Below are 88,468 nucleotides of genomic sequence, written 5' to 3'. Positions count from 1 at the left end.
GTGGATGACGATTCCAACATCGCCTCGCGAAAAGAAGTAGACAGGCAGGCGGAAGAACCGGCGCTCCTCGAAGCCAATCTGCTTTCCTTTGGCGTTGTAGATGGCGGGCGGCACGGGGGAGTCGTATTCCGCCAGGTCCTCCCGCTCCACGAAGCCCTTCTTCTTCAGTTCCGCCACGTAGGCCGGGTAGTCCAGGCCGCACACCGGCGCCATGTCGGCGCGGTCGTCGTTGTGGTCCCAGCCCGCGGGCCGGTTGATGAACCGGTAGATGACATTTCTTTTCTTGGGGCGTACCGGGTCGTCGTAAAGGGAAAAGCCGTAGTACCAGCCGGACGCCGGCAGGTGCATCGTGAAAAAGGGGCCGGGTGCCTCCGGCAGGCGTGTCAACGGCAGTCGCATGACCGCGTGCAGGTGGTCGAGCGTGAGTTCGTCAAACGACGTCAGGCTGTCGGCCAGGGCCAGGAAGCGCCGCCCGATTTCCTCCGGAGTCAGTTCCGGGAATTCGTCCAGCGTGTGAGGGCGATAGGCCGCGGCGGCGGGTTCCTGGGCCGGCGGCGTCGGTGAGGCGGCAGGTGTCTGCGCACAGGTGGCGGACGCGACGACGAGCGCGAGCGCCGGCAGGCGACGGATTCTGCTGGTGAGGGCGCGTTGGTCTGGCGCTTGTTTCGTGGACATCCCGGTTCCCATGCCAGCTCCGTTGGTGTTGCGGTGCCGGCCACGATGAACAAGGCACCGGGCCATGGGCTATAGGAATCGTCCTAGCAGGGCGTGGACAGCAGCGTATGCAGCACTGCTTGGCTTGAAACGAGGCTGACGCCAAACATCAGCCGTTGGCTGCGCCGCCTGCTCCGACGTGACGCCGGGTTGCCCAGTGAATTGAGCAATCGCGGCTTGCAATCGAGGGTTGGGGTGGGCCATGGCTCAGTACATTCTCCCGATGCTGATACTCTCTACGCAGGCGTGATACAGCTTCGCCTCCGGGGCATCGGCTTCGCGCCGTCTGTGGATGACGATTCCAACATCGCCTCGCGAAAAGAAGTAGACAGGCAGGCGGAAGAACCGGCGCTCCTCGAAGCCAATCTGCTTTCCTTTGGCGTTGTAGATGGCGGGCGGCACGGGGGAGTCGTATTCCGCCAGGTCCTCCCGCTCCACGAAGCCCTTCTTCTTCAGTTCCGCCACGTAGGCCGGGTAGTCCAGGCCGCACACCGGCGCCATGTCGGCGCGGTCGTCGTTGTGGTCCCAGCCCGCGGGCCGGTTGATGAACCGGTAGATGACATTTCTTTTCTTGGGGCGTACCGGGTCGTCGTAAAGGGAAAAGCCGTAGTACCAGCCGGACGCCGGCAGGTGCATCGTGAAAAAGGGGCCGGGTGCCTCCGGCAGGCGTGTCAACGGCAGTCGCATGACCGCGTGCAGGTGGTCGAGCGTGAGTTCGTCAAACGACGTCAGGCTGTCGGCCAGGGCCAGGAAGCGCCGCCCGATTTCCTCCGGAGTCAGTTCCGGGAATTCGTCCAGCGTGTGAGGGCGATAGGCCGCGGCGGCGGGTTCCTGGGCCGGCGGCGTCGGTGAGGCGGCAGGTGTCTGCGCACAGGTGGCGGACGCGACGACGAGCGCGAGCGCCGGCAGGCGACGGATTCTGCTGGTGAGGGCGCGTTGGTCTGGCGCTTGTTTCGTGGACATCCCGGTTCCCATGCCAGCTCCGTTGGTGTTGCGGTGCCGGCCACGATGAACAAGGCACCGGGCCATGGGCTATAGGAATCGTCCTAGCAGGGCGTGGCCCGGCAGCGCGTGCGGGCGTGGTGACGTTCTGGTGGCGGCCACAGGTCTTGAAAAGCGGACCGAATGCCTGAATCGCACTGGCTACAAGCCAGGAGTGAAGGGGTTAGGCGCGCGACACCGTTGTGTCACGCGCCCTGGCCTGGTTGGCTCAGCCCAGCGAGGCGAGCCACTCGTCGTCGGAGCCCTCGTTGACGCCTTCGAACAGCGGCGTGGAGAAGTAGCGTTCGCCGGTGTCGGGCAGCACCGCCAGGATGACCGAACCTTCGCTGGCCTTCTCCGCCACCTGCAGCGCGGCGGCGACGGTGGCGCCGGCGGAGATGCCGACGAAGATGCCTTCCTCGGCGGCCAGCCGGCGCGAGGTGGCGATGGCGGTCACGTCGTCCACGGTCAGCAGATCGTCGAACACTTCGCGGTTCAGTACTTCCGGCACGAAGTCGGGCGTCCAGCCCTGGATCTTGTGCGGCGCCCATTCCTTGCCCTGCAACAACGACGCGCCGGCTGGTTCGGAGGCGGTGATGCGCACTTCCGGCCGCGCCACGCGCAGCACTTCGCCCACGCCGGTGAGGGTGCCGCCGGTGCCCCAGCCGGTGACGAAATGATCCAGCCGGCGGCCGGCGAAGTCGCGCAGGATTTCCGCCGCGGTGGTCTGGCGGTGATAGGCGGGATTGGCCGGATTGGCGAACTGGCGGGCCAGGAACCAGCCATGCTTCTTCGCCAGTTCCTCGGCCCGGCGCACCATGCCGCTGCCGCGTTCGGCGGCGGGGGTCAGGATGACCTTGGCACCGTACGCGCGCATCAGTTTGCGGCGCTCGATGGAGAAGGTCTCGGCCATGGTGGCGACGAACTTGTAGCCACGCGCGGCGGCGACCATCGCCAGCGCCACGCCGGTGTTGCCGGAAGTGGCCTCGACAATCGTGTCGCCCGGCTTGAGCAGGCCCTTGGCCTCGGCATCCAGGACGATGGCGAGGGCGAGGCGATCCTTCACCGAGCCGCCGGGATTGAACGATTCCACCTTGGCGTACAACTCGACGTGCGGGGGCGCCACGCGATGAAGCTTGACCACCGGCGTGCGGCCGATGGTGTCCAGGATGCTGTCGTAGATGGGCATGAAGGGATCTCCGGAAGGGGAATGTCAGGCGGCGTGCGGAAGTTTGGGGACCGGCAGGTAATCGGAGCGTGGTGGCGCGGCCAGCGGCGGCGCCCCGAACCAGTGCAGGGTGCCCGCCAGGCCGGCGACCTCGCCGAGCACGAGCAGGGCGGGCGACCGCACCTGGTGGCGGCGGGCGGTCTCCGCCAGCCCGTCCAGGCGGCCGGTGATCACGCGCTGTTCGGCGCGCGACCCATTCTCGATCAACGCGAACGGCGTCGAGGCCGGACACCCTTCGGCGGAAAGCCGGGCCTGCACCGTCTCCAGTCCGGCCACCCCCATGTAGAACGCCAGGGTCTGCCGGCCGCGCGCCAGCGCCGCCCATTCCAGGGTGTCCAGCGAATCCTTGCAGTGCGCGGTCACCAGCCGCACCGACTGGGCGTGGTCGCGGTGGGTCAGGGGAATCCCGGCATAGGCGGCGCAGGCCACCGCCGCGGTGATGCCGGGGACGACCTCGTAGGGAACGCCGTGCGTGCGCAGGAACTCCAGTTCCTCGCCGCCGCGGCCGAACACGAACGGATCGCCGCCTTTCAGGCGTACCACCCGGCGGCCGGCGCGCGCATGCTCCAGCATCAATGCGTGGATGCTTTCCTGGCGCACGCTGTGGCCCTGCGCGGACTTGCCGACCTCGACGCGCAGCGCGTCGCGGCGTGCCAGTCGCAGGATTGCGTCGCTGACCAGGCGGTCGTGCAGGATGACGTCGGCTTCGTTGAGCGCGCGCAGGCCGTTGAGGGTCAGCAGGCCCGGATCGCCGGGACCCGCGCCGACCAGGACCACCGATCCCGGGGATGAGGCGACCGGGCCATCGAGCGTGTCGGCCAGCAGGCGTTCGGCCTGCTCCGGCTGTCGCTGTCGCAGCAGGCGCGGCAGCGGACCGGCCAGCAGTTGTTCGAAGAACCGGCGGCGCGCGCCCGGTTCCGGGAAGCGCGCTCGGATGCGCCTGCGCTCGCGGGCCAGCAGCGCGGTCAGGGCACCCCAGGAATCGTCCAGCCAGGTTTCCAGTTGCCGGCGCAGGTGGCGCGCGACCATCGGCGCGCCACCGCCACTGGAGACGGCGATCTGCAGTTCGCCGCGCTGGACGACGGCCGGTACGTGGAAGCTCGACAGGACCGCGTCGTCGACCACGTTGGCGAGCACCCGGCGGCGGCCGGCGGCATCGGCGACGGCGCGGTTGACGGCCGCGTCGTCGGTGGCGGCGATGACCAGCCAGACGCCGTCGAGCGCGCCGGCGCGGAAGGTGCCGGGCTCCCAGCCGATCCGGCCGGCATCGGCCAGCGCCTGCAAGGCGGGGGTCAGGGTGGGGGCCTGGAGGTGGATGCGGGCGCCGGCTTCGCGCAGCGCCTGCACTTTGCGCTCGGCGACGACGCCACCGCCCACCACCAGCACAGGGCGGTCATGCAGATCGGCGAAGAGGGGAAACAGGGCGGCCACGGCGGAGCGGTCGATTCAAGGCTCATGACCGTAGCGTTCGCGCGCCGGCACAAGGAAATAACTTGCACCGGATCGGACATGCCTTGCGGTTATAAGCCGCCGGCGTTACGGTCCGGGAAAATCCTCTACAGTCCTCGCTCCCCCTGCACCGCCCGCCGAGGCGGTCCCGAGACGGATTCCGATGACGCTGACCCAACTGCGCTACCTGGTGGCGATCGCCGACGCCGACCTCAACATCACGCTGGCGGCCGTCCGCGTGCATGCCACCCAGCCGGGTCTGTCCAAGCAGCTCAAGCAACTGGAGGACGAGCTGGGTTTCCTGCTGTTCGTGCGCAAGGGCCGCAGCCTGGAATCGGTGACGCCGGCGGGCGAGGAAGTGATCGAGCGCGCGCGCGCGGTGCTGTCCGAGGCCAACAACATCCGCACCTACGCCGCCAACCAGCGCCGCGAGAGCCAGGGCCAGCTGATCCTGGCCACCACGCACACCCAGGCCCGCTTCGTGCTGCCGCCGGCCATCGCCCGGATCAAGCGGGCGTACCCGCAGGTCAGCGTGCACCTGCAGCACGCCGCCGAAAGCACCGCGCTGGACCTGCTGAGCCAGGGTGACGCCGACATCGCGGTGATCAGCACCGCCGGCGACGAACCGCAGGGCGGCATCGCGGTGCCGCTCTACCGTTGGCGCCGGCTGGTGCTCGTGCCGCGCGGCCACGCGCTGGATCGTGATGGCGCCGCGCCGAGCATCCGCGAACTGGTCGATCTTCCGCTGGTCAGCTACGACTCCTCGACCCGCCCGGGCTCCTCGCTGCAGCGCGCGTTCGCCAGCGTGGGACTGGAGCCGACCATCGCGGTGACCGCGCTGGACGCGGATCTGATCAAGACCTACGTGCGCGCCGGGCTGGGCGTGGGGCTGCTGGCGGAAATGGCTGTGGGCAGCACCGACACCGATCTGCGCTCCTGGCCGGCGCCGGCGGAGATCAAGGAGTGCGTGGCCTGGGCGGTGCTGCCGCGTGAACGCGTGCTGCGCGACTACGCCCTGGAGCTGGTGCATGCGTTGGCCCCGCAGGTGGATCGCCGGGATCTGCGCCGGGTGCTGGACGGCAACCAGGTCGCCGACTGGCCGACGCCGCCGACCTGGGAATCGCTGACCCAGACCATCACCCTCTGACGGGGAGGGACTTCCGGCGCCGGTGGCGGAATCGCATACTCCCGCACTGATTCGAAAAGGACATCGACATGCGCATCGCGACCCTCCTGGCGTTGGGCCTGGCCGCCTGCCTGCCCGCGCGTCCGGGCCTCTCCGCCGAACCGGCCGCCGGCCAGGTGACGTTGCCCGCGCCGGAGGAACTCAAGCGGATCATCCGCGAACGGGATCTCGCCTTGTTCGCGATCACCTTCGAGACCTGTGACATCGAAGCGTTGAAGCCGATGCTGGCGGATGACATGGAGTTCTACCACGACAAAGGCGGCGTGGTGGCACGGTCGGCCGCCGACTTCATCGCGGTCATCGAAAAGAATTGCGCGGCCTGGAAGGCACCGGATGCCTGGCGTTCGCGCCGCGAACTGATCGAATCCTCGTTGCAGGTTGATCCGATTCCCGGCTACGGCGCGATGGAGATCGGCGAGCACCGGTTCCATGAACGCAAGGGCGATGGCCCGGAGAAGGCTGTCGGAATCGCGGGTTTCAGCCAGGTGTGGAAACTCGAGGACGGGCAGTGGAAGGTTTCGCGCGTGCTCAGTTACGGCCATCGCCCCTTGCCATGAGGCTCCGCCGATGAAGATGGTTTCCCGGATGGTGCTGCGCATGTATGCCCCGGCCGTGCTGATCGCCGTGGGCGGTTTTGTCGTGGCCGAGACGGTGACACGCACCCAGGCCAGTTTCAGCGGCTTCAGCAGCGCGCGCATGGCGTCGCTGTCGTTCCTCGCGGCCATCCTGCTGGGAACCGCGTGGGCGCTGCATTCCAGCTGGCGGCTTTATCGCTGGGCGCTGGGACGCGAGCGCCGCTGCGGCTGTGGCGGCCTGATGTCGCGGCCCCGACTGGGCCGGCATGGCGAGATCTACCGCAAGTGCATCGGCTGTGGCGGCAAGACCGTGATCCGCCACGCCCACTGAGGCGCCGGTGACGCCGGCAACCTAGTTCAGGCAGGTGGCGGCGTCGGGTTCGCGATCGCGGTCCACGCAGGGACGCGCGCCGCGCGGCAGGCCGTCGATGCGTCGTTCGCCGCCGACCTCCAGCACGAAAGCCTGCAGCCGGCCTGGTGGACACGCGCCGCCCGACGCGCAGGTCTCGGGTGCGACGATGACGTAGTGGCACTTGCCGGTGGCGCTGGCCAGGCAGCGGAAGCGGCCTTCGCCGGCGCGGATGACGCTGCGGCTGTGGATCAAATCGGCGCCATTGGCCTCGCTGCGGACCACGGAGGTCACGGACGGCTTTTCCTGGCAGCCGACCAGGCCGAGCAGGAAGGACACGGCGGTGGCGATGATGCGCATGGCGGACCTCGAAGAGGGGATGTGTCGCGGTGATGTGGCGGCGGTGTTCACATGCCGCGGAACAGGGACATGAAGGGCTGGCTGACCAGCAGGGTTTCCGGGCGGTTGCGCAGCTTGAGCACGCCGCGGCCGGCATCGTCGCGGGTGATCGAGGCGACCGCCTTGAGATTGACGATGGTGGAGCGGTGGATCTGCTTGAAGATCCGCGCATCCAGCGCATCCAGCAGTTCGCGCAGCGGTGTGCGCAGCAGCGCCTCGCCTTCCGCGGTCATCACCACCGTGTACTTGTTGTCGGCACGGAAGTAAGCGACGTCGTCGATCAGGATCAATCGGGTTTCCTTGCCGGTGCTGGCGGTGATCCAGACCAGCGGCGGTTTGTCGTCGGTCGGCGCGCGGCTGCCGATCTGCCGGAGCAGGGCGGCCAGCGTGGCTGCGTCGGGATGATGGCCGCTGCGCTGCTGCAGGCGCTGGACGGTGGTGGCCAGGCGTTCGCGGGTGATCGGCTTGAGCAGGTAGTCGACCGCGCCTTGATCGAAGGCGTCGATCGCGTACTGGTCGTAGGCGGTGACGAACACGATCTGGGTGGCCGGACTGGCCTCGGCCATGGCGGTGGCGACCTCGATGCCGGTCAGGCCCGGCATGCGGATGTCCAGGAAGGCGATGTCGGGCTGATGCTCGGCGATGGCTTCCAGCGCCGAGGCGCCGTCCTCGCATTCGGCGACCAGTTCCAGCTGTGGCCAGGTGTCGCGCAGCAGCGAGGCCAGCGCGGTGCGCAGCAGTTCCTCGTCTTCGGCGATGACGGCCTTAGCCACGGGACACCCCCGCCGGCATCGGCAGGTTGAGGGTCGCGGCCACGCCCTGCGGGAAGTTGGAGATGATTGCGAACGAAGCGTGGTTGCCGTAGGTCAGGTGCAGGCGTTCGCGCAGATTCTTCAGGCCGATGCCGGTGCCGCCGGTCTGGCTGCCGAAACCCTGGCCGTCGTCGGCGACGGTGATCGCCACCCGGCCTTCCTGTTCGCGGGCGATGACCCAGATTGTGCCGCCGCCCGGCTTGGGCTCCAGGCCGTGCTTGATGGCGTTCTCGACCAGGGTCTGCAGCATCATCGAGGGCATCGCCACTTCGCGCAGGCTTTCGGGAATCTCCACCTGGGTGTTGAGGCGGTTGCCCATGCGGATCTTCAGGATCTCCAGATAGGCTTCGGCGCGTTCGGTTTCCTCGCCCAGCGTGGACATCGCGTTTTCGGCGCGGGGCAGGGATCGCCGCAGGTACTGGATCAGGTGGCCGAGCATCAGATCGGCGCGCGCCGGGTCGGTGCGGGTCAGCACCTGCGCGCTGGCCAGGGTGTTGTAGAGGAAGTGCGGTTCGACCTGGGCCTGCAGCAGGTTGAGCTTGGCCACCGTCAGTTCCTTCTCGGTGACGGTCTGCGCGGTGTCGGCCTTTTCCTCGCGCCGGCGCTCGCCGATCCGGCGCGCGATGGCGCGGACGATGGCTTCCGCGTTCTCCAGGTTGGTGCCGTTGTCGACTTTCAGCAGATCGCTCCAGGCGCTGGCCTCCGGTTCGCACAGCAGCGAAATGCTGCAGCTGCCGGCGCCGGGGGTGACCGTGGCCAGGATCTGGTTGCGCTTGGTGCTGAACCAGTTGAACACGTTGTAGCGCGAGGGCCGATCATTGCCGTAGGGATCGATGCGCTTGAGCTTCGCTTTCACCTGCAGGCTGTCGCGGGCGCTTTCCACTTCCTCCACCCGCGGCAGTTCGCGCACTGCCGACTCGACCAGCAGGAAGGCCTCGTCGGCTTCCAGCGGGATTTCGATCCGCCGGTGCTGGCGGTTGGACAGGGTGTCGTGATCCAGCCGGCCGGCGACCAGGCTGACCCGGCGCAGGTGGGAGAAGGTACTGATGACCACCGACAACGCGACCAGCAGCGCCAGCAGGGTGAACACCGGTCCCGGCGCGTTATCGCTGCCGGTGATGACGTTGAAGGTGCCCGCCCAGATCAGGCCGGCGAGCATCAGCACGCCGGTCCAGGCGGCGAAGATGCGGATGATGAAGAAGAGGCTGGCGAACACGGCGGATCCGTCGGTGTTGGATTGCCGCGGAGCATAGCCGGCCCGCGCCGGACGGGAAGGGGGCGGGCGACGAAAGCCGGATTCGGGGGATGAAGGCGGGTCGGCGCGGGGCGGGCCCGGTCAGGGGGCGACACCGGCGACGGCCGCCGCGCCGATCCCTGCCATCGGCGCTTGCGGCGCGCGGCCGGAGTCGCCGGTCAGACGTCCAGGTGCAGACCGCACTCGCGCTTGAGCCCGAAAAAGCGCGTGTCCTCCTCGCGCATGCCGGGCTCCCAGCGACTGGTGGTGTGGAAATCGCCGATCGACACGTAACCCTGTTCCCACAGCGGGTGATAGGGCAGATCGTGCTGCTTGAGGTATTGCCACACGTCGCGATCGGTCCAGTCGGCGATCGGGTTGACCTTCAGCCGCGCGCCGCGCCATTCGACGACGGGCGCGTGGGCGCGGCTGCTGGCCTGGCTGCGGCGCAGGCCGGTGAACCAGGTCCCGACGTCCAGTTCGGCGAGCGCGCGCCGCATCGGTTCGACCTTGCGCAGATTGTTGTACTGCTCGATGCCGACCAGGCCCTGTTCCCACAGGCGGCCGTGGCGCGCTTCCATCCAGGCGCGGCTGACCAGTGGACGGAACACCTTGAGGTTGAGCTTGAGCCGCTCGGTCAGTTCATCGGCGAAGCGGTAGGTCTCCGGGAACAGATAGCCGGTATCGATCAGGATGACTGGCAGGTCCGGCTGCTGGCGGGTCAGCATGTGCAGCAGCACGGCGGCCTGCGCGCCGAAGCTGGAGGACATCGCCGCCTGCGCCGGGCCGTTGGCCAGCGCCCAGCGCACCCGCGCTTCGGCCGGTTGCGCTTCCAGGCGCGTGTTGAGGGTGGCGATGTCCTCGGTGGACTCGGGCAGCGGTGCGGTTTGCGGCGCGCTCATGCGTGCAGTTCCAGGGCAATCTGTCGATGGGTGGGATAGGGCGGCAGGGCGATCGCGCCGCTGCGATGCAGGAAGTCGCCGAAGCCTTCGTCCGCCTCGCGCTCCCGCGCATAGCGGGCCAGCAGGGGATCCAGCGCCTCCAGGATTTCCGGCTCGGTGATGTTTTCGCGATAGAGGGTGTTGAGGCGCTGGCCGCGATGGTCCGCGCCCAGCATCAGGTTGTAGCGGCCCGGCGCCTTGCCGACCAGCGCGATCTCGCCCAGATAGGGACGCGAGCAGCCATTGGGGCAGCCGGAGATGCGCAGCAGGATCGGTGCGTCGCGCAGACCATGCTTGTCCAGCAGCGGTTCCAGGCGGGCGGTGAAATCGGGCAGGTAGCGCTCGGCCTCGGCCATCGCCAGACCGCAGGTGGGCAAGGCCACGCAGGCGACCGCGGCGCGCGCCAGCGCGGTGCCGGCGCGGCGGCCGTCATCCAGGCCGTGCGTGCGCACCAGCGCGTCGATGCGCTCGCGTTCGCCGGCCGGAACCCCGGCGATGACCAGATTCTGGTTGGGCGTGAGCCGGAACTCACCGCGGTGGATGCCGGCGATTTCGCGCAGGCCGGTCAGGTGGGTGGCCTGCGCGGTGTCGGCGATGCGTCCGGCGAAGAAGTGCAGGGTCAGGTGCCAGCGGCCATCCTCGCCCTCGACCCAGCCGTAGCGATCGCCGTTGTGATCGAAGTGCCACGCGCGCGCGGGTGCGAACGCGTAACCGGAGCGGGACTCGATCTGGCCGACGATCGCATCCAGGCCGTGATCATCGATGGTGTACTTGAAGCGGGCACGCTTGCGCTGTTCGCGGTTGCCGAAATCGCGCTGGGTGGTGACCACCGCGGTCGCCACGTCCAGCAGTTTTTCCGGAGGCAGGAAGCCGACCACGTTGCCGATGCGCGGATACGTCGCGGCGTCGCCGTGGGTCGCGCCCATGCCGCCGCCGATCACCAGATTGAAGCCGGCGAGCTCGCCGTCCTCCAGGATGGCGATGAAGCCCAGGTCGTTGGCGAACACGTCCACGTCGTTGAGCGGCGGAACCGCGAAACCGATCTTGAACTTGCGAGGCAGGTAGGTGGCGCCGTAGACCGGTTCCTCCTCCTCGCCGCTGCCGGCCACGCGTTCCTCGTCGAGCCAGATTTCGTAGTACGCGCGGGTATTGGGCAGCAGGTGCTCGGACAACCGCGCGGCCCAGGCCTGCACCTGCGCATGCGCCTTCGACAGCAGCGGATTGGCCGCGACCAGCACGTTGCGGTTGACGTCGCCGCAGGCGGCCAGGGTGTCGATCAGCGCCGCGTTGATCGCCTGCATGGTCGCCTTCAACTCGCGCTTGATCACGCCATGGAACTGGAACGCCTGGCGGGTGGTGACCCGCAGCGAGTGGTTGGCGTAACGGGTGGCGACCGCATCGAGCTTCAACCACTGCTCCGGCGTGACCACGCCGCCGGGCGTGCGGGTGCGGATCATGAACTGATAGGCCGGCTCCAGCTTCTGCCGCCGCCGTTCGTCGCGCAGATCGCGGTCATCCTGCTGGTAGCTGCCGTGGTACTTGATCAGGGTCTGGTCCGACTCGCGCAGCGCGCCGGTCACCGGATCGGCCAGGCTGTCCAGCAGGCTGCCGCGCAGGCGCCGGCTCTGGGATTTGATGTCTTCTACGGAGTGGGACATGGGTGGAAATCGGGGATTGGGGATTCGGGATTGGGGATTTGCAAGAGCGCAGCGGGAGATCGGAGAAATGAGGAATGGAGCGGGCTTTTACGATTCCCCATTCCCGAATCCCCAATCCCGGCCGTCAATACACATCACGACAGTAGCGGCCTTCCGATTGCAGGCGGGCCAGGTACTCGGATGCGGTGTCGTCGTCGTGGCCGCCCTGGGCGCGGACGATGTCCAGCAGCGCGGCGTGCACGTCCTTGCCCATGCCGATGGCGCCGCAGACGTACAGGTGCGCGCCGCCTTCCAGCCAGGCGTAGACCTCGCGGGCATGTTCGCGCAGGCGGTGCTGCACGTAGATCTTGTCGGCCTGGTCGCGCGAGAACGCCAGATCCAGCCGGTGCAGCGAACCCCCGCGCAGGGCGTCCTGCCATTCGGATTGGTAGAGGAAATCCTGATTGAAGTGGCGAGCGCCGAAGAACAGCCAGTTGCGTCCGGCCGCGCCGGTCTCGGCGCGTTCCTGCACGAAGCCGCGGAACGGCGCGATACCGGTGCCGGGGCCGATCATCAGGATGTCGCGCGCGCCGTCGGCGGGAACCCGGAAGCGCTCGTTGGCTTCGATGTAGACCGGCACCGCGTCGCCTTCCGCGCGTCCGGCCAGGAACCCGCTGGCCGCGCCGCCATGCGGATGGCCGAAGGCCTCGTAGGCCAGCACATCGACGGTGAGGTGGACTTCCTCGCCAACCCGCTTGCGGCTGGAAGCGATGGAGTACAGCCGCGGCGCGAGCGGGCGCAGCGCGGCGACCAGTTCGTGGGCTTCCCAATGCGCCGGCCAGCGCCGCAGCACATCGACGATCTGATGGCTGCCCAGCAGGTCGCCGAGCGCCGGTTGCCGCGCCGGCGCCAGCAGCGCGTTGAGATCATCGGCGCGCGCCTGCGCGGCGTGTTCGGCGAGGAACGGACGCGAGAGCCGGGTCAGCTCGCGGCGGCTGGCGAGCCACTCGCGCAGCGGCAGGGCGCTGCCCTGGACCTCGACTTCGGTGTCGCCCGGCAGCGCGGTGGCGTGGAGAATCGATTCCACCAGCGCATCCGGATTGCGATGGCGGATGCCCAGCGCATCGCCTGGTTCGTAGTGCAGGCCGCTGCCCGCCAGCGAGAGTTCGAGGTGGCGCACGTCCTTGTCGCGTCCGCCATGCTGGCCGAACGCCGCGCCCTTGAAGTCGCGTCCACCGACGGTCTGGTTGAGCAGCAGTTCGGCCGCGAAAGGCTTTTCATGCGACCAGGGAGACGCCGCATGCGCCGGACGCAGCGGCGTGACCGTGGCCAATGGAGTATGGCTCTGCGGCTTGAGGTGTTCGCGGGCCTGGGCCAGCGCCTGGGTCCGCCACGGCGCGGCGATGGTGTCGATGTCCAGGTCGGCCAGGCCGGGATCGAACAGGCGCTGCGCGCCCAGTTCGGCCAGGCGGGCGTCCAGGCGGCGGGCGATGCCGCAGAAATCGGCATAGCTGGAATCGCCCAGGCCAAGCACCGCGAAACGCAGTTCGGGGAGCTTGGGCGCGCGCCGGCCCGCCAGGAATTCGACGAAACCGATGGCGTCGTCCGGCGGGTCGCCTTCGCCCTGGGTGCTGATCACCACGTACAGCAGGCGTTCGCTGGCGAGCTCCCGGGTCGGGTAGGCGTCGGCGCGCAGCAGGCGTACCGGCAGGCCGGCCGCTTCGACTTCCTGGGCGATCTTCTCGGCGGCGCGCCGGGCATTGCCGGTCTGGCTGCCGTAGACCACGGTCAGCCGTTGTCCGGACTGCGCCTGCCCGCCGGGCAGCACCGCCAGTTGGGGGGCGTGCTGGCCGTGGGCGAGCCCGGCGGTGTAGCCGGACAGCCACCACAGGGTCGGCGCATCCAATCCTTCCACCAGCCGCGCCAGCAGCACGCGACGCTCCTCGGCCAGGGGGCTGGGCGCCAGTGCGGAGGAGGAAGCGGTCATCGCGGGCAATCGCTTTGCGCAGGAGGGAATCCGATGTTAGGAATCCGTTGCGCCGCGCAGAAAGGACGGCTGGTTATGGGCTTATCGCCTCGGCTTATTTCCGGGGCCCCGATGGCCGTGGAATGCTCGTCGGCCCCGGAAGGCAGAGGCAGCGGCGGCAACTGGTACGCTTCGCATCGGCATCCCGTCACGTACCGCAGCCCGTTTTGATGAGCGCCGACCACCGCCTGTCCCACCTCGATCGCCTGGAAGCCGAGAGCATCCACATCCTCCGGGAGGTGGCCGCGGAGTTCCGCAATCCCGTGCTGCTGTATTCGGTGGGCAAGGACAGCTCGGTGCTGCTGCACCTGCTGCTCAAGGCGTTCGCGCCGGCCCGCCCGCCCATCCCGCTCCTGCACGTGGACACGCGCTGGAAGTTCCGGGAGATGATCGCGTTCCGGGATCGCCGTGTGGCCGAGACCGGTGTCGAATTGCGGGTGCACATCAATCCCGACGGCATCGCCCAGGGCATTGGCCCGATCAGCCATGGCGCGACCGTGCATACCGACGTGATGAAGACCCAGGGCCTGAAGCAGGCGCTGGATCAGCACGGCTTCGACGCGGCCATCGGCGGCGCCCGCCGCGACGAGGAGAAATCCCGCGCCAAGGAGCGCGTGTTCTCCTTCCGCAACGATCGCCACCGCTGGGATCCGAAGAACCAGCGACCCGAACTCTGGAACCTCTACAACGCCCGTATCCACAAGGGCGAGAGCGTGCGGGTGTTCCCGTTGTCCAACTGGACCGAACTGGACATCTGGCTGTACATCTACCGCGAGGGCATCCCGGTGGTGCCCTTGTACTTCGCCGCCGAGCGGCCGGTGGTGGAACGCGACGGCGCGCTGATCCTGGTGGACGACGAACGCCTGCCGCTGCGCGAGGGCGAACAGCCGCAATCGCGGCGGGTGCGCTTCCGCACCCTGGGCTGCTATCCGCTGACCGGCGCGATCGAGTCCGACGCCGATACCCTGGAAAAGATCATCGCCGAGATGCTGGTCACGACCTCATCCGAGCGGCAGGGCCGCGTGATCGATCACGAACCCGGCGCGTCGATGGAGAAGAAGAAGCTGGAGGGGTATTTCTGATGAAGCCGGGATTCGGGATGACCGGCCATCCGGCCGTTGAAAACCGGGATTCGGGATTGGGGAAAGCGGGAAGCGATCCGCTGGCGGAGGCGCCTGCTGTTGCGAATCCCGAATCCCGAATCCTCAATCCCGAACATACCAGCATCGCCGCCTATCTCCGCCAGCATGAAGCCAAGCCGCTGCTGCGCTTCATCACCTGCGGCAGCGTCGACGATGGCAAGAGCACCCTGATTGGCCGCCTGCTCCACGACAGCAAGCGCCTGTTCGACGACCAGCTCGCGGCGCTGGAAACAGACAGTCGCCGGCATGGCACCCGCGGGGGCGAGATCGACTACGCCCTGCTGCTGGACGGCCTGGCGGCCGAGCGCGAACAGGGCATCACCATCGACGTGGCCTACCGCTATTTCGACACCGAGCGGCGCAAGTTCATCGTCGCCGACTGCCCGGGCCACGAACAGTACACCCGCAACATGGCGACCGGCGCGTCCACCGCCGATGTGGCGGTGGTGCTGGTCGATGCGCGCAAGGGCGTGCTGACCCAGACCCGGCGGCACAGCTACATCGTCTCGCTGCTGGGCATCCGCCATGTGGTGCTGGCGGTCAACAAGATGGATCTGGTGGATTTCGATCCGGCCGTGTTCGAGGCCATCGCCAGCGAGTATCGCGCGCTGGCCACGCAGCTGGGCATCGCCGACGTGCTGTGCGTGCCGTTGTCGGCGCTGGAAGGCGACAACCTGATCGAGCGTTCGCCGCGCACACCCTGGTACGACGGCCCCAGTCTGTTGCGGCATCTGGAAACGGTGCGGTTGGACGATGCGGCGGGCACCGGTGGATTCCGGCTGCCGGTGCAATGGATCAACCGTCCGCATCAGAATTTCCGTGGCTTCGCCGGCACGATCGCCGCCGGCCGCGTGGCGACGGGAGACGCGGTGGTGGTGCTGCCGTCCGGCCGCCGCTCGCGGATTGCCCAGGTGCTCGGGCCGGATGGCGATGTCGCGCAGGCGGAGGCGGGCGAAGCGATCACCGTGACCCTGGCCGACGAGATCGACATCAGCCGCGGCGACGTCATCGCCGCCGCCGACGATCCGCCGCAGGTCGCCGATCAGTTCGCCGCGCACGTGCTGTGGATGGACGATGCCGCGCTGCTGCCGGGGCGTCCGTACTGGCTGAAGATCGGCGCACGCACCGTGGCCGCCTCGATCAGCGAGATCAAGCACCGGGTCGACGTCAACAGCCAGGAACACCTGGCGGCCAAGCGCCTGGAACTCAACGAGGTCGGCTACTGCAACCTCAGCCTGGACGAACCGATCGCCTTCGCCCCGTACGCGGAGAACCACAGTCTTGGTGGCTTCATCCTGATCGATCGGCAGAGCAACCACACGGTCGCGATGGGGACGCTGGACTTCGCGCTGCGTCGCGCCGGCAACGTGCACTGGCAGCACCTGGACGTGGACAAGGCGGCGCGCGCGCGCATCAAGGGCCAGCAACCGCGGGTGCTGTGGTTCACCGGCCTGTCGGGCGCCGGCAAGTCGACCGTCGCCAACCTGGTCGACAAGCGCCTGCACGCGCTGGGCTACCACAGCTTCCTGCTCGACGGCGACAACGTGCGCCATGGCCTCAACCGCGACCTCGGCTTCACCGCCGAGGATCGGGTGGAGAACATCCGTCGCGTGGCCGAGGTCGCCAGGCTGATGACCGATGCCGGGCTGATCGTGCTGGTCAGCTTCATCTCCCCGTTCAGGGCGGAACGGCAGATGGCGCGTGAACGATTCGGCGAGGACGAGTTCCTGGAGATCTTCGTCGACGTGCCGCTGGCGGTCGCCGAAGCGCGCGACGTCAAGGGCCTGTATCGCAAGGCGCGCGCCGGCCTGATCCCGAACTTCACCGGCATTGACTCGCCGTACGAAGCACCGGAACATCCGGACCTGCGGCTGGATGCCGGTGCCGAGAGCCCGGAGCAGTTGGCGCTGCGGGTACTCGAAAAACTGGGACTGGCCTAGCGATCCGGCGTTGTACAAGGGTCGTTAGTCATGGCCCTGTCAACGCCCTTGTGCGCTTTTTCGTTCATGGCGTGAAGGTAAACTTCACGTGATAACGATCATTACGGTACATGCATGCTGAGCCGAACCGGATTGCGGGCGACGCTGGCCGTCGCCGCGTCGATGTTCCTGTTGACCGCCTGCGGAGGAAAGTCCGCCGATGCGGGTGGAGGCAGGCAGGGCGGTGATCGGCCGGTGCCGGTGACCACCCAGGTGGTCCAGCCCTCGGCCTGGAGCGACACCCTGGAAGCGCTGGGCACCGCCAAGGCCCGCGAATCGGTCACCCTGACCGCCAAGGTCAGCGAGATCGTGCAGGACGTGCATTTCGAAAGCGGGCAGGACGCCAAGGCCGGACAGGTGCTGGTGACCCTGCGCGGGGACGCCGCCAAGGCGTCGCTGGAGCAGGCCGAGGCGACCTACGCCGAAGCCGACCGGCTGTACCGCCGGCAGAAGGAACTGGCCCAACAGCAACTGGTCGCCCGCTCGACCCTGGACACCCAACTGGCCCTGCGTGACGCCGCCGCCGCGCGCGTGCAGCAGATGAAGGCCGACATCGGCGATCGCAGCGTACGCGCGCCGTTCGCCGGCGTGCTCGGCATCCGCCAGGTGAGTCCGGGTTCGCTGATCACCGCCAGTACCGTCATCGCCACTCTCGACGATGTCTCGCGCATGTACGTGGACTTCCAGGTGCCGGAAGCCGCGCTGGCCACGATCGGCAGCGGCGATGCGGTGAGCGCGACCACCGCCGCATGGCCGGGGCGCAAGTTCGAGGGCACGGTGGAGACCGTCGATGCCCGGGTCGATCCGGCCACCCGCGCGGTCACCGTGCGCGCGGTGTTCGCCAACCCGGATCGCGCGCTGCGCCCGGGCATGCTGCTGAACGTCAATCTGTTCCGGCCCGAGCGGCAGGCGCTGGTGATTCCCGAGATCGCGGTGGTGCAGGTGGGCCGCGACACGTTCGTGTACCGGGTCAAGGCCGACGCCAGCGTGGAGCAGGCGATGGTGAACACCGGTGTGCGTCGCGAGGGCCGGGTGGAGATCACCGGGGGCCTGAAGCCGGGCGAGCGCATTGTCGTGGACGGCACTGGCAAGCTGCGTCCGGGCGCGAAGATCGCGGACGCCGCCACACCCGTCAAACGGGACTGAACCATGAAGCTGTCCGACCTGTCGATCAAGCGGCCCGTGCTGGCCGTGGTGATGAGCCTGCTGCTGATCGTGCTGGGCGTGATGTCGTTCATGCGCCTGACCTTGCGCGAGCTGCCCAACATCGATCCGCCGGTGGTGTCGGTGGAGGTGACCTACCCGGGCGCCTCGGCGGCGGTGGTCGAGACCCGCGTCACCCAGATCCTGGAGGACGCGCTGGCCGGCATCGAAGGCATCGAGACCATCGAATCGCGCAGCTCCAATGGACGCTCGCAGGTCACCATCGAATTCACCCTCACCCGCGACATCGAGGCCGCCGCCAACGACGTGCGCGACAAGGTCAGCCGGGTGATGGATCGCATGCCGGACGAAGCGGATCCACCGGAAGTGCAGAAGGTGGAAGCGGATGCGGACGTGATCCTGTGGTTGAACATGAGTTCGACCAGGATGGATACGCTGCAGCTGACCGACTATGCCGATCGCTACATCGTCGATCAGCTGTCGGCGCTGGACGGTGTGGCGCAGGTGCGCATCAGCGGCGCGCAGCGCTACGCCATGCGGATCTGGCTGGACCGTGCGGCGATGGCCGCGCGCGGCATCACCGCCAGCGACGTGGAGGCGGCCCTGCGCCGCGAGAACATCGAACTGCCGGCCGGTCGCATCGAATCGGAAACCCGCGACTTCACCCTGCGGGTGGAACGCGGCTACATGACCGCCGAACAGTTCGCGCGGATGCCGCTGACCAAGGGCACCGATGGCTACGTGGTGCGGGTGGGCGACGTGGCCAAGGTCGAACTGACCACCGCGGAACGCCGCGCCTATTTCCGCAGCAACGGCCAGCCCAACGTCGGTCTGGGCATCGTCAAGACCTCGACCGCCAACGCGCTGGACGTGGCGCGGGCCGCGCGCGCGGCGGCCGAGCGCATCCGTCCGACCCTGCCGGAAGGCACCAACATCTTCGTCGCCTACGACAGCACCGTGTTCATCGAGGCCTCGGTGGAACGCGTCTACGCCACCCTGGTGGAGGCGATGATCCTGGTGTTCGCGGTGATCTGGCTGTTCCTGGGCAGCCTGCGCGCGGCGCTGATTCCCGCGGTGACCGTGCCGGTCTGCCTGATCACCTCGTTCATCGCCCTGTATGCGTTCGGCTTCTCCATCAACCTGTTGACCCTGTTGGCGCTGGTGTTGTGCATCGGTCTGGTGGTGGACGACGCCATCGTGGTGCTGGAGAACGTCCAGCGCCGCGCCGATCTCGGCGAGCCGCCGCTGGTGGCCGCGCGCCGCGGTACCGCGCAGGTGGCTTTCGCGGTCATCGCCACCACCGCGGTGCTGGTGGCGGTGTTCCTGCCGGTCGGCTTCATGGAAGGCAACACCGGCCGCCTGTTCCGGGAGCTGTCGGTGGCGCTGGCGGCGGCGGTGGCGATTTCGGCCTTCGTCGCCCTGACCCTGACCCCGATGATGTCCTCCAAGCTGGTCCGTCCGCACAGCAAGCCGAAGGGCTTCAACGCCTGGATGAACCGCCAGCTGGCCCGGCTCAGCGAGGGCTACGGCCATCAAGTGCAGCGGCTGGTGGCGATGCCGGGACGGCGGATCCTGTTGATCCTGCTGGTGGCCATGGGGACCTGCCTGGCGCTGGCGGCGGTGCTGGGCCTGCGCGTGCCGAAGGAGCTGGCGCCGATGGAGGATCGCGGCTCGTTCTTCGTCTCCATCCAGGGACCGGAAGGTGCGGGCTTCGACTACACCGTGAAACAGATCCAGCAGGTGGAACATCTGTTCGCCGACAACATCGGCGAAGGCAAGCCGATCCAGCGCGCCAACGCCCGCGTGCCGGGCGGCTTTGGCGCCAGCGAGGAAATGCATACCGGCCAGGTGATCGTGTTCCTGCAGGACTGGAGCAAGCGTCACGAGAGCACCACCGAGGTGCTGGAATCGGTGCGCGGCCAACTGGAGAAGATGCCGGGCATCCGCGCCCAGCCCTCCCAGCGCACCGGTCTGGTCCGCGGCGGCGGGCAGCCGTTCCGGATGGTGCTTGGTGGTCCGGACTACAACGAACTGTCGCAGTGGCGCGATCGGATGATGGCGCGCATGGAGCAGAACCCCGGCCTCTACGGCGTGGATTCGGACTACAAGGAAACCCGGCCGCAGATGCGGGTCAACATCGACCGCAGCCGCGCGGCGGATCTGGGCGTGTCGGTGCAGGAGATCGGCCGCACCCTGGAGACCATGATGGGTTCGCGCCAGGTCACCACCTTCGTCGACAACGGCGAAGAGTACGACGTGCTGATGCAGGCCGACCGCGAACGCCGCTCGTCGCCGGCCGACCTGACCAATACCTACGTGCGCGGAAGTTCGGGCGACCTGATCCCGCTTTCCAACCTGGTGACCCTGTCGGAAATCGCCGAACCGGGCAGTTTCAATCGCTTCAACCGGCTGCGCGCGATCACCCTGACCGCCTCGCTGGCGCCGGGCTACACCCTGGGCGAGGCGATGGACTGGGCCCAGCAGACCGCACAGGCGGAACTGCCCGACTACGCCCAGATCGACTGGAAGGGCGAATCCCGCGAGTACCTGAAGGCCGGTGGCGCGGTACTGCTGACCTTCACCCTCGCGTTGCTGATCGTCTATCTGGTGCTGGCGGCGCAGTTCGAGAGCTTCATCCATCCGCTGGTGATCATGCTGACCGTGCCGCTGGCGGTACTGGGCGCGCTGATCGGCCTGTGGGTCACCGGCGGCACCCTCAACCTGTTCAGTCAGATCGGCATCGTGATGCTGATCGGCCTGGCGGCGAAGAACGGCATCCTCATCGTCGAGTTCGCCAACCAGTTGCGCGACGAAGGCATGAGCGTGGCCCGCGCCATCGCCGAATCCTCGAAGGTGCGCCTGCGCCCGATCCTGATGACGTCGGTGGCCACGGTGATGGGCGCGGTGCCGCTGGTGGTGGCCGGCGGACCGGGCTCGGCCAGCCGCGCGACGATTGGCGTGGTGGTCATCTTCGGCGTCTCCTTCTCCACCTTGCTGTCGCTGTACGTGGTGCCGGCGTTCTACGCGCTGCTGGCGCCGTTCACGCGTTCTCCCGAGGCCGTGGCGCACGAACTGCGGCGGCTGGAAGACGAAACTCCCCCGGTAGGCGGTCATGGTTGATCTGGAAGGCACGGAAGAGCACACGATTGAGGGCGATGGATTCAGGCTGCGGCCGTGGCGTGCGGAAGACGCGCGCTGGCTGCTCCGCCACGCCAACGACGCGCAGGTGGTGCGCGGCCTGAGCGAACGTTTCCCGCATCCGTACCGGCGCGAGGATGCCTGGCGCTTCCTCGCCGGCGAGGTAGTGGACCTGAATGACCCCGTGTTCGCCATCGACATCGACGGCCGCGCCTGCGGCGGCATCGGTGCGCATCCGCGCCAGGGCGAGCGCGCCGGCAGCGCCGAGATGGGTTACTGGCTGGGCCGCCGCTACTGGGGCAGGGGCCTGATGAGCCGGGTGGTGGCCGCCTACGTGCCGTGGGTGATGGAGCACCTGCAGCTGCACCGCGTGCAGGCCAACGTGCTGGACATCAACCCGGCCTCGGCGCGGGTGCTGCTCAAGAACGGATTCCAGGAAGAAGGCCTGCTGCGCCACGCCATCCGCAAGGATGGGCAACTGCACGACCTGCGCGTGTTCTCGCGCCTGCTGACGCCGACCCGGCACTGACGCCCGCACCACCGCGTTTCCCCTGTTCAGCGGGAGATTTTTCCCCGGCCGGGCTTCGCAGGCCGGGCCGATTGGTGGAGAATCGACCGGTACCCCGGTGACGGGGACTTTCTTTTTTGCGCTGGGGAGACTGCGTGGAAGCCATCATCAATGCCGTCAACGGCATCATCTGGAGCAAGGCACTGATCGTCATGTGCCTGGGCGCCGGCCTGTACTTCACCCTCCGTACCCGCTTCATGCAGGTGCGTGGTTTCGTCGAAATGCTGCGGTTGACGGTGAGCGGGCAGAAATCCGAAGCCGGTGTGTCCTCGTTCCAGGCGCTGGCCATGTCGATGGCCGGCCGCATCGGCATCGGCAACATCGCCGGCGTCGCCACCGCCATCGCGTTCGGCGGCCCCGGCGCGGTTTTCTGGATGTGGGTGATGGGTTTCCTGGGCGCGTCGACGTCCTATGTGGAATCGACGCTGGCGCAGATCTACAAGGTCAAGGACGCGGAAGGCCGCTACCGCGGTGGCCCGGCCTACTACATCGAAAAGGCCATGGGCCTGAAGTGGTACGCGTTGCTGTTCGCGATCGCCACCATCGCCGCCACCGGCTTCCTGATGCCCGGCGTACAGGCGAATGCGATCGCCGACAGCGCCGCCAACGTCTGCCAGGGCACCGCCCTGTGCGGTCCCATGGACGGCGAATGGCTCGGCATGCCGGCGCGTGACGCGTTCAAGCTGGGCATCGGCATCACCGTGTCGATCCTGCTGGCGGTGATCATCTTCGGCGGCGTCAAGCGCATCGCCAACTTCGCCGAGATCGTCGTGCCGTTCATGGCCGCCGGTTTCATCCTGATGGCGATCACGGTGATGGCGCTGAACGCCGAGCAGGTGCCGGAAATGTTCCGGATCATCTTCAGCAGCGCGTTCGGCACCCATGCCGCGTTCGGCGCGATCCTGGGCCTGGCGGTGGAGTGGGGCGTCAAGCGCGGCATCTACGCCAACGAGGCCGGCCAGGGCACCGGTCCGCACGCCGCCGCCGCCGCCGAGGTCTCGCACCCGGCCAAGCAGGGTTACGTGCAGGCCTTCGCGATCTACTTCGACACCATGATGGTGTGCACCTCGACCGCGTTCCTGGTGCTGACCACCGGCAAGTACAACGTCTACTCGCCCGACAAGGGCCCCCATCTGTACACCGGCATGCCGCCCGGCGTCGAGGAAGGTCCGGGCTACGCGCAGGCGGCGGTGGAATCGGTGCTGCCGGGCTGGGGCGCGGGTTTCGTGGCGGTGGCGCTGTTCTTCTTCGCCTTCACCACCATCATGGCCTATTACTACATGGCCGAGACCAACCTGAGCTACGTCAACGGCAACCGGCGTCGTCCGCTGACCGTGCTGCTGCTGCGGCTGGGCATCATCGGCATGGTCATCTTCGGTGCCTTCCACAACGCCAAGACCGCGTGGGCGCTGGGCGACATCGGCGTCGGCCTGATGGCCTGGCTCAACATCATCGCGATCCTGATCCTGCACAAGCCGGCGATGGCCGCGCTGCGCGACTACGAGCGGCAGAAGAAGCTGGGCCTGGATCCCGTCTTCGACCCGGACGTGGCGGGCGTTAAGAACGCGGACTTCTGGAAGAACCGGCACGGCTGACATGAGCAGTCCCTGGGACAAGCGACCTCCGCGTCCACGCGCCCCCGGCCACGCGTCGGCTTCCCGACCGCTGCGTGCGCCGCGTCCGCCCGCGGACGCCGATGAACCGCGCGCGCCGGCGGGAGCGCGCGACGAACTGCGCCTGTACGGCATCAACGCCGTGCGCGCGGTGTTCGAACGGCGGCCGGAAGCGATCCGCAAGATCTACCTGACCGAAGCGCGCATTCCGGCATTCAAGCCGTTGCTCGCCTGGTGCGTGAAGCAGCGGGTGGGCTACCGGGTGGTGGCCGAGGAGGATCTGGATCGCCTGGCCGCCAGCCAGCATCACGAAGGCATCGTCGCCGATGTGCGCAAGGCCGAACCGCAATTGCTGGGCGACTGGCTGCGCACGGTTCCGGCCGGACCGGCATCGGCCATCTGGCTGGATGGCGTCGGCAATCCGCACAACTTCGGCGCGATCCTGCGTTCGGCCGCGCACTTCGGCGTGTCGGCGATCCTGTTGCCGCCACAGGGCGGGCTGGCGCTGTCCGGCGCCGCCGCGCGCGTCGCCGAGGGCGGCGCCGAACGGGTGCCGCTGGTGCGGCTGGGCAACACCGCCAATGCCATCGCGCAATTGCGTGGCGCGGACTTCTCGCTGGCGGCCACGGTGGTGCGCGGTGGCGATGATCTGTTCGCCGCGCGCCTTCCGGAGCGATTGATCTACGTGATGGGCGCGGAAGGCGAAGGCATGGACGCACAGCTGGCGACGGCCTGCGACGCCCGCCTGTCCATCCCGGGCACCGGCGCGGTGGAGAGCCTCAACGTGGCGTCGGCGACGGCCGTGTTCCTGGCCCAGTGGGGACAGCGCCACGCGAAGGGCTGAGCGGGAACTCCCTCGCGGCATCCATCGCCGATGGCGCGTGCGGAAAAAAGAGCGGACCGAAAGGCCCGCTCTTTTTTCATGCCCGGTCAAAGGACATGCTCATTCCCGAGGCGGCTTGACCTGCTTGGGTTCGCTGCCGAAACCGCCCTCGGCTTCCGCCGCCAGATAGGCGAACACGGTGTAGGCGGCGACGTTCTGCGCCAGCGCCTTGGGATCGATCTTGTCCAGGGTGTCGTCGGCGGTGTGGTGCAGGTTGAAGTAGTCGGTGCCGTCCTGCGCCAGCCAACCCCAGGCCAGGCCCTGCGCGGCGAACGGACTGATATCGGGGCCCGGACCGCCCTTGTCGGCCTGGTATTCGATGCCCAGCGGCGCCAGCGCTTCGGCGATCTGGCGGGTCGCGTCGCGGGCGTAATCCGGTGCGCTGGTGTTGAACGCGTAGATGCGGCCGGCGCCGAAATCGCTCTCCGCGCCGATCTGGTGCAGGCGCACGTCGGCGGCATGCTTTTCCGCATACGCGCGGCCGCCATACAGGCCCTGTTCCTCGTTGGCGAAGGCGATCACCCGGATGGTGCGCTTCGGCGCCTGCTTCAGCCGTCCGATCAGGTGTCCGGCGGCCATGGTCAGGGCGACACCGGCACCATCATCGATGGCCCCCGTGCCCAGATCCCAGGAATCCAGATGGCCGCCGATGACCACCACTTCCTTCGGCAGGCTGCGCCCGGTGATTTCGCCGATCACGTTGTAGGAGGTGGCTTCGCCATCCCAGCCGCAGTCCAGCGCCATCCGCACCTTCACCGGACCACGCGTCAGCAGGCGCGCCAGCTGATCGGCGTCGGGAATGGTCAGCGACGCCGACGGCACCGGGGTCAGGCCATCGTCGAAGCGGGTGATGCCGGTATGCGCGACGCGGTGATTGTCGGTGCCGGCCGAGCGCATCAGATAGCCGATGGCGCCCTTGCGGATGGCCGCCGACGGGCCGCGCGAGCGGATCGCGCCGCCGTTGCGGTAGTCGCTGCCGGAGCGATCCGCCTTCATCTGGTAATCGACGAAGGCGATCTTGCCGGCCAGCGATCCCGCCGGCGCGGCCTCCAGCGCGGCCAGATCGGCGAAGCGCACGATCTCGGCTTCCACCGTGCCGCCGGGGCTGCCGCCAAGCGCGGTGACGGTGAGCGGCTGCGGATGCGTACCCAGCACCGAGGCCTGTTCGCTGCGGCGTTCCCATTTGGGGAAGGTCACCGGCTCGGTCCATACCTTGTCGAAGCCCAGCGCCTTGAATTTGGCGGTGGCCCAGGCCACCGCGCGCGCGTCGGCTTCGCCGCCGGCCAGGCGCGGGCCGACCTCGGTGGTCAGCGATTCCACCACTTTCCAGCCGGTATCGTCGGCCAGCGCCTGCTCGCGCAGCTGCGCGGCGGTGGTCAGGGCGGCGTCGGGGATGCGGGTGGGTTTCTGCGCGGCGTGCGCGAGGGGAGCGGACAAGGACAGGCTGAGGGCGATCAACAACGGCGTCAGACGCATGGAGTACCCCTGGGATCAGGCTGGAAACTGGCTGGGAGCTGGTTGGAAAGGGGAAAGCCGCGAGCCTGGCAGCCCGCGGCTTTCCCCGATTGTGAAACAGGTCGTGGCTTACTTCTTCAGCGAATCGCGGATCTCGCGCAGCAGCAGGACGTCCTCCGGCGTGGCGGCCGGCGCTTCCGGCGCCTTCTTGTGCAGGCGGTTGACCGCCTTGACCAGCAGGAAGATGGCGAAGGCGACGATGACGAACTGGATCAGCGTGTTGATGAACTCGCCGAAGCCGATCACCACCGCCGGAACCTCCTTGCCGGCGGCGTCGATGGTGGCTTCCTTCAGCGTCCACACCCATTTGGAGAAATCCACGCCGCCGACCAGCAGGCCAATCGGCGGCATGATGATCTTGTCGACCAGCACGGTGACGATCTTGCCGAAGGCGGCGCCAATCACCACGCCGACCGCCAGATCGACAACGTTGCCGCGCGCGATGAAATCCTTGAACTCGCTGATCATGCCCATGCTGGTTGTCCTCGTGATCCGGGCGGTCGCGCCCGTTTGCGCGAAACTATACCGTGGCCGGTGAAGAACGCATCCTTTTCGGCACCCGGCGGCACCACGTCAGACGGTGATCGTGCCCTGCAGATCGACCACCCCGTCGAGCGAGGCGGTGAAGCGATCGCCGGGTTGCAGCGCGGCGACACCGGACGGGGTGCCCATGAAGATCAGGTCGCCCGCCTTGAGCGCGTAGAGCTTCGACAGTTCCTGGACGATCTCGGGTACGTCCCAGATCAGATCGGTCAGCGCGCTGTGCTGGCGCACCTGGCCGTTGATGGTCAGGGTCAGGGTGCGCGGCGCCAGTTCCCCCACGTCCGCCACGGGGATCAGTTCGCTGATCGGCGCCGAATGATCGAAGCCCTTGCCGGTATCCCAGGGCAAGCCCTTGGCCTTGGCCGCGCCCTGCAGATCGCGCCGGGTCAGATCCAGGCCGACGCCGTAGGCGATCACCAGCGCCTGCGCCTGGACGCCATCCAGTTCGCCCGGCGGCGCGTCGTGGCCGAGCGCGGCGACCAGTTCGACTTCGTGATGCAGATCGCGGGTGCCGGGCGGGTAGGGCACGTCCGCGTTGCCGGTGACGATGGCGTCGGCGGGCTTGTGGAAGAACACGGGTTGCCCGCGCTCGGCCTTCGAGGCCGGCGCGGCGGCGCCCATTTCGCGCGCGTGGTCGGCGAAGTTGCGGCCGACGCAGAAGATGCGGCGCACCGGAAAGGCGCCGCCACCGCGCACGGGTACGCGCGGAACAGGGGGAGCGGGGAACAGATCGGTCATGTCAGCGGCCGGCCGGCGCCGGGCAGGAAAACAGCCGCTGAGTGTAGGCGTCCGGCGCGATCAGCGCGACAGCGGGAGTACCGGTTTGCGCACCACCTGGTATTCGCCTTCGACCACGCGGTCACCGCCGCGCGCGATCGGCTTGCCGCGCTGCTTGAACAGCTTGTAGAGCAGGCCGGCGGCGATCATCGCCGCGCCGACGAACACGCTGAAGAACACCAGCACGCACAGCACGCCCAGGCCCAGCAGGCCGATGGCCAGCCGCAGCAGCGGATGGCGCGGCTTGCGCGGCGCGAAGGCGGAACGGAAGGCATTGAACTGGAAGCTGCGTGCGAACATGGCGATGGGTCGTGACACAATGCGGCCGGGGCCGGGTGGCGTGCAGTATCCGGTGACAAGAATATGACGGTGTGAGAAGTTCGTTAAGACAACCATGGCCCTGATTGCGCTGGACAGCATTGAAGACGGCGGTTTCGCCGAAGTCGAAGCCGAGATCGACGGAGATAGCGAGTCTCTGCTGCTCTTTCGGCAGGGTGGGGAAGTTCGCGCCTGGCTGAACGTGTGCCCGCACGCCGGCCGCCGACTGGATTGGGCGCCGGGCAAGTTCCTGAAAAGCAAGGATGGCCTGCTGGTCTGCGCCGCGCATGGCGCCTCGTTCGAGCTGCAGCGCGGGGATTGCGTGGCCGGCCCGTGCCGCGGCGATTCGCTGCGGGCCGTGCCGGTGCAGGTGGTCGAGGGGATGGTGCGGCTGGCGTGACGCGCACGGCCAGCCTGTGGGAGCGACGTCAGTCGCGATGATCCATGGGGGGCCGCTCAGGCAACAGCTCGCGACTGACGTCGCTCCCGCAGTCGAGGTGACAGGGGGCTAGCCCGCCCGGCCGTTCCACCAGAACAGCGCGTTGACGGCCAGCACCACCACCGCTGTGTAGATCAGCGACAGCGGACCACCGACGCGCCACATCTGCCGCGAGGTGTAGTTGGCGGGACCGGTGACCATCGAGATCACCGGGTTCGACGCGGTCATCAGGTTGTTGGATGCCGACAGCGCCACGATCAGCGCGAACGCGGTCGGATTGCCGCCAGCGGCCAGCGCCAGGTTGATCGCCATCGGCACCATCACGATGGTGGCGCCGACATGGCTGATCACCAGCGAGAAGCCGGTGGTGAGCAGCGCCACCGCGATTTCGATCAGCCAGACGGGCATGCCCTCGGGCAGGCGCTCGACGGTATGCCCGGCCACCCACGCCGCCGCGCCGCTGCTGTCCATCGCCCAGCCCAGCGGGATCAGGCCCGCCATCAGGAACACCGTCTTCCAGTTGATCGCCGCGTAGGCCTCGTCCATGCGCAGCACGCCGGTCAGCAGCATGCCGGCCACGCCGGTCATCAGGGTCAGCGAGACCGGCAGCTTCGAGGTCAGGGCGATGATGATGGTGACCGCGAAGATGGTCATCGCGATCTTGAACTTGTGCGGCCGCTGCTCGCCCTTGGGGTAGTCGGTCACCACCACGAAGTCGCGGCTCTCGGCGGCCTGGTGCAGGTCGGTCCAGATGCTGTGGAAGACCAGCATGTCGCCTGCGCGCAGCGGAATCTTGCGCACATCCTCGCGCAGCACCTTCTTGTCGCGGTTGATCGCCAGCAGGCTGATGCCGGCCTGTTTGCGCAGGCGCAGATCGGCGGCGGTCTTGCCGATCAGCTTGGAAGTGGGCGGGATCACCGCCTCGGAGATGCCGGCGCGGCTGGGATTGAACAGATCGCCGAAGTGCCGCAACCGCGAGGACATGCGCAGGAAATGGTTCTGCGCGAAGTCGGCCACCTGCTGGCGCGGGCCCATCACCCCCAGCACGCTGCCCACCCAGATGCGCATGTCCGCCGGCGGCGCCAGGCGGGTGTCGTTGCCGGTCTGCAGCGCCAGCATCAGCGGCGCGTCGTGCATGGCTTCCGCTTCGCCCAGCGACATGCCCACCAGCGGGCTTTCCGCGGTGACCAGCAGCTCGAACACGTCGCCCTCGATGCCGTAGGTGTTGGCGAAGTAGCTCTCGGTGCGCGCCGGGGTCACGCTGGTCTCGGTTTCGTCCTTCAGCTTCTTGTCGCCGTAGTAGCGGAAGTACAGCAACGACGCCAGCAGCAACGCCACACCAATGGGCAGCGGCGCGAACATGCGCAGTGGCTCCAGCGTGGCCATGCCGGAGGGGAGGTTGTTATTGGCCGAGACCAGCAGGTCGTTCAGCAGGATCAGCGGCGAGTTGCCGACCATGGTCAGCGCGCCGCCCATCACGATGGCCGCCGCGATCGGCAGCAGCAGGCGCTGCAGCGACAGCGAGGTGCGCGAGGACAGCCGCGAGGCGACGGGCATGAACAGCGCCATCACCGACGGGTTCTGCATGAACGAGGAATTGAGGCCGGCGATGGCGGTGGTCATCAGCAGCAGCCGCTGCTCGACCCCGTGGCCGCGCCGCAGCAGCCAGGAGGCCAGCCGGTTCAGCGCGCCGGTGCGGTCCAGGCCGGCGCCCAGGATCATGGTGGCGATGATGCTCATCACCGCGTTGCCGGAGAAGCCGCCGAAGATTTCCTCCGGCGCGATCAGGCCGGTGATGCCCAGGATCACCAGCACCACCAGCGCGACCAGGTCGGCGCGGATGCGCTCGAACAGGAACATCGCCATCGTGAAGCCGACCAGCCCGAGGACGAGCTTCATGTCGTTGGTCAGCGTCAGCGCGGTGGTCATCACGGCTGGGATTCGATATTCGGGATTTGGGATTCGGTAGAGCGGGCGCGCCGGTCGCGCGGGCCGGGTGCGGTGTCGGCGCGGTTGTCAGGCAATTTGGCGAAGACGTCCAATCCCGAATCCCTATTCCCTAATCCCGGTCATAAACCAGATCCCAGACGCCGTGACCCAGTTTCTGGCCGCGGGTCTCGAAGTGGGTCTGCGGCCGCCACGGTGGCCGCGGTACGTGGCCGCGCGGGCCGGCCCGGTTGCGCAGGCCGGGCGTGGCGTCGAACACGTCCCACATCTGCTCGGCATAGTCCTGCCAGTCGGTGGCCGCGTGCAAGCGTCCACCGACGCGCAGTCTGGTCGCCAGCAGGGCGGCGAAGCCAGGCTGGATCAGGCGGCGCTTGTTGTGGCGCTTCTTGTGCCAGGGATCGGGGAAGTAGATGCGGATTTCATCCAGCGAGCCGTCGGCGATCTCGTGCCGGAGCACTTCGACCGCGTCATGGTGGTAGAGCCGCACGTGATCGCTGTCGTCCTCGGCCAGCGCGTTCAGCAGCCGGCCGACGCCGGGCGCGTGCACTTCCAGGCCAATGTAGTCGCGATCCGGATCCTGCGCCGCGGCGAAGCGCAGTGCCTCGCCGTTGCCGAAGCCGATTTCCAGCACCCGCGGCGCCTGCCGGCCGAACACCGCGTCGTAGTCCTGCAACATGCCCGTGTAATGCAGCCCGAAGCGCGGCCAGAGGGTGTCGAAGGCGCGTTGCTGGGCTTCGGTGAAGCGGCCCTGGCGCAGCACGAAGCTGCGGATCTGGCGCCGCCCTTCCTCCACCGTGAACGGCTTGGGCGGGGTCTTGGCGCCGGGGCTGGAGAATGGATCGGTCATCGGGTCAGCCGATCAGGCCGTCGATGGGGCTGGAGGCCGACGCATTGCGCTTGCGCGGGATGCGTCCGGCCAGGAAGGCCTCGCGGCCAGCCTCGACCGCCTTGCGCATCGCGCTGGCCATCAGCACCGGATTGCGCGCCCCGGCGATGGCGGTGTTCATCAGCACGCCGTCGCAACCCAGCTCCATCGCGATGGCCGCGTCGGAGGCGGTGCCCACGCCGGCGTCGACCAGCACCGGAACCTTGGCGTTCTCGATGATTTCCAGCAGGTTGTACCTGTTCTGGATGCCCAGGCCCGAACCGATCGGCGCCGCCAGCGGCATCACCGCGACGCAGCCGATGTCCTCCAGCCTGCGGGCCAGGATCGGGTCGTCGCTGGTGTAGACCATCACCTGGAAGCCGTCGGCCACCAGTTGCTCGGCCGCGGCCAGGGTCTGCACGACGTCCGGATACAGGGTTTTCTGATCGCCCAGCACTTCCAGCTTGACCAGGGTGTGGCCGTCCAGCAGTTCGCGGGCCAGCCGGCAGGTGCGCACCGCGTCATCGGCGGTGTAGCAGCCGGCGGTGTTGGGCAGGATGGTGTAGCGATCCGGCGGCAACACCTCGAGCAGGTTGGGCTCGTTGGGCGACTGGCCCAGGTTGGTGCGGCGGATGGCGACGGTGACGATTTCGGCGCCCGCGGCCTCGGTGGCCAGGCGGGTTTCCTCGAAATCCTTGAATTTGCCGGTGCCGGTGAGCAGGCGTGAACGGTAGGTTTTTCCCGCAATGACCAGCGGGTCGGTGTGGGTATCGTGAGACATCGGCGGATTATCGCCGATCCCGGCCGGGCGTGCGTGAGCCGAGGGACGCGGGGCGCCGGAAAAGCGGGAGCGGCGTCGCGGTGGTCATCGGATTGACCCGCCGCGGTCACCCCGACGACATATCAGCCGGCCACCATCCCGTCGATCACGGCGTGGCCCTGTCGCCGCGCGATCGCTCTTCCTCCCCCAGGAAACAACCATGCCCATACGCCTCCACCGCCTCGGCGGTTCGATTCGCTGCGTCCTCGCGTCCGGCGCCTGTTTCACCGCCGGCCTGCTGCCCGTCCATGCCCAGGAGGCCGCGGCCACCGCCACGACCGCCAGTGCCAAGCAACTGGATACCGTCATCGTCACCGGCCGCGCCGGCGTGAAGGAGCGCAGCAAGGCCGAGACCAGCTACTCGATCACCGGCATCGACGAGGAGCGGCTGCGCCTGCAGGCACCCACCAGCGTCACCGAATCGCTGAAGAGCGTGCCGGGCTTCTGGGTCGAGGCGTCCGGTGGCGAGGCCAGCGGCAACGTCCGCGCGCGCGGCGTGCCGGTCGATGGTTTCGGTTCGATCACCCTGCTTGACGATGGCATGCCGGTGCAGCACGACCCCGCGCTGGGTTATCTCAACGGCGATCAGGCATTCCGCCTGGACGAGACCACCGAACGCATCGAAGTGGTGCGCGGCGGGCCATCCTCGATCTTCTATTCCAACGCCCCCGCCGGCGCGGTCAACTACATTCCGCGCCAGCCGGGCGATCGCACCGAGGGTGTGTTCAAGTACACCCTCGGCGACTACGGCCTGCACCGCGGCGACTTCTGGGTCGGCACGCCGGTCGGCCAGGACTGGAAGCTGTCGCTGGGCGGCTATTACCGCCAGGACGACGGCGTGCGCGATCCCGGCTTCAAGGCCAACGACGGCGGGCAGGTGCGACTGAACCTGGTGCGCGCGCTGGACGGCGGCAGCCTGTCCTTCGACGTCAAGCACATGGATGACAAGGTGATGCTGTACCTGGGCATCCCGATGCGCACCACCGGCGGGAAGATCCGCGCGGTCCCGGGCTTCGACGGCAACCACGGCACCCTGGCCGGACCGGAAACCGAACACGTGCGCATGCGCATGGCCGATGGCGGAAGCTACGATTTCGACAACGGCGAGGGCACCCACGTCAAGCGCGACCAGTTCACGGTCAAGTTCGACAAGACCTTCGGCGATTGGCGCTTCGTGGACAGCGCGCGCTACAACGACACCGAGACCCAGCGCAACGGCATGTTCCCGAACGCGTTGCAGAGCGCCAGCTCGTTTCTGACGAACCGCGACAACCTGGCATTGCTGGCCCGCTATCCCGGCGCCACCGCGCTGCAGTTCCGCTACGCCAACGCGCCGGGCCAGGTCTACGACACCGCCAACCAGAACGGCAACGGCCTGATCGTCATCGGCGGCCTGCGCGGCGTCACCGCGCCGGTGAAGGAACTGATGAACGATGCGCGCGTATCACGCCGGTTCGAGTTCGGCAGCCAGTCCCATGATCTGACCTTCGGCTACTACTACGCCAAGGTCGATCAGGACTTCGATCGCTATTCCTCCACCGTCCTGCTGGATGCGCGCGACAACGCCCGCCTGCTGGACCTGGTGGCGGTGGACGCCGGCGGCAATCCGGTGGCCACGATCAGCGACCACGGCGTCTGGCGCTACGGCTACGAATGGGAGAACGCCAGCGGGCGTTCGCAGACCCACGCGTTCTATCTGGCCGACGAATGGCAGGTCAACGACAAGCTGCGCATCGACGGCGGCGTGCGCTGGGAGAAGGTCAACGTGGAGGGCTGGGTGGAAGGCCGCGTGCAGCCGAACCTCACCGGCACCGGGCCGATCACCGACAGCCAGATGTGGATCGGCAACGGCCGCTTCTCGACCTACGACCGCGAATTCGACAAGGTCGGCTGGACGCTGGGCGGCAACTGGCAGTTCGACGAGTACTCGGGCCTGTTCGCGCGCTGGACCTCGACCTTCCGCCTGCCGAACCTGGGTTCGTTCATCACCAACGCGACCGCCAAGCCGGTGATCCAGACCATGGATCTGGGCGAGATCGGCTACAAGTTCACCCACCAGACGTTTGATCTCTTCGCCACCGCGTTTTTCACCCGATACGACAACGTCGGCTACAGCAACTACGTGTTCGACGCGAACACCGGCGCCTCCACCCGACAGGAACTGTTCGCGGACACGCGCACCTTCGGCCTGGAACTGGAGGCGGCCTACTACCCGGTCGACTGGTTCGACATCTCGATGACCGCGACCGTGCAGGAGCCCGAGTATCGCGGGCTGCGCTATACGGAAGTGGTCAATGGCCAGCCGGTGCTGCGCGACTTCGTCGGCAACCAGTTGATCCGGGTGCCGAAGAACAGCCTGCGGGTGGTGCCGGGTTTCAACCTGGCCGGCGGAAAGCTGCGCCTGCAGGCCTCCTACGAGCGGCAGGGCGAGCGCTACGTGGACACCGCCAACAGCGTGCGGCTGCCGTCCTACGACGTGATCAACCTCAGCGGTCGTTACGACATCGATGATCGCTGGTCGCTCTACGGCTACGTCGACAACCTCGACAACTCGCTGGGCCTGACGGAAGGCAACCCGCGCGCGGGCGAGGTCGCCAGTGGCGACGCGGGCGCCAATACCTTCATCGCGCGTCCGCTGCTGGGACGGTCGTACCGCATGGCGCTGATGTACCGCTTCTGATGGCGACACCACGGGCCCGGCCGGAACCGGGCCCGTGGTGCGCCTGATCGCATCCACCGCCCGCGCGGGCACCGTCCCCGGAGACGTTCCATGAGAGTCGTGTTGTCGGCCATGCTGGCGGGTCTGCTGGTCTTTACCGGATTCATCGCGCGTGCCGACGAGGTTCCGGACCAGGTACTGGAAGGCAGCATCCAGGGCGGCGATCACCAGACCTATCGGCTGTTGCCATTCGATGTGCCGACGGGGACCCGGCGCATCACCGTCGAGTTCGAGTACACGGGACGCGAGCGCAGGACCACGGTCGATCTTGGCCTGCTGGGACCGGACGGCTTCCGGGGACAGGACGGGTTCCGTGGCTGGAGCGGCGGCAACAAGCGGCGCTTCACGGTGGCGGCGACCGATGCCACCCCGTCCTATCTTCCCGGTCCGATCACGCCGGGACGCTGGTCGCTGCTGCTGGGTTTTCCCAACGTCCGCGCCGATGCGCGGGATCGGTACACCGCGCGCATCTGGTTCGACGACGCGCGCGATGACGCGCCATTGCGGCAGGAAGCCGGCTGGTACCGCGGCGACCTGCACATGCACGATGCGCACAGCGACGGCGGCTGCGCCAGCCAGGCCGGCGTGCGCGTGCCCTGCCCGTTGTTCCTGACCGCGCAGGTGGCCGCGCAACGCGGCCTGGATTTCATCGCCGTCACCGACCACAACACGACGTCGCAGGCCAACGGGTTGCGCGAACTGCAACCGTACTTCGATCGCCTGCTGCTCATGCCGGGCCGCGAGATCACCACCTTCAGCGGCCACGCCAACTGGATCGGCAGCATCGCCCCGCTGGATTTCCGGGTGGGTTCGAAGGAGATGCCGGACTGGAACGCGGTGCTGGCGCAGACGGACGGGGAGGGCATCGTTTCCATCAACCATCCCGTGCGCCCGTCCGGCGAAGCCTGCATGGGCTGTGGCTGGAGCGCGCCGGAGACGACGGATCTGTCACGGATCCAGGCGGTGGAAGTGGTCAATGGCGCCGACGCCGACAGCGAATGGTCGGGCATTCCGTTCTGGGAGCGCCAGCTTTCGGCGGGACGGCGGATGACCGCGATTGGTGGCAGCGACAATCACGACGCGCCGCGCGAGACGACCGACGCCGGTGGCGCGGCGCTGGGGGCACCGACCACGGTGGTCCACGCCGACGCGCTGTCGATGCCGGCGGTGCTGGATGGCATCCGCCAGGGCAGGGTGTTCGTCGATGTCCAGGGCAGCCGGGATCGCGCGATGACCTGGGAAGCGGTCGCCGGCACGGCGCGCGCGCTGATGGGACAGTCGTTGCCGGTCGCCGCGGGCGACGAAGCGACGTTCGTGCTGGGCGCGACCTCGGTTGGCGGCGCGAGCGCGGAACTGATCGTCGATGGCCGGGTCGTCGAACGCCGGCGCATTCCCGCCGGCGCGCCCGCGCAGACCCTGCGGTTCACCTGGCGCGGCGACGGTGGCCGGCACTGGGTGCGGACCAACGTGCGCGGGAGCGATGGCCGGTTGTGGCTGCTCGGCAATCCGATCTACGTCGAGCCGCCGGCGGGCTGAAGGGGAAAGCCGGCGGCGTCCTCAGCCGCCGCCGAGCGCGTGGACGATTTCGATGCGATCGCCGGGCGCCAGCTGGCGGGTCGGGTGCAGGCCGCGAGGCACGATTTCGCCATTGACCTCCACCGCGACCCGGCGCTCGGCCAGGCCTTCGGACTGCAGCAGTCCGGTGATGGTGAGGGCGGGTTCGATGTGGCGGGATTCGCCGTTCAGTACGATGTCCATGCCGCCATTGTCGCCGCCCGGCCGGGTTGGCGCACGTCCGGTTTGCCGCGATGCAGCGTGAATGCCCCCGGGCTTGGTGGAACGATAATCCCCATGCGCCGCCGTACGGTAAATGTGAGTCGCGCGCATCCGAGAACAACGACAACGTCTTTTTTATTTGCCCCGGGAGAACACCATGAGATCGACCCAACGGCCCCTGTGCCGCCTGCTGACATTGGCGCTGGCCGCCGCCGCCGTGCCCGCGTTCGCGCAGAGCAGTCCCTTTTCGCAGACCATCTTCTTTGGTGACAGCCTGACCGACAGCGGTCATTTCCGCCCGACGCTGGTGCAGCTCAATCCCGGGGCCGCCGTAGCCGGCCGAGCGACGACCAACCCGGGCTTCGTCTGGTCCGAATTCGTTGCCCAGTACTACGGAACCAATGGCGTCAGCGCCAATCAAGGGGGCACCAACTATGCGGTGAGCGGTGCGCGCACCGGCACCGATGCCACGCAGCTGCTCGGCCCGATCACCGTGCCCGTGCCGGCGCTGACGACGCAGCTGGCGAGCTATCTGGGCAGCACCGGTGGTCGCGCCGATCCGCGCGCGCTCTACACGGTCTGGGGCGGCCCCAACGATCTGTTCGCGGCGGTCGCCAACCCGTCGCAGACACCGGCGATCATCGGCCAGGCAGTCACCTCGCAGGTGGTCGTGGTCGCCGGCCTCAAGCAGGCGGGCGCGGAATACATCCTGGTGCCGAATATTCCCGATCTGGGCAAGACCCCGCGTTTCCTCAACAACGCCGGCGCCACCCAGCTCGCGGCCACCTACAACGCCGCGCTCTACAACGGCCTGACCGCGCAGGGTCTGCGGGTGATCCCGCTGGACACCTTCAATTTCCTGCGTGAAATCACCGCGTCGCCGGCGCAATACGGGTTCGTCAACGTGACCTCCCCGGCCTGCGGCAACACGCCATCGACACTGTGCGTGCCGCAGAACTACGTCGCCCCGGGGGCCGCCGGCACCTACGCGTTCGCCGACGGGGTGCATCCGTCGATGGCCGCGCACCAGATGCTGGGCCAGTACGCGATCTCGGTGCTGGAAGGTCCGCGCCAGCTGGCCGTGCTGCCGTACACCGCTTCGGTGATCGGACGCTCGCGTGCCGACCGCGTCGCTGCCCACATCGACACGAAGCCCGAAACCGACGGCGTGCGCTGGTGGGGTGACCTGCGGGGCGACTCGCTGCGCTACGACGAAGGCGATTTCGACGGCATCACCCCGACCGGTACCTTCGGCCTGGATTGGACCCGCGGCGACTTCGTGTTCGGCGGCTTCGCCGGTTTCGGTCGCGGCAAGATGGACTTCGGCGACAGCCATGGCAGCTTCAAGCAGTCCGACGCCACCCTCGGCGGCTTCGTCGGCTGGTACCAGGATCGCGTGTGGGTCAACGGCCAGATCAGCTACACGTGGCTGTCCTACGACGTGGATCGCGAAATCCAGTTCGGTCCCGCCACCCGCCGCCACAGCGGTTCGCCGGACGGCAGCAACCTGACCGCGGCTATCAGCGCCGGCTACGACTTCGAGCACGGCAAGCTGCGCCATGGTCCGGTCGCCAGCGTGGTCGCGCAGCGGGTCAAGCTGGATGGCTATTCGGAAAGCAACAGCAGCTCCACCGCGTTGACCTATAGCGATCAGGACCTGGATTCGCTGATCGGCAGCGTGGGCTGGAAGGCCAGCATCCAGGCCACCGAGCACACCCGTCCCTACGCGCAGCTGACCTACGATCACGAGTTCGAGGAAGCCGATCGCCAGGTGTTCGCCAGCCTGCAGTCGATGCCGGGCGTGATGCCGTACGCGGTGCCGGGCCTGAACTTCGATCGCAACTACGGCACCCTCACCGTCGGTGCCCGCACGCAGGTCTTCGGTCTCGACGCCGACGTCGGCGCGCGCGTTTCCGCCGGCAAGAAGGACGGCCACGACGCGACCGTGTTCGTCAGCCTGGGCGGCGGCTTCTGATCCCGCCGAATGCGTGATGCCTTGTCTTGCGGCGCCCCTCGCGGGCGCCGCATTGCATCGGCGCCCCGACACCGCATAGACTCCTTCCCGTGCGGGTGTAGTTCAATGGTAGAACTGCAGCTTCCCAAGCTGCTAACGTGGGTTCGATTCCCATCACCCGCTCCAGATTTGGCCAAAACACGCGCAAGTGATTGAGCGCGAACGTTTTTTGGCTGGCGAAACGATCCTTCAAACGACCTCCCCGAGGTATCGTTTGAGGTATCGTTTTCATGCCCAAGCCCTATTTCCTGGCGCGCCGAAGCGGCTTGTATGTGCGCTTCCTGGTGCCGCTGGATCTGCGAGATGTCGTTGGCTCTCGCTTCCTTATTCGGACGCTTAGATCGGCCCGCGGCGACCGTGCACGGTTCGTCGCAGCGACGCTGGGTGTGGCACTCTCTGAGGCGTTCGCTCGGATGCGAACGGGGGTGGGGATGGTCGATGTCAAAAAGCTCCTAGAAAGCGCCCAACGGGCCGCGGAGTCAGGCGAGGATCGGCCTTGGACGGCGTCCAACGTCCGGGTAGGCGGTGTCGACTTCGGCAACGTGCACACGACCAGCCGAGAGGACACCCTCGACTTCATCGAAGCGATGAAGGCAGCCGATCAGATGGTGGCCAAGGCGTGGGCTGGCGTCGCCCAAGCGCCCCAGCAGTCTGCGCCAGCGCCCAAGTCGCTGCTTCTGTCCGAAGAGATCGCCCATCACATTGGGGATCTGGAACGGCGAAAACTCTCGCCTGACACCATCACGGAGAGTCGGCATTCTCTGCGGATCCTGCTGGGCATCGTGGGCGATCGTCCCGTGGCCGAGATCAAGCGCGACGAGATCCGAGCCTTCTGGAACGCAGTTCGCTGGTGGCCGGCCAATGCCACCGTCAAACCCCAGTATCGCGAACTTTCGGTGCCCCAGATCGTGGAACGCGGGCGGGAGGATGGTGTGCCATCGCCTTCTGCCCACACGCTTAACAAACATCGTCAACGGCTGGGCGTGTTCTTCAATGCCTTGGTCGATGCGGACGTCATCGCAAAGTCGCCATTGAAGGGAACGGGCGGGGAGATCGACACCTCAACGGATCTGGATACAGGGCGACCCTTTACCGACGAAGAGATCGCCAGAATTTTTGATCCGGCAACCTTCGCTCCTTGGGGCAGCAAATATCCGCATCGATGGTGGGGGCCAATGATTGGTCTCTACACAGGCGCTCGCGTTACCGAAGTAGCGCAGCTCTACCTTGATGATGTTCGGCAGATCGAGGGTATCTGGGGTTTGTTCTTCTGGAAGAACGCACGCGGCCAAAAGCTGAAAACGCAATCTTCGATCCGCTTCGTGCCGCTGGCTCAGCCTTTGCTCGATGCAGGTTTCCTGGACTTCGTTGCGGATATGCGAAAGACGGGCCATCCACGCCTATTCCCCCACCTGCCCGCTGGCACTAAGCAGGACGGCACGCCGAATGGCTTGGGCTATGGGCGACAGTTGTCCAGGCAGTTTTCGGCCTACCTGAAAGAGCTAGGGATCGAGAAGGGTGTGGGATTCCATGCCTTTCGCCACAACATGTCAACGAAGCTCGCCGAGGCAGGTGTTCCCAAACCTACAATCGCGCTCATCACCGGGCATGCGCGCAGGCAAGAAGTCCCGACACTCGAAAAACACTACATCCATATCGCAGATGTGAAGACTCTATCAGAGCGTGTAGAAGCGCTGGCGCGGCTTACTCCCATCGTTGTCCGTCCGCACTATCGCGTGGAGATGTTGTCTGCGAGCAAGAACGAAAAGCTGCATAAGTAGTGTGGCATGCGCTTCCCGAGGTGGGTTTCCCTCAGCTAATCAAAGATCTATGGAGAGACGCAAATGGCAACAAAATCAGACAAATCATTTTTGACGCTTGCAGCGCTGATTTTCGTTTTTGGAGTGGTAGTGTCATTTATAGAGCCGGCGCAAGGACGTGATCCGATGTCTCGGGTCAATTTGCTGTTTTTCTGCTTCGTGGCTATGTCGTTCCTGCTGGCATTTTGCAAGCAAATCAATCAGAAATTCTGGGCATTTCTAACGGCGATCGCCGGAGGCGTGATGTGGCTGATTTCGACCTGGTTCGGCACACCCGGTGGGCTCGCCAGCATCGCCGACACCTTCAAGTTCTACTAAGACGCTAAGTAATAGACGATGCGGGCTAGTTGATAGCCAACAAGCAGGGCGCCGAACGTCAAGGGAATCCACAAGAACCCAAGACGCTTGTCATCTTTCTTCCTGGTGTTCATAAAAGTCCATCGCAGTTTGCGGAACTCAACTCATAAGGCAGAACGGCTGTTTGTCAAATCCCGAGGGGGCTCGAAGATCATGAGTCGAGGAAACACTTAAATCTGGATGGCGCTAAGGGCGCAGGGAGGGGCCAATGTGGTCGGATATCGAAACTAGAATCGATTACCTCAACTACCTGGAAGTCGCGGAGGTAGTCTCAGAAATCCTATTAGACCGTCGAATGCGACCGGTTTCAGTTGGCGTGTTCGGGACTTGGGGCACCGGCAAGTCGAGTCTTCTGAACCTGATCGAAAGCCAAATCCGTCGCGAAGCGAGCGAGAAGGTAATCGTGATCAGGTTCGATGCCTGGCTCTATCAGGGCTACGACGATGCGCGCGCCGCGCTCATGGAGGTCATTGCACGGACGCTCTACGAGGCGGCCAAGGACGACGAAACCCTACTTGACCTAGCAAAGCGACTCTTGGCTCGCGTCAACACACTCCGAACGCTTGGGCTTGGTATCGAACTCGTGGCGGCGTTCCACGGACTCCCACTTCTCGGTGCCGCCTCACGTGCAGTCGAAGGCGTGCGAAATATCGTGAAGGGGGATCCATCACCGAAAGACACGCAGGCAGTTGCGGATGGATCGAAAGAAGTCCTCAAGCTGATCGACCCAGCTAATGCACAAACACCACCCAAGGAGATCGACGCGTTTCGGCAGGAATTCGGCGAGCTTCTCGAAAAGCTTGGCAAGACCTTGGTGGTATTCGTCGACAACCTCGATCGCTGCCTCCCCACGCAGGCGATTCATACGCTCGAAGCACTCCGGCTGTTCCTCTTCATGGAGGAGTCTGCGTTCGTGGTCGCCGCAGACGAAGAAATGGTGCGCGACTCAGTGCGTAAGCATTTCGAGGGCGCAAGCGAGCGGCACATCACTGATTACCTAGACAAGCTAATTCAGGTTCCAGTGCGTGTGCCTAAACTTGGTATCACCGAAATTCGGGCGTATCTCTTCATGCTCTTCGCCGAGGCATCCAACATCGATTTGGGTAAGCTGGACAAGCTGAGGGTCGCGCTGGAAAACAATCTTCGCCGTAGCTGGACCGATGCGCCGGTCAAGCTGGAAGATGTGGCGGGCATTACGGGTGCCAGCGATAGCCTCCTGGCAAGTTTCGACACAGCAGACCGTATGGCATCCATGCTTGCTACTTCGGGAGCCGTCCTTGGTAATCCGCGAATTATCAAGCGCTTGCTCAATGTCGTGCGTCTCAGGGTCCGCATTGCTAAACGCCGCGATATGCCCATCAACGAGGGCATGATTGCGAAGTTCGCGATCTTCGAGCGCTGCGTAGACGCGGGCGCGATTGGAAAGCTTTACGGCTTGGTCAACGAAGCATCGGGAGGCAAGCCCCCGCTAGTTGCTACGCTCGAATCGATTGCAGATGACCCCGAGAAATTTGAGGCAGCGTTGCCGAGTGAGTGGAAGGCGCAAGGTCCATTTCTGCGCGATTGGATGCAGTTGAAGCCTGCTTTGGGTGGAGTCGACCTGCGGCCTTTGGTCTATCTAAGTAAAGAGACGACGGTGCTTCGCTCCGTCGGAAGCGGTCTGTCGCAGGCCGCGGCAGAGGCAGTTCGCATCCTTACAAGCGCCAAAACGTTGTCGTCGCCCGCGGCCACCCAGGCAATCGCTGCCGTTCCGGCCAGCGAACTTGGCGGGGTGATGCGTGAGTTGGTAGCAGTGCTGGGAGAGCAAGCAGATTGGTCCAAACGGCCAGACGCCTTCAATGGCTCGGTCATGCTGGCCGATGCGCACCCAGAAGTAGCAGGTCAGCTTAATGCGCTCATCAAGGGGATACCCGGGAAGAAAGCGCTGTGGCTGACGACATTGCTGAAAGATCGAGCTTGGGCAAAAGGAGTCGCCTGATGGGAACGTCAACTTCAAGTCGTGGTGCGAATGATCGTAGTCCATTAGTGCCGCCGTGGGCGGATGTCGATGGTGCCGGGCCAGGCCCCGAGCCAGACGAGCAACGCTTTCGCGCATTTCGGACTCATCTTGGTAAGTTCGTCGCAAACGGAGATGGGGATCAGCTCCGTAAGGCGCTGCGAAGCTATGCCAGCTCTTCGACTGGTGGCTCGACGGTGGGGCCGAGGCGCTTCGGTGCGGTCGCGCAGTCAGGCGCCGCCATGTTTGGAGCCCTTAATGACCTTCGGATAGGTTCGCCTAATGCGCCGGCCAATCTTCGAGCGCTCGCCGGCCGACCCACCCGTGAGGTCATCGATGCGCTTGTCGATGCATTCGTGCCCGAAAACGGGGACGCTGATCGCATCCGGGCAGCGCTAAATGATGCGTTATCGGAGTGTTTGGAGGGCGTCGACGAATTCGACTTCGGTAGCATTACCGATGAGGTCCTTGTAAATCTCATGGTGACCTACGTCTCGCTGTCTGTGTTCCAAGCGATCGTGCTCGATTCGGATCGAGCGTTTGGTAAAGGCGCGACGCCAGCGGCTGTCGAGAACGCTGAAAAGCAGTTGATGGAACTGGTCAAGGTCGTGAGTGAGAAACACATGGCGCCGCTCCTCGCGGGCGATGTCGGCGGGATTTCACCTGCTCAGATGCAAGCAGCGCAGATCGCCGCAATCCGAGAGGTCTGGAAGGAATGGGAGGGCTACGAGTAATGAGCACTGTCTATGTCCATCCAGAGCTGGATCAGCTACCTGGGGCAACCGAAGCACTTATTCCCATCCACCTCTACGGCAGTCGGCCCGATCAGGAGGGCCGGGCGGCGCTAGGATGGAGCATCTACGATGAGCTAACGAGGGTCCGCGCTCCTCTGAACCCAGTCGCCTTCGACTTTCTGTCGATCTCGCTAGCTGTGATTGCTGCTGACACTTTTGTCAGTCGCGATGATGCTGCCGACGGTTGGGCGCGCGAGATCAACCTGGTTGTTGCGTTGGACAACCCCGGAACTTGGGCGCCTGTGCTGCCCAAGCTCACGCGTGCACTGAATTTCCTGAGCGGCGACGTGTGGACTCTTAGGGTCGAGGGCGGCGGCGATGCGCCTCCCGCTTTCAACCGGCGCGTCAGTCGCAATATCGACCCGCGAGCATGCGATAGCGCTTGTCTATTTTCCGGAGGACTTGATAGCGCGATTGGAGCGCTTGACTTGCGGGCAGGTGGTCGCAACCCGTTTCTTGTAAGCCATGCCTACACACACGATGCTGCCAAGCAAGAGGCGATTCTTCCGCGGCTAGGTGCCGGTGCCGTGCGGTTTGGAGCGCAGGCAAGCCCGGTGGGCTGGCTCGATCATGGCAATGACGTTCAGATGCGAACGCGCAGTTTCAACTTCCTGGCCATGGGGGTGCTCATGGCAGCATCACTCCTTCGGCCCGGCGTCGCACGCACAATCCTGTTTGTGCCCGAGAACGGCCTTATCGCGCTGAACCCACCACTTACCCGACGAAGGATAGGTGCTTTGAGCACCCGCACGACACACCCTTACTACTTGCACCTGATCGGAGAAGTGCTGGACGAGGTGGGCCTGCCGATCGATCTGATGAATCCCTACGCGCACAAGACCAAAGGGGAGATGATGGCCGAGTGCCGCGACCAAGCGCGTCTCGCGGCGATAGCGAATGGAACGGTATCGTGCGGCAAGTGGAAGCGAACGGGCGAGCAGTGTGGCCGCTGCGTGCCTTGTCTGATCCGCCGTGCCGCGTTTCATCGCGCGGGCATGGCAGACGGAACGCCCTATCAGGCAAAAGGGATCGACCTGCACCAGTTCTTCGAGCATGACGAAGATCCTGACGATCTGATGGCCATGCTCTTGGCCGCGCGACGGCTGGATACCATGGATGTCGATCGTTGGATTGCAATGACAGGTCCGATGCCATTGGTGGCCGCTGACCGGGCCGGTCGGGTGAATACTGCCCGCCGTGGCATGATGGAGGTGCGCGACTTCCTGCGCTCCGAAGCTCTTCTCTAATGTCGGTCCCTACCGTAGACATGCATTGCCACCTGGATCTCTATCCAGAGCCGAGGCAGCAAGCCGAAGCAATCGGCAAGAGTGGTTCGTATGTGCTTTCCGTAACAACTACGCCGTCGGCTTGGCTCCAAACCCAGGCGCTGTCGGCGGCCCACCCTCGGATCAAGACAGCGCTTGGACTCCATCCGCAGCTCGCGGCAGAGCGGCTCGGAGAGCTCTCGCTCTTCGATCGACTTCTTCCCCAGGCGCGCTATGTCGGAGAGGTTGGGCTTGACGGGTCCACTGAGTGCAAGCCCTTCTGGGCTGAGCAGGTGCGCGTGTTCGACCATGTGCTTGCATCCTGTGCCCTGGCGGGTGGGCGTGTTCTCACCATCCATAGCCGAAATGCTGCGACACAGGTGCTGGATGCATTGCAGCGGCATGGAGGCTACGGCGTTGCCATTCTGCACTGGTTTTCCGGGACCAAGAAGGAGTTGTTGAGAGCTATCGATATGGACTGCTGGTTCTCTGTTGGCGATGCGATGACGCGCAGCAAGAAAGGGCGCGAGCTGATGGCGCTGATGCCTTCCAATCGAGTGCTTACCGAGACGGATGGGCCTTTCGTGAGTCACCGTGGTTCCCCAATCACGCCAGGCCACTGCGATCACGTGATCTCATTCTTATCCCAGCAGTGGGAGCTTGATGAGCGATCTACACGCACCCGCGTCGTGAATAATTTCCGCCAGGTGGTTTCGCTCTGACTATGCGAGAGATTGCTCTTTGGCCGTCGGCCTAGTTGAAGTTAGTCCGCAGGAGAGAATCCATCGCGGAGATTTTCCGGCAAGCGAGCTCCCAGTGCCTTCTCCGCGCAGTCGAGGGGACATTCCCCATACTCGGTCGTCGTCTCGATTCGCGCCGTTGTAGGATTGATGACGTAGTAATTTGAAGGCGGACACTGTCGCGCATCGCAGTATGCAAGCAGCAAGATCCTGGGGCCGGCTTTCGACGCAACGCAGGCGACCACGTTCCGGTCTTCCAGGAACACGTAGGGCTCGACACCGATGCGCAGCGATCCGGTCTTGCCTTTGACCTCGACTTGCCCGGTCGGCGAGATCCACTCTCCGTCGATCCCAGACACTTTGATGGACGCGGCGCCACAGGTGCCGGTTGCCATCTGGCCTGTCAACTTGCGGTCGTCCAGCTGCACAGCTTCGCCGGCTACTGCGGTATGAGCCAGACCGGTCAGGACAATCCCAAGGATGAGCGCACGCATCTTAGTAGCTCCCCTTTGCTGAGCCGCCGATCGGCCCGAGCTTTTCGAGCTTCCGGGCGTTGAGCCGGTAGAGCCAGATCGCCAGGGCCAGCGCGGGGACGCTCAGCAGCAGGGCGGGCGGGAAGCCAATGGCCGTAGCCAGGACCGCCAACCCCGCGGGCACGATCAGCAGAACGATGATCCAGGCCCGAACGCCCGTGTGGAAGCCCCGCGGATCACGCTTGTGCCAAGCGATCGCGGCACTGATGAGGGCAAAGACGATCGCTGCGAAGGCGAAGGACACTGCGGCACCGCTGAGCTTGAAGAAACCGACCAGCACAGCCAAGGGCAGCCCCCAGCGAAGAAGCTCACTTCCTTTCATAAGACCCCCTTTGATGCCCACCTTCCGTGGGCTGGACTTGAAAATCTACGTGGCACGTAGTATCACAGAGGGGCGGGCAATTGGCATCATCTGGGACCATCGAAGTCCCAGACGTTCATGCCCGAGAAAGCCATAAACCTTGTCCTTGCAGCCCGGCTCAAAGCCGCGCGTAAGGCGTTGGGCTTATCCCAGGTCGATGTCGGGGTGCAGATGGGGCTTCCGGAAGAAACCAGCTCGGCGCGCGTCAACAGGTGGGAGAAGGGGGTTCACCCGCCTTCGCTGAAAAGCGCCGAGGAGTTGGCCGAAGTCCTGGGCTTGCCTTTGCCGGCGCTCGTGAGCCGGGATGACGTCATGGCGGAGATGATCGCCAGCTTTGCGCTACTGCCCAAGGCTGAGCAGCAGGCCGTCTTGGCCAAAGTCCAGAAGGCACTGGGTGCCGCGCAGGCCGAGCAGGTGCGAGGGAAGCTTGCCGCGGCCACGCCTTCCGCTAAGAAGGCCAAGAAGGCATCCGACAGACGGTTGTAGGCATGCCGAAAAACGACCCTGTCTCTCGGGTCTAAGGCGGTTCAAGCTGGGAAGGGGAGCGACCTATACTGCAATCCTACCGAGCAATGGGTGCGGCGTGGCAAGTTCTCGATCAAGCAACTGGGTGCCTATCGTGGTGGCCCTTATCGGGTTGGCCGGAGTCATCACCGCCGCCGTGATTTCGCGGGATGGCACGAACTCTCCCGAGCATCGGCCCACTGCTGCGACAGCGGTTCAGGCTGAGCTAGTGTCTGCCACGGAACAGCCGTCCCGAGTTGCGATCACCGGCGTCCTGATTGGGAGAACGGGCGATCAGCCGTTCGTCTCGGACGTCATCACGCAGTTTGGCCCAAAGGAAGAGATGGCTATCACCGTGCGCTACACGGCGAGCGAAGAGGTTTCGAACTTCCCCGTTCGTTTGTCAGTCCGAGTTTTCTCTGGCATGGACAACGGTGTTGAAGAACAGGTGTCTGACGTGTCGATGCCTGGCAACAGCTTTTGGACCTTCCGCTTTAAGCCCAAGGATGGCTGGATCAGTAGCCAGCAGTTCGTCTCCATAGAGGTCGATGGGCGAAAGGCATACAGCCAGGTCGTGAACATCAAGCATCAGTGATCCGGATGCTTGCGATGCGGAGAGCCCCCGAGTGTTCTCTAAAAACCATAACGTTTATCTGACGTTATGGAATAAGTAACGGGCCAGAACTTACGTCTCTGTAAGAGCTAGAATTACCATAGCCCTTAGTATAAACACGTATATGGCAGTCGAAAAGTCCTATAAAAATAGGCTGTTTTGAAACTTTTGCTACCATCATTGTCTGCGAATAATCTTGCGCAGAATGGCAATGCCATAGATGGAAGAGCAATTGAGATGCTAGCGGTGGCAACGCGTTGACAGAAAACATCGTCGCCTTACTCCAATGGTCCCCACACCAAAAAGGAGACTGCGATGTTGCTTCACAACCGTAAGAACGCTCAATCCAATTGCATTATCGATCTGAATGCGAAGCCATCCGGCTGGATGGCGAAGCGGATCAAAATAGGCCGCTTCATCCTTGAAGATGTTCATGTGCTCTCCCGCGAGGGTTCGCACGACCTCAATGACACCCTCAGGATGGCTAACGACAAGACACGCCGTGTCCGTGGCGCCCAGTCGCGCTATACAGAGCCCTTGCCGCTAGGCGCTCCTGCGCGTCTCCTGTCCATCGAGTCTGAGGACTACCTCAGGGCGAGCGAGAGGAAAGGCTTGGCGCTGGCGTCCATCCAGGCCAAGCGCCACATGTTCCGACAGTTGCTGCTCGCTTGCGGAGATATTCCAGTATCGGATATCACAGCCCGCCATATCTTGGAATTCTGGGACGTGCACCGCTGGTGGCCAAGGAATGCGCGTCTTTACAAAAAGCTTCGAGGACTGACGGATCGTCAGATCCTGGATGCGGGCAAGCAGGCCAATACGCCCCCACCTAAACCGGCGAGCGTCAAGTCGATGCAACGCAATCTATCGGCGTTCTTCAATCACCTCTTGCGTGTGCGCATCATCCACCACACGCCGATCGATCCCTTTCTGGAAGTGAAGGACGACCTGATCGCGGTAGCTTCTCGCAGACCATTTTCCAACGAAGAGCTCACGACGCTGTTTGCGCCCAAGACCTATCTGCCGTGGGCCAAGCGCGCTCCCCACTACTGGTGGGCGCCGATGCTTGGACTCTATACAGGCGCCCGGGTCAATGAGATCGCGCAGCTGAAAGTTGCGGACATCGTCGAGCGGCACGGACACTGGGGTATCGATATCAAGAAAACCGTTGATGCCGATCTTTGTCCCAATTCGAGAGTGCGCACGCGCCAGAAGTTGAAGGGAAGATCATCCGTAAGGTTCATTCCGCTAGCTAAGCCTCTACTTGACGCAGGCTTCCTAGATTTCGTCGCGGACATTCGCGCGACAAAGCATCCGCGGCTCTTCCCGCACTTGTCGTGTGGTGTCAATCAGAAGACGGGTGAGCCGAACGGTTCAGGATACGGACGCGGACTAAGCGAGCGCTTTTCGAAATATCTGCATGGCGTGCTCGACCTCCCGAAAGGGTTTTCGTTCCACGTGTTTCGGCACACGCTTGCGACAGCTTTGAAGCATCACAAGGTCGACAAGGAACTGATCGCAACGATCACGGGGCATGATGTCAGGAGATCGGTGCCGGTCCTGGAAACATACCTCCATGATCAACCGGAGGAGCTGGTCAAGCAGCAATTCACTGCGCTATCGCTTTTCAAGCCGCCCGTGAGCCTGCCCGTCTACGTGCGCGGTCAGTTCAAAGCACAGCTGAAATCGCGTGAGAAGTTCCACCCGTAAAGAAATTGTCCCAGTGGTGCTCTTGGCCACCAGAGCATCACTGGGCTCTCACCAGAGCTAATTGAGCTGCTCTCAATGAGGTGCCGATCCGTTTCTAGGTTGGCGTTTCTGCAAGCCAGCGCGCCGACGCTCATAGATTTGCTTGATCATTGACTTAGCGAGGAGCGGAGGCCGGCCAGCCTCGTTGTCGTCATCGCTGTCGGTATCGCCACTGCTGCCGATGCCGACGATGCCGAGCTCTGTGCTAGCCGGTGAAGATGTCTCACACAATCCTATAAGCAAGTCAGCCAGATCGATGCAGTGCCGGACCTCAGGGAGGCGCACACGGAGATCTTTTCCTCGGTCGCTAGTGATGAGGTGGCCAAGAAGAATGGAGGCCACGCGAAGTCGGTCGTTCACGAATGTTCCTACGAAATGTGGTCTAGCTATCGAAGTGCCACACGAAAAATTCGCAAGACATTGTCAGCGCTAGCCGTCGAAGCGCGCTCGATGTTTGCGAGTGCCCAACGATCACAGGCTTGCAGGACGAGTGCGCTCAAACTTGCAACAGGCATCACATTTTCCAGCAAATCGAGTAGCAAAAGCCCACTTATGGATCTCTTCGTGATCCGTGGGGAGCGGAACGCTCTGGCGCCGGGCCGACATCGCGCCCAGCTTTGCGAAAATATTTTCGACGGCGCAACTGACAAGTCCTTTACGTCGGATTCTTCATATATCTAGTAGGAGCTCCATCAAAAAAGGAGCTCATGTGGCCATCTTCCACGCAAACATCAAGGCATTCAGTCGCGGCAAAAAGCACTCGTCAGTGGCAGCGGCAGCTTATCGCGCTGGCGTCGATCTCGTTGACACCAGCGCCCGGGTGATCCATCGCTACTCCCATCGCAAAGGTGTGATTGCACATCACATGCTCGCCCCCGCTGGTGCTCCGGATTGGTGCTCTGATCCGTCAGTGTTCTGGGACGCAAACGAGGCATGGGAGGCGCGCGCAAACGCGAGGCTGGCTCGCGAGGTGGAGACATCTTTGCCTTCCGAACTCAATGATGTGCAGCGCAGAGACCTCGCGCTCGCGTTAGGCCAGGCCTTGGTTGATCGCTACGGTGTTGTGGTGCTGGTGGCGATCCATGGCCCTGGAAAGCACAGCGATGATCGCAACTTTCATACACACCTGCTTATGTCTGCCCGCCAAGTGGGGCCGGAAGGATTTGGCGAGCGCGCGTGCTCTGAGTTTGACGCCCGAGGCGGGCGGGGCGCAGATGCCATCAGAGAAGTGCGCGGCATCGTGGCCGACGTCATCAATGAACATCTTCGAAGGGCTGGCCTTAACGCGCGCGTGGACCATCGGCGTTTGACCGTGCAGGCGGCAGAAGCCGCAGCCCAGGGCGACTACCCCAAGGCCATCGAGCTAACGCGGCCACCCAAGCGCCGTTTGGATCGGGAGACATTTCTGGCTCTGAAACACGAGCAAGCCAGACCCGATGTCGACCAGGCGCCGCCCGTCCCAGCCATTGAGCAAGCGCGGCGGGAGGGGCGCTTATTTGAGGCGCTACCCGGGCAGCGCGTGGCTGCGCTAAGGGATGCAAACCTGCGTAAGCCACCCAAGAAGGCCAGTCCGGGCAAGCGCGTCATTGTGGCATGTGCACATCAGCCCAATTTGCAGCCATCCAAAGTCGTAAGGGCGGTTGGGGCTGGTGCTGAGGTCCTGAATGCCGAAGCGCGTGTGATCGAGGATTGGTTGGCGTCCCAATTAGATGCCGCGCGAATGGCCTTGAACTCTGTCAAGGATCTAACTGGCCTGCGTGTCGAGGATCCGATCTTCGAAGCCATGTTTGCGCTCGAATGCAGGAGTGAGCGGCCGGGCTCAGTTCCTGGGTTTCGCGACGCAGTTGATAGCGCTGTGCAGTCGATGCAGATCTACGCCGATGCGATGCTCAAACCGCAAAGAGATCGTGAGACCGTGCAGCGCGCCTTGGCACAAATCAGCGTGGCTGAGGATGAGGTCAAACTATTGGGGAAGAGCGCGCGCCATCTGCGCCGAGCCAGGGAAAACTACAACCGTGCCAAAGAGGCGCTGATGGACTCAGCGCTTGGTCGCGACATGGATGTCATCAATCAGGCTCGTGTGAAACTCTTCATGGATGTGGACAAGCTCAATCGCTTGTATCCGCTGGCAACGGCTGGGGATATCACCGCCAAAGCGAAAAAGCGCTCGCACCAAGATCGACTATTCCAGGTCAACCGCAATCCGCGGTTCAGGCTGTGAGGGCGCCTACATGACGAACTCATTGATCGCTCCCTCAGGACCGTGCCAGCCATGTTCACCCGGCGTCCCACTGGCAAGCATGTCGGAGCTAGGTCGCCGGCTCGAAGGCAGACGGTCTAAACCCCCTGCCACGCCGGCCCTTCCGAAGAAGGATCCATCATCGGATTCCGGTCGTCCCAGTGATCTGGCCCGTCGGCTTGCGAGAGTCTACCGATCCGCCAACTCCCGAGGCCTTGATCGCTCAGAGATCGCTATCTCTCATACGAAGTTAATCGAGCAATGGCTGGCCGTTCAGAGTGCCGCGGCGGACGCCGCGTTGACGTCGGCCCAGGAAATCGAAGGCATTCGTCTCGAACAGGAATTCGTTGATGCACTAGCGGCATTGCGCGTCGACCGCGTTGCGGTGTATGGCACCAAGCCGACACTGTTCGAGGATACGGAAGCGCTGACAGAGGCTGTCAAAGACTATGCCGCTGCGCTCCGAGCGCCTCACGACAATCGTTGCAAGCTGTGGCAGGCGTTGGCGCGAAAATCCATGGCCTGCAACCCAGCTGATTCAGCGACAAAGAGCGAAATCCTACTGGCACGGCGCGCACTCTTCTTGGCCAGAGAGGGGATATCCCGTAAGACCTTGGAGATATGCGAGCAACGCATCAACCAGGCCCGTGCAGCGATGGTGGCAGCACACGCTCGACTGGACGATGCGTATCACATCACGAAGATTAGACCGATTGAGCCAGATCCTTTTGGGCCGCTTGCGACTGAGAGTGGTGGACAGCGGCAAAGCGGTTCGAACCGAAGGGAGTTAAAGCCAAGGTCGTCGATGCGGCCTGGGAACTGAAAATTCGAGCAACTCAGAGTTCCGCTAAATTTACTTTCGTGGCCACGGCAGTTGTCCCGTTAGGGCCGGCAATCGCTCATCGTCCTCGTCCCTCTCAGGAGACTGTTCAGTTGATCCACCTACGTGCTCGAATGTTAGAAGCGACAAGGTTTGCTTCCACGCCGCCATGTGGAGCGCTTCTTCATAACAGGCGTAGTTGTCTGCCGATGCGCTGTTGCTCCAATCCGACGCATCGAGATCTTCGCTATCGAAGCGACTTCCGTTGTGAAGCAGCCTGGATGCTGCGGACCCGCTTGGAAGTTTGATCCCTCGTTCGATATAGATCCCGGCATCGCGCACGGCAGCAGATGACAGTGCCAGTTGGATACTTCTATCCTCGGCATAAACATAGGCGACAAGTTCACGCGAGGCGCGCACAAAGCTCGATGCGATGCATCGATGCGAGGCTTGGAACTGTTCGGTGAGCGTTTGAAGGGTTTCAACCGTGAAGGGGAGGCTGGACGCCAGTGGTCTGATCAGATGCAGAGGCACCAAGCATGCAGCCGCGAAGGCATCACATAGTTTCTCTTCTGGCGGACGACCTGCGAAGCGTTCGAGCTCGTTGGAGGGAAGCATCTCGCCATGCTTGGAAGGAAGGTCCAGCACGTGATGGGCGACTTCGTGCAGCATGGTGAAGCGTTGACGATAAGGATCATCGTTCTGGTTGATGCAGATGATCTTTCGGCCGGCTTTGGGAAACGTGTTGCCAGCCTGATTAGCAGGCAGGTCTGCGAACTTGACCTCGAAGCCCAGTCCTTGGGCGATCCCCACTGCGTCGACGGGTGCTGACGCAATGTCTTTGACTAGGGCTTGGGCTCTGCCCATTGCAGTCAGCTCGTCCATGAGGCGATCTCCTACATCGAGCGCACGAGCTCGATGATCTTCATCCAGTCATCTTGGGTGGTGGGACGGGTGCCACGAAAGCTCATCGTGGCCGCCGGCTCGATGTCTTCGATCGGGATCTCGGGATGCTGGTTGATCAGATCGAACAGCGCATCATCAATCGGGGTTTTGGACAGGAGGGCCAGGATTTCGGTGTCTCTGGGTCCGAGCTCCAACGCCCGGGCCATCTTCCCAACCGTGTCCTCAGAAGGTGCCGTGCGATGCCCGCTGGCGAGGCGCCATAAGTAGACGTGGTCCAAGTCTTCCACGCGTTCACTGAGCTGGCGAAAGCTCGTGCCCTCCTTCTTCAAGGAGACAAAACCCTTTAAATCCATACACTTACTCTCTTACTTGTACGGTTCTTGCGCGCAGTATAAGCTGTTGCCCAAGCCAGAAACACCGTAGATCAAATCAGGCCGTGAACGCGGTCATATTTTGGCCCTCGGTGTTGCCTGGCGAGGCAGCGCCCGCCTCGGCGGGCTTTTTTAGAACCAGGCTGTTGCCTGGAATGGAAACGAGGAAGCACACGATGAGCAAGACCAGCGGTTTGAAGCCGGGACAGACGGCACCGACCTCAGGGCAATACCAAATTGAAGGACCCCGCGGTGGCAAGGGCCCGGAACGGACGGTGGTGCGGGGCGAGCCCTTGCCGCCCACTCCGAGCCGGGGTTCGAGCTACACCCTGGTGGATCGCACCAAGACCAAGAAGTGGCCAAACCGGAGCGGCGTCGCGTGAAGTGAGACCCATATCACATCTCATTAGCGTGGCGCCCGTCTCCCCAGACCGACAAAGGACCCTTGAATGAACACGTTTAATCCCACCAAGGCTGCTTTGTCGGAGCCTGCCGATGCCCTCCTGGCGGACATCGCCATCCGCGTCCAGCTCACACCCACCCAGTATTCGCTTGCGGTGCAACGCTACGAGACCGTGCACAAGTGGATTGAGCGCCCGGGTAGCCCTTTGGAAGACCGGGTGTTGCAGTTTCACACCCAAGGTTCGATGGCGATCGGAGCAACGGTTGCTTCCAAGCTCCAATATGACGAGCACGACATCGATCTGATTGCCGAGCTCGATATCCCTGCCAATACCGCACCTTCGGACGTGTTGGATCTTCTCGAACGCGCCATTAGAGGAGAGCGGGGATCGCGCTACTACTCAATGGTCAAGCGGCACAGCCGCTGCATCCAGATTGCTTACGAAGGAATGCATCTGGACATCACGCCGATGGTGAGGCTGGCGCATCTTCCGGAGCGTTGTGGAAACATCTACCACGCACCCAACGAGCACGCTTCGCCAGAAGACCGCACGCTGCTCGCAAACCCTTGGGGCTTCGCCCGCTGGTTTACCCAGAACACACCGGCTGATCAGCGCTTCGCGCTGGCATTCGCAGAGCGCGCTTCGGGGTTTGAAGGCGTGATCACGCTTGCCGAAGCGGAAGTCGAACCGGTGCCGGCCCAGACAGCGGCGTACGAGAAGTCCATGGCGGTGATTGCGTTGCAGCTGTTGAAGCGCTTCCGCAACGTGCAATACGACCAGAGAGAAGGCCGCTGCCCGCCTTCGGTAATGCTGTCGTATTTCGTCGCTCGGCACGCCAATCAAACACAGACGCTCTCCGAGGAAGTGCTGCACCAGTCGCGGATGCTACGAGACGTGTTCCAGGCTCACCAACGGGCTGGGCAGTTGGTAGAGGTGCGCAACCCGAAGTGCCAAGATGACATCTTCACGGATCGCTGGCCAGCAAGTCTCACTCAGCAGGGTGTGTTCCTGCGCGACCTTGATCGCCTTGTGGAGCGGCTGGAAGAGTATTGCGGTGAGTGCACGCTGGTCCGCATGCAGCAGATCCTCACTGAACTTTTCGGTGAGCGCCCGGCGCTTGATGTCGTCAAGGCGTTCAATGAACACATGGGCCGGAGCATCGTGGATGGGCGCTCGCGCCATGAGCCAGAACGAGGCCGCTTCGTGCTGCCCACGGCGGCATCAGTAGCTGCGGCAATTCCCGCCATTGGACGGGCCACGCCTCGCCATACGCATTTTGGGGGCAGCTACGAATGATGCCGATGGATCAGCAGATTGCGCGGATGCGGAGACTGTGTCCGAGCTTCGAGCTGCGCTTCAACGGCGGGTGGCACGCGGAATGGGAGGGGCTGGTTAGACCTCTCGCTCAGACCTATCGCGTTCGGGTGTCTTACATCAACAAATCCAGGCTTGGAAACATCGAGCTTGGCCCATGGTTTCCCCAAGTCTGGCTTATGCATCCTCGCCTGGAAAAACGCATGGACGCTCCTGATGAAAATATCCCGCATCTCTACCCACCAACTACGGGTGATTTCACCAAGTCGAGCCTATGCCTCTTCGACCCCTTGCAAAACGAATGGTCGCAAGACTGCGCGATCGCTGAGACCACCATTCCTTGGACGATTGACTGGCTCGTGAGTTATGAGGGCTGGCACGCCACAGGGGAATGGAAAGGTGGCGGGAGGGATCACCGAAATGGACGTGATCGCAGCGCAACCACGTTCACTGGGAAGCCTCACAAGACGACGCGAGCAGCTGCCTTGGCCCAAGGATCGCGAGTTCCGCATCCTTTCGATCGACGGCGGCGGCATTAAGGGTATCTTCCCGGCCTCTTTTCTCGCCGAGATCGAGGAGCGATATTTGGCGGGCAAGTCTGTTTCGAAGCACTTCGACATGATCACCGGCACATCGACCGGGGGGATCATCGCGCTCGCACTCTCAATCGGTCTGCCGGCGAGAGATATCGCCAAGCTCTATATGGATCATGGGCGCGCCATCTTTCCAAGCCCACGCTGGGGTGCGGCAGGCAAGTTTTGGCGCTTAATGCGCGGGTTGGCTCGGCACCAATACGATCGTGCCGCTCTGATGAACCTGCTGGAAGACGCGCTTGGTGACCGGCTATATGGCGAGGCAGGGAATCGCCTTTGCATTCCATCTTGCGACGGACGGCACGGCGACGTTTACGTGTTCAAAACTCCGCATCACCCTGATTTCAAAAAAGATCAGCACGAGCGGATGACGACTGTCGCAGCGGCTACTGCGGCGGCGCCGACCTATTTCCAGCCGCTCGACTCGGGCGGATATCGCTTCATAGACGGCGGACTCTGGGCCAACAACCCGGTAATGGTGGGGTTGGTAGATGCGCTGAGTTGCTTCGGTCTCGACCCGCATCAGGTCCGAATTCTCAGCCTAGGGTGTGGGGATGAACCCTTTCGTGTGTCAGATCGCATGGTGGAGTGGGGCGGATTGGTGTCTTGGCGAGGGGCGATCAATGCCGCGATGTCGTTCCAGTCGAAGAATGCGCTCGGGCAGGCAGGACTTCTCGTAGGAGCGGAACGCCTCATACGGATCGTGCCTGAGGGCGTAGAAGTGCCGATTAATCTTGACGATTGGCGGAGGGCCTCCCAGGAGCTGCCCGTCGCCGCGACGTCAGCGGTCGAGGCCTATGGTTCAATCCTGCAAGCCAGTTTTCTTGGCGTTTGATCAATTGTCGTTAGGTGCTATTGATCTGTCTTTTGGAGCACTTCTCTATCGTATCGCTGCATGTATTCGCGAAGTTCCGCAGCGGATGCTTCGTCATCAGTCATGGAGATTGGGACACGGCCGTCGAGATGGGCGCACGGTAATTGCAGCCATTTCCACGCGGCTCCCGCACTTTTCTTAACCCGCTTGGCTTCGTCAAAGATAGGTTCTAAAAGGTCTGGACGCAGATACCACGACATGGGCTTGCGTGCACTCTTGCCGTCACTGAGCACCGTGAGAGGAAGTTGCGCCGCTGCCAGTTCGTCATCGAGAAGATTTGCTCGCACCCAATGCGCCAGATCTGCGAGATCCTTGTTGGGCATTCTTGTTTGATTTCGCGTGGGGATGATGAGGCCGATCTTTGCTGAGGTTTGAGACCTAATCATTTCCATTGCTGGAACCAAGTCGGTGTCGTTTGTGGCAAACACTACATGATCAACCTCGCCGCGCATGGCATCTGCGTAGGCATGAAGTGCTAGTGCCACGTCTGACTGCTTTTCTTCCAGCTTCCAGATCTCCACCATGTCAGCGTTAAGATCGGGCTGCTTTCCAGACTCATGAAGATAGGCACGCGCTGGCTTGTCATCGTAGTAGCCATGGAAAATCTGTATTGCTGACCCAAGATGCAATTCGAGTGCGCTGTGATATGCGACCTGGCTTGGCACCGAGTCATTGGAGCGAGCAAACTTCTTCAAGATTGGTGCCGTGAAGTATTTAACGGCAAGCGGATCCAGTGCTGATGAAAGTTCCTGACCATCTTTATCCAGCGAGATGGTAGGCAGCACGAGGGCGAAGAGGCGATGCAGATCAAGCCATTTATACGGCGTGCGTTTCAAGCAGCCGTGGTAGAAGTTGTAGCCATCTACATAGACACGCGTGCGAAGTGGCTTGTTTGTGCTTGCCACGGGTTTCCTTCCCCCAGATATGCAAAAACCGCCTTTCGGCGGCCTTTGCCCCCAGCCGCCCTTCCGTTCTTGTCGGAGTGGTCAGGCTGGGTCAGTTGTTATGCGTATTCAACCACGTGTTGCCTGTCTTTGCAACACCGTTGTTGCCTGCCGTTACAACACCTCGATTGCTGCCCTTGCTAATATCGCAGGTATCGTTTGAGGTATCGTTTTTATGCGGATTGCGAGGCACAAATCCTTGTAATTCAATAGGTTGCGTGTGCGGGGTTCGATTCCCATCACCCGCTCCACGCTTGTTCCCCTTCTTCCCTCCATGTCACCGGGCCGTCATCCGCGGTTGCCGGGAGCGTGCGATCCTGTAAGCCTCAGCCGCGGCGACCCGCCATGAAACTGGCCATCCTTTCGCGCAACAGCAAGCTCTACTCCACCCGGCGCCTGGTCGAAGCGGCGCGCGAACGCGGCCATTCGGCGCGCGTGCTGGATCCGCTGCGCTGCTACATGCGGATCGCCTCGCACGGTTTCGCCATGCATTACATGGGCAAGCCCATCGCCGGCTACGAAGCGGTGATTCCACGCATCGGCGCATCGGTGACCCGCTACGGGACGGCGGTGCTGCGGCAGTTCGAACTGATGGGCAGTTTCAGCCCGAATCCGTCCGACGCCATCCTGCGCGCGCGCGACAAGCTGCGCGCCCACCAGTTGCTGGCGGCGCAGGGCATCGGCCTGCCGATCACCGTGTTCGGCGACAACCCGGACGACACCACCGATCTGCTGTCGATGCTCGGTCCGCCGCCGCATGTCATCAAGCTCAACGAGGGTGCCCAGGGCGCCGGGGTGATGCTGACCGAGAAGCCGTCGGCCTCGCGCAGCGTGGTCGAGGCGTTGCGCGGGCTGTACGCCAATTTCGTGGTCCAGGAGTTCATCGGCGAAGCCGAGGGCGCGGATCTGCGCTGCTTCGTGGTCGGCGGCCGGGTCATCGCCTCCATGCGCCGGCAGGCCCCCGAGGGCGACTTCCGTTCCAACCTGCATCGCGGCGGCACCGCCGTGGCCGCCCCGGCGACCGAGGAGGAACGGGCGGTCGCCGTGCGGGCCGCGCAGGTGCTGGGCCTGGGCGTGGCCGGGGTCGATCTGATCCGGTCCCGTCGCGGCCCGCTGGTGCTGGAGGTCAACTCGACCCCCGGCCTGGAGGGCATCGAGGCGGTCTGCGGCGTGGACGTGGCGGGGGCCATCGTCGACCACCTGGCGGATGGGGCCTCCTGTTCAGGCTGAACACCCGCCTGAACAGGGCTATTTCACGTAGATTTAACGCAGGCTTTAACGGTTTTTTAGTCGGAATCCGCGTAGCCTTTCCCGACCGCTAGCTCTGCGTCTTCCCTGGATTGGGTTACTTCTGGAAAGCACAGGATTACGGTAATCGGGGCACATCTTGGCCCAGGTCGGCGCCCGCCGGCCTGGGCTTTTTCTTGGCGGAAGGCGATGCATCGTGGCCGTGAACGATGCAGGCGGGCCGTGCAGGGAGAATTTGTTAAATTCAGGGCCTCATTTTTGGAACCGCGACCGGCCGGACGGGTCGAACGGTTCCCAACACAGGAACCGTCATGCGAATTCTGGTCATTGAAGACAACAGCGACATCGCCGCCAACCTCGGGGACTACCTGGAGGAACGCGGCCACACCGTGGACTTCGCCGCCGACGGCGTCACCGGCCTGCACCTGGCCGTGGTCCACGAGTTCGACGCCATCGTGCTGGATCTGAACCTGCCGGGCATGGACGGCCTGGAAGTCTGCCGCAAGCTGCGCAACGAGGCCCGCAAGCAGACCCCGGTGCTGATGCTGACCGCCCGCGACTCCCTGGACAACAAGCTGGCCGGGTTCGATTCCGGCGCCGACGACTACCTGATCAAGCCGTTCGCCCTGCAGGAGGTGGAAGTCCGCCTCAATGCGCTGTCGCGCCGTGGCAAGGGCGTGCAGACCCGGGTGCTGGAAGTCGGCGACCTGGAATACAACCTGGACACGCTGGAAGTGCGCCGGCAGGGCAAACTGCTGCAGCTCAACCCGACCGCGTTGAAGATCCTGCAGGCGCTGATGGAAGCCTCGCCGGCGGTGGTCACCCGCCAGGAACTGGAAACCCGGGTCTGGGGCGAGGAATTGCCGGATTCGGATTCCCTGCGCGTGCACATCCACGGCCTGCGCGCGGTGGTCGACAAGCCGTTCGAAATCCCGCTGATCCAGACCCGCCACGGCATCGGCTACCGGATCGCCGCGCCCGATGGCAACGGCTGAGCGGCGGCAACCGGCCGCCCGGCGCGCGGCCAAGTTCCGCCACCGGCTGCGCACCCGCATCATCCTTTCGTTCTTCCTGCTGGGCACGGGCCTGACGGGCCTGTTCGCCTATCTGACCGATGTCGCCCGCCAGCGCGTGGAAACGCAACTGGTGGAAGACGTGATGGATCAGAACGTCAACGAGTACATGCGTCGGTTCTATCAGGATCCCAGCAGGAATCCGGACATCCAGGTTCAGCAGATCAGGGCATATGTGTTCGCGCCCGACAGCGAGCGGCTTCGCACCGAATTTCCCGATTGGATCCCGCTGCGCGATGGCAACCACAACGTCGCGGGTGTGGATGAGTCCGGGCACGAGTACGCTTACAAACTGGCTGTGAGGAAGGCTCCAGAGCAATGGTTCTTCCTGGCCTACGACATGACGCAGTCCCGAAAGGGCGAGGTGCAGCTCAAGCGTTGGCTGTACCTGGCCGTGCTGTTGTTCGGCGCACTGTCCCTGATCATCGGCTGGTGGTCGGCCTCGCGCGTGATGAGCCCGGTCTCGATCCTGGCGCGCCGGCTACGGGCCTACAAAGGCAGCAGCGATCCCAAACCGCTGGCTCCACATTTTCCTGAAGACGAAGTCGGCGAGTTGGCAAAGGCGCTGGATGATTACTCCGACCGCCTGACAGAAGTGGTCCAGCGTGACCGCGAATTCAATGCAGACGTCAGCCATGAACTGAGAACGCCGCTGGCGATCATTCGAGGATCGGTCGAGTTGATGCTGTCGCGCCAGGATCTGGACGAGAAGACCCGCACCAGAATCCTGCGAATCCAGCGTGCCGAGCAGCAATGCACGGATCTCATCAGCGCCCTGTTGCTGCTGTCGCGCAGCGAACGGGGGCACGGCAACACCGATGTCGGTCGCGTCGCGGAGCAACTTCTGGACGCACACCGTGCGCAACTTGGCGGCAAGACATTGGAGCTACGGGTTGAAGGCGACTACGGGCTGAAGATCGATGCACCGGAAGCGGCATTGTCCGTCGCTCTCGGCAACCTGATTGGCAATGCGGTCAAATACACCCAGGAAGGCGAAGTCGTGGTGAGACTGTTGCCGACGGCGGTGGAGGTCATCGATTCCGGCCCTGGGCTGAGCAAGGAAGACGCGGCTCGTCTGTTCGAACGTGGCTATCGTGGAACTCATGCCGGGCACTCGCAGGGAGGTGGCATCGGCTTGTCGATCGTTAGCCGTCTTTGTGATCTCTATGGCTGGAGAGTGGGTGTAAGGCCTGGAGAGCAACGCGGCGTGATTGCAACGCTTCGTTTTTCGTAGCAGGAGTAGAAACGTGACTATCGGAACGATCCCGGATAGTCACGTTCAGAATCATCGTCGACTCACGTCCATTTGACGACGGGAGTAACGGTGCCAGGCGGATTCGGACCTGGCCAAAAAGGGTTGGAACCACGGCTGACAGTTGTTCCGGGCACGTTCTTCAGCGGTGTCGGGAACGGGCTGGGGGGCCGGGGAGGAAAAGGGTTACCGGCACCTCCGGTCACAGCTTCTGTTTCGGCTTTTGAGATAAGACGCATGGTTGAAGCTCCCTGCTATTGACGATGCCATGAGAGATGGCTACTCGATGCTAGCAATCATTCAGCGACCAACCCTGGCATCCCGACACAGAGGAATTGAAAGTTAATTGCAGCGCAATTGACAAGAAAAGACCTGTCACGCCTGTCTGTCACAGCGTGATCCAGAAACAGTTGTAAGCCCGCCGCAATCCGAATACGGTGCGCGACGGCGTGGCGCTGTTTTTCAGCGTCTGCTCCAGGCGCAGCCCGGTTGGCCGCTGCGGGGTGGTCTGCGGATAGTAGCCATCGGTGTTGGCGTCCAGCACGCTGCCGTCCTCGGCCAGCACCGGCGCGGCCGGGCGGATCGGGACGATGTCGACCAGCGGGCGCTGCACCACCGCTTCCAGCTGATCCAGTATCCGGTTGGCGGACGCGTCCGAGATGCCGCTCCATTGATAGATGCCGGCCAGCCGGTTGACGTCGCGGGCATCGATCGCCGCGGTGATCTGGGCGACCAGATCGCTGAGCGTGCGCGAGCAGGTCCCGCGGTACAGGCCGGAGGCGCCGCGCATGTTCATCGAGGCGGGGCCGGGCAGGCGATCCATCGCGCCGATGTCCTCGCAGCGCTTGTCGGTGTAGACCGTTTCGCCGGTCATGGTGGTGCAGCGCTGCACCGGATCCTGCGCCCGCGCATGCGGAACGCCGCCGGACCAGGCCAGGCAGGCGACAGACAACAACAGGAAGAAACATCGCATCGCGCCAGCCTACCGGCCGGCGCGCGATCCGCCAATGCTCGCGGCGACCGCGTGGCGCCGCCGGGAACGGCGCGCACGGTCACGCGCGGGTGTCAGCGACCCAGGCGGCTCAGCACGGCCTGGGTCGGCTTGGCCAGGTTGAGCGTGTAGAAATGCAGCGATGGCGCGCCGCCGGCCACGAGCTGTTCGCACAGGCGGGCGACCACGTCGGCGCCGAACTCGCGGATGCTGTCGGCATCATCGCCGTAGGCCTGCATGCGCTTGCTGATCCAGCGCGGGATCTCGGCACCGCAGGCTTCGGAGAAGCGCTTGAGCTGGGTGAAGTTCGAGATCGGCATGATGCCCGGCACGATCGGGATGGTCACGCCGAGCCGGCGCGCGGCGTCGACGAAGTGGAAATAGGCGTCGGCGTTGTAGAAGTACTGGGTGATGGCGCCATCGGCGCCGGCATCGACCTTGGCCTTGAAATACTTCAGGTCGGTCAGCGCGTCATCGGATTGCGGATGCGTCTCCGGGTAGGCGCCGACCTCGATGTGGAAGGTGTCGCCATGTTCGGCGCGGATGAACGCGATCAGCTCCGAGGCGTAGCGCAGGTCGCCGGGATGGCCCATGCCCGAGGGCAGGTCGCCGCGCAGGGCGACGATGCGCTTGCAGCCGATGGCGCGGTACAGCTTTAGCAGTTCGCGGATTTCCTCGCGGCTGCCGCCCACACAGGACAGGTGCGGCGCGGCGGAGAAACCGTGCTGCTGGTTGAGATGGCGGACTGTCTCGGAGGTATAGCTGAGCGTCGAGCCGCCGGCGCCGAAGGTGCAGGAGACGTACTCCGGCGCGTAGTCCTTCAGCTTCTCCGCGGTGCGGTCGAGCTGGGCGCGCTGTTCGTCGGTCTTGGGGGGGTAGAACTCGAAACTCAGGGCGGTCATGGGCGGTGCGGGCGACGGGAATGCCTGCATTATATCTCTCCATCAAGATGGATATGCAAACGGCGGCCGGAATCGGGAGCGGCCACGCGCTACCCTGTGCGGATTCCTTCACCACGCCCGTCCATGTCCATCGTCCTGACGCCGTTCGCCCGTACCCGCCTGTTTCCCCGCGAAGCCCGCCGCAACACCATCCAGGACTGCACGCCCGAGCAGTTCCAGGATTACCTCAACACCCACGCGCCGCTCAGGGTGCTCGACGGCTACGCGCCGTTCTGCAAGCTGCACGTGCACGAGAACTGGACCTCCACCCGCTGCCTGACCGTGCCGATCACCGACGACAACCGCGCTCGGCTGCGCTCGGCCTACGAGGCCCGCACGCGCGAGGAACTGCCCGTGCTGGTGCGCTGGTTCGAGGGCGTGGAGCCGCCGGTGGCGCGTTATCTGGTGGTGATCCTGTACAGCCGCGAGCAACTGGCCCGCGAAGGCAGCTCCATCGACGCCGACTGGGGCATCGTCGGCTGTCTGTATACCGCCGAGCCGGAGGAAATCCCGATGGCGCCCATCACCATGATGCGCAACGCGCTGGGAGTGGAGGAGGGCGGTTCCGGCACGCCGCTGGATCGCGACGCCTATCGCCGCGCGGTGGCATTCTGGGAGAACAACGCCAACTGGCGCCCGTGAGGCCCCCGGCGCTTTCGCCGCGCCTCAGCGCGGGCGCCCGATGCCGGCGACGCCGGCTCCGGTCAACCGGATCAGATCATCCGGCGCCAGTTCCACTTCCAGCCCCCGCCGTCCGGCGCTGACATGCAGTGTCGGCAGCACGCGCGCGCTGGCGTCCAGGAACGTGCGCAGGCGCTTCTTCTGGCCGAGCGGGCTGATGCCGCCGATCAGGTAGCCGGTCGCGCGCTGGGCGGCGTCCGCCGCGGCCATGCCGCAGCGGCGGCAACCGGCGGCTTCGGCCAGCGCCTTGAGATCGAGCTGGCCGGCGACCGGCACGATCGCCACCAGCAGTTCGCGGGCGTCGGTGGTGGCGAGCAGGGTCTTGAACACCCGGGCCGGATCCAGGCCCAGCTTTTCGACGGCTTCGGCGCCATAGGAGTCGGCGTCGCGGTCGTGCGCATAGCTGTGCACGGCATGGGCGACGTGCTCGCGCTTGAGCAGTTCGATGGCGGGCGTCATGGCGGGATATCGGCGGGAACGAGGACGATGAGCCTGCGCCGTCGTCGTGTCGCCGTCTTGAACGGGATTGCTGCCCAGACGACGACGGGCGCCCGAAGGCGCCCGTCGCGGTTGCTGCGGATCGAACGAGTCGATCAGTAGCGGTAGTGATCCGGCTTGTACGGACCTTCCACCGGCACGCCGAGGTAGTCGGCCTGATCCTGGGTCAGCTTGGTCAGCTTGACGCCGATCTTCTCCAGGTGCAGGCGCGCCACTTCCTCGTCCAGGTGCTTGGGCAGGCGGTAGACGGTCTTCTCGTAGCTGTCCTTGTTGGCCCACAGGTCGATCTGGGCCAGGGTCTGGTTGGCGAACGAGTTGGACATCACGAAGCTGGGATGGCCGGTGGCGCAGCCCAGGTTGACCAGGCGGCCTTCGGCCAGCAGGAACATCGCGTTGCCGTTCGGGAACACATACTTGTCCACCTGCGGCTTGATGTTGATCTTCTGCACGCCCGGGAAGTTGACCAGCGCGTCGACCTGGATTTCATTGTCGAAGTGGCCGATGTTGCACACGATGGCCTGGTCCTTCATCGCCTTCATGTGATCGATGGTGATGATGTCCTTGTTGCCGGTCGTGGTGACGTAGATGTCGGCCGTACCCAGGGTGTCCTCGAGGGTGTTGACCTCGAAGCCTTCCATCGCCGCCTGCAGCGCGCAGATCGGATCGATCTCGGTGACGACCACGCGGGCGCCGTAGGCGCGCAGCGAATGCGCCGAACCCTTGCCGACGTCGCCGTAACCGCAGACCACGGCGACCTTGCCCGCCAGCATCACGTCCATCGCGCGCTTCAGGCCGTCGGCCAGCGACTCGCGGCAGCCGTACAGGTTGTCGAACTTGGACTTGGTGACCGAGTCATTGACGTTGATCGCCGGGACCAGCAGGGTGCCGGCTTCGGCCAACTGGTACAGGCGATGCACGCCGGTGGTGGTTTCCTCGGACACGCCCTTCCAGGCCTTGACCACTTCGGTCCAGTAGCCCGGACGCTCCTTGTGCACGCGCTTGAGCAGGTTCTTGATCACCTGTTCCTCGTGGCTGGAGGAAGCGGTGTTGACCCAGTCCGAACCGTTTTCCAGCTCGTAGCCCTTGTGGATCAGCAGGGTCACGTCGCCGCCGTCGTCGACGACCAGCTCCGGGCCGAGCTTGCCGCCGCCGAAGTTCAGCGCGTCCAGCGTGCAGTCCCAGTATTCCTCCAGGCTCTCGCCCTTCCAGGCGAACACCGGCGTGCCGGTGGCGGCGATCGCGGCGGCGGCGTGGTCCTGGGTGGAGAAGATGTTGCACGAGGCCCAGCGCACGTCGGCGCCCAGGTCCACCAGCGTCTCGATCAGCACGGCGGTCTGGATGGTCATGTGCAGCGAGCCGGTCACGCGCACGCCCTTGAGCGGCTTGGCGGCGGCGTGCTTGCGGCGGATGGACATCAGGCCCGGCATCTCGTGCTCGGCGATGTCGATTTCCTTGCGGCCCCAGTCGGCCAGGGAAATGTCGGCGACCTTGTAGTCACCCTCGGTGGAAAACTGGCGTACGGCGTTCATGGTTCGGCTCCGGTTAGTGGGCGAGCTGGGCTCGCATTCTCGACCGGGCGCCGTTACAGAAAAGTCCTGCCGAGCCTGGCCGTGCGCACTTCCCCTGGAAGTCGTCACGGTCGCAGCGCCCCTCGGCGAGGCCCGCCATTATATCGGTTGTTCCGGATGGAGCGATGGATGCCGCCGGGCATGACCGATGGCGTTGGCCTGGCCCGGCCCCGGGTTGTTAAGCTCGGATGAATCCACGCCAACGAGAGTCCCGCATGACCTCCATGCCCCGCATCGCCGCCCTGGCCCTGGCGGTCGGCCTGCTGGCCCTGCCCGCCTTCGCGCGCACGCCGGCTCCGGCGCCGCCCGCCACCGTGGACGCCGCCGGTTACCAGTTGCCGCCTCCCGCCCTGCGCGCCATCGTCGACGCGCCGCGCCGTCCCGACATTTCGGTCAGTCCCCGGCGCGACCTGCTGGCCCTGATGCAGGTCCCCGCGCTGCCGGGCATCGACGTGGTCGCCCAGCCGGAACTGAAGCTGGCGGGCCTGCGCATCCATCCGCGCAGCCATTCCGCCAGCCGGTTCTCCTTCGGCACCGACTTCTGGCTGCAGGAAGTCGCCTCCGGCAAGGAACTGCGCATCCAGGGCCTGCCGCAACCGCTGTCGATGGTCGGTTTCCGCTGGTCGCCGGACCAGCGTTACATCGCCTTCAATCGCATCGATCCGCAATCGGCCGCCAACGAGCTGTGGCTGATCGATGTGGGAACGCGCAGCGCGCGACGCCTGACCGATCGTGCGCTGAATACCGTCGTTGGCCGCGGCTATGCCTGGCTGGGCGACAGCAGCCGGTTGCTGGTCCAGTTGCAGCCGCAGGGACAGGGCGAAGCGCCCGAACGCAGCGGGGTGCCGTCCGGCCCCAATGTGCAGCAGACCCAGGCCGGTGGCGGCGTGGTGCAGATCCGCACCTACCAGGACATGCTCCGCAACGAAGGCGATGCGCGCCTGCTGGAATATCAACTGCGCTCGCAGGCCGCGCTGGTCGACCTCGCCGGCGCGGTGAAATCGCTGGGCAATCCCGATCTGAACCTGTCGCTGTCGGCTTCGCCGGATGGACGCTACCTCCTGCGCCGCCGCGTCGAGCGACCGTTCTCGTATCTGGTGCCGGTGAGTTCTTTCCCGACCCGCATCGAAGTCCTGGACATGCAGGGACAACTGGTCCACGAGGTGGCGAAGCTGCCGCTGATCGAAGGCCTGCCGCCCGGCAATGACGCGGTGCCCGCCGGTGTCCGTGACATCCAGTGGCGCGCCGATGCGGATGCCACCCTGGTCTGGGCCGAAGCCCAGGATGGTGGCGATCCGTCGCGCGAGGCCGCCATCCGCGACGCGGTGATGACGCAGGCCGCGCCGTTCGACAAACCGCCCGTGACCCTGGCGCGGCTGGGCATGCGCCTGGCCGACATCCAGTGGGGCGACGGCCAGTTGGCCCTGATCAGCGAGGCCTGGTGGAAGAACCGCCAGATCCGCGAATGGCGGATCGCGCCGGATGACGCGGCGCAGGCGCCGAAGCTGATCCGCGAAGGCTCCTACGAGGACCGCTACAACGATCCCGGTTCGCCGGTGCTCGCGCAGGACGCGCGCGGCGAAATGCGCCTGATGATGGCGGCCGACGGCCGCAGCATCTTCCGGGTCGGCGATGGCGCGTCGCCGGAAGGGGATCGTCCCTTCCTGGACAAGGTTGATCTGGACAAGCCTGGCGCGGACGGCGGCAAGACCCGCCTGTTCCATTCGCAGGCGCCGTACTACGCGGCGCCGGTGGCGCCGCTGGACGCCGATGGCCAGCGTCTGCTGATCACCCGTGAATCGCCGGATGAACCCACCAACCTGTTCGTCGTCGAAGGCGCGGGTGAGCCGCGCGCGCTGACCCGCTTCCCGCATCCGACCCCGCAGCTGAAGGGCGTGAAGAAGCAGCAGGTCCGCTACAAGCGCAAGGATGGCGTGGATCTGACCGCGACCCTGTACCTGCCGCCGAACTACGATCCCAAGCGCGACGGTCGACTGCCGATGCTGATGTGGGCGTATCCGGCCGAGTTCAAATCCGCCGAGGCCGCCGGCCAGGTGACCGATTCGCCGTACCGTTTCAACGCGGTCAGCTACTGGGGACCGCAGGCGTTCCTGGCGATGGGCTACGCGGTGTGGGACGACTTCTCCGTGCCGATCGTGGGCGAGGGCGACAAGGAGCCGAACGACACCTACGTGCCGCAGCTGGTCGCCAGCGCCGAGGCGGCGGTGGACGAAGCGGTGCGCCTGGGCGTGGCCGATCGCGAACGCATCGCGGTTGGCGGCCATTCCTATGGCGCGTTCATGACCGCCAACCTGCTCGCGCACACGCGCCTGTTCAAGGCCGGCATCGCCCGCAGCGGCGCTTACAACCGGACCCTGACGCCGTTCGGCTTCCAGGCCGAGGAGCGCAATTTCTGGCAGGCGCCGGGCGTGTACGAAACGATGTCGCCGTTCAATCACGCGGACCGGATCAAGGACGCGCTGCTGTTGATCCACGGCGAGCAGGACAACAACTCGGGCACCTTCCCGATCCAGAGCGAACGCATGTTCGCCGCGGTCAAGGGGCTGGGCGGCACCGCGCGGCTGGTGATGCTGCCGAACGAGTCGCACGGCTATCGTGCACGTGAATCGATCCTGCAGATGCTGGCCGAATCCAACGCCTGGCTCGATCGCTACGTGAAGCAGGCACCCGCCGCGCCGGCCAAGCGCTGACGACGGCGGGACCGGAACCGGACCAATTGCGGTCCGGTTCGCCCGGCCCGCGGGACGTCCCGGAACAGGTGTGCGGCGGTGCAGCAAACGGCGGCCGAATTGGGGTAGTGTTGGGGGCTCACCCCCGCTGCACGGTCTGCCGCCTCGATGAATTCGCCCCGCAGTCTCGAGTTCGCTCCTCCCGATGTACCGCTTCGTGAAGACGTGCGCCGGCTCGGCGCACTGGTCGGCGACATGCTCGCCGAACAGGTGTCACCCGCGTTCCTGGATGAAGTCGAGCGCGTGCGCACCACCGCCATCGCACGTCGCCAGAGCGACGCGCCGCCGCAGTCGCTGGCGGGATTGCTGGCCGGGCTGAAACCTTCGCATGCGGAAGGCTTGATCCGCGCGTTCAGCGCGTACTTCCAGGTGGTCAACATCGCCGAGCGCGTGCACCGGATCCGCCGCCGCCGCGACTACCAGCGCACCGACGACAGCAAGCCGCAGCCGGAAGGCCTGCACGATGTGCTGCAGCGGCTGAAGGCGCAGGGCGTGGGCGTGGACGAACTGGCGCAGTGGTTGCCGCGCATCGACATCGAACCCGTGTTCACCGCCCATCCGACCGAGGCGGTGCGGCGCGCGCTGCTGGAGAAGGAGCAGTTGATGGTCGCCAGCCTGGTCAACGGGCTGGACGGCAACCGCACGCCCGGCGAGCAGGCCACCGACACCGCGCGTTTCCGGATGGCGCTGACCTCGGCCTGGCAGACCACCGATTCCTCGCCGGTTCGCCCGGGGGTGGAAGACGAGCGCGAGCATGTCGGTTTCTATCTGATCGAAGTGCTGTACCGGGTGATGCCGGTGTTGTACGAGACCCTGGAAAACGCCATCACCCAGGTCCATGGCGAACAGCCCGCGATCACCCGCCATCTGCCGCGCCTGCTGCGCTTCGGCACCTGGGTGGGCGGCGACATGGACGGCAACCCGAACGTCGACGCCGGCACCGTCATCGCGACCCTCAATGCGCAGCGCGCGCTGATCCTGCGCCGCTACATCAAGGAACTGCGCCAGCTCACCACGCTGCTCAGCCAGTCGACCTCGCTGGTCGGCGTGTCGGCCGAAGTGCTGGCGCGCATGGACGAATACCGCGAACTGCTGCCGAAGGCCGCCGCGCAGTCGCGCCCGCGGCACGGCGACATGCCGTACCGCCTGCTCAACGATCTGATGCGCGCGCGCCTGCAGGCCACCCTGGAAGACCTGCCGCAGGGCTATGCGGGACCCGATGAACTCGCCGCCGACGTGGATCTGATCCTGCGCAGCCTGGAAGCCAACCGCGGCATCCACGCCGGCTGGTTCGCGGTGCGCAGGCTGGCCTGGCGCATCCGCAGTTTCGGCTTCCATCTGGCGCGCCTGGACGTGCGCCAGGAATCCAGCGTGCACGCGCGCGCGGTCGCGGCCGCGCTCGGCGACGACCAGTGGGAATCGCGCGATCCGGTCGAGCGCGGCGCGCTGCTGGCGCCCTACGCGAGCGGCGATACCTTGCTGCCGGCGTCGGAGGAAGAAGGCAATCCGCGCCTGGATGCGGTGTTCGCCGCGCTGGGCGACGCGCGCCGCCGGCATGGCGCCGATGCGCTGGGCGCCTACATCATCAGCATGGCGCACAACCGCGCGGACGTGCTCACGGTACTGGCGCTGGCACGCCGCGGCGGGCTGGTCGGCGAGGACGGACACGTGCCGCTGGACATCGCGCCATTGTTCGAGACGGTGGACGATCTGCGCCACGGTCCGGACACGCTGCGCGATTTGATGGCCGATCCGGTGTACCGCGCGCACCTGTCGGCGCGCGGCAACGTGCAGATGGTGATGCTGGGTTACTCCGACAGCGGCAAGGACGGCGGCATCGCCGCGTCGCGCTGGGGTCTGCAGCGTGGTCAGGTCGAACTGCTGCAGACCGCCAACGAACTCGGCATCAAGCTGACCTTCTTCCACGGCCGCGGCGGTTCGATCAGCCGCGGCGGCGGCAAGACCACCCGCGCGGTCGACGCTTCGCCGCGCGGCAGCGTCGATGGCCGCCTGCGGGTGACCGAGCAGGGCGAAGTCATCCATCGCAAGTACGGCATCCGCGCGCTCGCGCTGCGCTCGCTGGAGCAGTCGGTCGGCGCGGTGCTGGCCTCCTCGCTGCGTCCCCGCCCGCTGGAGCCGCGCGAACCGGGCTGGCGGGACATCATGGATACCGTCGCCAGGGACAGCAGCGAGGCCTATCGCGCGTTCGTCGGCGCACCGCGCTTCATGGACTATTTCCGCAGCGCCACGCCGATCGACGTGATCGAACGGATGACCCTGGGCTCGCGGCCTTCGCGCCGGCTCGGCCAGGACGCCGCGCTGGGCAACCTGCGCGCGATTCCGTGGGTGTTCGCCTGGAGCCAGGCGCGGGCGGTGATTCCCGGCTGGTTCGGGGTGGGCAGCGGGCTGCAGGCGGCGGTGGACGCGCACGGCGAGGAGGCGGTGCTGGAAATGGCGCGCGACTGGCCGTTTTTCCGCACGTTCCTCGACGACATCTCGATGGTGCTGGCCAAGGGCGATCTGAGCATCGCCGAAATGTTCTCGCGGATGGCCGGCGACCTGCATGGCGAATTCTTCCCGCGCATCCGGCACGAGCATGCGCTGACCCTGCGCTGGGTGCTGCGCCTGACCGGGGACGAGTGGCTGCTGCAACACGATCAGCGGCTGGCGCTGTCGATCCGCCTGCGCAATCCGTACATCGATCCGATCAGCGTGCTGCAGGCGGATCTGCTGCGACGCTGGCGCGAGACCGGACGCGAGGACGAAACCCTGCTGCGGGCGCTGGTGGCCAGCATCAACGGCGTGTCGCAGGGCGTCCAGAACACCGGCTGAGTGCGTGCGTGCCGCGTGCGCCGGCTAGGCGGACTGGCTGCTGCGTTTGGGCTTGTCCAGTTGCAGATCCAGCCAGCGCAGCAGATCCGCGACCACCCGGCTGCGTTCCGGATCGGCCTCGTTGTAGATCTCGTGGTACAGCCGCAGGTATTCATGCGCACGCAGCTTGCGCTGCGGCGCCGCGGCGGCGAACGCGCGCGCGCCGGCCGGATCGACGAGGTGATCGTCGGCGGCGAACTGCAGCAGCGTCGGAATTTTCAGTTCAGCGGCAAGGGCGACCACCCGGCGACCACCCGTGAAGATGAAATGCGCGAGCCGGGCGCTGATGCGCGAGTGGTTGAGCGGGTCTTCCCGATACTCGCGTTCGACATGCGCATCGTGCGAGAGCCGGTCAGCGGCCAGGCCGGTGCGCAGGGTCAGGTCGGGCCACCAGCCGGTCAGGCAGCGGGCGAAGGCGCGCTGGATGCCGCCGGCGTGGGTGGCGAGCGCGGGCGAGGAAGCGATCAGGCCGCGCGGGATCAGGTCTTCAAGCAGGACGGCCTGCATGGCGACCAGACCGCCCATGCTGTGGCCGAACAGGAACGGCAGGTCGCCACCTTCGGCGGCATAGGCGTTGAACACCGAGACCGTGTCGCGCGGGAGGCGGGTCAATTCGTCCACGCAGCCGCGCGCGCCTTCCGAGCGTCCGTGCCCGCGTTGATCGTAGGCGCGCACCGCGACGCCGGTGGCGTTCAGTTCCTCCGCCAGCCGGGCGTAGCGTCCCGAATGTTCGCCCAGCCCGTGCACCAGCAGCAGGCGCGCACGTGGCCGTGGCAGGGGCCAGTCGCGCTGGTGCAGGCGCAGACCGTCAGGGGTGAGGAAAGACGAGATCGGGAGAGCGGTCGACATGGCGCAACATCGCTTGGGCCCGCGCGACGGTCAAGGGGCGCGGGTGCCGAACGTAATCGAGGTGAAGGAAATCAGCCGTCCAGTTCCGCCCAGCGCTGGTAGGCCAGTTCCAGTTCCTGCTGGAGCGCGGCCAACTGTTCGTTGGCCTGCTGCAGACTGGCCGGATCCTGCTGATAGTAGGCGGGACCGTTCATCGCGTCGGTGCGGCCGGCGATGTCGGCTTCCAGGGCCTCGATGCGCGCCGGCAACTGCTCCAGTTCGCGCGCGTCCTTGTAGCTGAGTTTGCGCCTTGGCGCCGCCGTCGCGGGGCCGGCGGCCGCAGGCGAAGACGCGAGGCCCGGTTTCGCCGGGGCGGCGGCCGTCGGCGCCGGCCGCTGCCGCAGCCAGTCGCTGTAGCCGCCGACGTAGTCGCCCAGGCGACCTTCGCCTTCCAGCACCAGGGTGCTGGTGACCACGTTGTCGAGGAAGTCGCGGTCATGGCTGACCAGCAGCAGCGTGCCCTTGTAGTCGAGCAGCAGTTCTTCCAGCAGTTCCAGCGTTTCCACGTCCAGATCGTTGGTCGGTTCGTCCATCACCAGCAGGTTGGACGGCTGGGCGAACAGCTTGGCCAGCAGCAGGCGGTTGCGCTCGCCGCCGGACAGGCGGGTGATCGGCGCGCGCGCGCGTTCGGGCGAGAACAGGAAATCCTGCAGGTAGCCGATGATGTGCTTGCGGCTGCCGTTGATTTCGATGAAGTCGCGCCCTTCGGCGACGTTTTCCAGTGCGTTGAGCGATTCGTCCAGCTGGCTGCGATGCTGGTCGAAATAGGCGATCTGCAGGCCGGTGCCCAGTTTGACCTCGCCCTGCTGCGGGGCGAGGTCGCCGAGCAGGATCTTCAGCAGGGTCGACTTGCCGGCACCGTTGGGACCGATGATGCCGACCCGGTCGCCGCGCATGATCGTGGCCGACACGCGATCCAGCAGGACCCGCCCGTCATAGGCCTGCGTGACGTCCGTGGCCTCGATGACCTTGCGTCCGGAGGCCTGCGCGGCGGCGGCCTCCATCCTGACGTTGCCGGACAGATCGCGGCGCTGGGCGCGTTCGCGACGCATCGCCTTGAGCGCGGTGACGCGGCCTTCGTTGCGGGTGCGGCGGGCCTTGATGCCCTGGCGGATCCAGACTTCCTCCTGCGCCAGCAGCTTGTCGAAGCGCGCGTTCTCCTGCGCCTCGGCATGCAGGCGTTCCTCGCGCCGACGCAGGTAGTTGTCGTAGTCGCCCGGCCAACTGGTCAGCTGGCCGCGATCGATCTCGACGATGCGGGTGGCCAGCGCGCGCAGGAAGCTGCGATCGTGGGTGACGAACACCAGGCTGCCCTCGAACTGCTTGAGGAAACCTTCCAGCCATGCGATCGCCTCGATGTCGAGGTGGTTGGTGGGTTCGTCCAGCAGCAGGATGTCGGGCTTGCGCACCAGCGCCTGGGCCAGCAGCACGCGCCGCTTCATGCCGCCGGACAGGGCGGCGAAGTCGGCGTCCTCCGGCAGCTCCAGCCGGGTCAGCACTTGCTGCACGCGACGATCCAGATCCCAGCCCTGGCGGGCTTCGATCTGCACCTGCGCTTCGCCCAGCGCGTCCATGTCGCCCTCGGCCAGTGCATGGTGATAGCGCGCCAGCAGCGCGCCCAGATCGCCCAGGCCCTGGGCGACCACGTCGAACACGCTGCCGGCGGTGTCCTGCGGGACTTCCTGGGCCATGCGCGCGACCACCACGCCGCCCTGGATCCGGATGTCGCCGTCGTCGGGCCGGATTTCCCCGGCCATCAGCCGCATCAGGGTGGACTTGCCGGCGCCGTTGCGGCCGACGATGCAGACGCGCTCGCCGGCTTCGATGGACAGATCGACGTGTTCGAGAAGGAGCGGACCGCCGACGCTGAAGTCGACCCGCTGAAATTGCAGAAGGGACATGCCGCCATTGTACCCGCCCGTACCCGCACGATCCGCCGGCCCTGGCTCCGGCAACCACTCGAACGGAGCTTGCTCCGCTCTACTGGAACCCGTAGCGGACCACGTGGAAGAAGATCGGCGCGGCGAACACCACCGAGTCCAGCCGATCCAGCATGCCGCCGTGACCCTCGATCATCTCGCCCCAGTCCTTGGCCCCCAGGCTGCGCTTGACCGCCGACAGCGCCAGCCCGCCCAGGAAGCCGCACAGCACGATCAGCAGCGACAACAGGCCGGACTGAAGCGGCGTGAACGGGGTGATCCACCACAGCGCGGCGCCCACGCCGGCGGCGGCCAGACCGCCGCCGACCAAGCCTTCCACGGTCTTGGACGGGCTGACCTGCGGGGCCAGCAGGTGCCGGCCGAACAGCTTGCCGAACACGTACTGCAGCACGTCGCTGAGCTGCACCACCAACAGCAGATACAGCAGCAGCATCAGGTTCTGTCCCTCGTAGCCGGGGATGCGCAGCAGCAGCAGCGCCGGAGCGTGGCTCAGGCAGTACACCGCCAGCATCAGGCCCCACTGGACCTTGGCGCTGCGGGCCAGGAAATCCTCGGTGTCGCCGGACAGCGCCGACACCGCCGGCAGCAGCAGGAAGCCGTACACCGGGATGCAGACCACGAACAGCCCGTACCAGTCGATGCCGATCAGCCAGTACTGCAACGGGATGGCGATGTAGAAGCACAGGCACAGCGCCAGATGATCGCCGCGCCGGGTCGGGGTCAGGCTGATGAACTCGCGCAGCGCCAGGAACGACAGCAGGCCGAACAGGACCAGCGTCGCCACCTTGCCCAGCAGGAAGCAGGTGGCCAGCACCGCCGCCATCACCCACCACGCGCGGATGCGCGCATTGAGGTTGTCGATCACCGGGCCGGGCCTGCGCCGGTGCAGCAGCCAGCCGATCAGGCTGGCCAGCAGCAGCAGCGCGCCGATGCCGCCCATCACGCCCCAGAACGTCTGCGGCGCGCGGGCGATGGCGGCCTGCAGGAAACCGCCCACGGGCAGCTCGGAGGGAATCAGGTTCATGCCAGCGCCACCACCGCCGCGCGGGCGCGTTCGAGGAAGGCGTCCTTCTCCTCGTCCGGCCGCAGCGCGACCGGCGCGCCGAAGCGCACGGTGCACACCAGCGGCACCGGCACCAGGCTGCCCTTGGGCAGGCAGCGGCGCGCGTTGTCCAGATAGACCGCGATGAACTCCACCTGCGGATACCGGCGCGCCAGATGGAACAGGCCGGATTTGAACGCCTGCGGATGGATGTCGTGGTTGCGCGTGCCTTCCGGGAACAGGATCAGTGAATCGCCGGCATCCAGCGCCTGGTACAGCGGCTCCAGCAGATCCTGATCGGGCGTGGCGCGCTGGCGATCGATCAGCACCGCGTTGAAGCCGTGCCGGGCCAGCCAGCGCCGTGGTCCATGGCCCCAGTAGTCGCGCGCGGCCACCGGACGCGTCCGCGCGCGCAGGACCGGCGGCAATGCGGCCCACAGCGCCACCGTGTCGATGTGGCTGGCATGGTTGGCGAAATAGATCCGCTGGCGCGGTTCCGGACGCGAGCCCTGCCAGCGCGGATACGCGCCGAAGAACAGGTGGGCCAGGCCGGCCAGCAGGCGCGAGGCCATCTCAGGTTCTTCCCTGCAGCTGCGCGGCGATCGCCCGGGTGCGGGTGACGCAGGTCAGCAGCGAACCGATGGCGATGATCCACGCCGCCGCGGGCAACACCCACGCCGTGCCGATCAGATACCGCTCGGCGATGGCGAGCAGGCAGGCCACGGTGAGTACCGCCATGCGGTGCTGCTTGGCCATTGGTCCGCGGAAATCCTGGGCCAGCCCGAGGCTGCCGCCGGACAGGCGCACGTAGGCGGTGAGCGCGGCCAGCAGCGTGCCCAGCCAGCCCAGCCAGGGCAATGCGGCCGCATACCCGAGGCCGACGATCAGCAGCGAATCCGCGATCCGATCCGGGAATTCGTTGTACAGCGCGCCGGTAGGCGTCTGCTTGCCACCTTCCATCGCGACCATGCCGTCCAGCAGGTTGCACAGCAGGCGCAGTTGCACGCAGATCGCGCACAGCAACAGGCCGGCGGTGGAGGGCGTCCACGCCAGCATCGCCGCGCCCACCGCGGCGAAGAAGATGCTGAGCACGGAGATCTGGTTGGGCGTGACGCGCGAGCGCGCCAGCGCCGCGGCCAGCGACTTCGCCCAGCCGCTGCCGCGCGCGGCGATCGGTCGTCGTTCGGATGATTTCCCCATGACGGGAAGAATAGACGAAATGCGGGGCTGGGACCGGTCAGCGCAGGACGCGACCGGCCATGACCGTTGGGTACGCAGCGGTCCGCGTGACGCTCGGCCACACGCGGCCGAAAAAGAAAAACCCCGCCGAAGCGGGGTCTTTCCGGAGGCTGTCGCGGTTGCCGGCTTACTTGAGCCCGGCGTCCTTGCGCAGCGCCTCGGCGCGATCGGTCTTCTCCCAGGAGAAGGCCGTGCCGGTGTGCTTCTTGCCGGCGCCGTCGAGGTAGCTGATCTCGTGCGGCTTGCGGCCGAAGTGGCCGTAGGACGCGGTGGCCTGGTACATCGGGTGGATCAGGTCCAGCATCTGGATGATGCCGTATGGACGCAGATCGAAGTGCTTGCGGATCAGCTTCTCGATCTTGTCGTCGCTGATCTTGCCGGTGCCGAAGGTGGTCACCGAGATCGAGGTCGGCTCGGCCACGCCGATGGCGTAGGAGACCTGCACTTCGCAGCGATCGGCCAGGCCGGCGGCGACCACGTTCTTGGCGACATAGCGCGCGGCGTAGGCGGCCGAGCGATCCACCTTGGACGGATCCTTGCCCGAGAACGCGCCGCCACCGTGACGGGCCCAGCCGCCGTAGGTATCGACGATGATCTTGCGGCCGGTCAGGCCGCAGTCGCCCACCGGGCCGCCGATGACGAACTTGCCGGTCGGATTGATGTGGAACTTGGTGCCCTTGTGCAGCCACTTGGCCGGCAGCACGGGCTTGAGGATGTGCTCGCGCACGGCCTCGACCAGATCCTTCTGCTTGACGTCCGGATCATGCTGGGTGGACAGCACCACCGCGTCGATCGCCACGGCCTTGCCGTTTTCATAGCGCAGGGTGACCTGGCTCTTGGCGTCCGGGCGCAGCCACGGCAGCGGCGAGTTCTTCTTCTTGCGGATCTTGGCCTGCTGCTCGACCAGGCGATGCGACAGGTGGATCGCCGCCGGCATGTGGCTGTCGGTCTCGTTGGTGGCGTAGCCGAACATCAGGCCCTGGTCGCCCGCGCCCTGTTCTTCCGGCTTCTTGCGGTCGACGCCCTGGTTGATGTCCGGGGACTGCTTGCCGATCAGGTTGAGCACGCCGCAGGTGGCGCCGTCGAAGCCGACGTCGCTGCTGTCGTAGCCGATGTCCAGGATCACCTTGCGGGTCAGCGCTTCCAGATCGATCCACGCCGAGGTGGTGATCTCGCCGGCCACGATGGCCACGCCGGTCTTGACCAGCGTTTCGCAGGCCACGCGAGCGCGCTTGTCCTGGGCCAGGATGGCGTCCAGCACGGCGTCGGAGATCTGGTCGGCGATCTTGTCCGGATGGCCTTCGGAGACCGATTCGGACGTGAACAGGTAGTTGGACATCAGGCTTATATCCCTGTATTCGGATGAAAAGATGGGCGCGAATGATACACGCGCCGGGCGGTGCGTGCATTCTGCTCCGTTCAGGATGTTCCTTGCGTTAAGCCGGGCCGGTTCCGGGCTGTCATGGAACCGCCACGCCGCTGCCATCTGGCTGTCGCGCCACGGGCGCAGGCTGCGCGGCGAAACCCGCCGTCCCCGGCCGGATCCGAGCGACCATGCGCCCGCTGGAACAGCAGATTGCCGAACGCTATCCCCACTGGTTCCGTGGCCGTCGGGCCGGCCTGACCCGGCCGCTGCTGCGCACCCTGGGTCGTTGGTCACGGCTGGACCGGGCCTACGCCTTCCTGGCCGAACACGCCCACCTGCGCGACTTCGCCTTCCTGCAGGCGGCCATCGACTTCCTCAACCTGCGCTACGCCGTCGATCCGGCCGAGCGGGCGCGGGTGCCGGCGACCGGGCGTCTGCTGATCGTCGCCAACCATCCCTCCGGCGCGCTGGACGCGATGGCGCTGCTGGACTTCGTCGGCGGCGTCCGCCGCGACGTGAGGATCGTCGCCAACGACCTGCTTTCCAGCATCGACAACCTGTCCGGCCTGCTGCTGCCGGTGCGCATCCTGGGCGGCCAGCCCCGCCCGGAGAGCATCCGCGCGGTCGAGCAGGCGCTGGAGGCGGAGCAGTGCGTGATCGTGTTTCCGGCCGGCGAGGTGTCCCGTCTGGGACCGCGCGGCGTCACCGATACCCGTTGGCGGCGCGGCTTCCTGCGCTTCGCCCGCAGCACCGGCACCCCGGTCCTGCCGATCCGGGTTCAGGCGCGCAATTCGGCTTTCTTCTACGGCGCGTCGGCCCTGTTCAAGCCGGCCGGCACCGCGCTGCTGGCGCGGGAGATGTTCAAGCGCAGCCAGCGCCGCATCGCCCTGCGCATCGGCACGCCGATGACGATCGCCGCCGACGGGGACAGCCAGGCCGCGCTGCAACGGGTGCGCCGCGCGCTGTACGCGCTGGGCCGCCGCGAAGGCGCGCGCGCCGAACCGGCCGGCCCGGAACCGCTGGTGCCGCCGGTGGAGCCGGCGCGGCTGGCCGTCGCCGTCGACGCGCTGGAGCGGCTTGGCCGCACCACCGACGGCAAGCGCATCTGCGTGGGCCGGCTGGCCCCGGATTCGCCGGTGCTGCGGGAAATCGGCCGCCTGCGCGAGCTGACCTTCCGCGAAGTGGGCGAGGGTACGGGCAAGCGCCTGGACGTGGATCCCTACGACGCCTGGTACGAGCACATCGTGCTGTGGGACGAACAGGCGCGGAAGATCGCCGGCGCCTACCGCATCGCGCGGGGCGCGCCGGTGCTGGCCGAGCATGGACTGAAGGGCCTGTATACCGCTTCGTTGTTCCGCTACGCCGACGATGCGTTGCCGCGGATCGCCGAGGGCATGGAACTGGGCCGCAGCTTCGTCGTTCCGGAATACTGGGGCAGCCGCAGCATCGATTATCTCTGGCAGGGCATCGGTGCCTATCTGTGCCGGCATCCGCGGGTGCGCTATCTGTTCGGCGCGGTCTCGATGAGCGCGGCGCTGCCGCGCGACGCCCGCGAGCAGATCGTCTCGTACTACGCGCGCTACTACGGCGTGGACAGCCGCGACGCGGTGTCGCGGCATCCGTTCCGCTATTCCATGGCGCCGCCGAGCTACGGCGAGATGGACGCCGACACCGCGTTCCGCGTGCTCAAGGCCAACCTGGACGCGCTCGGCGCCAGTGTGCCGATGCTGTACAAGCAATACACGGATCTGTGCGAACCCGGCGGCGCCCGCTTCCTCGCCTTCGGCGTGGATCCCGCGTTCTGCGATTCCATCGACGGATTGATCGAAGTGGATCTGCATCGCATCCGGCCAAGGAAACGCGCGCGCTACCTGCAGCCGGCGACCGGGGCGGTGCCGGCATGAGCCCGCAGACCGTCGACGCGGGCATCCGGCGGGCGGTCTTCGTTTCCGATGTCCATCTGGGCTCCAAGCATTGCCATGCCGCCGAGTTCGCGGACTTCCTGGCCACGCTGCGCTGCCGGCGGCTGTATCTGGTCGGCGATATCGTCGACCTGTGGTGGATGGCGCAGCGCCGCGCCAATTGGGACGCCGCGCACAACCGGGTCATCGAGCAACTGCACGCACTGGTCCGCAACGGCACCGAACTTGTCTATGTGCCGGGCAACCACGATCGCCCCATCCGCCGCTTCTGCGGACTCATGCTGCCGGCCATGCAGGTGCGCCGGCGCGCCATCCATGTGACCGCCGACGGCCGCCGCCTGCTGGTCACCCATGGCGACGACTACGACGGCATCACCCATTTCGGCGGGTTGCAGGAAAAGTTCGGTGACTGGCTGTACTACCGCATACTCACCGGCAATCGCCTGACCAACCGCATCCGCCGTCGCCTCGGCCTGCGCTACTGGTCGCTGGCCGAATACCTCAAGCGCCAGAGCGACGCGGCCGAACGCTACATCGGCCGGTTCGTGCAGGCGGGCCTCGACGACGCACGCCGGCGCGGGCTGGATGGCATCCTGTGCGGCCACATCCATCGCGCCGCGTTGTTCCAGCGCGATGGCTTGCTGTACGCCAACGACGGCGACTGGGTGGAAAGCCTGACCGCGCTCAGCGAGGAAGCCGACGGCACCCTGTGCCTGCTGTCGCATACTGGCCAGGTGCTGAGTGAAGTCCCACCGCGCCTGCGGCTGGTGGCGCTGGAACGACCGGAAGCGAAGGCGGCCTGATCGCCGGTTTGGTTCGGCGCGAAAAGCAAATCCCCCGTCGTCCGCTGCGCGGCCGCCGCCCCCTTTTTCAAAGGGGGCATGAAAAGCCAGCTTCCTTTGAGTTGAAAGACACAGAGCCTCCCCCTTGACCAGCCGTGCGGCTGTTGAAAGCGAAAAAGGGGGATTGAGGGGGATTTGCTGTTCGTCTCACCCGTCCCCCAACCAGGCAACTGCTAGCATCCCGCCATGGATTCCCTCTCCCAGATCGTCCTCGGTGGTGCCATCGCCGCCGCCATCGCTCCCGCAGGTCACCGGCGCGCCGCCCTGCTGGCCGGCGCCGCGCTCGGCACGCTGCCCGACCTCGACAGCCTGCCCATCCTGCTGTTCACCGATGACCCGGTGGCGCTGATGACGATGCACCGCAGTTTCAGTCACTCGCTGTTTGTGCTGCCGTGGGTGGGCTGGTTGATCTGGTGGCTGTGCAAGCGGCGCAACGGCCGTGTCGCGCAGGCGCCGGCACGCTGGTTCTGGGCCATCCAGCTGGCCCTGATCACCCACCCGCTGCTGGACGCGTTCACCGTCTACGGCACCCAGCTGTGGTGGCCGCTGCAACCCCACCCGACGATGTGGTCGAGCGTCTTCATCATCGATCCGCTGTACACGATCTGGCTGCTGATCGCCTGCGTGCTGGCGTGGTGGTGGCGTGATCGATCCGCCGCGCAACGCGTGTTGCTGGCCGGACTGGTGCTGAGCAGCGCCTACCTGGGCTGGTCGCTGCTGGCCAAGGCCCAGGTCGATCGGATCGCGGAGCGTTCGCTGGCGGCGATGGGGCTGGGCAACGCGCCGTACTTCAGCGTGCCGATGCCGTTCAACACGCTGCTGTGGCGGGTCGTGGCGATGACGCCGGCGGGCTACGTGGAAGCGGAGTATTCGCTTGTTTCGGACCAGGGCCCGCTGAACTTCCGCGGCTATCCCTCCAACGTCCAGGCACTGGCCGAGGCGCGCGACATTCCGGCGGTGCGGCGGCTGCAATGGTTCAATCGCGGCTTCATGCGCACGCGGGTAAAGGACGACGGCACGCTGGTGCTGTCGGATCTGCGGATGGGGCTGGAGCCCGACTACACCTTCAGTTTCGAAGTCGCGCACCGGCAGGACGGCCGCTGGCGACCGGTGCCGCCGGTGCAGCAGCCGTGGCATGCGCCGATTTCCGGCTGGAGCGGGCTGCGCACGTTGCTGGCGGCGACGTGGCACCGCATCTGGCATCCGGATGCGCGCCCGTTGCGCAGCGTCATCGTGAAGGAGTCGTCGGCGGAGGCCGCGGTTCCGGGCGCGCCGTGAGTGAAGTGATTCGACGGGGTGGCGCGCGCACCCGTCGTCAGTAATCAGTAGACCGTCGCGCTGGCCTGCACGAAGGCGTAGAAGAACACCGCGTTCGGATCGTTCTGCACATCGTTCATCTCGCGGCGCATGCCCTCGACGACGTCCGGGGTGACCCGTCCGGCCTGCAGCAACTGGTCCGACGCCGACAGCAGCAGTTCCTCCCAGAACGCGATCATGGTCTTGCGCCGCGCCGGTTCGCGGTTGTCGAAATGGAAGGTCTTGATCTCGGTCCGCACGTCGCGATAGCCGCCGGCCAGCAGTAGATTGCCGAGCTTGGCGCCGACGAACGGATCGCCGCCGTTGTCGTACTGGAAGTCATTGAACGCCATCCAGTAGCGCCAGACGTTGGGCGAGTAGGGATGCAGCAGGAACGAGGAGTTCATCACCTCGGTCACGTACACGGGCGATCCGGGCGCCAGGACGCGGCGCACCTCGTTGAGCACGCGCTGCGGCGAGGGCACGTGTTCCAGCACCCAGCACAGGAACGCGGCGTCGAAGCTGCGCGGTTCGAAGGGCAGGTTGGTGGCGTCGGCCTGGTGCAGTTCGTAGCGATCCCGGTACCAGGGCATCTGCGCCAGGTTGCGGCGTGCGGCTTCCAGCTGCAGCGGATTCAGATCCACGCAGGTCATGTGGATGTCGGGGAAGCGGCGCAGCAGGATCTCGGTCTGCGCGCCGACCCCGCTGCCGACTTCCAGCACCCGGCGCGCGCCGGTGTAGTCGATGCGGCTGAAGATCGTGGATTCGGCCAGCCGTGCCTGTTTCATCAGCCGGGCCTGCTCGACGGGAGAGAAACCGTGCAGATAGGCGGGAGACGGGGATTCGCTCATGGCATGGCTCCGGTCAGGCGGCGGCGGGCAGCTCCGGGATGACGCCCGCGATCAGGGCGTCGAAGTAGTCGGTGGTCAGCGCCATTTGCGCTTCGGCGGTCTCGGCGCGATTGACCACCGCGCGGAAGGCGGCGTTCTCGGGCCGATCCTTCGCGTACCAGCCCAGATGCTTGCGGGCGATGCGCACACCCTGCGTTTCGCCATAGAAGGCATGCAGCGCATGCAGGTGGCCGAGCAGGACGTCGCGGACTTCGGCCAGCGCGGGCGCGGGCAGGGTATCGCCGGTGGCGAGGAAATGCGCCACCTCGCGGAAGATCCATGGCCGGCCCTGCGCGGCGCGGCCGATCATCACCGCGTCCGCGCCGGTGGCCTTCAGCACCGCCGCCGCCTTCTGCGGCGAATCGACGTCGCCGTTGGCGAACACCGGGATGCCCAGTCCGGCCTTGATCGTGGCGATGGTGTCGTACTCGGCCTGGCCGGTGTATTGCTGATCACGGGTACGGCCATGTACCGCCAGCGCGGCGATGCCGCTGGCCTCGGCGATGCGGGCGATGACCGGTCCGTTGCGATGATCGCAATCCCAGCCGGTGCGGATCTTGAGGGTCACCGGGACGTCGACCGCGCCGACCACCGCTTCCAGGATCCGCGCGACCAGCGGTTCATCACGCATCAGCGCCGAGCCGGCCCAGGCATTGCAGACCTTCTTGGCCGGACAGCCCATGTTGATGTCGATGATCTGGGCACCGTGATCGACGTTGTAGCGCGCGGCCTCGGCCAACTGGCGTGGCTCGGTGCCGGCGATCTGGACGCTGATCGGAGCCGGCTCGCCTTCGTGGTCCATGCGCCGGCGCGACTTGTCGGTCTTCCAGAAGCGCGAGTCGCTGATGGTCATCTCCGACACCGCCAACCCCGCGCCCAGCCGCTTGCACAGCTGCCGGAACGGTTTGTCGGTGACCCCGGCCATGGGGGCCAGGATCACCGGGGTATCGATGCGGTGGGGGCCGATGCGCATGCGCACATTGTAGTGCGGCGGATGCGCGGGACGTGTGCCTACAGCCGGGGCCAGGCCTGCAGGGTGCCGGCCAGGTACAGCCCGCCGAGCGCCAGGCAGGCCGCCGAACTGATGATCCAGAAACGGACACCGTTGTAGCCGGGCCGAAGTCCGGCGATGACCAGGCCGGCCACGCCGCGCAACAGCAGGAGGGCGGTGATCGCGGGCAGGATGAAGCGGGCGGCCGGCAGGGCGGGGAGCATTCCCGCGCCCGCCAGCGCGTACAGCGTCCAGATCACCAGCACGAGCGTGATCGCGCCGGTGATGAGTGTCGGCTGCCATCGACCGTCGCGCGACCATCGGACCATCCTTTCGCCGGCGCCCAGGGCGTCGTACCAGGCAGGACCGAAAACGATGCAGCCGACATGCAGGGCGGCGGCGAGCGCCGTGCCGATGGCGGCCAACAGCAACCCGTTGTTGCCTTCCATAGGGAGTCTCCTGAATCGGAGCCCGATGTTGGCAGCGCGCGTGCGCGGGCTCAATGCGACGGAAGGTCGCAGTGAAGAAAAACGAAGCAGAGGACGATTTTTGTCAAGCCGACAACCGCTTTTTCACCGCTGTCCCGGACGGGGTGCGTGAGGCCGACGCCATCGCCGTGCCATATCGCGTTGGCAGGGCGTTGCGGCACCCGTCCGCCGTCGACGGGAACGACGGATCGAGCCGCTCGGAAGTAAATCAGACGGTTTCGTCGACCACCTCGGCATCCGGCGCGTTGCTCTTCACCGAAGCGATGCCGTTGTCGCGGCCGGATTCGGATTCGTACATCTCGCTGGTGCCGATGACCTGCCCGTTGCCGGCCAGCAGGTTGAAAAAGAACTTGTTGTTGCTGGACACCTTGCGCTCGTAGCGGCCGTCGTCGGTGCTGTTCTTCTTCACCGAATCGATGCCGTTCCTGCAACCGGCCTTGTCGGCGTAACCCTGGCTGCTCAGGATGACCTGGCCGTTGCCGGCCTTCAGGTTGAACTGGAAATCGCCGTTGGTGCGCTTGCCGATCACGAACTTGCCTGCCATGGGACTCTCCGTGTTGTGGAATGACCTGGCGAGCTTAGCGGTGCAATCTTAAGTTCAGGTGACGGTGCGACGACGGCGCGCGCGCCAGAACAGGAAGCCGGTGACCAGGAAGAACGGCGGCAACAGGCCGGACGCCGCCACCGCCCATTGCCACGGCCAGCCCCCGACGAAGCCGCCGTGCAGCGGGTACATCGCCTCGTCGATGCGCGCGCCGGGGCCCTGGCGGGTGGCCGTGTGGACCTGGACCACGCGGGCGGTGTACGGATCGAGCCAGACCTGGCTGCGCCCGTTCGGATGCCATTCGCCGATGGCCCGGTAGCGGATCGTGACCAGGGCGTCCTTGTCGTCCGGCGGGGAAATGCGTCGCAGTTCCCCGCCTTTCACCGCCGCCTGCGCGGCGCGCAGGATCGCCGCCCAGTCGACGTCGGCTTCGCGCGGCACCATCGGCGGCGGCGGCACCACCTCGGGACCGTCGTCGAAGCTCCAGCGCAGCGCCGGCCGCACCGCGTCGTGATAGACGATCGCCACGCCGGTCACCGTCGCCAGCAGCAGCAGCGGCAACAGCAGCGCGCCGGTACTGCGGTGCAAGCTCAGCCAACGCCGGGTCGGCGGGCCGGCGTGCCAGCGCAGGCTGGCGGCCAGCGCGCCCTTGCGAGGCCACCACAGGTACAGACCGGACAGCAGCAGGAATACGGCGATCAATCCACACACACCGAGCAGATCCTCGCCGGTTTCCCCGTACAGCAGGTGGGTGTGCAGCTCGCGCAGCCACAGCACCGGATCGTTGTCGGCGTTGCGGATCAGCAGCAGTTCGCCGCTGGCAGGATCGAAATAGCGGCGCTCCCCGTCCGGAAAATACGCCTGCCAGACCGGCAGGCGCGCGCTGGGAATGTCCGCCGAACGCAATCCGCGCGGCTCCCATTCGGCCAGCAGGCGCGCGAACGCCTTCGCCTGCGTGTCCGCATCCGGCAGCGGCTGCCGGGTCCATTCCGGATGCTGCGCGAGCAGGATTTCCCGCTGGAAGGCGAGCACGGTGCCGCTCAGCGCGACCAGCGCGAACACCGTGCCGACGATCAGTCCCAGCCACAGGTGCAGCCATTTCAGCGCGCCGCGCACGCGATGGCGTGGCGGCGTGGATGGAGTGCTGGCCTGGCGGTGCGGCATGCGGGGCATTGTGGTCGTGGCGGCTTAGAAGCGGTGCGCCCAGCTCAACGACAGCACGCGCCCGCGCCCGGCGACATAGGTGTCCTCGCGCGGCGTGCTCTGCGAGTAGTAGGTCACGTACTGCTCGTTGAACAGGTTCTCGATGCCGACGCTGAGCGTGCCGACCGGCAGGCGGAAGCGGCCAAGCAGATCCACGGTGGTGTAACCGTCGAAGCGGGTGCTCGGGTTGGTGACGCCGCGGAACTTGAAGCCGCGGTCCTCGGCGCGGCTGGCTTGCAGGCGCAGATCGGCCGAAGGCGTCATCGGAATTTCCCAGAACGCGGTCCAGCGGTCCGGACTGACGTTGACACCGGGCAGGTCGCTGTCGACGCGCCCATCCTTGGGCGTGTGGCTGTCGTAGCGCCCCTCGCTGCGGGCGTACGCCACGCCGGCGCGCATGCCGTTCTCGGCCTGGTAGGCGACGCTGCCGTCGATGCCGTTGATTTCGGTGCGCTCGCGCACGACCTTGTAGGTGCGGGTGGCGGTGTCGTAGTTCAGGCGCGCGCCGAAATCGGAATCCGACCAGTAGGCGGCCAGGTGCACCAGCCAGCGGCCGTTGTCGTAGTCCAGGCCGATCTCCTGGTTGTCGGCGATCACCGGCTGCAGATCGACGAGGCTGTCGACACGCTGGTTGGGCGCATTGATGCCACGCAGGACGCGGCCGATGTCGGCGACGGTGTAGCCCTCGGAATACGAGGCGTACAGCTTCAGCGTGTCCGTGACCTCCCAGACGACGCCCGCGTTGGGCATGGTTTCGCGGGTTTCCGGTTGACCACCCTCGACGAAGTAGCGGGTGCCGTGAACGCCCGGCGGGCTGGTGCGCTGATCCGGAACCGTCAGGTAGTCGTCCACCTTCAGCTTGCCGCGCTCGTGGCGCAGGCCGGCGGTGAACATCAGCGATTCGGTCATCCACCACTCGGCCTGGACGAACGGCGACCAGGATTCGTAGATGGTTTCCGGCACCCACGCCATGCGCGCGCGCACCAGTTCCTGCTGGGTCTTGTCGCGGGCGATGTCCAGGCCCAGGGTGACGCGCAGGTTCTGGTCGAACAGGTTGCCCCGCGACCAGCTGAACTTGCCGCCCAGCTTCCCGGACAGGTTCTGCGACTGATCGAACCAGTGCGGATCGCGGCCGTCGCCCCAGAAGTCTTCCCAATCGGTGCTGCCGTAGCGGCCCTTGAAGTCCACCCAGTACAGCTGCGCCTGCAGATAGCCGCCCGCCAGATCCTTGTCGGTGTAGTCCACGCTCAGCGAGGTGGACAGGTTGCGGGTGCCCTCGCCGGGCTTGCTGCCGCGCACCGAGGTCGCCAGTCGGCCGGTGGCCGGGTTGCCGTTCACCGTCACGTAGTCGTTGTTGCCCACCAGCTCGTAGCGGTTGGCGCTGAGCTGCAGGCGACGGTTCCCGTCGATGTTCCAGCCGGCCTTGGCGAACAGGTTGTGGCTGCGTGCGTCCATCAGATCGCCCTGCACGTCGTTGACGGCGATCGCGTGGCCGTCACCGTCGTAGTACAGGCCCTCGCTGGCGTAGGAGGCGCCGCCGACGAAGTCGAACGCGCCTTCGCGCATGCCGAACACGTACGAGGCTCGGTAACCGGCGCTGTCGCTCTCATGCGGCAGCGCGGTGCTGGCGCCGACGGACACGTCATGGAAACGATCGCCATCCTTGCGCGGCGCGCGCTTGGTGATGATGTTGATGATGCCGCCGGAGGCGCCCAGTCCCTGCAGCGCGTTGGCGCCGTGGATGACCTCGATGCGTTCGATCATCGCCGGATCGATGGTGTGGCCGTCGCGGCCGCCCTCGCGCAGCGGCGTGGACTGGGGCACGCCGTCCACCAGATACAGCGGCTTGCGTCCGCGCAGGTTCTCGCCGGCGTTGGTGAGCTTCTGCCGCGAGGGCGTGAAGGACGGAATCAGGTTGGCCAGCACCTGCGACAGATCCTGGGTCACGGCCAGCTGCTGATCCAGCTGCGCCTTGTCGATCACGGTGATGGTGTTCGGCAGCGCGGCGGCGGAGTCGGGGATGCGGCTGGTGCTGGCGGAGACGCTGACGCGGTCCAGTTCGACCGGCGCGTCCGCGCTGGCCTGGGCATGGGCAAGGGAGGGAAGGGCGGCCAGCAGGGCCACGGCGAGCAGGTGGGGACGGAGAGCGTGCATGGGGAGGTGGGGAGTAAAAGATCGCCCCATTGTAAATGAGATGCGTTATCAGTACGAATCAGACAAGGGCGTGTCGGCGAGGAGTGGCGAGGCCTTTTAGGAGGTTTCCGATGGCCCGGAGTGCGGCCGGCATGGTCTTTTTCCCGGGCTCTCCAAACCCGGGAATCCCTGCCCGGAATCCCCAGCAGCCGCATGAACAGTTGGAACATCGAACCGGACGCCAACCCACCCGGCGCCACGTCACTCCGCTCCACCCCGACCTTGTCCAGGCCGGCATCGGCCTCGCCCTTCTCGACCCCGCAGGAGCCCAGGCTCAACGAGGCCGCGCTGAGCGCGATGGCGCGTGCGCGGCAGGCGTTCTTCGCCGGCCTGGGCCGGATCGATGCGCAGCCGCTGGCGCCTCCCCGGCATCCGGTGTTCGCCGGGGGCCCGATCTGGCCGGCGCTGCGGCAGGCATGGCGGGTGATCCACCGTCCGGATACGACGCTGGTGTTCAGTGACGGTCTGTCGGATCCCTTCGATCCATTCGACCCGGACAATCCTTTCGGGGCTACCGGGAGCCGTGTGGTCACGCCGGGACTGGGCCTGGAAATCTATGCCGAAGCGCGGGGACGGCTGGATGACGTGGCGACGTCATGGCTGTTCGATCTCGTCCATCAGGTCAGCCAGAACGCGGTGGTCCACGGCCGGTTCCTGTCGCTGTTGCGGGAACATGGCGCCATCAGCCTGCAGATGGCGGTGACCGGGCTTCCGGACGGTTGGCTTTCCGCCGGTGGACTGGCGACGGTTCTGGTCGGCGTGCCGGCCGCCAGTGTTCCTGCGCGGTTCTCGACACCTCACGG

77 protein-coding genes, 1 tRNA gene and 1 riboswitch (1 of these 79 only partly in view) are annotated in these 88,468 nt (G+C 65.6%); of the genes, 39 read left to right on the top strand and 39 right to left on the bottom strand.

The genetic code is table 11. The features are described from left to right. The 4 genes from AC3DEZ_RS16330 to cysG all read right to left on the bottom strand — a co-directional run. Positions 1-687: hypothetical protein (locus tag AC3DEZ_RS16330; protein WP_488389158.1), on the bottom strand; the 687-nt coding region annotated here is incomplete at its 3' end. Positions 688-921: 234 nt separating this feature from the next. Beyond that, on the bottom strand, positions 922-1,677 hold the full coding sequence (locus AC3DEZ_RS16325) for a hypothetical protein (protein WP_488389157.1): 756 nt from the start codon (positions 1,675-1,677) through the stop codon (positions 922-924). Positions 1,678-1,924: 247 nt separating this feature from the next. Beyond that, complete coding sequence (gene cysK, locus AC3DEZ_RS16320; RefSeq protein WP_488389156.1) at positions 1,925-2,884, bottom strand: cysteine synthase A; 960 nt, start codon at positions 2,882-2,884, stop codon at positions 1,925-1,927. Positions 2,885-2,908: 24 nt separating this feature from the next. Further along, positions 2,909-4,354: a siroheme synthase CysG gene (gene cysG / locus AC3DEZ_RS16315; RefSeq protein ID WP_488389155.1), complete on the bottom strand. Its 1,446-nt coding sequence runs from the start codon at positions 4,352-4,354 to the stop codon at positions 2,909-2,911. A 181-nt stretch (positions 4,355-4,535) separates the two neighbouring features. On the opposite strand from cysG, the gene AC3DEZ_RS16310 reads away from it, so the two are divergent. The 3 genes from AC3DEZ_RS16310 to AC3DEZ_RS16300 all read left to right on the top strand — a co-directional run bounded on the left by AC3DEZ_RS16310 (position 4,536) and on the right by AC3DEZ_RS16300 (position 6,464). Further along, positions 4,536-5,519, top strand: coding sequence for a LysR family transcriptional regulator (locus AC3DEZ_RS16310; RefSeq protein WP_447104772.1), 984 nt, complete (start codon positions 4,536-4,538; stop codon positions 5,517-5,519). Positions 5,520-5,587: 68 nt separating this feature from the next. After that, complete coding sequence (locus AC3DEZ_RS16305; RefSeq protein ID WP_488389154.1) at positions 5,588-6,115, top strand: nuclear transport factor 2 family protein; 528 nt, start codon at positions 5,588-5,590, stop codon at positions 6,113-6,115. A 10-nt stretch (positions 6,116-6,125) separates the two neighbouring features. Beyond that, on the top strand, positions 6,126-6,464 hold the full coding sequence (locus AC3DEZ_RS16300; protein ID WP_447104774.1) for a hypothetical protein: 339 nt from the start codon (positions 6,126-6,128) through the stop codon (positions 6,462-6,464). A gap of 21 nt (positions 6,465-6,485) precedes the next feature. Here AC3DEZ_RS16300 and AC3DEZ_RS16295 read toward each other — a convergent pair whose 3' ends face one another. The 6 genes from AC3DEZ_RS16295 to AC3DEZ_RS16270 all read right to left on the bottom strand — a co-directional run bounded on the left by AC3DEZ_RS16295 (position 6,486) and on the right by AC3DEZ_RS16270 (position 13,492). Beyond that, on the bottom strand, positions 6,486-6,842 hold the full coding sequence (locus AC3DEZ_RS16295) for a hypothetical protein (protein ID WP_488389153.1): 357 nt from the start codon (positions 6,840-6,842) through the stop codon (positions 6,486-6,488). A 47-nt stretch (positions 6,843-6,889) separates the two neighbouring features. After that, on the bottom strand, positions 6,890-7,654 hold the full coding sequence (locus tag AC3DEZ_RS16290) for a LytR/AlgR family response regulator transcription factor (protein WP_488389152.1): 765 nt from the start codon (positions 7,652-7,654) through the stop codon (positions 6,890-6,892). Beyond that, positions 7,647-8,909 (bottom strand): sensor histidine kinase, encoded by a 1,263-nt coding sequence (locus tag AC3DEZ_RS16285; RefSeq protein ID WP_488389151.1) that lies wholly within the window; start codon positions 8,907-8,909, stop codon positions 7,647-7,649. The genes AC3DEZ_RS16290 and AC3DEZ_RS16285 overlap by 8 nt, the downstream gene beginning before the upstream one ends. Before the next feature lie 197 nt (positions 8,910-9,106). Further along, a complete protein-coding gene (locus AC3DEZ_RS16280) occupies positions 9,107-9,829 on the bottom strand; it encodes a phosphoadenylyl-sulfate reductase (protein ID WP_488389150.1) in 723 nt (240 codons plus the stop codon). Then, complete coding sequence (gene cysI / locus AC3DEZ_RS16275; RefSeq protein ID WP_488389149.1) at positions 9,826-11,526, bottom strand: assimilatory sulfite reductase (NADPH) hemoprotein subunit; 1,701 nt, start codon at positions 11,524-11,526, stop codon at positions 9,826-9,828. The genes AC3DEZ_RS16280 and cysI overlap by 4 nt, the downstream gene beginning before the upstream one ends. 124 nt (positions 11,527-11,650) lie before the next feature. After that, positions 11,651-13,492: an assimilatory sulfite reductase (NADPH) flavoprotein subunit gene (locus tag AC3DEZ_RS16270; RefSeq protein WP_488389148.1), complete on the bottom strand. Its 1,842-nt coding sequence runs from the start codon at positions 13,490-13,492 to the stop codon at positions 11,651-11,653. Between the two features lie 209 nt (positions 13,493-13,701). Here AC3DEZ_RS16270 and cysD point away from each other — a divergent pair, with 209 nt between their 5' ends. The 7 genes from cysD to AC3DEZ_RS16235 all read left to right on the top strand — a co-directional run bounded on the left by cysD (position 13,702) and on the right by AC3DEZ_RS16235 (position 23,979). Beyond that, complete coding sequence (cysD, locus tag AC3DEZ_RS16265; RefSeq protein WP_488389147.1) at positions 13,702-14,613, top strand: sulfate adenylyltransferase subunit CysD; 912 nt, start codon at positions 13,702-13,704, stop codon at positions 14,611-14,613. Continuing rightward, entirely contained in the window at positions 14,613-16,613 is a 2,001-nt protein-coding gene (gene cysN / locus AC3DEZ_RS16260; protein WP_488389146.1) for a sulfate adenylyltransferase subunit CysN, read from the top strand. The genes cysD and cysN overlap by 1 nt, the downstream gene beginning before the upstream one ends. Positions 16,614-16,727: 114 nt before the next feature. Then, positions 16,728-17,798 carry an efflux RND transporter periplasmic adaptor subunit gene (locus AC3DEZ_RS16255; RefSeq protein ID WP_488389145.1) on the top strand — a complete coding sequence of 357 codons (1,071 nt, stop codon included), beginning with the start codon at positions 16,728-16,730 and terminating at the stop codon, positions 17,796-17,798. Positions 17,799-17,801: 3 nt separating this feature from the next. Beyond that, a complete protein-coding gene (locus AC3DEZ_RS16250) occupies positions 17,802-20,936 on the top strand; it encodes an efflux RND transporter permease subunit (RefSeq protein ID WP_488389144.1) in 3,135 nt (1,044 codons plus the stop codon). Next, the gene (locus AC3DEZ_RS16245) at positions 20,929-21,483 is read left to right on the top strand and encodes a GNAT family N-acetyltransferase (protein WP_488389143.1); all 555 of its coding nucleotides are present in this window, start codon (positions 20,929-20,931) and stop codon (positions 21,481-21,483) included. The genes AC3DEZ_RS16250 and AC3DEZ_RS16245 overlap by 8 nt, the downstream gene beginning before the upstream one ends. A gap of 134 nt (positions 21,484-21,617) precedes the next feature. Beyond that, the gene (locus tag AC3DEZ_RS16240; protein ID WP_488389142.1) at positions 21,618-23,117 is read left to right on the top strand and encodes an alanine/glycine:cation symporter family protein; all 1,500 of its coding nucleotides are present in this window, start codon (positions 21,618-21,620) and stop codon (positions 23,115-23,117) included. A 1-nt stretch (position 23,118) separates the two neighbouring features. Beyond that, a complete protein-coding gene (locus tag AC3DEZ_RS16235; RefSeq protein ID WP_488389141.1) occupies positions 23,119-23,979 on the top strand; it encodes a TrmH family RNA methyltransferase in 861 nt (286 codons plus the stop codon). Between the two features lie 99 nt (positions 23,980-24,078). On the opposite strand, the gene AC3DEZ_RS16230 is transcribed toward AC3DEZ_RS16235, so the two are convergent. From AC3DEZ_RS16230 to AC3DEZ_RS16215, 4 genes are all read right to left on the bottom strand, one after another. Continuing rightward, complete coding sequence (locus AC3DEZ_RS16230) at positions 24,079-25,494, bottom strand: M20/M25/M40 family metallo-hydrolase (RefSeq protein WP_488389140.1); 1,416 nt, start codon at positions 25,492-25,494, stop codon at positions 24,079-24,081. A gap of 108 nt (positions 25,495-25,602) precedes the next feature. Beyond that, positions 25,603-26,007, bottom strand: a complete 405-nt coding sequence (mscL, locus tag AC3DEZ_RS16225; RefSeq protein WP_447104788.1) for a large-conductance mechanosensitive channel protein MscL — start codon at positions 26,005-26,007, stop codon at positions 25,603-25,605. A 99-nt stretch (positions 26,008-26,106) separates the two neighbouring features. After that, positions 26,107-26,814 carry a fumarylacetoacetate hydrolase family protein gene (locus AC3DEZ_RS16220; RefSeq protein ID WP_488389139.1) on the bottom strand — a complete coding sequence of 236 codons (708 nt, stop codon included), beginning with the start codon at positions 26,812-26,814 and terminating at the stop codon, positions 26,107-26,109. 60 nt (positions 26,815-26,874) lie between these two features. Further along, entirely contained in the window at positions 26,875-27,153 is a 279-nt protein-coding gene (locus tag AC3DEZ_RS16215; RefSeq protein ID WP_440469149.1) for a hypothetical protein, read from the bottom strand. Positions 27,154-27,247: 94 nt separating this feature from the next. On the opposite strand from AC3DEZ_RS16215, the gene AC3DEZ_RS16210 reads away from it, so the two are divergent. Continuing rightward, positions 27,248-27,571: a Rieske (2Fe-2S) protein gene (locus AC3DEZ_RS16210; RefSeq protein WP_488389138.1), complete on the top strand. Its 324-nt coding sequence runs from the start codon at positions 27,248-27,250 to the stop codon at positions 27,569-27,571. Positions 27,572-27,679: 108 nt separating this feature from the next. Here AC3DEZ_RS16210 and AC3DEZ_RS16205 read toward each other — a convergent pair whose 3' ends face one another. The 3 genes from AC3DEZ_RS16205 to AC3DEZ_RS16195 form a co-directional block, all read right to left on the bottom strand. Next, positions 27,680-29,539 (bottom strand): SLC13 family permease, encoded by a 1,860-nt coding sequence (locus AC3DEZ_RS16205; protein WP_447104791.1) that lies wholly within the window; start codon positions 29,537-29,539, stop codon positions 27,680-27,682. 130 nt (positions 29,540-29,669) lie between these two features. Beyond that, a complete protein-coding gene (gene trmB, locus AC3DEZ_RS16200; protein WP_488389137.1) occupies positions 29,670-30,404 on the bottom strand; it encodes a tRNA (guanosine(46)-N7)-methyltransferase TrmB in 735 nt (244 codons plus the stop codon). A gap of 4 nt (positions 30,405-30,408) precedes the next feature. Then, complete coding sequence (locus tag AC3DEZ_RS16195; RefSeq protein ID WP_447104793.1) at positions 30,409-31,203, bottom strand: thiazole synthase; 795 nt, start codon at positions 31,201-31,203, stop codon at positions 30,409-30,411. A 199-nt stretch (positions 31,204-31,402) separates the two neighbouring features. Here AC3DEZ_RS16195 and AC3DEZ_RS16190 point away from each other — a divergent pair, with 199 nt between their 5' ends. Both AC3DEZ_RS16190 and AC3DEZ_RS16185 read left to right on the top strand, forming a co-directional pair. Next, entirely contained in the window at positions 31,403-33,922 is a 2,520-nt protein-coding gene (locus AC3DEZ_RS16190; protein WP_488389136.1) for a TonB-dependent receptor, read from the top strand. Positions 33,923-34,012: 90 nt separating this feature from the next. Then, a complete protein-coding gene (locus tag AC3DEZ_RS16185; RefSeq protein WP_488389135.1) occupies positions 34,013-35,497 on the top strand; it encodes a CehA/McbA family metallohydrolase in 1,485 nt (494 codons plus the stop codon). A 21-nt stretch (positions 35,498-35,518) separates the two neighbouring features. Here the strand turns inward: AC3DEZ_RS16185 and thiS are convergent, their stop codons facing one another. After that, positions 35,519-35,719 carry a sulfur carrier protein ThiS gene (thiS, locus tag AC3DEZ_RS16180; RefSeq protein WP_440472205.1) on the bottom strand — a complete coding sequence of 67 codons (201 nt, stop codon included), beginning with the start codon at positions 35,717-35,719 and terminating at the stop codon, positions 35,519-35,521. A 175-nt stretch (positions 35,720-35,894) separates the two neighbouring features. Between thiS and AC3DEZ_RS16175 the strand changes: the two genes are divergently transcribed. From AC3DEZ_RS16175 to qatD, 8 genes are all read left to right on the top strand, one after another. Continuing rightward, complete coding sequence (locus tag AC3DEZ_RS16175; RefSeq protein ID WP_488389134.1) at positions 35,895-37,712, top strand: autotransporter outer membrane beta-barrel domain-containing protein; 1,818 nt, start codon at positions 35,895-35,897, stop codon at positions 37,710-37,712. 91 nt (positions 37,713-37,803) lie between these two features. After that, positions 37,804-37,877, top strand: a tRNA-Gly gene (locus AC3DEZ_RS16170). Positions 37,878-37,981: 104 nt separating this feature from the next. Further along, on the top strand, positions 37,982-39,532 hold the full coding sequence (locus AC3DEZ_RS16165; protein WP_488389133.1) for a tyrosine-type recombinase/integrase: 1,551 nt from the start codon (positions 37,982-37,984) through the stop codon (positions 39,530-39,532). A gap of 63 nt (positions 39,533-39,595) precedes the next feature. Beyond that, positions 39,596-39,889: a hypothetical protein gene (locus tag AC3DEZ_RS16160; protein ID WP_488389132.1), complete on the top strand. Its 294-nt coding sequence runs from the start codon at positions 39,596-39,598 to the stop codon at positions 39,887-39,889. Positions 39,890-40,136: 247 nt separating this feature from the next. Beyond that, entirely contained in the window at positions 40,137-41,906 is a 1,770-nt protein-coding gene (locus AC3DEZ_RS16155; RefSeq protein WP_488389131.1) for a KAP family P-loop NTPase fold protein, read from the top strand. After that, positions 41,906-42,658: a hypothetical protein gene (locus AC3DEZ_RS16150; RefSeq protein WP_488389130.1), complete on the top strand. Its 753-nt coding sequence runs from the start codon at positions 41,906-41,908 to the stop codon at positions 42,656-42,658. Before AC3DEZ_RS16155 ends, AC3DEZ_RS16150 begins: the two co-directional genes overlap by 1 nt. Beyond that, a complete protein-coding gene (qatC, locus tag AC3DEZ_RS16145; RefSeq protein ID WP_488389129.1) occupies positions 42,658-43,965 on the top strand; it encodes a Qat anti-phage system QueC-like protein QatC in 1,308 nt (435 codons plus the stop codon). The genes AC3DEZ_RS16150 and qatC overlap by 1 nt, the downstream gene beginning before the upstream one ends. After that, positions 43,965-44,705 carry a Qat anti-phage system TatD family nuclease QatD gene (qatD, locus tag AC3DEZ_RS16140; RefSeq protein ID WP_488389128.1) on the top strand — a complete coding sequence of 247 codons (741 nt, stop codon included), beginning with the start codon at positions 43,965-43,967 and terminating at the stop codon, positions 44,703-44,705. The genes qatC and qatD overlap by 1 nt, the downstream gene beginning before the upstream one ends. Positions 44,706-44,746: 41 nt before the next feature. On the opposite strand, the gene AC3DEZ_RS16135 is transcribed toward qatD, so the two are convergent. Both AC3DEZ_RS16135 and AC3DEZ_RS16130 read right to left on the bottom strand, forming a co-directional pair. Then, entirely contained in the window at positions 44,747-45,217 is a 471-nt protein-coding gene (locus AC3DEZ_RS16135; RefSeq protein WP_488389127.1) for a hypothetical protein, read from the bottom strand. Position 45,218: 1 nt separating this feature from the next. Next, the gene (locus tag AC3DEZ_RS16130; RefSeq protein ID WP_488389126.1) at positions 45,219-45,542 is read right to left on the bottom strand and encodes a hypothetical protein; all 324 of its coding nucleotides are present in this window, start codon (positions 45,540-45,542) and stop codon (positions 45,219-45,221) included. Positions 45,543-45,695: 153 nt separating this feature from the next. Here AC3DEZ_RS16130 and AC3DEZ_RS16125 point away from each other — a divergent pair, with 153 nt between their 5' ends. The 4 genes from AC3DEZ_RS16125 (at position 45,696) to AC3DEZ_RS16110 (ending at position 50,704) form a co-directional block, all read left to right on the top strand. Next, positions 45,696-46,103, top strand: coding sequence for a helix-turn-helix transcriptional regulator (locus AC3DEZ_RS16125; RefSeq protein ID WP_488389125.1), 408 nt, complete (start codon positions 45,696-45,698; stop codon positions 46,101-46,103). Positions 46,104-46,236: 133 nt separating this feature from the next. Then, on the top strand, positions 46,237-46,716 hold the full coding sequence (locus AC3DEZ_RS16120) for a hypothetical protein (protein ID WP_488389124.1): 480 nt from the start codon (positions 46,237-46,239) through the stop codon (positions 46,714-46,716). 333 nt (positions 46,717-47,049) lie between these two features. Then, a complete protein-coding gene (locus AC3DEZ_RS16115) occupies positions 47,050-48,444 on the top strand; it encodes a site-specific integrase (protein WP_488389123.1) in 1,395 nt (464 codons plus the stop codon). Between the two features lie 748 nt (positions 48,445-49,192). Beyond that, the gene (locus AC3DEZ_RS16110) at positions 49,193-50,704 is read left to right on the top strand and encodes a MobA/MobL family protein (protein ID WP_488389122.1); all 1,512 of its coding nucleotides are present in this window, start codon (positions 49,193-49,195) and stop codon (positions 50,702-50,704) included. A gap of 871 nt (positions 50,705-51,575) precedes the next feature. Here AC3DEZ_RS16110 and AC3DEZ_RS16105 read toward each other — a convergent pair. Together AC3DEZ_RS16105 and AC3DEZ_RS16100 are read right to left on the bottom strand one after the other, a co-directional pair. Continuing rightward, entirely contained in the window at positions 51,576-52,427 is an 852-nt protein-coding gene (locus AC3DEZ_RS16105; protein WP_488389121.1) for an ImmA/IrrE family metallo-endopeptidase, read from the bottom strand. Between the two features lie 11 nt (positions 52,428-52,438). Next, entirely contained in the window at positions 52,439-52,801 is a 363-nt protein-coding gene (locus tag AC3DEZ_RS16100) for a hypothetical protein (protein ID WP_488389120.1), read from the bottom strand. Positions 52,802-52,995: 194 nt separating this feature from the next. Here AC3DEZ_RS16100 and AC3DEZ_RS16095 point away from each other — a divergent pair, with 194 nt between their 5' ends. The 4 genes from AC3DEZ_RS16095 to AC3DEZ_RS16080 all read left to right on the top strand — a co-directional run bounded on the left by AC3DEZ_RS16095 (position 52,996) and on the right by AC3DEZ_RS16080 (position 55,965). Next, positions 52,996-53,202 (top strand): hypothetical protein, encoded by a 207-nt coding sequence (locus AC3DEZ_RS16095; RefSeq protein ID WP_488389119.1) that lies wholly within the window; start codon positions 52,996-52,998, stop codon positions 53,200-53,202. Between the two features lie 66 nt (positions 53,203-53,268). After that, a complete protein-coding gene (locus AC3DEZ_RS16090) occupies positions 53,269-54,519 on the top strand; it encodes a nucleotidyltransferase domain-containing protein (protein ID WP_488389118.1) in 1,251 nt (416 codons plus the stop codon). Further along, on the top strand, positions 54,516-55,076 hold the full coding sequence (locus AC3DEZ_RS16085; protein WP_488389117.1) for a type II CBASS E2 protein: 561 nt from the start codon (positions 54,516-54,518) through the stop codon (positions 55,074-55,076). The genes AC3DEZ_RS16090 and AC3DEZ_RS16085 overlap by 4 nt, the downstream gene beginning before the upstream one ends. Further along, a complete protein-coding gene (locus tag AC3DEZ_RS16080; RefSeq protein WP_488389116.1) occupies positions 54,958-55,965 on the top strand; it encodes a CBASS cGAMP-activated phospholipase in 1,008 nt (335 codons plus the stop codon). Before AC3DEZ_RS16085 ends, AC3DEZ_RS16080 begins: the two co-directional genes overlap by 119 nt. Before the next feature lie 17 nt (positions 55,966-55,982). On the opposite strand, the gene AC3DEZ_RS16075 is transcribed toward AC3DEZ_RS16080, so the two are convergent. Next, positions 55,983-56,909: an NYN domain-containing protein gene (locus tag AC3DEZ_RS16075; protein ID WP_488389115.1), complete on the bottom strand. Its 927-nt coding sequence runs from the start codon at positions 56,907-56,909 to the stop codon at positions 55,983-55,985. Positions 56,910-57,293: 384 nt separating this feature from the next. Here AC3DEZ_RS16075 and rimK point away from each other — a divergent pair, with 384 nt between their 5' ends. The 3 genes from rimK to AC3DEZ_RS16060 all read left to right on the top strand — a co-directional run bounded on the left by rimK (position 57,294) and on the right by AC3DEZ_RS16060 (position 60,503). Beyond that, positions 57,294-58,178, top strand: a complete 885-nt coding sequence (gene rimK, locus AC3DEZ_RS16070) for a 30S ribosomal protein S6--L-glutamate ligase (RefSeq protein WP_488389114.1) — start codon at positions 57,294-57,296, stop codon at positions 58,176-58,178. 329 nt (positions 58,179-58,507) lie between these two features. After that, positions 58,508-59,191, top strand: coding sequence for a response regulator transcription factor (locus tag AC3DEZ_RS16065; protein ID WP_447104798.1), 684 nt, complete (start codon positions 58,508-58,510; stop codon positions 59,189-59,191). Then, entirely contained in the window at positions 59,178-60,503 is a 1,326-nt protein-coding gene (locus tag AC3DEZ_RS16060) for a sensor histidine kinase (RefSeq protein WP_488389113.1), read from the top strand. The genes AC3DEZ_RS16065 and AC3DEZ_RS16060 overlap by 14 nt, the downstream gene beginning before the upstream one ends. 406 nt (positions 60,504-60,909) lie before the next feature. Here AC3DEZ_RS16060 and AC3DEZ_RS16055 read toward each other — a convergent pair whose 3' ends face one another. Both AC3DEZ_RS16055 and metF read right to left on the bottom strand, forming a co-directional pair. Beyond that, positions 60,910-61,494, bottom strand: a complete 585-nt coding sequence (locus AC3DEZ_RS16055) for a hypothetical protein (RefSeq protein ID WP_488389112.1) — start codon at positions 61,492-61,494, stop codon at positions 60,910-60,912. A gap of 92 nt (positions 61,495-61,586) precedes the next feature. Continuing rightward, on the bottom strand, positions 61,587-62,414 hold the full coding sequence (gene metF / locus AC3DEZ_RS16050; protein ID WP_488389111.1) for a methylenetetrahydrofolate reductase [NAD(P)H]: 828 nt from the start codon (positions 62,412-62,414) through the stop codon (positions 61,587-61,589). A 123-nt stretch (positions 62,415-62,537) separates the two neighbouring features. On the opposite strand from metF, the gene AC3DEZ_RS16045 reads away from it, so the two are divergent. Next, the gene (locus AC3DEZ_RS16045) at positions 62,538-63,095 is read left to right on the top strand and encodes a DUF3228 family protein (protein ID WP_488389110.1); all 558 of its coding nucleotides are present in this window, start codon (positions 62,538-62,540) and stop codon (positions 63,093-63,095) included. 24 nt (positions 63,096-63,119) lie between these two features. Here the strand turns inward: AC3DEZ_RS16045 and ybaK are convergent, their stop codons facing one another. Further along, positions 63,120-63,593, bottom strand: coding sequence for a Cys-tRNA(Pro) deacylase (gene ybaK, locus AC3DEZ_RS16040; protein ID WP_488389109.1), 474 nt, complete (start codon positions 63,591-63,593; stop codon positions 63,120-63,122). Positions 63,594-63,727: 134 nt separating this feature from the next. After that, positions 63,728-65,161, bottom strand: coding sequence for an adenosylhomocysteinase (gene ahcY / locus AC3DEZ_RS16035; RefSeq protein ID WP_488389108.1), 1,434 nt, complete (start codon positions 65,159-65,161; stop codon positions 63,728-63,730). Between the two features lie 38 nt (positions 65,162-65,199). Further along, positions 65,200-65,291, bottom strand: a riboswitch (S-adenosyl-L-homocysteine riboswitch). A gap of 124 nt (positions 65,292-65,415) precedes the next feature. Between ahcY and AC3DEZ_RS16030 the strand changes: the two genes are divergently transcribed. Next, positions 65,416-67,911, top strand: a complete 2,496-nt coding sequence (locus AC3DEZ_RS16030) for a S9 family peptidase (protein ID WP_488389107.1) — start codon at positions 65,416-65,418, stop codon at positions 67,909-67,911. A gap of 147 nt (positions 67,912-68,058) precedes the next feature. Continuing rightward, positions 68,059-70,782, top strand: coding sequence for a phosphoenolpyruvate carboxylase (gene ppc / locus AC3DEZ_RS16025; protein ID WP_488389106.1), 2,724 nt, complete (start codon positions 68,059-68,061; stop codon positions 70,780-70,782). Positions 70,783-70,806: 24 nt separating this feature from the next. On the opposite strand, the gene AC3DEZ_RS16020 is transcribed toward ppc, so the two are convergent. The 6 genes from AC3DEZ_RS16020 to metK all read right to left on the bottom strand — a co-directional run bounded on the left by AC3DEZ_RS16020 (position 70,807) and on the right by metK (position 77,269). Beyond that, positions 70,807-71,670, bottom strand: a complete 864-nt coding sequence (locus AC3DEZ_RS16020; protein ID WP_488389105.1) for an alpha/beta hydrolase — start codon at positions 71,668-71,670, stop codon at positions 70,807-70,809. A 71-nt stretch (positions 71,671-71,741) separates the two neighbouring features. After that, a complete protein-coding gene (locus AC3DEZ_RS16015) occupies positions 71,742-73,610 on the bottom strand; it encodes an ATP-binding cassette domain-containing protein (RefSeq protein WP_488389104.1) in 1,869 nt (622 codons plus the stop codon). Between the two features lie 79 nt (positions 73,611-73,689). Then, positions 73,690-74,589, bottom strand: coding sequence for a phosphatidate cytidylyltransferase (locus AC3DEZ_RS16010; RefSeq protein ID WP_488389161.1), 900 nt, complete (start codon positions 74,587-74,589; stop codon positions 73,690-73,692). Between the two features lie 80 nt (positions 74,590-74,669). Next, complete coding sequence (locus tag AC3DEZ_RS16005; RefSeq protein ID WP_488389103.1) at positions 74,670-75,263, bottom strand: lysophospholipid acyltransferase family protein; 594 nt, start codon at positions 75,261-75,263, stop codon at positions 74,670-74,672. A 1-nt stretch (position 75,264) separates the two neighbouring features. Beyond that, positions 75,265-75,891: a CDP-alcohol phosphatidyltransferase family protein gene (locus tag AC3DEZ_RS16000; RefSeq protein WP_488389102.1), complete on the bottom strand. Its 627-nt coding sequence runs from the start codon at positions 75,889-75,891 to the stop codon at positions 75,265-75,267. 166 nt (positions 75,892-76,057) lie between these two features. Continuing rightward, entirely contained in the window at positions 76,058-77,269 is a 1,212-nt protein-coding gene (gene metK, locus AC3DEZ_RS15995) for a methionine adenosyltransferase (RefSeq protein ID WP_447104811.1), read from the bottom strand. A 215-nt stretch (positions 77,270-77,484) separates the two neighbouring features. On the opposite strand from metK, the gene olsF reads away from it, so the two are divergent. From olsF to AC3DEZ_RS15980, 3 genes are all read left to right on the top strand, one after another. Then, positions 77,485-79,200: a bifunctional ornithine lipid synthase OlsF gene (gene olsF / locus AC3DEZ_RS15990; protein WP_488389101.1), complete on the top strand. Its 1,716-nt coding sequence runs from the start codon at positions 77,485-77,487 to the stop codon at positions 79,198-79,200. Continuing rightward, positions 79,197-80,021 (top strand): UDP-2,3-diacylglucosamine diphosphatase, encoded by an 825-nt coding sequence (locus AC3DEZ_RS15985; protein ID WP_488389100.1) that lies wholly within the window; start codon positions 79,197-79,199, stop codon positions 80,019-80,021. Before olsF ends, AC3DEZ_RS15985 begins: the two co-directional genes overlap by 4 nt. A 225-nt stretch (positions 80,022-80,246) precedes the next feature. Then, on the top strand, positions 80,247-81,338 hold the full coding sequence (locus AC3DEZ_RS15980) for a metal-dependent hydrolase (protein ID WP_488389099.1): 1,092 nt from the start codon (positions 80,247-80,249) through the stop codon (positions 81,336-81,338). 44 nt (positions 81,339-81,382) lie between these two features. Here AC3DEZ_RS15980 and AC3DEZ_RS15975 read toward each other — a convergent pair whose 3' ends face one another. From AC3DEZ_RS15975 to AC3DEZ_RS15950, 6 genes are all read right to left on the bottom strand, one after another. Next, the gene (locus tag AC3DEZ_RS15975; protein WP_488389098.1) at positions 81,383-82,207 is read right to left on the bottom strand and encodes a class I SAM-dependent methyltransferase; all 825 of its coding nucleotides are present in this window, start codon (positions 82,205-82,207) and stop codon (positions 81,383-81,385) included. Between the two features lie 13 nt (positions 82,208-82,220). Next, a complete protein-coding gene (dusB, locus tag AC3DEZ_RS15970) occupies positions 82,221-83,219 on the bottom strand; it encodes a tRNA dihydrouridine synthase DusB (RefSeq protein WP_488389097.1) in 999 nt (332 codons plus the stop codon). A gap of 38 nt (positions 83,220-83,257) precedes the next feature. Beyond that, a complete protein-coding gene (locus AC3DEZ_RS15965) occupies positions 83,258-83,686 on the bottom strand; it encodes a hypothetical protein (RefSeq protein ID WP_488389096.1) in 429 nt (142 codons plus the stop codon). A 247-nt stretch (positions 83,687-83,933) separates the two neighbouring features. Beyond that, the gene (locus tag AC3DEZ_RS15960; RefSeq protein WP_488389095.1) at positions 83,934-84,269 is read right to left on the bottom strand and encodes a YegP family protein; all 336 of its coding nucleotides are present in this window, start codon (positions 84,267-84,269) and stop codon (positions 83,934-83,936) included. 54 nt (positions 84,270-84,323) lie between these two features. After that, the gene (locus AC3DEZ_RS15955; protein WP_488389094.1) at positions 84,324-85,433 is read right to left on the bottom strand and encodes a PepSY-associated TM helix domain-containing protein; all 1,110 of its coding nucleotides are present in this window, start codon (positions 85,431-85,433) and stop codon (positions 84,324-84,326) included. 24 nt (positions 85,434-85,457) lie between these two features. Next, positions 85,458-87,626, bottom strand: coding sequence for a TonB-dependent receptor (locus tag AC3DEZ_RS15950; RefSeq protein ID WP_488389093.1), 2,169 nt, complete (start codon positions 87,624-87,626; stop codon positions 85,458-85,460). A 192-nt stretch (positions 87,627-87,818) separates the two neighbouring features. Between AC3DEZ_RS15950 and AC3DEZ_RS15945 the strand changes: the two genes are divergently transcribed. Continuing rightward, positions 87,819-88,468 carry the 5' portion of a hypothetical protein gene (locus AC3DEZ_RS15945; RefSeq protein WP_488389092.1) on the top strand. Its footprint extends 169 nt past the window's final position, so the window shows 650 of its 819 coding nt (coding positions 1-650); the start codon lies at positions 87,819-87,821; its stop codon lies beyond the right edge, outside the window.

The sequence above is a fragment of the Pseudoxanthomonas sp. 134C1 genome (assembly GCF_057773065.1).
The sequence above is the reverse complement of the archived record's forward strand: the minus strand, read 5'-3'. Positions and strand labels throughout refer to the sequence as shown.

Bases quoted from the DNA above. Each gene is read 5' to 3' on its own strand.
- AC3DEZ_RS16115 (WP_488389123.1), top strand. From the start codon at position 47,050: ATGTTGCTTCACAACCGTAAGAACGCTCAATCCAATTGCATTATCGAT.
- AC3DEZ_RS16195 (WP_447104793.1), bottom strand. From the start codon at position 31,203: ATGTCTCACGATACCCACACCGACCCGCTGGTCATTGCGGGAAAAACC.
- AC3DEZ_RS16175 (WP_488389134.1), top strand. From the start codon at position 35,895: ATGAGATCGACCCAACGGCCCCTGTGCCGCCTGCTGACATTGGCGCTG.
- AC3DEZ_RS15975 (WP_488389098.1), bottom strand. From the start codon at position 82,207: ATGAGCGAATCCCCGTCTCCCGCCTATCTGCACGGTTTCTCTCCCGTC.
- AC3DEZ_RS16325 (WP_488389157.1), bottom strand. From the start codon at position 1,677: ATGTCCACGAAACAAGCGCCAGACCAACGCGCCCTCACCAGCAGAATC.
- metF (WP_488389111.1), bottom strand. From the start codon at position 62,414: ATGACCGCCCTGAGTTTCGAGTTCTACCCCCCCAAGACCGACGAACAG.
- AC3DEZ_RS16090 (WP_488389118.1), top strand. From the start codon at position 53,269: ATGAACACGTTTAATCCCACCAAGGCTGCTTTGTCGGAGCCTGCCGAT.
- AC3DEZ_RS16305 (WP_488389154.1), top strand. From the start codon at position 5,588: ATGCGCATCGCGACCCTCCTGGCGTTGGGCCTGGCCGCCTGCCTGCCC.
- AC3DEZ_RS16060 (WP_488389113.1), top strand. From the start codon at position 59,178: ATGGCAACGGCTGAGCGGCGGCAACCGGCCGCCCGGCGCGCGGCCAAG.
- AC3DEZ_RS15955 (WP_488389094.1), bottom strand. From the start codon at position 85,433: ATGCCGCACCGCCAGGCCAGCACTCCATCCACGCCGCCACGCCATCGC.
- trmB (WP_488389137.1), bottom strand. From the start codon at position 30,404: ATGACCGATCCATTCTCCAGCCCCGGCGCCAAGACCCCGCCCAAGCCG.
- rimK (WP_488389114.1), top strand. From the start codon at position 57,294: ATGAAACTGGCCATCCTTTCGCGCAACAGCAAGCTCTACTCCACCCGG.
- ybaK (WP_488389109.1), bottom strand. From the start codon at position 63,593: ATGACGCCCGCCATCGAACTGCTCAAGCGCGAGCACGTCGCCCATGCC.
- mscL (WP_447104788.1), bottom strand. From the start codon at position 26,007: ATGGGCATGATCAGCGAGTTCAAGGATTTCATCGCGCGCGGCAACGTT.
- AC3DEZ_RS16210 (WP_488389138.1), top strand. From the start codon at position 27,248: ATGGCCCTGATTGCGCTGGACAGCATTGAAGACGGCGGTTTCGCCGAA.
- AC3DEZ_RS16100 (WP_488389120.1), bottom strand. From the start codon at position 52,801: ATGGATTTAAAGGGTTTTGTCTCCTTGAAGAAGGAGGGCACGAGCTTT.
- AC3DEZ_RS16255 (WP_488389145.1), top strand. From the start codon at position 16,728: ATGCTGAGCCGAACCGGATTGCGGGCGACGCTGGCCGTCGCCGCGTCG.
- AC3DEZ_RS16295 (WP_488389153.1), bottom strand. From the start codon at position 6,842: ATGCGCATCATCGCCACCGCCGTGTCCTTCCTGCTCGGCCTGGTCGGC.
- thiS (WP_440472205.1), bottom strand. From the start codon at position 35,719: ATGGACATCGTACTGAACGGCGAATCCCGCCACATCGAACCCGCCCTC.
- AC3DEZ_RS15960 (WP_488389095.1), bottom strand. From the start codon at position 84,269: ATGGCAGGCAAGTTCGTGATCGGCAAGCGCACCAACGGCGATTTCCAG.
- AC3DEZ_RS16055 (WP_488389112.1), bottom strand. From the start codon at position 61,494: ATGCGATGTTTCTTCCTGTTGTTGTCTGTCGCCTGCCTGGCCTGGTCC.
- AC3DEZ_RS15985 (WP_488389100.1), top strand. From the start codon at position 79,197: ATGAGCCCGCAGACCGTCGACGCGGGCATCCGGCGGGCGGTCTTCGTT.
- AC3DEZ_RS16160 (WP_488389132.1), top strand. From the start codon at position 39,596: ATGGCAACAAAATCAGACAAATCATTTTTGACGCTTGCAGCGCTGATT.
- AC3DEZ_RS16045 (WP_488389110.1), top strand. From the start codon at position 62,538: ATGTCCATCGTCCTGACGCCGTTCGCCCGTACCCGCCTGTTTCCCCGC.
- AC3DEZ_RS16185 (WP_488389135.1), top strand. From the start codon at position 34,013: ATGAGAGTCGTGTTGTCGGCCATGCTGGCGGGTCTGCTGGTCTTTACC.
- cysK (WP_488389156.1), bottom strand. From the start codon at position 2,884: ATGCCCATCTACGACAGCATCCTGGACACCATCGGCCGCACGCCGGTG.
- AC3DEZ_RS16150 (WP_488389130.1), top strand. From the start codon at position 41,906: ATGGGAACGTCAACTTCAAGTCGTGGTGCGAATGATCGTAGTCCATTA.
- AC3DEZ_RS16190 (WP_488389136.1), top strand. From the start codon at position 31,403: ATGCCCATACGCCTCCACCGCCTCGGCGGTTCGATTCGCTGCGTCCTC.
- cysI (WP_488389149.1), bottom strand. From the start codon at position 11,526: ATGTCCCACTCCGTAGAAGACATCAAATCCCAGAGCCGGCGCCTGCGC.
- AC3DEZ_RS16280 (WP_488389150.1), bottom strand. From the start codon at position 9,829: ATGAGCGCGCCGCAAACCGCACCGCTGCCCGAGTCCACCGAGGACATC.
- AC3DEZ_RS16005 (WP_488389103.1), bottom strand. From the start codon at position 75,263: ATGGCCTCGCGCCTGCTGGCCGGCCTGGCCCACCTGTTCTTCGGCGCG.
- AC3DEZ_RS16310 (WP_447104772.1), top strand. From the start codon at position 4,536: ATGACGCTGACCCAACTGCGCTACCTGGTGGCGATCGCCGACGCCGAC.
- ahcY (WP_488389108.1), bottom strand. From the start codon at position 65,161: ATGAACGCCGTACGCCAGTTTTCCACCGAGGGTGACTACAAGGTCGCC.
- AC3DEZ_RS16030 (WP_488389107.1), top strand. From the start codon at position 65,416: ATGACCTCCATGCCCCGCATCGCCGCCCTGGCCCTGGCGGTCGGCCTG.
- AC3DEZ_RS16065 (WP_447104798.1), top strand. From the start codon at position 58,508: ATGCGAATTCTGGTCATTGAAGACAACAGCGACATCGCCGCCAACCTC.
- AC3DEZ_RS16080 (WP_488389116.1), top strand. From the start codon at position 54,958: ATGGACGTGATCGCAGCGCAACCACGTTCACTGGGAAGCCTCACAAGA.
- AC3DEZ_RS16235 (WP_488389141.1), top strand. From the start codon at position 23,119: ATGAGCAGTCCCTGGGACAAGCGACCTCCGCGTCCACGCGCCCCCGGC.
- cysN (WP_488389146.1), top strand. From the start codon at position 14,613: ATGAAGCCGGGATTCGGGATGACCGGCCATCCGGCCGTTGAAAACCGG.
- AC3DEZ_RS16165 (WP_488389133.1), top strand. From the start codon at position 37,982: ATGCCCAAGCCCTATTTCCTGGCGCGCCGAAGCGGCTTGTATGTGCGC.
- AC3DEZ_RS16020 (WP_488389105.1), bottom strand. From the start codon at position 71,670: ATGTCGACCGCTCTCCCGATCTCGTCTTTCCTCACCCCTGACGGTCTG.
- qatD (WP_488389128.1), top strand. From the start codon at position 43,965: ATGTCGGTCCCTACCGTAGACATGCATTGCCACCTGGATCTCTATCCA.
- ppc (WP_488389106.1), top strand. From the start codon at position 68,059: ATGAATTCGCCCCGCAGTCTCGAGTTCGCTCCTCCCGATGTACCGCTT.
- AC3DEZ_RS16270 (WP_488389148.1), bottom strand. From the start codon at position 13,492: ATGACCGCTTCCTCCTCCGCACTGGCGCCCAGCCCCCTGGCCGAGGAG.
- cysD (WP_488389147.1), top strand. From the start codon at position 13,702: ATGAGCGCCGACCACCGCCTGTCCCACCTCGATCGCCTGGAAGCCGAG.
- qatC (WP_488389129.1), top strand. From the start codon at position 42,658: ATGAGCACTGTCTATGTCCATCCAGAGCTGGATCAGCTACCTGGGGCA.
- olsF (WP_488389101.1), top strand. From the start codon at position 77,485: ATGCGCCCGCTGGAACAGCAGATTGCCGAACGCTATCCCCACTGGTTC.
- AC3DEZ_RS16250 (WP_488389144.1), top strand. From the start codon at position 17,802: ATGAAGCTGTCCGACCTGTCGATCAAGCGGCCCGTGCTGGCCGTGGTG.
- AC3DEZ_RS16015 (WP_488389104.1), bottom strand. From the start codon at position 73,610: ATGTCCCTTCTGCAATTTCAGCGGGTCGACTTCAGCGTCGGCGGTCCG.
- AC3DEZ_RS15965 (WP_488389096.1), bottom strand. From the start codon at position 83,686: ATGGAAGGCAACAACGGGTTGCTGTTGGCCGCCATCGGCACGGCGCTC.
- AC3DEZ_RS15980 (WP_488389099.1), top strand. From the start codon at position 80,247: ATGGATTCCCTCTCCCAGATCGTCCTCGGTGGTGCCATCGCCGCCGCC.
- AC3DEZ_RS16125 (WP_488389125.1), top strand. From the start codon at position 45,696: ATGCCCGAGAAAGCCATAAACCTTGTCCTTGCAGCCCGGCTCAAAGCC.
- AC3DEZ_RS16155 (WP_488389131.1), top strand. From the start codon at position 40,137: ATGTGGTCGGATATCGAAACTAGAATCGATTACCTCAACTACCTGGAA.
- AC3DEZ_RS16300 (WP_447104774.1), top strand. From the start codon at position 6,126: ATGAAGATGGTTTCCCGGATGGTGCTGCGCATGTATGCCCCGGCCGTG.
- AC3DEZ_RS16085 (WP_488389117.1), top strand. From the start codon at position 54,516: ATGATGCCGATGGATCAGCAGATTGCGCGGATGCGGAGACTGTGTCCG.
- AC3DEZ_RS16215 (WP_440469149.1), bottom strand. From the start codon at position 27,153: ATGTTCGCACGCAGCTTCCAGTTCAATGCCTTCCGTTCCGCCTTCGCG.
- AC3DEZ_RS16095 (WP_488389119.1), top strand. From the start codon at position 52,996: ATGAGCAAGACCAGCGGTTTGAAGCCGGGACAGACGGCACCGACCTCA.
- metK (WP_447104811.1), bottom strand. From the start codon at position 77,269: ATGTCCAACTACCTGTTCACGTCCGAATCGGTCTCCGAAGGCCATCCG.
- AC3DEZ_RS16220 (WP_488389139.1), bottom strand. From the start codon at position 26,814: ATGACCGATCTGTTCCCCGCTCCCCCTGTTCCGCGCGTACCCGTGCGC.
- AC3DEZ_RS15950 (WP_488389093.1), bottom strand. From the start codon at position 87,626: ATGCACGCTCTCCGTCCCCACCTGCTCGCCGTGGCCCTGCTGGCCGCC.
- AC3DEZ_RS16245 (WP_488389143.1), top strand. From the start codon at position 20,929: ATGGTTGATCTGGAAGGCACGGAAGAGCACACGATTGAGGGCGATGGA.
- AC3DEZ_RS16205 (WP_447104791.1), bottom strand. From the start codon at position 29,539: ATGACCACCGCGCTGACGCTGACCAACGACATGAAGCTCGTCCTCGGG.
- AC3DEZ_RS16230 (WP_488389140.1), bottom strand. From the start codon at position 25,494: ATGCGTCTGACGCCGTTGTTGATCGCCCTCAGCCTGTCCTTGTCCGCT.
- AC3DEZ_RS16105 (WP_488389121.1), bottom strand. From the start codon at position 52,427: ATGGACGAGCTGACTGCAATGGGCAGAGCCCAAGCCCTAGTCAAAGAC.
- dusB (WP_488389097.1), bottom strand. From the start codon at position 83,219: ATGCGCATCGGCCCCCACCGCATCGATACCCCGGTGATCCTGGCCCCC.
- AC3DEZ_RS16000 (WP_488389102.1), bottom strand. From the start codon at position 75,891: ATGGGGAAATCATCCGAACGACGACCGATCGCCGCGCGCGGCAGCGGC.
- AC3DEZ_RS16010 (WP_488389161.1), bottom strand. From the start codon at position 74,589: ATGGGCGGCATCGGCGCGCTGCTGCTGCTGGCCAGCCTGATCGGCTGG.
- AC3DEZ_RS16135 (WP_488389127.1), bottom strand. From the start codon at position 45,217: ATGCGTGCGCTCATCCTTGGGATTGTCCTGACCGGTCTGGCTCATACC.